Annotated in this window: 105 protein-coding genes and 1 riboswitch (2 of these 106 running past the window's edge); of the genes, 83 read left to right on the forward strand and 22 right to left on the reverse strand. The window is 39.8% G+C overall.

Annotated elements, in window-relative coordinates; translation table 11 throughout:
- The 3 genes from IC619_RS10555 to IC619_RS10565 all read left to right on the forward strand — a co-directional run.
- A protein-coding gene (locus IC619_RS10555; RefSeq protein WP_191139792.1) for an ABC transporter permease crosses the window boundary here: on the forward strand, positions 1–2,243 show its 3' portion. The gene continues 199 nt to the left of window position 1, outside the view; the window shows 2,243 of its 2,442 coding nt (coding positions 200–2,442); its start codon lies beyond the left edge, outside the window; it ends in the stop codon at positions 2,241–2,243.
- Positions 2,244–2,746: 503 nt separating this feature from the next.
- Positions 2,747–2,917 carry an SDR family oxidoreductase gene (locus IC619_RS17340; protein WP_191139791.1) on the forward strand — a complete coding sequence of 57 codons (171 nt, stop codon included), beginning with the start codon at positions 2,747–2,749 and terminating at the stop codon, positions 2,915–2,917.
- 518 nt (positions 2,918–3,435) lie between these two features.
- Positions 3,436–5,778 carry a DUF4910 domain-containing protein gene (locus IC619_RS10565; RefSeq protein ID WP_191139790.1) on the forward strand — a complete coding sequence of 781 codons (2,343 nt, stop codon included), beginning with the start codon at positions 3,436–3,438 and terminating at the stop codon, positions 5,776–5,778.
- Positions 5,779–5,848: 70 nt separating this feature from the next.
- Here IC619_RS10565 and IC619_RS10570 read toward each other — a convergent pair whose 3' ends face one another.
- The 4 genes from IC619_RS10570 to IC619_RS10585 form a co-directional block, all read right to left on the reverse strand.
- Positions 5,849–6,646: a DUF2705 family protein gene (locus IC619_RS10570; protein WP_191139789.1), complete on the reverse strand. Its 798-nt coding sequence runs from the start codon at positions 6,644–6,646 to the stop codon at positions 5,849–5,851.
- Between the two features lie 30 nt (positions 6,647–6,676).
- Positions 6,677–7,471, reverse strand: coding sequence for an ABC transporter permease subunit (locus tag IC619_RS10575; protein ID WP_191139788.1), 795 nt, complete (start codon positions 7,469–7,471; stop codon positions 6,677–6,679).
- A gap of 3 nt (positions 7,472–7,474) precedes the next feature.
- Positions 7,475–8,359: an ABC transporter ATP-binding protein gene (locus IC619_RS10580; RefSeq protein WP_191139787.1), complete on the reverse strand. Its 885-nt coding sequence runs from the start codon at positions 8,357–8,359 to the stop codon at positions 7,475–7,477.
- Positions 8,360–8,459: 100 nt separating this feature from the next.
- A complete protein-coding gene (locus tag IC619_RS10585; RefSeq protein ID WP_191139786.1) occupies positions 8,460–11,627 on the reverse strand; it encodes an MMPL family transporter in 3,168 nt (1,055 codons plus the stop codon).
- Between the two features lie 269 nt (positions 11,628–11,896).
- Between IC619_RS10585 and IC619_RS10590 the strand changes: the two genes are divergently transcribed.
- Both IC619_RS10590 and IC619_RS10595 read left to right on the forward strand, forming a co-directional pair.
- Complete coding sequence (locus IC619_RS10590) at positions 11,897–12,583, forward strand: response regulator (RefSeq protein WP_191139785.1); 687 nt, start codon at positions 11,897–11,899, stop codon at positions 12,581–12,583.
- Between the two features lie 2 nt (positions 12,584–12,585).
- Positions 12,586–13,902 carry a HAMP domain-containing sensor histidine kinase gene (locus IC619_RS10595; protein ID WP_191139784.1) on the forward strand — a complete coding sequence of 439 codons (1,317 nt, stop codon included), beginning with the start codon at positions 12,586–12,588 and terminating at the stop codon, positions 13,900–13,902.
- Between the two features lie 303 nt (positions 13,903–14,205).
- On the opposite strand, the gene IC619_RS10600 is transcribed toward IC619_RS10595, so the two are convergent.
- Positions 14,206–15,207, reverse strand: a complete 1,002-nt coding sequence (locus IC619_RS10600; RefSeq protein WP_191139813.1) for an NADP-dependent oxidoreductase — start codon at positions 15,205–15,207, stop codon at positions 14,206–14,208.
- Positions 15,208–15,865: 658 nt separating this feature from the next.
- Here IC619_RS10600 and spo0A point away from each other — a divergent pair.
- On the forward strand, positions 15,866–16,654 hold the full coding sequence (spo0A, locus tag IC619_RS10605; RefSeq protein ID WP_191139783.1) for a sporulation transcription factor Spo0A: 789 nt from the start codon (positions 15,866–15,868) through the stop codon (positions 16,652–16,654).
- Between the two features lie 444 nt (positions 16,655–17,098).
- Here spo0A and IC619_RS10610 read toward each other — a convergent pair whose 3' ends face one another.
- Complete coding sequence (locus IC619_RS10610; RefSeq protein ID WP_191139782.1) at positions 17,099–18,016, reverse strand: superoxide dismutase; 918 nt, start codon at positions 18,014–18,016, stop codon at positions 17,099–17,101.
- A gap of 281 nt (positions 18,017–18,297) precedes the next feature.
- Between IC619_RS10610 and IC619_RS10615 the strand changes: the two genes are divergently transcribed.
- Positions 18,298–19,749 carry an alanine/glycine:cation symporter family protein gene (locus IC619_RS10615; RefSeq protein ID WP_249669821.1) on the forward strand — a complete coding sequence of 484 codons (1,452 nt, stop codon included), beginning with the start codon at positions 18,298–18,300 and terminating at the stop codon, positions 19,747–19,749.
- 38 nt (positions 19,750–19,787) lie between these two features.
- On the opposite strand, the gene IC619_RS10620 is transcribed toward IC619_RS10615, so the two are convergent.
- Both IC619_RS10620 and IC619_RS10625 read right to left on the reverse strand, forming a co-directional pair.
- Complete coding sequence (locus IC619_RS10620) at positions 19,788–20,801, reverse strand: DUF3238 domain-containing protein (RefSeq protein ID WP_191139781.1); 1,014 nt, start codon at positions 20,799–20,801, stop codon at positions 19,788–19,790.
- A 130-nt stretch (positions 20,802–20,931) separates the two neighbouring features.
- On the reverse strand, positions 20,932–21,189 hold the full coding sequence (locus IC619_RS10625) for a DUF2627 family protein (protein WP_249669822.1): 258 nt from the start codon (positions 21,187–21,189) through the stop codon (positions 20,932–20,934).
- Between the two features lie 151 nt (positions 21,190–21,340).
- Between IC619_RS10625 and IC619_RS10630 the strand changes: the two genes are divergently transcribed.
- The 9 genes from IC619_RS10630 (at position 21,341) to lipB (ending at position 32,555) form a co-directional block, all read left to right on the forward strand.
- On the forward strand, positions 21,341–23,395 hold the full coding sequence (locus tag IC619_RS10630; RefSeq protein WP_191139780.1) for a sigma-54 interaction domain-containing protein: 2,055 nt from the start codon (positions 21,341–21,343) through the stop codon (positions 23,393–23,395).
- A gap of 413 nt (positions 23,396–23,808) precedes the next feature.
- The gene (gene yqiS, locus IC619_RS10635; protein ID WP_191139810.1) at positions 23,809–24,723 is read left to right on the forward strand and encodes a phosphate butyryltransferase; all 915 of its coding nucleotides are present in this window, start codon (positions 23,809–23,811) and stop codon (positions 24,721–24,723) included.
- Positions 24,724–24,739: 16 nt separating this feature from the next.
- Complete coding sequence (locus IC619_RS10640) at positions 24,740–25,837, forward strand: Glu/Leu/Phe/Val family dehydrogenase (protein WP_191139779.1); 1,098 nt, start codon at positions 24,740–24,742, stop codon at positions 25,835–25,837.
- A gap of 21 nt (positions 25,838–25,858) precedes the next feature.
- Positions 25,859–26,980 (forward strand): butyrate kinase, encoded by a 1,122-nt coding sequence (gene buk / locus IC619_RS10645; RefSeq protein ID WP_191139778.1) that lies wholly within the window; start codon positions 25,859–25,861, stop codon positions 26,978–26,980.
- An 82-nt stretch (positions 26,981–27,062) separates the two neighbouring features.
- Positions 27,063–28,487 carry a dihydrolipoyl dehydrogenase gene (gene lpdA / locus IC619_RS10650; RefSeq protein WP_191139777.1) on the forward strand — a complete coding sequence of 475 codons (1,425 nt, stop codon included), beginning with the start codon at positions 27,063–27,065 and terminating at the stop codon, positions 28,485–28,487.
- A gap of 18 nt (positions 28,488–28,505) precedes the next feature.
- Positions 28,506–29,498, forward strand: coding sequence for a thiamine pyrophosphate-dependent dehydrogenase E1 component subunit alpha (locus IC619_RS10655; RefSeq protein WP_191139776.1), 993 nt, complete (start codon positions 28,506–28,508; stop codon positions 29,496–29,498).
- 15 nt (positions 29,499–29,513) lie between these two features.
- A complete protein-coding gene (locus IC619_RS10660) occupies positions 29,514–30,497 on the forward strand; it encodes an alpha-ketoacid dehydrogenase subunit beta (protein ID WP_191139775.1) in 984 nt (327 codons plus the stop codon).
- A 25-nt stretch (positions 30,498–30,522) separates the two neighbouring features.
- Positions 30,523–31,773 carry a dihydrolipoamide acetyltransferase family protein gene (locus IC619_RS10665; protein WP_191139774.1) on the forward strand — a complete coding sequence of 417 codons (1,251 nt, stop codon included), beginning with the start codon at positions 30,523–30,525 and terminating at the stop codon, positions 31,771–31,773.
- 137 nt (positions 31,774–31,910) lie between these two features.
- On the forward strand, positions 31,911–32,555 hold the full coding sequence (lipB, locus tag IC619_RS10670) for a lipoyl(octanoyl) transferase LipB (protein ID WP_191139773.1): 645 nt from the start codon (positions 31,911–31,913) through the stop codon (positions 32,553–32,555).
- Between the two features lie 491 nt (positions 32,556–33,046).
- On the opposite strand, the gene IC619_RS10675 is transcribed toward lipB, so the two are convergent.
- Both IC619_RS10675 and prli42 read right to left on the reverse strand, forming a co-directional pair.
- Positions 33,047–33,226: a hypothetical protein gene (locus IC619_RS10675; RefSeq protein WP_191139772.1), complete on the reverse strand. Its 180-nt coding sequence runs from the start codon at positions 33,224–33,226 to the stop codon at positions 33,047–33,049.
- A 91-nt stretch (positions 33,227–33,317) separates the two neighbouring features.
- Positions 33,318–33,410, reverse strand: a complete 93-nt coding sequence (prli42, locus tag IC619_RS10680; RefSeq protein ID WP_191139771.1) for a stressosome-associated protein Prli42 — start codon at positions 33,408–33,410, stop codon at positions 33,318–33,320.
- Positions 33,411–33,563: 153 nt separating this feature from the next.
- On the opposite strand from prli42, the gene IC619_RS10685 reads away from it, so the two are divergent.
- Genes IC619_RS10685 through IC619_RS10710 form a run of 6 tightly spaced genes read left to right on the forward strand, consistent with a single transcriptional unit; the run spans position 33,564 to position 39,274 of the window.
- Entirely contained in the window at positions 33,564–35,216 is a 1,653-nt protein-coding gene (locus IC619_RS10685; RefSeq protein ID WP_191139770.1) for an acyl-CoA mutase large subunit family protein, read from the forward strand.
- Between the two features lie 15 nt (positions 35,217–35,231).
- Positions 35,232–35,663, forward strand: a complete 432-nt coding sequence (locus IC619_RS10690) for a cobalamin B12-binding domain-containing protein (protein ID WP_191139769.1) — start codon at positions 35,232–35,234, stop codon at positions 35,661–35,663.
- Positions 35,641–36,063, forward strand: coding sequence for a methylmalonyl-CoA epimerase (gene mce, locus IC619_RS10695; protein WP_191139768.1), 423 nt, complete (start codon positions 35,641–35,643; stop codon positions 36,061–36,063). Before IC619_RS10690 ends, mce begins: the two co-directional genes overlap by 23 nt.
- Positions 36,064–36,075: 12 nt before the next feature.
- The gene (locus IC619_RS10700; RefSeq protein ID WP_191139809.1) at positions 36,076–37,617 is read left to right on the forward strand and encodes an acyl-CoA carboxylase subunit beta; all 1,542 of its coding nucleotides are present in this window, start codon (positions 36,076–36,078) and stop codon (positions 37,615–37,617) included.
- Positions 37,618–37,633: 16 nt separating this feature from the next.
- Positions 37,634–38,122: a DinB family protein gene (locus IC619_RS10705; RefSeq protein WP_191139767.1), complete on the forward strand. Its 489-nt coding sequence runs from the start codon at positions 37,634–37,636 to the stop codon at positions 38,120–38,122.
- Between the two features lie 24 nt (positions 38,123–38,146).
- Positions 38,147–39,274: a M20/M25/M40 family metallo-hydrolase gene (locus IC619_RS10710; RefSeq protein ID WP_191139766.1), complete on the forward strand. Its 1,128-nt coding sequence runs from the start codon at positions 38,147–38,149 to the stop codon at positions 39,272–39,274.
- Between the two features lie 20 nt (positions 39,275–39,294).
- On the opposite strand, the gene mciZ is transcribed toward IC619_RS10710, so the two are convergent.
- Positions 39,295–39,459, reverse strand: a complete 165-nt coding sequence (gene mciZ / locus IC619_RS17345) for a Z-ring formation inhibitor MciZ (protein ID WP_191139808.1) — start codon at positions 39,457–39,459, stop codon at positions 39,295–39,297.
- A 108-nt stretch (positions 39,460–39,567) separates the two neighbouring features.
- Between mciZ and IC619_RS10720 the strand changes: the two genes are divergently transcribed.
- The 21 genes from IC619_RS10720 to rraA all read left to right on the forward strand — a co-directional run bounded on the left by IC619_RS10720 (position 39,568) and on the right by rraA (position 60,786).
- Positions 39,568–40,101, forward strand: coding sequence for an NUDIX hydrolase (locus IC619_RS10720; RefSeq protein WP_191139765.1), 534 nt, complete (start codon positions 39,568–39,570; stop codon positions 40,099–40,101).
- Positions 40,102–40,212: 111 nt separating this feature from the next.
- A complete protein-coding gene (gene spoIIM, locus IC619_RS10725; protein ID WP_191139764.1) occupies positions 40,213–40,857 on the forward strand; it encodes a stage II sporulation protein M in 645 nt (214 codons plus the stop codon).
- 63 nt (positions 40,858–40,920) lie between these two features.
- On the forward strand, positions 40,921–41,427 hold the full coding sequence (gene fur, locus IC619_RS10730) for a ferric iron uptake transcriptional regulator (protein WP_249669823.1): 507 nt from the start codon (positions 40,921–40,923) through the stop codon (positions 41,425–41,427).
- A 174-nt stretch (positions 41,428–41,601) separates the two neighbouring features.
- The gene (gene ald / locus IC619_RS10735) at positions 41,602–42,732 is read left to right on the forward strand and encodes an alanine dehydrogenase (RefSeq protein WP_191139807.1); all 1,131 of its coding nucleotides are present in this window, start codon (positions 41,602–41,604) and stop codon (positions 42,730–42,732) included.
- 97 nt (positions 42,733–42,829) lie between these two features.
- Positions 42,830–43,075, forward strand: a complete 246-nt coding sequence (locus IC619_RS10740) for a DUF4227 family protein (protein ID WP_191139762.1) — start codon at positions 42,830–42,832, stop codon at positions 43,073–43,075.
- A 37-nt stretch (positions 43,076–43,112) separates the two neighbouring features.
- Positions 43,113–44,291: a phosphopentomutase gene (gene deoB, locus IC619_RS10745; protein WP_191139761.1), complete on the forward strand. Its 1,179-nt coding sequence runs from the start codon at positions 43,113–43,115 to the stop codon at positions 44,289–44,291.
- A 28-nt stretch (positions 44,292–44,319) separates the two neighbouring features.
- Positions 44,320–45,141, forward strand: a complete 822-nt coding sequence (locus tag IC619_RS10750; RefSeq protein WP_191139760.1) for a purine-nucleoside phosphorylase — start codon at positions 44,320–44,322, stop codon at positions 45,139–45,141.
- Between the two features lie 133 nt (positions 45,142–45,274).
- Entirely contained in the window at positions 45,275–46,102 is an 828-nt protein-coding gene (locus IC619_RS10755) for a purine-nucleoside phosphorylase (RefSeq protein WP_191139759.1), read from the forward strand.
- On the forward strand, positions 46,099–47,424 hold the full coding sequence (locus tag IC619_RS10760) for a pyrimidine-nucleoside phosphorylase (protein WP_191139758.1): 1,326 nt from the start codon (positions 46,099–46,101) through the stop codon (positions 47,422–47,424). The genes IC619_RS10755 and IC619_RS10760 overlap by 4 nt, the downstream gene beginning before the upstream one ends.
- A gap of 314 nt (positions 47,425–47,738) precedes the next feature.
- Positions 47,739–50,045 carry an immune inhibitor A domain-containing protein gene (locus tag IC619_RS10765; RefSeq protein ID WP_191139757.1) on the forward strand — a complete coding sequence of 769 codons (2,307 nt, stop codon included), beginning with the start codon at positions 47,739–47,741 and terminating at the stop codon, positions 50,043–50,045.
- A gap of 207 nt (positions 50,046–50,252) precedes the next feature.
- Positions 50,253–52,559, forward strand: coding sequence for an immune inhibitor A domain-containing protein (locus IC619_RS10770; protein ID WP_213260884.1), 2,307 nt, complete (start codon positions 50,253–50,255; stop codon positions 52,557–52,559).
- A gap of 220 nt (positions 52,560–52,779) precedes the next feature.
- Positions 52,780–55,086, forward strand: coding sequence for an immune inhibitor A domain-containing protein (locus IC619_RS10775; RefSeq protein WP_213260886.1), 2,307 nt, complete (start codon positions 52,780–52,782; stop codon positions 55,084–55,086).
- Positions 55,087–55,284: 198 nt separating this feature from the next.
- A complete protein-coding gene (locus IC619_RS10780) occupies positions 55,285–56,469 on the forward strand; it encodes a D-alanyl-D-alanine carboxypeptidase family protein (protein WP_224749714.1) in 1,185 nt (394 codons plus the stop codon).
- Between the two features lie 75 nt (positions 56,470–56,544).
- Positions 56,545–56,898 carry an anti-sigma F factor antagonist gene (gene spoIIAA, locus IC619_RS10785; RefSeq protein ID WP_191139755.1) on the forward strand — a complete coding sequence of 118 codons (354 nt, stop codon included), beginning with the start codon at positions 56,545–56,547 and terminating at the stop codon, positions 56,896–56,898.
- Positions 56,895–57,350, forward strand: a complete 456-nt coding sequence (gene spoIIAB / locus IC619_RS10790) for an anti-sigma F factor (RefSeq protein WP_191139754.1) — start codon at positions 56,895–56,897, stop codon at positions 57,348–57,350. The genes spoIIAA and spoIIAB overlap by 4 nt, the downstream gene beginning before the upstream one ends.
- 10 nt (positions 57,351–57,360) lie before the next feature.
- Complete coding sequence (gene sigF, locus IC619_RS10795; protein WP_191139753.1) at positions 57,361–58,128, forward strand: RNA polymerase sporulation sigma factor SigF; 768 nt, start codon at positions 57,361–57,363, stop codon at positions 58,126–58,128.
- Positions 58,129–58,248: 120 nt separating this feature from the next.
- Positions 58,249–58,872, forward strand: a complete 624-nt coding sequence (locus tag IC619_RS10800; protein WP_191139752.1) for a stage V sporulation protein AA — start codon at positions 58,249–58,251, stop codon at positions 58,870–58,872.
- The gene (locus IC619_RS10805) at positions 58,856–59,275 is read left to right on the forward strand and encodes a stage V sporulation protein AB (RefSeq protein WP_191139751.1); all 420 of its coding nucleotides are present in this window, start codon (positions 58,856–58,858) and stop codon (positions 59,273–59,275) included. Before IC619_RS10800 ends, IC619_RS10805 begins: the two co-directional genes overlap by 17 nt.
- 16 nt (positions 59,276–59,291) lie before the next feature.
- The gene (gene spoVAE, locus IC619_RS10810) at positions 59,292–59,645 is read left to right on the forward strand and encodes a stage V sporulation protein AE (protein ID WP_191139750.1); all 354 of its coding nucleotides are present in this window, start codon (positions 59,292–59,294) and stop codon (positions 59,643–59,645) included.
- 5 nt (positions 59,646–59,650) lie between these two features.
- Positions 59,651–60,211 carry a stage V sporulation protein SpoVABEA gene (spoVAEA, locus tag IC619_RS10815; protein WP_191139749.1) on the forward strand — a complete coding sequence of 187 codons (561 nt, stop codon included), beginning with the start codon at positions 59,651–59,653 and terminating at the stop codon, positions 60,209–60,211.
- Between the two features lie 95 nt (positions 60,212–60,306).
- Positions 60,307–60,786, forward strand: coding sequence for a ribonuclease E activity regulator RraA (gene rraA / locus IC619_RS10820; RefSeq protein WP_191139748.1), 480 nt, complete (start codon positions 60,307–60,309; stop codon positions 60,784–60,786).
- A gap of 209 nt (positions 60,787–60,995) precedes the next feature.
- Here rraA and IC619_RS10825 read toward each other — a convergent pair whose 3' ends face one another.
- Complete coding sequence (locus IC619_RS10825; RefSeq protein ID WP_191139747.1) at positions 60,996–61,379, reverse strand: HPr family phosphocarrier protein; 384 nt, start codon at positions 61,377–61,379, stop codon at positions 60,996–60,998.
- A gap of 183 nt (positions 61,380–61,562) precedes the next feature.
- Between IC619_RS10825 and IC619_RS10830 the strand changes: the two genes are divergently transcribed.
- The 11 genes from IC619_RS10830 to IC619_RS10880 all read left to right on the forward strand — a co-directional run bounded on the left by IC619_RS10830 (position 61,563) and on the right by IC619_RS10880 (position 70,249).
- Complete coding sequence (locus IC619_RS10830; RefSeq protein ID WP_191139746.1) at positions 61,563–62,504, forward strand: COX15/CtaA family protein; 942 nt, start codon at positions 61,563–61,565, stop codon at positions 62,502–62,504.
- Positions 62,505–62,578: 74 nt separating this feature from the next.
- Positions 62,579–62,716: riboswitch (FMN riboswitch) on the forward strand.
- A 269-nt stretch (positions 62,717–62,985) separates the two neighbouring features.
- On the forward strand, positions 62,986–63,645 hold the full coding sequence (gene ribE, locus IC619_RS10835; protein WP_191139745.1) for a riboflavin synthase: 660 nt from the start codon (positions 62,986–62,988) through the stop codon (positions 63,643–63,645).
- Positions 63,638–64,831: a bifunctional 3,4-dihydroxy-2-butanone-4-phosphate synthase/GTP cyclohydrolase II gene (locus IC619_RS10840; protein ID WP_191139744.1), complete on the forward strand. Its 1,194-nt coding sequence runs from the start codon at positions 63,638–63,640 to the stop codon at positions 64,829–64,831. Before ribE ends, IC619_RS10840 begins: the two co-directional genes overlap by 8 nt.
- 30 nt (positions 64,832–64,861) lie before the next feature.
- Positions 64,862–65,338, forward strand: coding sequence for a 6,7-dimethyl-8-ribityllumazine synthase (gene ribH / locus IC619_RS10845; RefSeq protein ID WP_191139743.1), 477 nt, complete (start codon positions 64,862–64,864; stop codon positions 65,336–65,338).
- Positions 65,339–65,410: 72 nt separating this feature from the next.
- Positions 65,411–66,112 (forward strand): segregation and condensation protein A, encoded by a 702-nt coding sequence (locus tag IC619_RS10850; RefSeq protein ID WP_224749712.1) that lies wholly within the window; start codon positions 65,411–65,413, stop codon positions 66,110–66,112.
- The gene (gene scpB, locus IC619_RS10855; protein ID WP_224749711.1) at positions 66,109–66,711 is read left to right on the forward strand and encodes an SMC-Scp complex subunit ScpB; all 603 of its coding nucleotides are present in this window, start codon (positions 66,109–66,111) and stop codon (positions 66,709–66,711) included. Before IC619_RS10850 ends, scpB begins: the two co-directional genes overlap by 4 nt.
- A gap of 94 nt (positions 66,712–66,805) precedes the next feature.
- On the forward strand, positions 66,806–67,468 hold the full coding sequence (locus IC619_RS10860; protein ID WP_191139741.1) for a DUF2953 domain-containing protein: 663 nt from the start codon (positions 66,806–66,808) through the stop codon (positions 67,466–67,468).
- The gene (gene ytfJ, locus IC619_RS10865; protein WP_191139740.1) at positions 67,441–67,869 is read left to right on the forward strand and encodes a GerW family sporulation protein; all 429 of its coding nucleotides are present in this window, start codon (positions 67,441–67,443) and stop codon (positions 67,867–67,869) included. The genes IC619_RS10860 and ytfJ overlap by 28 nt, the downstream gene beginning before the upstream one ends.
- Before the next feature lie 85 nt (positions 67,870–67,954).
- Positions 67,955–69,097 (forward strand): D-alanyl-D-alanine carboxypeptidase family protein, encoded by a 1,143-nt coding sequence (locus IC619_RS10870; RefSeq protein ID WP_347239787.1) that lies wholly within the window; start codon positions 67,955–67,957, stop codon positions 69,095–69,097.
- 3 nt (positions 69,098–69,100) lie between these two features.
- The gene (locus tag IC619_RS10875) at positions 69,101–69,691 is read left to right on the forward strand and encodes a nucleoside recognition domain-containing protein (protein WP_191139739.1); all 591 of its coding nucleotides are present in this window, start codon (positions 69,101–69,103) and stop codon (positions 69,689–69,691) included.
- A 21-nt stretch (positions 69,692–69,712) separates the two neighbouring features.
- Positions 69,713–70,249 (forward strand): spore maturation protein, encoded by a 537-nt coding sequence (locus IC619_RS10880; protein ID WP_191139738.1) that lies wholly within the window; start codon positions 69,713–69,715, stop codon positions 70,247–70,249.
- 68 nt (positions 70,250–70,317) lie between these two features.
- Here the strand turns inward: IC619_RS10880 and IC619_RS10885 are convergent, their stop codons facing one another.
- Both IC619_RS10885 and IC619_RS10890 read right to left on the reverse strand, forming a co-directional pair.
- On the reverse strand, positions 70,318–71,451 hold the full coding sequence (locus tag IC619_RS10885; RefSeq protein ID WP_191139737.1) for a serine hydrolase domain-containing protein: 1,134 nt from the start codon (positions 71,449–71,451) through the stop codon (positions 70,318–70,320).
- A gap of 69 nt (positions 71,452–71,520) precedes the next feature.
- Positions 71,521–71,874 carry a hypothetical protein gene (locus IC619_RS10890; RefSeq protein ID WP_191139736.1) on the reverse strand — a complete coding sequence of 118 codons (354 nt, stop codon included), beginning with the start codon at positions 71,872–71,874 and terminating at the stop codon, positions 71,521–71,523.
- A gap of 553 nt (positions 71,875–72,427) precedes the next feature.
- Here IC619_RS10890 and miaB point away from each other — a divergent pair.
- The 9 genes from miaB (at position 72,428) to hfq (ending at position 82,996) form a co-directional block, all read left to right on the forward strand.
- Positions 72,428–73,906: a tRNA (N6-isopentenyl adenosine(37)-C2)-methylthiotransferase MiaB gene (gene miaB / locus IC619_RS10895; RefSeq protein WP_191139735.1), complete on the forward strand. Its 1,479-nt coding sequence runs from the start codon at positions 72,428–72,430 to the stop codon at positions 73,904–73,906.
- A 2-nt stretch (positions 73,907–73,908) separates the two neighbouring features.
- Positions 73,909–74,313 carry a YlbF family regulator gene (locus IC619_RS10900; RefSeq protein ID WP_191139734.1) on the forward strand — a complete coding sequence of 135 codons (405 nt, stop codon included), beginning with the start codon at positions 73,909–73,911 and terminating at the stop codon, positions 74,311–74,313.
- A gap of 102 nt (positions 74,314–74,415) precedes the next feature.
- Entirely contained in the window at positions 74,416–74,994 is a 579-nt protein-coding gene (cotE, locus tag IC619_RS10905; protein WP_191139733.1) for an outer spore coat protein CotE, read from the forward strand.
- 140 nt (positions 74,995–75,134) lie between these two features.
- The gene (locus IC619_RS10910; RefSeq protein ID WP_191139732.1) at positions 75,135–76,514 is read left to right on the forward strand and encodes a putative amidoligase domain-containing protein; all 1,380 of its coding nucleotides are present in this window, start codon (positions 75,135–75,137) and stop codon (positions 76,512–76,514) included.
- Between the two features lie 74 nt (positions 76,515–76,588).
- A complete protein-coding gene (gene mutS, locus IC619_RS10915) occupies positions 76,589–79,165 on the forward strand; it encodes a DNA mismatch repair protein MutS (RefSeq protein WP_191139731.1) in 2,577 nt (858 codons plus the stop codon).
- A gap of 17 nt (positions 79,166–79,182) precedes the next feature.
- Positions 79,183–80,994: a DNA mismatch repair endonuclease MutL gene (mutL, locus tag IC619_RS10920; RefSeq protein WP_191139730.1), complete on the forward strand. Its 1,812-nt coding sequence runs from the start codon at positions 79,183–79,185 to the stop codon at positions 80,992–80,994.
- A gap of 4 nt (positions 80,995–80,998) precedes the next feature.
- Positions 80,999–81,769 carry a class I SAM-dependent methyltransferase gene (locus IC619_RS10925; protein WP_191139729.1) on the forward strand — a complete coding sequence of 257 codons (771 nt, stop codon included), beginning with the start codon at positions 80,999–81,001 and terminating at the stop codon, positions 81,767–81,769.
- 14 nt (positions 81,770–81,783) lie between these two features.
- Positions 81,784–82,713 carry a tRNA (adenosine(37)-N6)-dimethylallyltransferase MiaA gene (gene miaA, locus IC619_RS10930; RefSeq protein ID WP_191139728.1) on the forward strand — a complete coding sequence of 310 codons (930 nt, stop codon included), beginning with the start codon at positions 81,784–81,786 and terminating at the stop codon, positions 82,711–82,713.
- 37 nt (positions 82,714–82,750) lie between these two features.
- Positions 82,751–82,996, forward strand: coding sequence for an RNA chaperone Hfq (hfq, locus tag IC619_RS10935; RefSeq protein ID WP_191139727.1), 246 nt, complete (start codon positions 82,751–82,753; stop codon positions 82,994–82,996).
- A 319-nt stretch (positions 82,997–83,315) separates the two neighbouring features.
- Here hfq and IC619_RS10940 read toward each other — a convergent pair whose 3' ends face one another.
- Complete coding sequence (locus IC619_RS10940) at positions 83,316–83,675, reverse strand: hypothetical protein (protein WP_191139726.1); 360 nt, start codon at positions 83,673–83,675, stop codon at positions 83,316–83,318.
- Between the two features lie 339 nt (positions 83,676–84,014).
- Between IC619_RS10940 and IC619_RS10945 the strand changes: the two genes are divergently transcribed.
- The gene (locus IC619_RS10945) at positions 84,015–84,749 is read left to right on the forward strand and encodes a CAP domain-containing protein (RefSeq protein WP_191139725.1); all 735 of its coding nucleotides are present in this window, start codon (positions 84,015–84,017) and stop codon (positions 84,747–84,749) included.
- A 111-nt stretch (positions 84,750–84,860) separates the two neighbouring features.
- Here the strand turns inward: IC619_RS10945 and IC619_RS10950 are convergent, their stop codons facing one another.
- Positions 84,861–85,283: a hypothetical protein gene (locus IC619_RS10950; RefSeq protein WP_191139724.1), complete on the reverse strand. Its 423-nt coding sequence runs from the start codon at positions 85,281–85,283 to the stop codon at positions 84,861–84,863.
- A 540-nt stretch (positions 85,284–85,823) separates the two neighbouring features.
- Between IC619_RS10950 and IC619_RS10955 the strand changes: the two genes are divergently transcribed.
- The 11 genes from IC619_RS10955 to IC619_RS11005 all read left to right on the forward strand — a co-directional run bounded on the left by IC619_RS10955 (position 85,824) and on the right by IC619_RS11005 (position 97,878).
- Positions 85,824–86,783, forward strand: a complete 960-nt coding sequence (locus tag IC619_RS10955; RefSeq protein WP_191139723.1) for an AAA family ATPase — start codon at positions 85,824–85,826, stop codon at positions 86,781–86,783.
- A gap of 32 nt (positions 86,784–86,815) precedes the next feature.
- A complete protein-coding gene (gene hflX, locus IC619_RS10960; protein WP_191139722.1) occupies positions 86,816–88,096 on the forward strand; it encodes a GTPase HflX in 1,281 nt (426 codons plus the stop codon).
- A 24-nt stretch (positions 88,097–88,120) separates the two neighbouring features.
- The gene (locus IC619_RS10965; protein WP_430624110.1) at positions 88,121–89,383 is read left to right on the forward strand and encodes a methionine gamma-lyase family protein; all 1,263 of its coding nucleotides are present in this window, start codon (positions 88,121–88,123) and stop codon (positions 89,381–89,383) included.
- 24 nt (positions 89,384–89,407) lie between these two features.
- Complete coding sequence (locus IC619_RS10970; protein ID WP_191139721.1) at positions 89,408–89,890, forward strand: DUF456 family protein; 483 nt, start codon at positions 89,408–89,410, stop codon at positions 89,888–89,890.
- 211 nt (positions 89,891–90,101) lie between these two features.
- Entirely contained in the window at positions 90,102–91,940 is a 1,839-nt protein-coding gene (locus IC619_RS10975; RefSeq protein ID WP_213260888.1) for a M14 family metallopeptidase, read from the forward strand.
- Positions 91,941–92,224: 284 nt separating this feature from the next.
- Entirely contained in the window at positions 92,225–93,121 is an 897-nt protein-coding gene (locus IC619_RS10980; protein ID WP_191139719.1) for an O-fucosyltransferase family protein, read from the forward strand.
- Between the two features lie 194 nt (positions 93,122–93,315).
- Positions 93,316–94,584: an alpha/beta hydrolase family protein gene (locus IC619_RS10985; RefSeq protein WP_191139718.1), complete on the forward strand. Its 1,269-nt coding sequence runs from the start codon at positions 93,316–93,318 to the stop codon at positions 94,582–94,584.
- A 44-nt stretch (positions 94,585–94,628) separates the two neighbouring features.
- Positions 94,629–95,321 (forward strand): response regulator transcription factor, encoded by a 693-nt coding sequence (locus IC619_RS10990; RefSeq protein WP_191139717.1) that lies wholly within the window; start codon positions 94,629–94,631, stop codon positions 95,319–95,321.
- The gene (locus IC619_RS10995; protein WP_191139716.1) at positions 95,290–96,246 is read left to right on the forward strand and encodes a sensor histidine kinase; all 957 of its coding nucleotides are present in this window, start codon (positions 95,290–95,292) and stop codon (positions 96,244–96,246) included. Before IC619_RS10990 ends, IC619_RS10995 begins: the two co-directional genes overlap by 32 nt.
- A 64-nt stretch (positions 96,247–96,310) precedes the next feature.
- Entirely contained in the window at positions 96,311–97,165 is an 855-nt protein-coding gene (locus tag IC619_RS11000; protein ID WP_347239788.1) for an ABC transporter ATP-binding protein, read from the forward strand.
- Positions 97,162–97,878 carry a hypothetical protein gene (locus IC619_RS11005; RefSeq protein ID WP_191139714.1) on the forward strand — a complete coding sequence of 239 codons (717 nt, stop codon included), beginning with the start codon at positions 97,162–97,164 and terminating at the stop codon, positions 97,876–97,878. The genes IC619_RS11000 and IC619_RS11005 overlap by 4 nt, the downstream gene beginning before the upstream one ends.
- A 50-nt stretch (positions 97,879–97,928) precedes the next feature.
- Here the strand turns inward: IC619_RS11005 and IC619_RS11010 are convergent, their stop codons facing one another.
- A complete protein-coding gene (locus IC619_RS11010; protein ID WP_191139713.1) occupies positions 97,929–98,702 on the reverse strand; it encodes a DUF1259 domain-containing protein in 774 nt (257 codons plus the stop codon).
- A gap of 243 nt (positions 98,703–98,945) precedes the next feature.
- Between IC619_RS11010 and IC619_RS11015 the strand changes: the two genes are divergently transcribed.
- From IC619_RS11015 to IC619_RS11025, 3 genes are all read left to right on the forward strand, one after another.
- Entirely contained in the window at positions 98,946–99,344 is a 399-nt protein-coding gene (locus IC619_RS11015; protein ID WP_191139712.1) for a MerR family transcriptional regulator, read from the forward strand.
- A 60-nt stretch (positions 99,345–99,404) separates the two neighbouring features.
- Positions 99,405–100,748, forward strand: a complete 1,344-nt coding sequence (gene glnA / locus IC619_RS11020) for a type I glutamate--ammonia ligase (RefSeq protein WP_191139711.1) — start codon at positions 99,405–99,407, stop codon at positions 100,746–100,748.
- Between the two features lie 237 nt (positions 100,749–100,985).
- On the forward strand, positions 100,986–102,785 hold the full coding sequence (locus IC619_RS11025) for a multicopper oxidase family protein (RefSeq protein WP_213260891.1): 1,800 nt from the start codon (positions 100,986–100,988) through the stop codon (positions 102,783–102,785).
- Positions 102,786–103,001: 216 nt separating this feature from the next.
- Here the strand turns inward: IC619_RS11025 and IC619_RS11030 are convergent, their stop codons facing one another.
- Positions 103,002–104,162 carry a CapA family protein gene (locus tag IC619_RS11030; protein WP_191139710.1) on the reverse strand — a complete coding sequence of 387 codons (1,161 nt, stop codon included), beginning with the start codon at positions 104,160–104,162 and terminating at the stop codon, positions 103,002–103,004.
- 97 nt (positions 104,163–104,259) lie between these two features.
- On the opposite strand from IC619_RS11030, the gene asnS reads away from it, so the two are divergent.
- The 4 genes from asnS to IC619_RS11050 all read left to right on the forward strand — a co-directional run bounded on the left by asnS (position 104,260) and on the right by IC619_RS11050 (position 109,720).
- Positions 104,260–105,552, forward strand: coding sequence for an asparagine--tRNA ligase (gene asnS / locus IC619_RS11035; RefSeq protein WP_347239789.1), 1,293 nt, complete (start codon positions 104,260–104,262; stop codon positions 105,550–105,552).
- A 40-nt stretch (positions 105,553–105,592) separates the two neighbouring features.
- Entirely contained in the window at positions 105,593–106,330 is a 738-nt protein-coding gene (locus IC619_RS17230) for a DnaD domain protein (protein WP_191139709.1), read from the forward strand.
- Between the two features lie 102 nt (positions 106,331–106,432).
- On the forward strand, positions 106,433–108,652 hold the full coding sequence (locus tag IC619_RS11045; RefSeq protein ID WP_191139708.1) for a YheC/YheD family protein: 2,220 nt from the start codon (positions 106,433–106,435) through the stop codon (positions 108,650–108,652).
- A gap of 174 nt (positions 108,653–108,826) precedes the next feature.
- Positions 108,827–109,720, forward strand: a complete 894-nt coding sequence (locus tag IC619_RS11050) for a sporulation protein (RefSeq protein WP_191139707.1) — start codon at positions 108,827–108,829, stop codon at positions 109,718–109,720.
- Positions 109,721–110,124: 404 nt separating this feature from the next.
- On the opposite strand, the gene IC619_RS11055 is transcribed toward IC619_RS11050, so the two are convergent.
- Together IC619_RS11055 and IC619_RS11060 are read right to left on the reverse strand one after the other, a co-directional pair.
- A complete protein-coding gene (locus tag IC619_RS11055) occupies positions 110,125–110,682 on the reverse strand; it encodes a hypothetical protein (RefSeq protein WP_191139706.1) in 558 nt (185 codons plus the stop codon).
- A 77-nt stretch (positions 110,683–110,759) separates the two neighbouring features.
- A complete protein-coding gene (locus IC619_RS11060) occupies positions 110,760–111,206 on the reverse strand; it encodes an alpha-helical endospore appendage domain-containing protein (protein ID WP_191139705.1) in 447 nt (148 codons plus the stop codon).
- A gap of 232 nt (positions 111,207–111,438) precedes the next feature.
- On the opposite strand from IC619_RS11060, the gene IC619_RS11065 reads away from it, so the two are divergent.
- Positions 111,439–111,741: a hypothetical protein gene (locus IC619_RS11065; protein ID WP_191139814.1), complete on the forward strand. Its 303-nt coding sequence runs from the start codon at positions 111,439–111,441 to the stop codon at positions 111,739–111,741.
- A 1,189-nt stretch (positions 111,742–112,930) separates the two neighbouring features.
- Here IC619_RS11065 and IC619_RS11070 read toward each other — a convergent pair.
- Both IC619_RS11070 and IC619_RS11075 read right to left on the reverse strand, forming a co-directional pair.
- Positions 112,931–114,703, reverse strand: a complete 1,773-nt coding sequence (locus tag IC619_RS11070) for a multicopper oxidase family protein (RefSeq protein ID WP_191139704.1) — start codon at positions 114,701–114,703, stop codon at positions 112,931–112,933.
- A 333-nt stretch (positions 114,704–115,036) separates the two neighbouring features.
- Positions 115,037–115,343: the 3' portion of a DM13 domain-containing protein gene (locus IC619_RS11075; protein ID WP_191139703.1), read on the reverse strand. It continues 203 nt past the right edge of the window; only the last 307 of its 510 coding nucleotides appear in the window; its start codon lies off the right edge, out of view; its stop codon occupies positions 115,037–115,039.

Below are 115,343 nucleotides of genomic sequence, written 5' to 3' on the forward strand. Positions count from 1 at the left end.
ATTCTTTTTCTGAGGATGAAGTGGAATCGATTAAGCAGCAGGATGCCGTGAAAGACAGCCTGAGTGTCTTGGACAAGCAGACACTGATTGATGTAGAGGGTGACAAAGGTCCACCTGAAACCCCGGTAAGGGTGACGGGAGTAAGTGATATCCATAGTAATCTGCTCAAGCTTCCCTTGATCAAGGGAGGCCTGGAAGGTGGAGGTTTGATCATCCCCGAAAATGCATCCAAGCTATGGGGGAAGGATATTGGGGATACAGTCACCTTTAAAGGGCTGGGGGAAATTAAAGTAACGGGGATTGTAGGCTTCACTTCTTGGTTAGCAAGCCCTAACAGTTGGGAAGAAGCAGAAGGGAGATCATTCAGGGTCATGATGGACCTTGACACCCTACAGGAATGGACTGGACTGATTGATCAGATTAGTTATATCAGGCTACAACATGAAGGAAGTAAAGATCATTTATTACAGTATCAAGATGAATTGAACGGGACATCTTTATACGTTCAGCCCGTGGTAATTGATGATTTGAGGAATAACGATGTGGATGGGTTGTACGCTGTATTTTATCTCGTGTCTATCCTTGCTCTCTTTATCAGTGGTTTCATCATCTTCAATATGATTTACTCGAGTGTCATCGAGCGTAAAAAGGAATTTTCAATTATGAAGAGTCTTGGATATACGAACTTTAATGTGTTTAAACTTGTATTCATGGAAGTATTTTTACTCTCCCTTATCGGAACCGTGATTGCTCTTCCACTCGGGGTATGGTTCGCCGATCTATTTGTTGATATGCTTCTAGGTATCTTCCAAGACACAATGGTTTATACATTGAATTGGCAGAGTGCCACGATCTTATCAGGAATGATCGGACTCCTCTTCCCACTTATAGTAGCAGGTATTCCGATGTATATCGCTTTTAAAACCCCTATAATATATGCCTTGAGGAATACGAATAAAGAGTCGAAAACCAGAGTGAAGGTCATCAGATATATACTCGGCTTGGCCTTCATCGGATTGAGTTTTCTCGATCGTTATTGGGCTTACGTATTTCTGCTTTTCGGAGTCATTCTCCTTTATCCGGTGGTAATAAGAATGCTTGCGAAGTTGTTAGGACCGTTGATTGAGCGTTTGTTGGGTTATCCTGGGCGCTTATCGGTCAGTAATATCAAAGTAAATACCAATCGAAATGCAAATACCTCGGCCATGTTGGCAATCAGTATTGGAGTGGTCATCTTTCTTGGATCGGCACTGGAATCCATTCCTTCGGGATTTGAGAAGGAAATTTGCCAAACCTTCGGTGGAGATATCCAAATTCAATTTGAAGAACCAATTAATGAATCCCAGTTAAACACTGTGAAAAACCATCAGGCTGTGAAAGATATGGCATGGTATAAGGAGACGATGGTTACTTGGAAAACAGTGGATGGCGAGGCCAAAGAATTTTATTTGATGAGCAACCCTTCCTCTCCGGATTTTCCATTGTTTAAGGGATACGCTCAGGATATTCCTGACGGTGCAGTTCTACTGGGAGAGAGAGCGTTTGATGAATGGGGTGGGAAAGTTGGCGACTCTGTCAAGATGAACACCCCTGCCGGTGAACGAGCGTATAAGGTAGCCGGAAAAGTTAATACGTCTCAGGATGGAGGTTATGTCGGATTCGTCTCTCAGGAAGAATTTTCACAAGTGTTTAATTGGCAGGGAATCCAGACACTCATGATGAATGTCGATGATTCAAGCAACCCAAAAGACCTGCGCAGGGATTTGCGTCAAGACTTCCCTACAGGCATATCGACACTTACGCTAGTGGAAGACCAGATTGAGTCATCACAAAGTTCTTTTGATGGTATGAATGAAGTGATGCAATTCCTTATGATTATCGTCATTGCACTTTCAAGCATAGGAATTAGCAATACTTTATTAATGAATACAATGGAGAGGATAGGAGAGATTGGAACCACGCGTGCCATCGGTTTTACAACCAGACAAGTGAGAGCGATGGTGATGGGGGAAGGGTTAGTCGTAGGAGTGGCCGGAATCATCGTCGGAGTCGTGTTGGGGATATTTGTTATCTATTTAAACTCCATCTCTAATTCCTCTGCTACTTACATGCCATTCATTATTCCTTGGGGAAATATCGGGCTTGCCATCATGGCGGGTCTTCTACTCTCGGTCATTGCATCCCTATTTCCATCTTTTATTGCAGTTCGTGTAAACTTGGTCAATGCACTAAAAGAAAACTAAACTTTTTTTCTTAGGAGCCTACCAGATTTTTGTGGTAGGTTTTTCTTTGTGCTTCATACTGCCTATGTGGCGGAGGGGCTAAGGGAAGTGTTGACAAATGGTTTGACCAAAGGGGTCCTAATAGACTCTTCAATTCTAGTCGGCTTTACAGTCGTTTCGTATTTCCTGATATTAAAAAACATAAAATGGAGAATTGAATAATATGAGAAACCATGAAGGCACTCGTCAAGTCGTTTTGGTCATTGGGGGGAATTCAGGCATAGGGAAAGGAGTGGCCAAGAAGTTTCTAGCAAACACATCACCGGTACCAACCTTCAAATGGGGATGGACGCACAGGGGGAATTAAGACAGATATCCGAACATGTGGAATTTCATCAAATTGAAGTATAGATGTTGCCTGTAACCTTCGCATCCATGATTGAACTGGAAGAAGAAGAACGTGAATTTAAAGGGAGCATGGCTATGTATGAAATATGAAATTAAGCAGAGAATGCGCCAGCGTTATGGAGGATCCATCATCAATATCTCATCTGACACCCAATGGATCTATTTATTCTGTCAGTAAGCATGCGCTGGAAGGGCTGGCTAAAACGGCTGCTCATGAATATGCCAGGTTTGGGATTAGAATCAATAATGTGACACCGGGATTGGTTCAGATCCCCATGTGGGGGTAAGTGAAGATAGCTCGGATGAGCTCTAATAAGTACATTCCTGTAGGTCGAATGGACAAACCCGTATTTTGGATGGCCTCGAAGCATGCAAGTTATATTATAGGGCATTCTCTTGTGGTGGATGGCGGTCTGGCTCTAGGAGGGAATGCCCATTCTCTACAAGTCTATTTTTATGGGAGGCAAATGGTCTTTTATGAATATTGCCCAAACCTCCTATGTTGCTTTATTTACTAATGTTTCTTGAGAAGAAAAAACTTATACTTTGCTCAAGTTACACAAAATATTTTACACTCTCTATTTAAAATAAAATCAATAAGATATATTGATATTATTTTCAATTAAATATATAATTAGATTATTGAATTTATTTTACTTGCGATACGCAGTGGGGTATATTCAAGCAATTAGACTGAAAAATACATCTATTTAAAATTAACTGACGATAATAGGGGATCAAACAAATCGACACATGCAAGTTACTGTCTAAAGTGAAGCTCAACTTAAATTGGAGGGATTATAACATGAAAAAAATGAATCGTTGGATTTCGTTTGTAGTGGTTATCATTTTCGTGTGTTCTTTGTCACTACCGCCCTCAGAAAATGTGCAAGCACAAACTGTTAAATTGGACATGCATCAAATTGTTGTGAAATTTAAGGATGGGATTAAACAAGAAACAAAAAATAAAAAACATCAAGCGAAACATGTAAAAATGCGTACCCGTAACACACAACTTGGGTTTGATGTTATCGATGTTCAGAAAGAGTCATTGGAACAGGTTTTAAAAACATACAAAGAAGATCACGCAGTCGATTATGTCGAACCCATTATCGAGTTAAATGCAATGTGGACACCAAATGATCCGATTTATCAAAAAGAACAATACGGACCTCAAATGATACAAGCAGAAAAAGCATGGGATATTACACGAGGAAAAGAGGATATTATTGTTGCGGTGATCGACACAGGTGTGCAAACGGACCATCCTGATTTAACAGGTCAAATCATTGAGGGATATGATTTTGTAGATAACGATCGTGATGCATATGACGAACAAGGACATGGAACTCACGTTGCAGGTACAGTGGGTGCACTCACCCATAATGGTATAGGGGTAGCAGGTATAGCACCGCATGTAAAGATCATGCCGATTCGGGTATTGGGAGCAAATGGAAGTGGTACGAGTGTATGGGTGGCAAATGGGATCACATATGCTGCCGATAACGGAGCGGATGTGATTAACTTAAGTTTGGGTGCGGATCAACCATCCAAAGTGATCGAGGATGCAGTAAATTATGCTTGGGATAAAGGAGCAGTTGTGTTAGGAGCAGCAGGGAATAGCGGTGAATCAACTCCTTCTTATCCGGCTAATCATGATAAAGTCATCGCTGTAGGGGCAACGAATGCAAAGGATCAAAAATGGTCAGCATCTAATTATGGAACATGGGTTGATGTTTCGGCTCCTGGAGCTGAAATCATATCCACTACGCTAGCGGGTGGTTATGGCTATGATTCGGGTACATCCATGGCTACACCACATGTAGCAGGTTTGGCTGCACTACTCAGCTCGGAAGGCTTATCTAATGCAGAAATTCGCTCTACAATAGAAAATTCAGCTGATCCAATTTCAGGTACGGGAACTTATTGGAAGCATGGACGAGTGAATGCGTATGAAGCTTTAAAAGAGACGAAAGCTTTCCAGAATGATCAGGTCTCTGTTGAGCGAATTTATGAGGATATTGCAGATTTAGCCTATAAAGATGATGCGCGTATGGCGGGAACTAAAGGAGAAATGGAAGCTGCAAACAAGATAAAAGAAAGATGGATTGACTTAGGTTATGAGGTAGAAATGCAACCACATCTTCTATTTTCGCATAACAGTGGATCAATTGATTTAAAGACACCCATTTCTAAATCTATAGAAGCACGTCCTTTTATTCGTACACCTACCCATTCAGGACAAACAGCATCACTTGTGTATGCCGGTCTCGGCAGTAGAGATGATTTTGACCATGTGGATGTAAAAGGGAAAATTGCATTGATCAAAAGAGGAAGCTTTACGTATGCAGAGAAAGTACAAAATGCAGCTGATAACGGTGCAATCGGTGTAATTATTTTTAACAATACGGGTGGATTGATTTACAGAGGCGGATTCAATCAAGTTCCTGATATTCCAACAATTGGAATTAGTGGAACAGATGGCACTTACTTAGTGGATCTTCTGAAAGAAGAGGCTGTATCTCTTCATATGAAAGTAGATGATACGGAAGTGGGTGTGTATACACACAATGTTATTGCCACAAAAAGTGCTGTTTCCCCAACAGACGAGACAGAAACATTCGTTGTCGGTGCGCACTATGATGGTGTAGACTCAGCAGCTGCAAATGATAATGCATCTGGTACTGCTACCATGTTAGAAGTTGCGCGAATCGTAAGCAACAAAGATTTAAATCAGAACATTAAGTTTATTGCGTTTGGGGCTGAAGAATTGGGTTTGCTTGGCTCCAATGCTTATATAGATTCACTTAATCAGACGGATATCAAAAATATGAGTGGTATGCTTAATATGGATATGGTCGGGGTAGGTGATACATTAAGGATTTATACGGCAAAAGCAAATGCTTCTTCGTGGGTCGCCGATCGAGCAGAAGATATTGCTAAGATGAAAGGGATTCGTTATCAAAGAGGCACATCAAGTCGGAGTGATCATGTTCCATTCGAAGAGCAAGGGATACCGGTTGCGTTTCTACATTACGAGGAAGATCCGTACTATCATACGGATCAAGATACATTGGATAAGATTCAAAAAGAAGATCTATTCAATACAGGTCAGATTGTGACACAAATCGTAAATCAACTCAATTAGTCCGTAATGGTGAAAGTCAGTCTAAATCCTTGGACTGACTTTCACTATTACCGCGAATTCTCATAGGCTTTTATATTTGTAAGTCTCTGTTTTTAAAGATCCCATAGCTAAAACTGGTAAATAAAACGACGATACATAGGGTTAACATTAAAAATAGAGGATCTAGTGATTGATCAACTAATATGGTTTTAGCCTCAAAATATTTGAAAGGAGTAAGGTATTGTAGATTTTCTAATGGCTTACTTAAGTTAATGGCAATTGATAACAAATAAGTGATTAATAATGCGGCTGTAGCAATAGCGCTTGTTTTTTTTACGCTTTTATTTATTGTAGCGATAAAAATACCTAATGAAGCAAATATGAGTTGTACGAAAAACATGCCAGTCATGAGTAACATCAACGAGGTAAGTGATGATGCTTCGCTGTAATAAGCAGAAAGGATGATCATCGATACGACAGAAGTGATTATATTTAGAAGTAGGATACTGGTTACAGTGGCACATAATTTTGCAGATAGGATTTGCGCACGGGACAGGGGTTTTGTAAGTAAAAATTCAGCAGTTTTGTCTGTTTCTTCTTTCGCGATCATGTTAGCTCCCATTAGAATGGCGTGGATAGAGGCTATTAAGATCAAATTAGAAAACACCACACCAAAATAACCGATGGGTGTAGATAAATCAAGGGTGCCGATCCCCATTATAGCTTGAATCGATTGAGGCATGGTGTTCATCAGTTCATTCAGAGATTGTCCTGTTGTGGCTAAACTACCATACTTACTCATCCCAGCGACAATCATGAAAACCATTCCGAGGCTCCAAAAAAAGAGTGATTTCCGTGAAGACTTTAGTTCTTTGAGATACAGATTCAAGGTACGCCCTCCTTTTAATGTGGATGATCATTAATAAATATCTTTTTTTCGATACAGGAAATAACTAAGTACACCCATGACCAAAATGAGACCCACTTCAATCCAAACAAAATCCCATTCATAGGTGCCATGCGCTAATATATAGGCTGTATCATAATAGTGGAATGGTGTAAAGTAACGTATCGTTTCTTCTCCAACCACAGCTCCTAACATACTAAAAACAAAAAAACCAAATACCATGCTGAGCGAAAGCGCAATGACTGATTTAATAGGAGAAAGTAGGGCGGACGCCATCATACCTATAAATAGAAAGAAAAACGCAATCCAAAGCGAACTACTTGTAATCAGTAAAAACGTACTTGTGTCAAATGATTGATCACTAAAGAGCGGTAATGTGAAACGTGCTACGACCATAAAGATTCCATTTGTTATAAGGATTAAGACAAGTGCAGCCATCAGTTTTGCTGTGATAATGGAAGTCCTAGTCACTGGTTTGGTTAGCAAAAAATCAGCTGTTTTGTCACGGCTTTCTTTCGATATAATTTGAAGTCCCAATTGGACGGCTTGTATGGAGGTACACAAGACGATATAAGTAAATACATAGCTGTAAAAGCCAAGCAATGAAGTGATGGTTTCAAGTGAAATACCCAAAGAGACGAGTACTTCTTGCGGATAGCTTTCCAATAGATTTTGAAAAGCTTTTGCATCGCTAGATATGGCAGGGTACATCGACATAAAAAATAGGATTAATCCAGACAGAGAGAGCGTCCAAATGATCGTTGCATTACGACTTACGCGTAATTCGTGTCGAAATAGGTTCATCATGGATTAACGCTCCTTTTCGTAATAATGCATAAATATTTCTTCCAAATCAGGCTCCTCAATCCATAAATTCATTAATTCCAGCTGGGTTAGTTGCTCCAGCAAGGTATTCATATTTCCGCTAAACCAGAATCGAGTCAGATGTTCGCCTCGTTCAACATGGTTGATACCCGATAATTCAAAGAAGCGCTCATTGATTTCGCCACTTGTTTCGATCTCCACTTTCTTATGGCTGTTTGCTTTAAGTTCGCTTATTTTTTCTACTTTTACCAGCTGGCCTTCCTTTATAATGGCTACGCGATCGCATAGCTTTTGTACTTCGCTTAAGATATGAGAAGAGAAGAGGATTGTCGTTCCTTTTTGGTTTTCCAACCGTAAAATCTCAAAGAAGGTTTGTTGCATCAGCGGATCTAAACCACCTGTAGGCTCATCCAAAATGATTAAACGTGGTTCATGCAGAAGTCCTTGTATAATCCCCACTTTCTTTTTATTCCCAAACGATAAGTCATCGATTTTGCGATCTAAATCTAGGTTTAATTGATCTGCTAACGCGACCATGCGACGATGACAATCTTTTTTATAGAAACGAGCCGAGTATTTTAATAAATCTTTCACTTTCATATTGTCATAATAAAAAACCTCTGATGGGAGATAGCCAATCTCTTTCTTAATTTCAGGGGCATATTTAACCGTATCTTTACCAAAAATCGTGGCACTGCCACTTGTCGGATAAATGAGAGATAGTAGGGTGCGAATGGTTGTTGATTTGCCAGCGCCATTTGGACCGATAAATCCAAAGATTTCCCCCTCTTCCACATGAAAGCTTAAATTTTCAATTCCTCTTGTCCGACCATATCGTTTGGTTAATTGCTTTAATTCAATCACATTCATGTCAGACTCCTCCTTTTGCCTTATTTTATCATGCAAACAAGTTGCTGGAGTCAAAAAATAAATCCTGCTAGGAATACCTAGCAGGATTTAGCATCCGTTTTTATTGTTCTTCAGAACGTTTCATTTCCTGACGTCTTAATCTTTCAATTCGTTTCTCATTACTCTTTGTTACCTTTTCCCATAAACCAATCATCGCAGGGATGAAGAGTGGGAGCATGATGAACAGCATGAGTATTAATGCCACAATGACGAGGGTAGCAACCTGCACCAGTGAAGTTACACCAGATGGATACATGGAGGCGAATGTTCCACATAAGATGATCACGGCTGATAAAATCACGCCACCGATCCGTTTCATCGCCTCTCGTATTGCATAGGTTGGCGTATACATCTCATATTCTTTGTAACGCATCATCAAGAAAATGGTGTAATCTGCACCAAGGGCGATAATGAGCGTAAAGGCAAAGAATGGCGCACTCCATGAAAGCCCAGCTAAGTCAAAACCACTCGTATAAATAATCTCTGTAATGGCGAGTGAACCGAAATAAGCAATCAAGAGCGAGAGAATGCTAAATACGGTCAACCAGAACGAGCGGAATAGGAATAACAATACGATACTAATACCCAGTAACATATAAGTGATGGCTTGGTTAAAGTCTGCTGAAGAGACTTGTTGTAAGTCATCATTTTGAGCAGAAACGCCGCCTATACCGATCACGGCATCTTTATAGGGGGTATTTTCAAACTCTTTTTGTACGGCTTGGTTGATCGTACTTGCAATATCCATCGCTTCCGCACTATAAGGATCGACATCTAGTGCCACCGAAATTTGGGCGATTTTGCGATCATCAGACATATAGGTGTCTAGGGATTTTTGGAAATCTTCATTTTGAATCGCTTCAGCAGGAATGAAGAAGGTACTCGCAGCACTTGTGTCTGTCACTTCACCTAAATATTGATTGACACTGCCGAGCCCTTCTGAAACTTGCCCTAATCCTTCTACACTGGTATCGAGACCTGTTTGCAGTTCCCCCAGTTTACCTTGCATCTCTTGTAAGCCATCATTTAGCTGTCGCTGCCCGTCGTTGATCTTTCCAAGTCCAACTTCCAGATTTTGATTGGCATCGATCAGTTGGGATTGGCCATTTGCCCCTTGATTTAGGCCATTTTCTATTTTAGCAAGGTTTTTTCGAACTTCGCGTATACCGTTTAGCATCCCCTGAAGTTGCTCAGGTAGAGCAGAAACATCGTTATAAGCTTTGGAAAGTGCTTCATTTCCCTTTTGAAGGCCTTGGTTTGCTTCCTCAAATTTAGTATTAAGCCCATTTAAACCAATAGGTTGTTGTGGTGAACCATTTAGTATAAGGTCTGTAATGCCGACAATCTTTTGCCCTGTTCCCTGATGTGGAGAAGATGTGTCACTAGCAATTGTACCAGCTAAGGTATTCGTTTGTTTAATTGGATCAACCATGCCAATATAAGCTGTCTGTAGCTGTGTATAACCCTCTAAAGCATCTTTATAACCTTTCTCTGCCTTTTTCAATCCTGCTACAAGGCCTTCAGTTTGAGGGATTGCTGTCTCTAAATTTGACTCCATTCTCGCAAGGCCATTATCAATCTTTCGGATTCCTTCACTACTTTGAATTAATCCACCTTCAACTTGTTTGAGTCCGGTTTCCATTTCATTGACACCGTTTTTTGCTTGTGAAGTGGCATCAATTAATTGTCCCACATCATCCATATCACCGCTACTTGCTTTTTCCAGACCACTTGATGCTTCATCGAGACCGGACGCAATCTCTTCCACACCTTCTTGGGACTGGGTTGTGCCTTCTTTGATCTGTTTATTTTGTTCGAGGGTATAGAAATCCTCAATTTTTTCACCTGTAGGTCGGGTTGGACCATACACGTTGGAGACACCCGGATAGCGACGTAGTTTCTCTGATAGGTTATCAATAAACGCTAATCCTTCGGTGGTATCTAACTTTTTATCGTGTTTAAACACGATCGAGGTAGGCATGGATTCTCCTGGTCCAAAGCTATCGGCAATGATATTAAAGCCTGTGATAGAACGATAATCAGGATCAATCTCTTTTAAGTTGTTGAAAGATAATTTGTCCTGATATAAAAACAGCGTAGGGCTTAAAATCAAGGCGATGATAAGTAAGGTAATAAGTGGTCGTTTGGTTGAAAATGAACCAAAAATGCCCCATAACTTACTCTCTTTATGTTGACTAATTTTCTTCGAGGGCCAGAATAATTTCGTCCCTAGTACCATCATAAAAAACGGAGTAATGGTAAATAGACACACGATCAAGAATATAGCACCTACTGCAATCGATACGGCCGATTGGTAAACGCTAAATTGCGAGAGGATCAACATACTAAACCCAACTACAACGACGAGTCCACTGTAGAAGACCGTTTTGCCGGCCGTTTGATAAGTACGGATGATCGCGTTTGGAACACTAGCTTTATTACCCAATTCTTCTTTAAAGCGTAATAAGAGCAAGATATTATAATCAGTACCTATTCCAAACAGGAGTAGAATGAGGAAGGTTTGGGTTGAGTTACTAAATGGGAACCCAAAATACTCCGCTAAAATGGCCACAATACCCAATGAAACAATGTATGATATTCCAACTGTAAATAGTGAAATGAGTGGTGTAAGAGGTGAACGGAAAATAACAATCAACACAATTAAAATAAAGGCAACTGTAATCCATTCTGTCTTTTTAACACCTTCAAGCGCGGTGTTAGCGAAATCATTATTAATAAAATCTTGACCCGTTAGATAAGTTTCAATATCCGCAATCTGAGCTTCTTTTTGTAGCATCTCATGCATCTCAGATACGGTGTAATCATTTAGTTCAATGGATGCGATGGTCATCACTGTTTTTTTATCTTCTGAAACCAAACGCTCCTTTGTTTCATCACTTTCAAATGGATTCACAATAGATTGTACTTTTACTGTGCTACTTTTCTCAAGTTCTTTGATTTTTTCTTCGATCTTTTTCTGCTCAGCATCAGTAAAAGCTTGATCGTTGTGGTAAACAATAATAGATGAGATCGTTTTTCCATCACTATTATTTTCATCCATCTCAGCAATTAAATCATTTGCAATCTGTGATTTATATTCACCTGGAATCTTAGGCTGAGAATTTTCGCGAACAAGCTGATCGACACTCGGCATCGTAAAGAAAATCGTGATACCAAAGATCAACCATGCAATCATGACCAGCCAACGTGCTTTTAAAATCTTTTTCAACAGTGCTCCCCCTTGTACGAACTTCTCATTAACATTATACTTTCCACATGTTGGACATACATACGCTTGATATGGTATGTGCACATTTTATGATAGCGAGTGGTTCTAAATGAAGCATAAAAAGAAAATAATATATCCTATACAATTATAAAGATATATAAAATATAGGCTATGTACATACAAAATGTGTTATGAAAGATATAAAGGTATTTTGATCCATACGGAGACATGAGCGAAGAGGATGCTGAATATAAAAGGAGGACAGAGATGTGGAAAAAATTTTAATTGCAGATGATGATCGTGAAATTGTTCAATTAGTTGCGGAAAGTTTAGAAGAAGAGGGCTTCGAAATTCGACGTGCTTACAGTGGTCGTGCTGTAGTTGATGCATTAAAAGAAAAAGATCTCGATCTGGTGTTGCTTGATATTATGATGCCTGAAATCGATGGTTTAGAGGTGTGTCGTCAAGTTCGTAATGAGCTAATGATTCCGATCGTTTTTTTGAGTGCCAGAGATCGAGAGCTAGATCGTATCATTGGCCTAGAGGTGGGTGGTGACGATTATATTACGAAGCCTTTCCATATTCAAGAGCTAGTCGCTCGCGTAAAAGCGCATTTACGTCGAGAAAAGCGTCGAAACCACCAAGCAAATGCCAATGGGCCATTGCAATTTCAACACTTATCGATCGATAAAGATACGTATGAGGTATGGTTAGAACAGGAGAAAGTGGACTTATCGACCAAAGAATTTCAGATTCTCGTTTATCTAGCAGAAAACCGCAATCAGGTATTAAGTCGTGAACAAATTTATGATGCTGTGTGGGGGCGCGGAGAATTTGGTGACTTAAATACGGTTACAGTTCACATTAAGAATTTGAGGCGTAAAATCGATCCGTTTAATGATTTAATCAAAACCGTGTGGGGAACAGGATATAAGTTTGTAGGTGACCATAAGTGAATATGAGCCTACGTTGGAAAATTATCATTTTGCAAGTGATTAACATCAGTTTCTTTGTCGCCAGTTTGATTGTATATATCCATTTTTTTGTAGCAGATCAAATGCATCGCGATGTAGAGACCCTACGCAATCGAACACAAACGTATCAGGCTCAGATCATTTCAAAATTAGAATCATTATATCCAAATCAAACGAGTATGTTTGACTTTCTGGAACAAGAAGCGAACCGTACACAATCGAAAATTCGGTTGCAAGACGAATCCGGAAATATCGTATTTGAAGTGGATAAAACACTCGATGTCCCTGTACAAGTGTGGGCGAATGAAGGCAAGGATTTTGTCAAGTTATCTGATCAAAAATATTACTTGATTTATTTTCAAACGCCTATTAATAGAGGCGAGGTATTGGATTTATTTGATAATCTATTTAATTTTGCAATTGTGGTGATGATTTTTACTGTGGTGATGATGGCCTTGTTTATTCAAAAAGTGATCATTAAGCCTATAACAGATTTAAGTAAAGCTTTGGAAAAGGTTAACCATCAAAATGAATTGGTTGAGTTAGATTATGTGACGAATGATGAAGTAGGCGATTTATATCGCACGTACATCGATATGTCAAAGAGATTGCAAGAGTCACATAAACAGCAGAGTGAAATGATTGCTTCCATATCTCACGACTTTAAAACGCCCCTCACTTCGATTATGGGTTTTTTAGAAAGGCTTGATAAAAGCCACTTATCGGAACAAAAAAGAAAAGAGTATATTCAAATTATTTATCGAAAGGCAGAGGATATTGAGCGGCTGACGAGGGAATTTTCCTTATATTATCAGGATGAACTGGCAATAGAATCTAAAACAGAGGCCGAAGTACATACTTTTTTTACATCGATTTGTCATGAATATCGCGCTGAATTGGACTCGTTTCAAGGGAACCTGGTCTATCGGAATCAGGTATCCCCTCAGGCCATGATTCGTATGGATGAGAAGCGAATCCGACGCGTTTTTGCTAATGTGATCAGCAATGCTGTCTTTCATGTTGTCCCTCCTTTCACCATTTATCTTTCTTGTTCAGAGGAACAAGATGCCATTTTGTTTCGGGTAGAGGATGATGGGCCTGGCTTACCCACTCCGGAATTAGCATCCATATTCCAACCCCTTTATCGGGTTGAAAAATCACGATCTCGTCAAATTGGTGGAAGTGGTTTAGGGTTATCCATTTGTAAGCGCATTATCGAAAATCATGGGGGTCACATTGAAGCTTACCATAGCAAACATGGTGGATTGGGGATCCAGTTTACCCTTCCCAGATGTGATTAGCCGTGCCACCCGCAATTCTTTCGCCATAGCTTAATGGTGAGGACGTGAGGGAGGAGTGAGCTTATGCCAATATTAAAGAAGAAAGCGAATCGCAAGAAAAAAGCGATAAAACGTAGGCGTCTAAAGCCCAAAAAAGCAAGAGGTGGCTGCGGTTGCGGGGGTTGTCCAGGATGTCGTAAATAAAGCAAGCAAGTGCACGAAATGATCGGCACTTGCTTGCTTTCAAAGAGATGGCCTTATGAGGTGGGTTCAGCCCTCCTCACCTCTCGCCCTAAAGACGCCGCCAAGGCTGAAGTGTGTTTATTAATCAGCGACTCGAACTAATTGCTTGCCGATATTTTCGCCGCTGAAAAGCCCTAAGAAAGCTGTTGGCATATTTTCAAATCCTTCTACAATCGTCTCTTTATACTTGATCTTTCCTTCAGCTACCCATTGTGCCATCTGTGGAAGGGCTTCGTGGAAGCGAGACATATAATTGGAGACAATAAAACCTTGCATTAAAGCGCTATTGATCAGAAGTAGCGGTTGCATACGCGGTCCGATATCTACTTTTTCCAAATTGTATAAGGAAATCTGACCACAAAGTGGAATACGAGCACCTTGATTGATTAAAAGTAAGACGGCATCAGAAATTGAACCACCTACGTTATCAAAATAAACATCTACACCATTTGGACAAGCATTTCGTAGGTCTGCTTTGATATCTGAAGTGGTTTTATAGTTAATGACTTCGTCAAAATGCAATTCTTCTTTTAAATAGTTTATTTTCTCTTCTGAACCAGCGATACCGATGACGCGAGCTCCTTTGATTTTAGCGATTTGTCCCACAATCATACCGACAGCACCAGCGGCACCTGATACAACTACCGTTTCACCTGCTTGCGGATTTGCAATATCTAAGAGACCGAAATAAGCGGTTAATCCAGGCATGCCTAATACACCGAGTGCGGTGGAAATGGGTGCGATATCAGAATTAATTTTTTGTAAATCTTTTCCGTATACAACACCATGGGTTTGCCATCCGTACATGCCCATCACGATTTCGCCGGTTTGAAATTGTGATGATTTGGATTCGATTACTTCACCTACAACACCGCCTGCTATCGGTTCATTCAGTGAATAAGGTGGAACATATGACTTGTAATCATTCATTCTTCCGCGCATATAAGGGTCAACGGATATGTAAAGACTTCGTACTAATACTTCCCCTTCTTTTAAATCAGGAATGGGGACTTCGACTAGTTTGAAATTTTCAGAAGTGGGGGTTCCAGTGGGCCGAGAAGCGAGTAAAAACTGTTTATTCATACGTGTACGCAAATGCATAACCTCCTAAATTATTCATATATGAAATAATAGTGTAAAAAATGATGGGATTACGTATATGAACTATATCATACATGAATTGGAAAATTCAATAAAGGGTTGAGTAAGGCCAAATATCGCACGCATATTGATCGCTACAGAGTAGGATTAGCATCTGAAGAAAGATCGGGAGCAACCATAATCGGTTGAATAACTTTCTTTACATTATAAACATTGTAATTTCTAATGAATTTGCGTTTATTTTTCTTTTTTTATTTCTTTTCCCCAAAATAGATAACCTTCCATGCATGCAATATGATAATATGAATACGTAAGGGTTCTTTGAGATATGAACATAAATACCGCGCTCTTCCTCATTCGGAATCCTATTTCCTTGATCACAGAAAAAAGGCCAGCATACATATATTTGAACCTCGCTTTTCTTTCATTTTTAGGGAAGGTTTTGCCCCGCACTACAATCTTTTGGATTTTATTCACTTTCAGGAAGTGTTGTAGAGCGTTCCAATTCAATTACGGGGATAGCTTATATTTATTTAGACAATTTTGATATATCATGTGAAAAAGCAGGACAACCAGATTGCTTGTCGAAAAAGAATAGCAAGAGCTGTAAATTAGGAAACGTGTATAGGAGGAACCCCCCTTGAGTCAGATCCGAATATTAATCGCGGATGATAACCGTGAATTTGCTGATATGCTGAAAGAACACTTTTCAAGTTATGAAGATCTAAGCGTGATTGGTGTTGCCCATCATGGTGGCGATGTAATTGAAAAATTAAAAACAGAAGTACCTGATGTATTAATTTTAGATATTATTATGCCTCATTTAGATGGACTGGGTGTCTTGGAAAAAATGCAGAGCTTGGATATAAAACCCATACCTAAAACGATTATGTTAACGGCGTTCGGACAAGAAAATATTACCCAACGCGCAGTCGAACTAGGTGCATCTTACTATATTTTAAAGCCGTTTGATATGGATGTGCTCACTACACGTATTCGACAAATGTTCATCGGACATAAAGCAACTGCTACACCAGAAGTGAAAACACAGATTGTTAGCCCGAAAACAAGTAATCATCTAGATGCGAATATCACGAATATTATCCATGAAATCGGTGTACCAGCACACATCAAAGGGTACCTATACCTACGTGAAGCGATTGGCTTGGTTTATAATGAGTTAGATTTACTCGGAGCCATTACCAAAACTTTGTATCCGCGTATTGCGCAAAAATATAACACGACACCAAGCAGAGTAGAGCGAGCGATTCGCCATGCAATCGAGGTAGCTTGGAGTCGCGGGAATATGGACTCCATTCGAAAATTATTTGGCTACACCATCAATGTATCTAAAGCAAAACCAACCAATAGTGAGTTTATTGCCATGGTTGCCGATAAACTGCGGATTGAACACCAAGTAGGCGTATAAGGTGGATATCGCCTCTTACCAGGTGACCATCCGGATAGATGGCCACCTGGTTACGTTTGACTAAGGGGTTTATATTCTATTTATTCGTAAAATAAAGATTAATATAGTATAATCGAAATAGTAGTCGCATGCATCTTTCACTCTAGACGAATGAGGTGGTTAAAGATGGGGCTTGAAATGCATATGAGTACCATTATGATACTGCTATTTGTTCAGCTTCTAGTGCTACCAATTTGGGGAGTGAAAATCTACTATTCGTTAAAAGGTATGTTCGAATTTTTTGCTAATTTCTTTTGAATGGAGCTTAAACGGTTCAAATTGACAAAAGCGCGATCTGGTCATGGAGATCGCGCTTTATTTGTGACGATAGCCAGCATGGAGCTGTCATTAAGTATATAACGATATAACCTTGTATCCGCCAAAAATAAACGTGGCAACCTTCCGTTAATAAGGTTGCCACGTCACTTGTTGTGCTGTTTTAAAACGGTGTAATACTGCTGCCCAGTTGACGATATGCCACCAATTATTGATATACTCATTTCGCTTTTGTCTATATCGTAAATAATAGGCATGCTCCCATACATCGAGCGCAAGCAGGGGGATGGTATCTTGCTGTGATAAATTTTGATGTTTCTCTGCCTGTAAGATCTCTAAACGATGGCTACGTGGACTCCACACTAAGATCGCCCAACCGCCACCTTCTACGGCAGAAGCAGCCATAGAGAACTGATGCTTAAACTGCTCAAAATTGCCAAAGCTATTTTCAATTTGTTTTATGAGTATAGCAGGAGGTTCGCCTCCTCCATTGGGAGACATGATCTCCCAAAATAAGGTGTGGAGGTAATGACCAGCTCCGTTAAAGGCGAGCTCACGCTCCCAGTGTTTGATCAAATCGAAATCACCTGAAAGACGTGCTTCCTGTAGTTTCACTTCAGCTTTGTTTAAGCCATTTACATAGTTTTGATGTAAGATATTGTGGTGAATGCGCATGGTTTCTTCATCAATGTAAGGTTCAAGTGCATCATATGGATAAGGGAGAGGTGGAAGTTGATGCTTACCTATCGGTATATGAGGCTCCTCTGCATACGAATGGTGGGAAATTTTTTTTCCAACTGGGGTTGTGTATGTGGATTGACTCCATTGAAATAGCAATTGTAGAGAGCGATATAGGTTTTGTAATGCTTGTGCATCGGTTGGGGGAGGAAGCTTCCCTTTTTGAATTTGGCCTTCTAACTCATTAACTTGTTTGAGTAGTCGACGACAAGCGACATGCAGTGCGGGCAACTGAATATGTGTTAAACATTGTGATAACCAATGTTTCCATCTGTGCGTAGTCTCTAAATAAACTGGATATAGATTCATCTCAATTCCCTTCTTTGTGAGGTGTGTCGTTTACATTTAACTTATGTTTGATCTTTGAAATGGGTTCGACCTCCACTTCTATATGTGGGGCAGTAGCGTATTGATCTCATTTTCTGATACTTCAGCCTGGATTTAAATGAGTTTATTTGAAAGTAAAGTATGTATTAATATGGTTTAAGAATAAAAAAACAACTTAATTGGAAAATAAATACACTAGATTTTCTAATTGTAATCTGCCATAATAGACTAATAAATAAACGAAACAGAAAGGGTGTTGTGAATTGCCAGACTTTTTAATTAGTGTCGGAGATTTTTTGATTGGGTCGATTGATTTTTTGAATAATATCTTCTGGACTTATATCTTGATTGGATTGTTAATTGGATTAGGTATATATTTCACAATAAGAACAAAATTCGTACAAATCATTAAAATCAAAGAAATGTTTTTGGTGCTATTTGATAAAGCGACCATTTCTGCTGATGGTCGTAAACAAATTTCTTCCATGCAAGCCTTCTTGATTGGTGCTGCTACTCGTATCGGAACAGGTAATATTGCTGGTGTGGCAACAGCGATTGCTGCTGGTGGACCAGGGGCTGTATTTTGGATGTGGGTTGTGGCGTTACTAGGGGGCGCAACAGCTTTTGTAGAAAGTACATTGGCACAAATCTATAAAGTAAAAGATAAAGTAGGCTTTAAGGGTGGACCAGGTTATTATATGACCAAACAGCTAGGCTCAAAATTGCTAGCCACAATATTTGCTGCTTCAATTATCATTAGTTTTGGTCTTATTTTTAACTCCGTGCAAAGTAATACCATTGCAGAGGCATTTGGTGGTTCATTTGATACCAATAAATATCTAGTTGGGGCTGTGCTTGCTATCTTAACGGGTATTATCATTTTTGGAGGAATTACCCGGATTGCACGTTTTTCGGAAATTATCGTTCCGATTATGTCTGTGTTCTATATTATCTTGGCAACTTATGTACTTATAGTGAACTTTTCGGCGATTCCTGATGTGTTTTTACTCATCATTAAAAGCGCGTTTGGTTTGCAAGAAGTGGTTGGTGGCGGAATGGGTGCTGCTGTCATGATGGGGGTAAAGCGTGGGCTATTCTCCAACGAAGCGGGTATGGGAAGTGCGCCTAACGCTGCTGCTACTGCAACAGTATCCCATCCAGTTAAACAAGGCTTCATTCAATCACTTGGTGTGTTTTTTGATACACTTATCGTATGTAGTGCAACTGCATTTATCATTTTATTGTCAGGACAAGCTCCGTCTGAAGAGTTAACTGGAGTTGTTCTAACGCAAGCGGCTTTAGGAGATCATTTTGGTAGTTGGGCAGGTTATTTCTTATCCATTGCGATCTTTACCTTTGCTTTTAGCTCTATCATTGGTAGTTACTACTATGGAGAAGCAAATATCGAATTTATTAATAAAAACAAGGTTACTTTAACCATTTACCGCATCGCAGCAATGGGGATGGTATTCTTTGGATCGGTAGTCAGCTTGGCAACCGTATGGAGCTTAGCCGATTTAGCGATGGCCATTATGGCGACTGTCAACTTAATTGCGATTGCACTGATTGGTAAGTTTGCTTTTGCGGCGCTAAAAGATTATTTGGCACAACGTAAAGAAGGAAAAGATCCTGTTTTCTATGCAGATAGTATTGACGGATTAAAGGGTGTAGAAGCTTGGGAAAATCGCCCTGATGTAAAAACAAAAAAAGCATAATGAATAGATAAGCAAACCTCTCTTCTAGAAAGAGGGGTTTACTTTTTTGGGTTTGAAAAATGACCTGATCGATTAAAGCTTACTTGGTACCCGATTAAGCCAGCTATTAAATCATGTGTATTTTGCGGTGCTTGGTACTGATAAATGGTTTGCCAAGGATGATGGTTTGCGGATAAATAGAGTTCATGTGCAGGAGCACCATCATGTTGGCCAACGATTTGCCAGTCCCCGTTTTTCCATATCGTGGCATCATATTGCCAATTTAGTGAAGGGGCTAGCTTCGTGTGTGGGTTCCTCGCAGAATGTGTGTAGCTCCATTTGATAGCTTGACCCCCTACAGCTGATTTTGAAGCGAATTTGATTCCTTTTTTAGAGGCGTAACCACGATATCGTAGCTTCCCATTGCGGTGGTAAGCGACTGTCTCACCTATATACACACGGTCACGGATCTGTTTGGTGGGAAAATCAGCTGTTACATCAACACGCGTCCGATAAGATGCGGCAACGGACGAAAAAGTGCGATGATCCCCTTTATAATAGGAACGGAAGAGAAATACCTTCTCAGGCGGAATAAAAGTAGTATAACGCAAGGTGTATGTCGTATTTGAATGAGATGTTGAAATGGGATCTTGTGAAATCGTTTTGGACAGTCGATATTCATGATAGCGGAGTTGCTTCGATATTTGTGGTGTTAGCCTCACTTGATGGAGTTGAAGTTGATGAAAGATTTTTTTCTGTTCTGCGGGAGTCCGTTTACGTAAGCCCCTTATTTCATAGGTATAAGGGTTGTTTGACTTTTTGTGTCGATCAATATAATGATGAGAGGTCGTCTCTCCGATTTTTTTACCATCCCGATATATTTCTACTCGTCCATCTGCATCTGGAATATAGTCAAAATATAGTGTAACTTGTGTTGGATCAACCACTATTTCTAATTGGCTTTGCCTAAAGTGTTGCTCTATTTCTTCTGGATTTAGGATATCTATATCCGCTGGGGGGAGGTAGGGAACGTTAAAGATTAAGACGAGTATGGCGGTTACGAGCATGATCATAGATGTACACCTCTGTCGAGATTAGGATATCGTATCACTTAGTTTATCCCGATTCGACTTACAGATGTATCGTATCTAACAGGAGAATCGATTAAAGAAACCACTAGGAGAATGAGACTCGTAGTGGTTTTTATTTTTCCTCTTTTTTTCGCAGTAGTTTGGGTTGTATTTTATTTCTTTTTTTGTCATGACGAAAAATAAAGCCACCGATGATTGCGATTCCCAATAGAAATAAAATGAGGCCAATGCTAAAGCGGAAGACTAAAAAAGTACCTAAACTTGCAGAATCAAATAAAACATCACGCATCAAGGTCCAACCATATATGGCGATAACGCCAGGAATACACATGATAAAGATGGCTAGGATGCGTTGGTATATCATCTTCATCAGCTGAAAACCGCCTTTCTTTCCTATAATAGTACAGGAATAGCGCCTAGGATGCTAGTCATTGCTGATTTCAATTATGAAGGATATTTGAAATTACTGCTAGCTACTCAGATTATGTTAAGATAAGAGCCAGATAAAGGAGTGAATTTCAATGCAAAAGTTTCTGATTATAGGTGGCGGAAAAGGGGGAAGGGCCATTTTAGCGACGCTATCCAGTGTGGAGTTCGTAAGTGTAATCGGCATTGTAGATGTTCGTGATGATGCCCCTGCCGTGATTGAAGCGAAGGCATTGGGAATTCAGACGGGGCATGATATGGAGCCTTTTCTTAAATATAGACCAGATGTCATTTTAGAAGTTACAGGTGACCCGGCTATATATCCCGCACTTTTACAGCGAAATTTAGTCGGTACGATGATTATTTCTGGTGATGTGGCTAAGCTGATGGTACGTTTAATTCACGAAAAAGAAAGATGGTTTCGTGCTTGGTTTGGTAGGCAACAAGAGCTTGAAGCCATCCTAAATTCTACACATGATGGGATGATTGCTGTTAATAAACAAGGCAATATTACCTTGTTTAATCGAGCCGCTGAAAAAATTGTTGGATTAAAAGGGGATGAAGTAGTAGGCAAACCAGTAGTGAACACCATTTCTAATACACGCCTTCATTATATATTAGAAAAGGGTTTACCAGAGTTAAATCGGATGCAAACCCTTTCTTCAGGAACTGAAATTATGAGCAATCGTGTACCTGTCAGAAATGAAAAAGGAGAAGTGGTTGGTGCTGTTGCTGTATTTCGTGATGTGAGTGAATTGAAAGATTTAAATAAGCAGGTTACGGATCTAGAAAGTGTAAAAATGATGCTACAAGCCATTATTAATTCTTCTGATGATGCGATATCAGTAGTGGATGAAAATGGGTTAGGAATGCTTATTAATCCCGCTTATACCAGGCTTACGGGTTTAGAACCGATTGATGTAATTGGTAAACCGGCAGAAACGGACATATCTGAAGGAGAAAGTATGCATATGCGTGTATTACAATCTCAAAAACCGGTTAGAGGAGTTCGACTCAAAGTAGGTCCATATCGAAAAGAAGTTGTTGTCAATGTTGCGCCTATTATGAATGGGGATCAGTTAAAAGGAAGTGTGGGTATTTTACATGATGTGACGGAATTGACACAGTTGAATCGTGATCTAGAGCGAGCGCGTCGGATCATCCGTACATTAGAGGCGAAGTATACATTTGATGATATTATGGGAAGTAGTGAAGCGATGTATGTGGCACAGGAACAAGCGAGACAAGCTGCCAAAACAAGAGCAACGGTTCTATTAAGGGGAGAATCTGGAACGGGTAAAGAATTGTTTGCACATAGCATACACCATGCGAGTGATCGTAAGTATAATCAATTTGTTCGTGTGAATTGTGCAGCACTATCGGAAACGCTGTTAGAGAGTGAATTGTTTGGGTATGAGGAAGGTGCGTTTACTGGTGCCAAAAAAGGAGGGAAGACTGGATTATTTGAAGAAGCGAGCGGCGGCACGCTATTTTTGGATGAAATTGGCGAGTTGGCGCCTAGTACACAAGCGAAGTTGTTACGTGTTCTACAGGAAAAAGAAGTGATTCGGGTTGGGGGAACCAAAGCGATTCCAGTTGATGTCAGGGTAATTGCTGCGACGCATGTTCAATTAGAACATGCGATTCAAACGAAACGCTTTCGTGAAGATTTATACTATCGCTTAAATGTTCTCCCGATTCAAATTCCGCCATTACGTATGCATAAAGAGGATTTGTCTGAACTTGCGTTACACCTGATAAAAAAAATTAATCAGGAGTATGGTAGATACGTAGAAGTGATCGATGAAAAAGCACTTGAACAGTTGCGGCAGTATGATTGGCCGGGTAATGTACGAGAATTAGAAAATGTATTGGGACGTGCTATGATCAATATGGGCTTTCATGATAAAGTGATTATGTCCACACATCTGCCCGTTTTACATGCTGTATCTTCAAAGCAAGATGAACAAGATATTGTTGCTGAGGGGAGTGAAGTGATATCTTTAAAAGAAGCACTACATAAGTATGAGAAAAGTTATGTGCAAAAGATCTTTGAGCAGTGTGGTCATAATAAGACAGAAACGGCTAAACGACTAGGAGTCTCTATCCGTAGTCTATATTACAAATTAGAGAAGTATGAACTACTGTAGTCTAGCGACTTGCAATTTATTGCAGGTTTTAGCAAAATAATGCTTGCAATAAATTGCAAGAGCAAAAACTTGCGCGCTTGTTTTCCGATAAACACAGGTGGTTGATGTTGGCATGCAATTTGCTTATATTGTATGGTGACTGACGACTTCGTGTAAAATATTTCTAAACAGTAGTGCTGATTAGCCAAAATGAGGAAGTGTATTTTGAGCAGAAATGCCTACCCACCGGAACGTAGCTAGGTCAAACTCTGAAGGAAGAAGCAGACAACTTGTCTGACCGAAAGGGAGTTCTGGTGGAGCGGGTTGGCCAAAGTGCAAGCAGAGCCAAATACACACGCTTCGGAAGATCTTATTCTTAGTAAATAGGTGACGCGCTATCAGAAGTTGAGTCAGTAAATGAGGTGTAATCATTGATAAAAACATTTGATGAAGTATTAGAGAAAGCTGGTTCAAAATCCCCGATTACAGTTGCAGTAGCTGCAGCGGCAGATCGTGAAGTATTGGAGGCGGTTTCACTTGCTTTACAAAAGGGAATTGCCAAGTTCTTGTTAATTGGTGATGAGCGTGAAATTGGTCAACTAGGAGAAGAACTTAACCTTCCACAAACGGGTGTTTCAGTTATTCATGCTGAAAACATTCCAGATGCCTGCTCTCGTGCAGTTGCAGCGGTCAATAAGCGAGAAGCGGATGTCGTCATGAAAGGTATGGTTCAAACCGCTGATTTTTTACGCGCGATCTTAAATAAAGAGAACGGGTTGCGTATTGGAAAACAAGTGTTAAGCCACGTTGCCGTTTTTGAAGTTCCTGGATATGATCGACTGATTCATGTGACAGATGCTGCCTTAAATGTGGCACCTTCATTGCCTGAAAAAGCCCAGATCTGTCAAAACGTCATTCGTTTCTGCCATTCACTTGAAAATGTGGAGCCCCGCATTGGTGTGTTGGGTGCGGTTGAAGTCGTAAATCCGAATATGCCACCAACACTAGATGCGGCTGCACTTACCCAAATGAATCGACGTGGGCAGATTAAAGGAGCTATTGTTGACGGACCATTTGCGCTCGATAATGCGATTTCAGTAGAAGCGGCTAAACATAAAGGGATTGAGAGCCCAGTAGCAGGTCAGTCAGATGTTTTGTTTGTCCCTGATATTGAAGCTGGAAATATCTTATATAAATCACTCGTTTATTTTGCTAACAGTAAAATAGGCGCTTTAGTTCTTGGGGCCAAAAGCCCAATTGTGCTTACTTCACGTTCTGATTCCAGTGAAGCAAAACTATATTCAATTGCGCTAGCTGTTTTACAAGCTGATAACCAAAAGCGTCCTTAATTAAGGGGGAGTTATAATGATTATTTTTGACTACATGGAAAAGTATGATTACGAACAATTGGTCATGTGCCAAGATAAAAACTCAGGTTTAAAAGCGATTATTGCCATTCATGATACTACTCTAGGTCCAGCTTTAGGTGGTACACGGATGTGGACGTATAAATCAGAAGAAGAGGCGATTGAAGATGCGCTTCGATTAGCAAAAGGAATGACTTATAAAAATGCCGCATCTGGATTAAATCTAGGTGGTGGAAAAACGGTAATCATCGGCGATCCACAAAAAGATAAAAACGAAGAGATGTTCCGTGCTTTTGGTCGTTTTATTCAAGGGCTAAATGGACGTTATATTACAGCAGAAGATGTGGGGACTACGGTTGAAGATATGGATCTTATCCACCAAGAAACTAAATATGTAACAGGTGTTTCACCTGAGTTTGGTTCCAGTGGGAATCCGTCACCTGTAACTGCATTTGGTGTATACCGCGGTATGAAAGCAGCAGCTATGATGGCTTTCGGTGAGGATTCACTTAAAGGCAAAACGATTGCGGTACAAGGTGTGGGGAATGTTGCTTATAGCTTATGTAAACATCTTCATGAAGAGGGTGCTAAGCTCATTGTGACGGATATTAATGAAGAGAATATGAAACGAGCAGTAGATGAATTTGGTGCAGAAACCGTGCATCCGGATAAAATTTATGATGTGGCATGTGATATTTTTGCCCCGTGTGCCTTAGGAGCAGTTATCAATGATGACACGATTAATCGACTCAGTTGTAAAGTCGTGGCAGGAGCTGCGAACAACCAATTAAAAGAATCTCGTCATGGCGATTTATTAGCAGAAAAAGGAATCTATTATGCACCTGATTATGTGATTAACGCGGGTGGTGTAATTAATGTAGCGGATGAGTTAATCGGATATAATCGTGATCGCGCGCTCAAGAAAGTGGAAGGGATTTACGATAATATTATGAAAGTATTTGCGATAGCTGAACGTGATGGCATTGCGAGTTACCAAGCAGCGAACCGTTTAGCTGAAGAGCGAATTGAAACGATGCGTCGCTCACGTAGTATGTTTTTACAAAGTGAGCGCAACTTATTAAATATCCGCTCGTAATCGAAAGTTTGTGAAAAAGAAATGGAGTGTTTAAACGTGCATGAACCGATTCGGGTTCTGACGATAAACCCAGGGTCGACATCTACAAAAATCGGTGTCTTTGATGATGAAAAAATGATTCTGGAAGAAACATTACGTCATGATCCACATGAACTAGCTCAATTTGTTGATCTATATGAACAATACCCATTCCGAAAACAGGTCATACTAGATACACTCGATCGTGAAGGAATAAACTTAACACGTCTTAACGTGGTCGTTGCAAGAGGTGGTTTGTTGAAGCCGATTCCCGGTGGGACTTATCAGGTCAATCCGGAAATGGTTGCTGATTTAAAAGAAGGGAAATATGGCTTACATGCTTCTAATCTCGGTGCCATTATTGCACAAGAAATTGCTGATCAATTACACATTCATGCTTATATTGTCGATCCAGTGGTTGTTGATGAATTACAGCCACTAGCACGTGTTTCCGGTGTGCCTGATATTGAACGAAGAAGCATATTCCATGCTTTGAATCAGAAAGCAGTCGCACGCCGTGTGGCGCACCAAAATGAGAAAAAATATGAAGAGATGAATCTCATTGTTGCGCATATGGGTGGCGGGATTACAGTGGGAGCACACCATCTAGGCCGAGTGATAGATGTAAATAATGGACTACACGGTGAAGGCCCATTCTCACCTGAACGAGCAGGAACCATTCCAGTGGGTGATTTGGTTGCACTCAGTTTTTCTGGAAAATATTTTGCAAGTGAAATCATGCGCATGATCGTAGGTCGTGGTGGTTTGATGGGCTACCTGGGAACTTCAGATGCGCGTGTGGTTGAACAAGAGATCGAAAACGGGAACGAAAAAGCGAAATTAGTATATGAAGCCATGGCTTATCAAGTAGCTAAAGAAATCGGTTCTTGCGCCACCGTTTTGTATGGTCAAGTAGATGCTATTATTTTAACCGGTGGATTAGCATACGGATCATTGTTTACCCAAATGATTAAAGAGCGTATCCAATGGATTGGCCCTGTTCATATTGTAGCAGGTGAGAATGAACTACAAGCTTTAGCTGAAGGTGGATTACGGGTATCACGTGGTGAAGAAGAAGCATTAACCTATCCACCTGTTCACTCTACCCATTACCAACATGCATAGCTGACATACGTGTTCGGCTTTCACAGCATGTATATGAGAGCCGAATGCGTTTTATCATAACGGATCAGAGGAGAGGATTAGGTTGACAGAGAACTATGATTTAGTAGTCCTTGGAGCAGGACCAGGGGGTTACGTAGCGGCTGTACGTGCGTCGCAACTAGGATTAAAAGTTGCAGTAGTGGAGAAAGAAAAACTAGGAGGTGTATGTCTACATAAAGGTTGTATCCCTAGTAAAACCTTACTGCGCAGTGCTGAACTGTATCAAAATATGAAAAGTAGTACTGAATTTGGTATTGAAACAAACGATGTTGAACTTAAGATGCCACTCGTGCAAAAGCGAAAAAATAAAATTGTAAGTCAACTGGAAAAAGGCGTACAGGGGCTTCTGAAAAAAAATAAGGTAGATGTCTATCATGGTACGGGTAGAATTTTAGGGCCTTCTATATTTTCTCCACAACCCGGTACGATTGCGGTAGAAAAAGCAGATGGTAGTGAACCGGATATGTTGATTCCAAAATTTGTTCTGATTGCAACGGGATCACGTCCACGCACCTTACCTGGCCTTACTATTGATGGAACGCATATCCTTCATTCAGATCATGCACTACAGATGGAAGAGCTCCCAAATGAAATGGTGATCGTAGGTGGGGGTGTGATTGGAATCGAGTGGGCCTCGATGTTGAGTGACTTTGGTGTTTCCGTAACCGTTATCGAGTATGCAGAACGAATTCTTCCGTTCGAAGATGCTGATGTTAGTAAAGAGATGACACGTATCTTAAAGAAACGAAAAGTAAAAGTGCTGACATCGAGTAAAGTATTAGCCGATCGTATAAAGACATCAGAGAAAGGTGTAACACTCTCTGTAGAAAAAAATGGAGAGACGGTCGAGCTATCTACCGATCGGGTACTCGTTTCGGTAGGGCGCGATGCGAATATTGACGATATTGGTTTAAATAATACATCCATTAAGGTGGAAAACGGTGTCATCCAAACAAATGGTTATATGCAGACGGAAGAAGAGCACATTTATGCTATTGGTGATGTAGTGGGTGGTTATCAACTGGCTCATGTTGCTTCCCATGAGGGTATTTTAGCTGTTGAGCATATGGCAGAAAAGGAAGTACAACCGATTGAAGCGAAACATATTCCCCGTTGCACTTATAGTCGTCCAGAAATAGGGAGTATTGGCTTAACAGAAGAAGAAGCTAAGAAAGAAGGATACACGATCAAAGTTGGAAAGACAGCTTTCCGTGCTGCTGGTAAATCGTTGGTTTTTGGTGAGCCTGATGGGTTTATTAAAATCATATCTGATGAAAAAACTGATGATATTTTAGGGGTACATATCATTGGGGCCCACGCTACGGATCTCATATCGGAAGCGGGTCTTGCAACGGTATTAGATGCAACGGCTTGGGAAGTTGCGAATGTGATTCATCCACATCCAACGCTTTCCGAAGTATATGGTGAGGCAGCTACAGCAGTAGATGGAAAAGCCATTCATGGCTAACAAGAGGAGGAATAGTAGATGAGTGAAAAAAGACATGGACAACTCGGTCTGTCTGATGAACAAGCGTTATCGATGTATCGCTACATGTTGTTGGCACGTAAAATCGATGAACGGATGTGGCTGTTAAATCGTGCGGGGAAAATTCCGTTTGTCATTTCATGTCAAGGCCAAGAAGCGATCCAGGTGGGAAGCACATTTGCACTTGATCGAGAAAAAGATTGGCTTTGTCCCTATTATCGTGATTTAGGAATGGTTTTAGTATTTGGACAAAATGCAAAAGATCAGATGCTATCCGCATTTGCGAAGGCAGAAGAACCGAATAGCGGTGGCAGACAAATGCCAGGTCACTATGGGGATCATCGCTATCGCATTTTAACGGGTTCATCTCCTGTAACGACCCAAGTTTTACATGCTGTAGGCATCGCTTATGCTGGCAAACTGGAACAGAAAGATCACGTCGTTTTAACCTCATGTGGAGAAGGTTCAAGTAATCAAGGAGATTTTCATGAAGCATGTAACTTTGCTGGTGTGCACAACTTACCTGTTATATTTTTAGTTGAAAATAACCAATATGCCATTTCGGTACCCATTTCTAAGCAAGTTGCAGGTGGAGATATTTATAAACGTGCTGATGGCTACGGTTTCCCTGGTATTAAAGTAGATGGCAACGACCCATTAGCCGTATATGAGGCGATGAAAACGGCTGTAGAACGAGCACGTAATGGAGAAGGACCTACATTGATTGAAGCGGTTTCCTATCGATTAGTACCCCATTCTAGTGATGACGACGATCGTAGTTATCGTACGCGTGATGAGGTAGATGAAGCGAAAAAGAAAGATTCACTTGTAAGTTACCGGGAGTATTTAATCGCGCAAGGTTTATTGACGGATGACGTGGAGGAACGCATGAATAAAGAAGTAGCACAAGAAGTGGATGAGGCTACTGAGTATGCGGAACAAGCACCTTATCCTGAAACGAGCGAAACGTATACACATGTATATGCAGAATAAAGAGGAGGGGAAAATATGCCTGTCATTTCATATATCGATGCGGTAACGCTCGCTTTAAAAGAAGAAATGAAGCGTGATGAACGCGTATTTGTACTAGGAGAAGATGTTGGAGTTCGTGGAGGTGTGTTCCGTACGACAGCGGGACTACACGAAGAATTTGGAGAAGATCGCGTCTTAGATACTCCTTTAACGGAATCGGCTATTGCGGGTGTTGCGATCGGGGCAGCTGCTTACGGCATGAGACCTGTAGCTGAAATGCAATTTGCAGATTTTATCATGCCTGCTTTTAATCAAATTGTTAGTGAAGCGGCGAAAATCCGTTATCGTTCGAATGGAACATTTTCGGCACCGCTCGTGATTCGTGCTCCATATGGTGGGGGTGTTCATGGCGCCCTCTATCACTCTCAAAGTGTAGAAAAATTATTCACTGGTGTACCGGGCCTTAAAATTGTTATGCCATCAACCCCATATGATGTCAAAGGGTTACTAAAAGCGGCCATTCGTGATGAGGATCCTGTTTTGTTTTTTGAGCATAAACGTTGCTATCGCTTAATTAAAGGAGAAGTTCCAGTAGAAGATTACACACTTCCGATCGGAAAGGCAGATGTAAAGCGTGAAGGGACTGATGTTACCGTCATCTCATACGGATTAACTTTACATTTTGCCTTGCAAGCTGCTGAAGAGTTAGATAAAGAAGGAATCAGCGTGCATGTACTAGATCTTAGAACGCTGGTTCCGCTCGACAAAGAAGCGATTTTAGAAGCAACAGCTAAAACAGGCAAAGTCCTTGTCATTCATGAAGATAATCAAACAGGTGGATTTGGTGGGGAAGTTGCTTCGGTGATTGCTGAGGAAGCATTCTTTGAACTGGATGCACCGATCAAACGTTTATGTGGGCCAGATGTACCGGCTATGCCTTACAGTCCACCACTTGAAAAAGAGTTTATGCTTAACAAAGAGAAAGTAACAACAGCTATTCGAGAATTAGCAGCATTTTAATGAAGTTTTAGAGGAGGTAAATGACATGGCAACTGATATTAAGATGCCACAGCTGGGTGAGAGCGTTACAGAGGGGACGATTGCTAAATGGCTTAAGCAACCGGGAGACCCCATTGCAAAATATGAACCCATCTGTGAAGTAGCAACAGACAAAGTAAATGCAGAAGTTCCTTCAACGATTGATGGGACGATGACCGAGATTATTGCGGGTGAAGGGGAAACGATTGAGGTAGGTCAATTGATTTGCCGAATTGCACAAGCAGGAGAAGAAACCGCGCCTGTAAAAGAAGCTACATCTGAAGAAGCACCATCAGCTGTGCAAGAAGATGAGAAAAAAGATGAACCAACTATGAAAAATCGCTATTCGCCAGCTGTACTACGCTTATCACAGGAAAATGACATTGACTTGACTCAGGTGGATGGTACAGGTGCAGGTGGTCGAATTACGCGTAAAGATATCTTAGCTGTGATTGAAAAAGGTGGAACACCTACAAAAACTGAGGCTTCAACTCCTGCACCACCTTCACTAAAAGCAGAAGAAACGATTCCAAAGCCGGTCGCTCGTACGATTGAATCTGAAAACGGTGATGAGCACATAGCAGTTGCTGGCGTACGTCGTACCATTGCTGAACGGATGGTACAAAGTAAGCATGAAGCGCCACATGCGTGGATGATGGTCGAGGCAGATGTGACGGGTTTAGTAGAACTTCGAAATCAGCATAAATCTTCCTTTAAGCAAAAAGAAGGTGTCAATTTAACTTTCTTGCCGTTCTTTATCAAAGCTGTTGTCGATTCGATCAAAGAATTTCCACATTTGAACTCAGTGTGGGCGGGGGATCAAATTATTCTCAAAAAGCGGATTAACATTTCTATTGCCGTAGCTACTGAAGATGCACTTTTTGTTCCAGTGATTCATGATGCAGATGAAAAGAGTATTCTAGGTCTAGCAAAATCCGTACATCAGCTGGCTGAAAAAACCAGACAAGGCAAGTTAGAAATAAAAGATATGCAGGGTGGAACATTTACAGTGAATAACACGGGCTCATTTGGCTCTGTTGCTTCTGCCCCTATTATTAATCAACCCCAAGCTGCGATTCTCTCTTTTGAATCGATCGTGAAGAAACCGGTCGTGAAAGATAATATGATTGCTGTAAGAGATATGATGAATCTATGTATGTCACTTGATCATCGCATTTTAGACGGATTGATGGCAGGGCGCTTCTTACAGCGGGTAAAAGAAAGATTAGAAGCTTATCAAAGGGATTCATCTTTTTAAAGAGAGGAACCCGTTTTAGTCAAAGCTGAAACATCGGGGAATCAGGTGGCGACTCTACTCCACCTGAACCCATCTCAAAAGATAAAAAAAGCGTGTGAACTTGGATTCACATGCTTTTTAGATTGGAGTGAGTCGACATGTTTGATGTGCAGAAACTGGGGCTTACAGATTATCGCAAAGCATGGGAATTGCAAAAAGAACTGATTCACAAGGTTGATCAAGGTGATATACCTGATCAATTCGTGTTGCTTGAACACCCTCACACACTTACTTGTGGGCGAGGAAGTCATCAGGAAAATCTGCTATTATCAGTGGATGAATATCAAGCAAATGGGATTGAAGTCATTGATATTGACCGCGGTGGAGATGTTACCTATCATGGGCCCGGTCAACTCGTCGGATATCCGATTTTTAAGCTATATGACGCCAAAAAAGGGGCCCATGGCTATCTAAGAGATTTAGAAGAAGTCATTATAGAAACGATTGCAAAATGGGGAATAAAAGGAGCGCGTCGTACCCCTTACACAGGTGTATGGGTTGGCGATCGAAAAATCGCAGCCATAGGCGTAAAGTTTAATCATGGTCGATATCATCAAGGATATATTACCAGTCATGGTTGTGCTTTAAATGTGAATACAGATTTATCCTATTTTAATATGATCGTACCTTGTGGAATTAAAGAATACGGTGTCACATCCATGCAGGAGATTTTAGGTGAAGCCGTAGAGATGGAAGATGTAATCAATGAACTGACTCGGCAAGCATTCACAAAATTTGCGTAGTGAGTCACCAGATCGATGAGATCGTGCATATATATTAAGTAATATTCAAATGAAAAAAGGCATCTCCTATGGCAAGATAGGAAATGCCCCGAATGAAAATATGCTTAGCAAAAACAAGTACCAGCTGCAAAACCTAGAATGAAGATCGCGATAATCACCAGAAACATTAATAAGCACTGACGCCAACTGTTACCAGAACCGCCACAACCCACCATATTCTGTTCCCCCTTAAATTGGATTTAAGAACCGTAAGCGGTACCACCTGCAAATTTTAGGATAAAGATGGCAAGGATGACTATGAAGTATAGTAAACATGATGACCAGCTGTTATTTCCACAGCTGCTCAATCCAAGTCCTCCTTTGCTCTTGAATCACTACTCTATATAACTTATGAATCTTTGCGCATTCTGGTAGAGCGAATATCATATGAACAAGCATACAAAAAACCGTAAGGAAGTAAATCTTCCCTACGGTTTTTTTGTAAAATAAGATTAAGCAGAAATCCCGATAATGGCATCGTAAAGTGCTAAAACGGCAACAATACCTACACTTAGTGTTAAAGCACCACCAAGAATAAATCCTGCTGTATTCCCAGTCCGCTTATTGTAAAGCGTTCCCATTACGCTTAAAATGGATATCGTAACTAATACAAAAACCATTAAGTATTCCATTTTTCTTCCACCTGCTTTCTCTCAAGCATCTAACTTTGTCTTCTTTAGTATAAATCAAAAAACAAATACGATCCGTTACAATCCGTGAAGATTATAGTAAAAATTGAGCACCGGCAGCTAGTGTAGAAATGACTAGCGTAAAAATAACAAGATATACGATCGCTTTCACCCAACGTGGACTCAAATCTAACTCACCTCAAGTTTGTATTTTAACGAATTCTACTCCCGATGTCTATGTTCTTTTAAACGATTTTTTGAATAATGCAGTCATAAGTGAGGAATTTTTGTTATATTAACAATGAAAGCGTTTGATTTAAAGGAAGAGGTGCAAAACATCATGTCGAATCCATCTTGGCAAAAACGGAAACAACATTGGCTGCAAAAAACAGAAGAGTTTGTACAAAAAACACCCGAACGTAAAGAACGATTTCAGACATTATCTGGTATTGAAGTGGACCGGCTGTATACCCCTACAGAAGTAACAGAAGAAATATCTACTAAAATTGGCTTGCCCGGAGAGTATCCGTACACACGCGGTATACGTCCTACGATGTATCGAAATCGGTTTTGGACCATGCGTCAATATGCTGGGTTTGGTTCTGCTACAGAGACGAATAAACGATTTCGCTATTTACTCGAACAAGGTCAGACTGGATTATCTGTAGCTTTTGATTTACCTACTCAGATTGGATACGATTCTGACGATGCCATGTCAGCTGGCGAAGTGGGTAAAGTGGGGGTAGCCATTGATACATTAGAAGATATGGAAAATTTATTACGAGGGATTCCTCTCGATCAAGTGAGTACCTCGATGACGATAAATGCACCTGCATCGATTTTGCTTGCGATGTATATTGCGGTAGCAGAGAAACAAGGAGTAGAAAAAGAGGCGATTCGTGGCACCATTCAAAATGATATTTTGAAAGAATATATTGCCCGCGGCACATATATCTTTCCGCCGACGCCTTCGATGCGTTTAATCACCGACATTTTTGCATATTGTCAGCAACATGTTCCCAATTTTAATACGATTAGCATTAGTGGCTATCATATTCGTGAGGCGGGCTCAACTGCGGTCCAGGAAGTTGCATTTACTTTAGCAAATGGTATCGCATATGTTCAAGCAGCTATGGATAAAGGTTTGGATGTTGATCAGTTTGCCCCCCGGCTATCTTTCTTTTTTAATGCTCATAATCACTTCTTTGAAGAAATCGCAAAATTTAGAGCAGCTCGTCGTATCTGGGCAAAGGTGATGAAAGAGAGATTTCGGGCTAAAAAGGAACGATCTCATCAACTTCGTTTTCATACGCAAACGGGCGGATCAACTTTAACTGCACAACAACCGGATAACAACATTGTAAGGGTCACATTACAAGCGATGGCGGCTGTTTTAGGTGGTACACAAAGTTTGCATACGAATGCGCGTGATGAAGCATTAGCACTACCTACTGAAGAGTCGGCGCGTATCGCTTTACGTACGCAACAAATCATTGCGCATGAAAGTGGGGTGACAGATACGGTTGACCCATTAGGAGGATCCTACTATGTGGAAAGTTTGACCGATCAAATCGAGGCAGAAGCATTAGCTTACATTCAAAAAATAGATGAATTAGGTGGTGCTGTAGGAGCAGTAGAGCAGGGCTATATGCAACGAGAAATTCAGCGAACAGCATTGGAAACACAGCGTAAAATTGAAAGTGAAGAAGAGATTGTGGTGGGTCTTAATAAATTTCGTTTAGCGCATGAGAAAGAGCCTGATTTAATGAAAATCGATAGCGCATTAGCAGAACGTCAAATCAAACAACTTCATGCAATCAGACAGAGGCGTAATCAGCAAGATGTGAATCAGAAATTAAGTGCTTTGAAACAAGCAGCACAAGGTTCCGAAAACCTCATGCCTTTTATTTTGGAAGCTGTAAAAAGCTATGCAACTGTAGGAGAGATTAGTCATAGTTTGCGGGATATATTTGGTGAATACCGTATTATTTAATAGAGGAGCGTTTACATGTTACCTATTCGTGTACTAGTTGCAAAGCCTGGTCTTGACGGACATGATCGTGGAGCATTAATTATTGCGCAAGCATTACGTGATGAAGGAATGGAAGTAATCTATACAGGGCTTAGACAATCGCCTGCTCAAATCGTAGCCACTGCTATTCAAGAAGATGTTGAAGTGATTGGTCTGTCTTGCTTATCGGGTGCTCACAATGATTTATTTCCAGAAGTGATGCGTTTATTAAAAGCGCAAGGTGTAAATGATATGATCGTAGTAGGTGGAGGTGTGATCCCTCAATCGGATATTCCTTTTCTAAAAGAGCATGGAATCGCTGCTATATTTACTCCCGGTACAACAACGAAAGAAACAGCCGATTTTATTCGTGTAGCAGTGAAAAAACTTAGAGAGGAGCCCATAAATGAGTCAGATTCAAAAAATTAGTCATATTGGAATTGCAGTAAAAAATCTTAATGATGCCATTAATTGGTATACAAATGTGCTGGGTCTGCCGTTAGAAGGGATAGAAGAAGTTGAAAGTGAGCGGGTTCGGGCCGCTTTTCTCAAAATAGGAGAAAGCCGTATTGAGTTATTGGAACCGATGACCGAAGAGAGTGTCATTGCTCATTTTATAAATAAGCAAGGTGAAGGGATACACCATATTGCATTTGAAGTAATGGATTTAAAAATGAGATTAAGCGACTTGGAACAGAAAGGGGTTAGGTTGATCCATACTGAACCTAAACAAGGAGCCCATCACATGGATATTGCCTTCTTGCATCCAAAATCAACTGGCGGCGTCTTACTCGAATTGTGTCAACCACAAGCAGATGGGAAGGAGTAGATCAATGTGAATATGTATGCAAAGCTGAATCAATATTATGATAAAAAAAGTAAAATTGAAGATGGAGGTGGTTCTGACAAAATCAAAGCGCAGCACCATAAAGGAAAATTAACAGCGCGCGAACGTATTGATCTCTTGCTCGATTCGGGCTCATTTGTAGAACTTAATGCGTTTGTAGAGCATCGCGCTACCCATTTTGGAATGGATGAAGTAGAGGCCCCTGGTGAAGGTGTTATCACCGGCTATGGAAAGGTTCATGGTCGTCTTGTTTATGTGTTTGCTCAAGATTTTACCGTTTTTGGTGGTGCACTAGGTGAAATGCATGCACTAAAAATTGCACGCATAATGGATTTGGCTGCGAAGAATGGAGCACCTATGATTGGGCTAAACGATTCAGGAGGAGCACGTATCCAAGAAGGTGTCGCTTCACTAGATGGTTATGGTCATGTTTTTTACCGTAATAGTATTTATTCAGGTGTTATTCCCCAAATTTCGGTCATCATGGGGCCATGTGCAGGTGGAGCAGTATATTCTCCGGCGATCACTGATTTTGTCTTCATGGTAGAAAAAACAAGTCAAATGTTTATTACAGGTCCGAAAGTGATCGAAACGGTAACCAAAGAAAAAATATCTGCTGAGGACTTAGGTGGTGCTCACGTTCATGCTTCAAAAAGTGGGAATGCCCATTTTATTGCAGAGAGTGAACCGCTCATATTGGAAGAAGTGCGACGCCTTCTTCAGTTTCTACCCCAAAATCATACGGAAAAACCACCTGTTGTATTTTCTGCTCAGTCAAGTGATTGGATGGAAGAGTTGGCAGAAGTTGTCCCTGAAGAAGCAACGAAAGTATATGATGTACGTCAACTTCTCCATCTCATTGTTGATGAGGGGGATTTTATGGAGGTACATCCTCACTTTGCACGAAACATTGTGGTTGGATTTGGACGTGTTGAAGGGCACGCTGTCGGGTTTGTTGCCAATCAACCTAAAATGATGGCAGGTAGCCTAGATATCGATTCCTCAGATAAGTTAAGTCGCTTTATTCGTTTTTGTGACTGCTTTAATATTCCGATCGTCACCTTTGTAGATGTAACGGGCTTTTTTCCAGGTGTAAATCAAGAACATGGTGGTATTATTCGTCATGGCGCCAAAATTTTATATGCCTATTCAGAAGCAACCGTGCCCAAAATCACAGTTATTACAAGAAAAGCATTTGGAGGGGCTTATGTCGCACTAAATAGTAAATCGATTGGAGCCGATTTAGTGTATGCATGGCCTAGTGCAGAAGTGGCAGTAATGGGTGCAGAAGGTGCTGCGAATATTATTTTTAACCGTGAAATTCAAAATAGTGAAGATCCAGAAGAAATGCGAAAGAAAAAAATTGAAAACTATAAAGATAAATTTTCTAATCCGTATGTAGCGGCATCTTACGGTATGGTTGATGATATCATTGACCCACGTGAGACGAGACAAAAGTTAGCGGCCGGATTGGAAATGCTTCGCAATAAACAAGAAGTTCGTCCAGCTAAAAAGCATGGCAACATCCCTTTATAAAATGGAGGTTACAGAGATGACTCAGCATGTACAAGCGGCACTCATTCGATCTCTAACAGGAGAGGGTGCGCATGTGGATAGCAGAGATGCTTTATTAGCCCTCTCACCTGAGCTTGCAGGCAGACCTATCGAGGGGAATGCGTTCACGATTTTTCAAATCACAGATCATATGATATACTGGCAAGAATATTGGGCGAAGTGGATGGAAGGCGAGGCCCCTCCCTTACCAAAAAGGGCTATTGATAGCTTTTCAACCCAAGTTGCACCTTCTGATCAAACAGAGTGGGACAACCTAGTTGACACCTTTCATCAGGGGGTAAAACGAGCAATCGCCTATGCAAATTCAAAGTCCTTATTTGAGCCGATTCCACAAAAACCTAAATATACATATTATGAGTTTTTACAATGGACTGCCACGCATAATAGCTACCATTTGGGGCAAATCGTTGTACTACGACGAATGTTAGACGCCTGGCCTTCGCCTAGCGGTGGAGAAACCTGGTAGGTGAATACTTATGGGGGAATGAAAATGGTAAATGAAAAACGTATTTTAGAAGAGTTTATCGAACTCGTTAAAACGGATAGTGAAACGAAAGAAGAGCGTATCATTGCAGACTTGTTAACGCATAAATTGCGTGCGCTTGGGTTTGATGTAATCGAAGATGACTCGGCTGAAATTACAGGGCATGGTGCGGGTAATCTAATTGCGACTTTACCTGGCACATTGCTGGAAGCGCCTACAATATATTTCACTTGTCACATGGACACCGTTACACCTGGTAAGGGGATTAAACCATCCATTCAAGATGGGTACATCGTGTCTGATGGTACGACGATATTAGGTAGTGATGATAAAGCTGGTTTAGCTGCACTTTTTGAAGCAATTAAGATTATTAAAGAAGAAAATATTGCGCACGGCACGCTTCAACTGGTGATTACAGCGGGTGAGGAGTCTGGTTTAATGGGAGCACGTCAATTAAAACGAGAATTGATTGAAGCTTCTTTTGGCTTTGCCCTTGACTCAAATGGACCAGTTGGAGAAATTATTACATCAGCTCCGTCCCAAGTGAAATTACTTGCTACCATACATGGCAAAGCTGCTCATGCGGGGGTAAACCCCGAAGATGGGATTAGTGCTATCCAGGTTGCGAGCCGTGCCATCTCTAAAATGCCGTTAGGGCGTATCGATGAAGAGACAACGGCTAACATCGGTCGTTTTGAAGGTGGAACTGCTACCAATGTCGTGACAGAACGTGTGGAGATTTTAGCAGAAGCACGTAGTCGTAATCCGGAGAAGTTAAATAAGCAAGTAGATGCGATGAAAAAGGCTTTCCAAGATGCAGCTCAAGCATATGGTGCACGCATTGATGTGGAAACGAACGTTTTATATCCAGGATATCATTTTAACGAAGAAGACCAGGTCGTACAAATTGCGATAGAAGCGGTTAAGAAAACAGGAAGAACACCACAGATTGGTTCAAGTGGTGGTGGTAGTGATGCAAATGTGATTGCGGGTCTCGGGATTCCAACTGTTAACATGGGCATCGGGTATGAATTTATTCACACAACGAAAGAACGTATGCCACTGGCTGAATTATATAAAGCGGCTGAATTAACCGTATCTTTGATTCGTGAATCTGCTCATATCAAAGGATAATGAAGAGAAAGGCTCTGCCATTATTTATCGTAGAGCCTTATTCGATTCTGTGATCGAAGTGTTTCCTTTTGTGTAAACGCTCTTACATCGCAATTTCGGTTTGCAATTGCTTTTAGAAATGCGCGAATCTGCCAAGCTTTTCCGTGTAGATAAAAGGAATTGGATTCGAAGTGCTTTTTGATCAGATCATCTCCTGTTCTCTTGCTATCATGTTCCTATTCATCCATCACTTTACTTATGTTTACACATATTGCATATTGATATACCTAAAATACGGCGAGGAGACGATACATATGAACAAATTTGAAGAAAAAACCATTACCACTGAATCCATCTATTCTGGAAAAGTGGTACACCTCCAAATAGATGAAGTGTTGCTACCCAACGGAAAAAAGTCGAAGCGTGAAATTGTAAAGCATCCAGGTGCCGTAGGAGTTGTAGCGATTACAGAGGAACAAAAAATTTTACTCGTACGTCAATTTCGTAAGGCCTTGGAAAAAACCATTTTAGAGATACCTGCGGGTAAGTTAGAGCCAGGAGAAGATCCCGCAACTTGTGCGATCCGTGAACTAGAAGAAGAGACCGGCTATTGTGCAATGCATGTTAGACCGATCGCATCATTCTACACTTCTCCTGGTTTTGCCGATGAATTGCTATACGTATATCAAGCAGAACAACTTACGCTTGGACAGCAACACACAGACGATGATGAGTTTGTGGAAGTGGTCTCTCTTACTCTGGATGAGTGTTTTGCTTCTATCCAAAAGGGTGAAATATGTGATGCTAAAACAGTTTTAGCGATTTATCATTGGCAGTTACTAAAGTAGCATCGTAACACGACGATTCATATCGTGTTACTCATTTTTTTGTTAAGAATACTTCTAATCTCTCATCTCTATTCATAGATTAGATGGTGAGATGAGAGAGGAGACTGGAACATGCTTAAGAAAAAAAGTTGGAGCAGTGATATTCAAAGCCATATCGAACAGCAAAAATCATTATATATATTTATCACTGTTTTATTTATGGTTGGTGTTGCGTTTGGCGCGATTATCGTAAACACACTTGATCCCACTCAGAAAGAAGGGTTACTTAAATATTTAGGACATTTTTTTCAGGGTATAAATTCTGATTTCATAGCAGATCCCTTAGTAGCCTTTCAACATTCAATTGGCGATCATTTAAAAACCATTGGGTTGCTCTGGATTTTAGGTATTTCAGTAATCGGTATCCCTATATTACTCTTATTTGTATTCTTAAAAGGTCTGATGATTGGATTTACGGTAGGGTTTCTCGTAAGCGAATTATCTTGGAAAGGGTTATGGTTTGCTTTTGTGGCTGTAGTCCCACAAAATTTGCTTGTGATTCCAGTGTTGATTATTGTAGTGGTATCGGGAATACAGTTTTCAACTACATTAGTCAGAAATCGATTACTTAACCATCGTGGGGTCATCTATCCGCAGTTTGTGACCTTTTCTATTCTCGTTTCATGTATGGCTGTTATTTTGTTGATGGCTTCCCTGTTTGAGGCTTATATATCACCAGAATTAATGAAACATGCAATTCCAACCATTAAATTATAATGATTATTAGATTAAAAATAATCTTGCTATGTTTGACTTCTTTTACACATCTCCCATATAATGATGAAAGAAAGACAGGGGGGTATTTGTGTGGAAAAACGGGTGAACCAAATCAAACAGCAGCTTTCTGCCCAGAATTATAAATTAACCCCTCAACGGGAAGCGACCGTCCGTGTGTTATTAGAGAATGAAGAAGATCATCTCAGTGCGGAAGATGTTTACTTATTGGTGAAAGAAAAGGCTCCGGAAATTGGTTTAGCGACCGTTTATCGCACATTAGAATTGTTAAGCGATTTACAGATTATCCATAAATTGAACTTTGGAGATGGTGTAACGCGATATGAGTTCCGAGCGGAAGGTGCAGAACATCATCATCATCACCTTTACTGTTTAAATTGTGGATCGGTAGATGAAATTATGGAAGATTTATTAGGACCTATTGAAAAACAAGTCGAATCGGAGTATAATTTTCAGATCGTCGATCATCGCCTCACCTTTCATGGTATATGTAAACGTTGCAGAGGTAAAGTGGAAGATCCCAAAAAGTTATATAGCATCAAACTATCATAACGGTTTCATTCCCTTTTATTCAATTTTAGATGATCGAATAAAAAGAACTCCCCTGCCTTAACGCATGCGGGTTCTTTTGCTTTTTTCTTCAATAACTGATAGGTTCATGCACTTTGGTTCAAAATAGAGAAAACGAGCATGAAAATATCCTATTTTGAAGAAGGTGAACCTAACATGATTATTGGTGTTCCCAAAGAAGTGAAAAATAATGAGAACCGAATTGCGATTTCTCCTGCAGGAGTCGATGCCTTTATTCAACAAGGACATGCGGTTTTTATTGAGAGTCAAGCAGGGGAAGGTAGCGGATTTACAGATTCAGATTTCATTGCGCATGGTGCACAAATCTGTGAAAATGCGATCGAAGTATGGAATCAGGCTGATTTGATATTAAAAGTGAAAGAACCACAACCAGAAGAGTTTAGCTATTTTCGGCCAGGGTTAATTTTATTTACATACCTGCATCTTGCGCCCGAACCAGAACTAACAAAAGCGTTGATGGATCGAGAAGTAACTGCAATCGCTTATGAAACGATTCAAACCGAGGACGGTGCTTTGCCACTTCTTATCCCCATGAGTGAAGTAGCTGGGAGGATGGCCGTGCAAATTGGTGCCCAGTTCTTAGAAAAGTCAAAAGGTGGAAGAGGTGTACTGCTCGGAGGTGTTCCAGGTGTTTTCCCTGCTGATGTCGTGATCATTGGAGGAGGCGTGGTTGGAGCGAATGCAGCTAAAATTGCATTAGGAATGGGCGCTAATGTAACAATTCTTGATATTAATCCGAGAAGACTCCAACAGTTAGACGATCTTTATCAGGGGCGTTTACGCACCTTAATTTCAAACCACTATAACATTGCAAATGCTACACAAAAAGCAGATCTATTAATTGGTGCAGTCTTAATTCCCGGACGTCGCGCCCCTAACTTAGTTACTGAAGACATGGTTAAAAATATGCAACCAGGAGCAGTGGTGGTAGATGTTGCGATTGATCAAGGTGGTTCAATCGCAACAATCGATCGAGTGACAACGCATGCAGATCCGATTTATGTCAAGCATGAGGTTGTACACTATGCTGTTGCCAATATGCCGGGAGCTGTCCCCCGTACTTCTACCTATGCATTAACAAATGTAACCGTTCCGTATGCTTTGCAGATTGCATCTAAAGGCTTAATGAAAGCCTTACAAGCAAATCAAGCGCTGGCTAAAGGGGTTAATGTTGTGAATGGACATGTAACTTATGAGGCAGTAGCTGAAAGCTTAAAGCTTCCATATGTTCCTTTAAATGTTGCTGTACAAGCGAATATCTTATAATGGATAGAGAGGTATGTTGCGAGCTTTCATAAGCATAATTGATCGCTGACTCCCATATGGTATATCAACTCAACATATGGAAAAGGACGGTCTTAAGATGATCATTTCTGCTCGTCATGTGAAGGCTTGGCTTCAGTTTATAACGTTGTTTATTGTTTTTACGTTACTGCTCTATCAAATCATGTCAGTGATCGCACCATTTTTTAAGCCAGATTTTTTATATGAAGAACCCATCGGTGGCGCACGTAAAGTATTTGCTCAACATGCCGAGTCAATCACTCCTAAACAACCGTATGATGCAATCAAGGAAAGATTACAATGGTTTTACTGGTTGGGGGAATAAAACCGGCGCTCGATGGTAGAAATGAGGGGATTTGTTCATGCGATTTTCACGTATTGCCTTTATTGTTTTAGATAGTGTAGGAATTGGAGAATTACCTGATGCCGCACAATATAACGATGAAGGTGCACATACTTTAGGTAACATTGCCACTCATCGTAAGGGATTGCAGTTACCTCAACTTGCTAAAATGGGCTTAGGGAATATTGAATCGGTGGCAGGTGTGGAACCGACCGACTCTCCAACTGCTTACTTTACAAAAATGAGTGAAAAATCAAAGGGAAAGGATACGACTACAGGCCATTGGGAGTTTATGGGCATTTATACAGACACCCCTTTTAAAACATATCCTGATGGTTTCCCTGAAGCATTAATCACATTATTGGAGCAAAAAACAGGTAGAAAAGTAATTGGTAATATTCCAGCATCTGGTACTGAAATTATTGCGCAATTAGGGGAAGAACACATGAAAACTGGCGCATTGATTGTATACACATCTGCTGATAGTGTGTTGCAAATTGCGGCGCATGAAGAAGTTGTTCCCTTAGAAGAGCTTTATCGATGCTGTGAGATTGCACGTGAATTAACACTGGACGAGCAATACTCTGTCATTCGTGTTATTGCTAGGCCATTTATAGGTGAGCCAGGCCATTTCGTGCGTACAGCAAATCGCCACGATTACTCCGTGCAACCCCCTGAACCAACAGTGTTAAATGCGTTAAAAGATGCAGGTCGAGATATGATTGCAATTGGAAAAATTGCTGATATCTATGCGGATGAAGGTGTAACAAAATCGATCCGTACGCAATCAAATATGGATGGGGTCGATCAATTGATTCATGTCTTACAAACGGATTTTGATGGTTTAGCTTTTGTTAATTTAGTAGATTTTGATGCTAAATTTGGACATCGTCGTGATCCCGATGGTTATGCTGAAGCATTGGAAGAATTTGATCAGCGAATGCCTGAAATTCTAGATGTATTAAGAGAAGATGATTTACTTATTATCTCTGCTGATCATGGCAATGACCCTACACATCATGGGACTGATCACACACGTGAATATACACCCCTTCTAGTCTATGGCAAAAATTTGTCCAAGCCTGGAACTTCACTTGGTATACGTGAATCTTTTGCCGACATCGGAGCTACGATAGCCGAAAATTTTGCTGTACAAGCACCTGCGATTGGAAAAAGTTTTCTAAATCAGTTGAAATAGTCGATATGAGAGAGGAAAATGAATAAACATGAGCTTTACAAAACAAGAAATTCAAGAGGCTGCCCATTCGATTAACCAACAAATTGATGTGAAACCCACAATCGGACTTATTCTCGGTTCTGGGTTAGGTGTGTTGAGTGAGGAGATTGAGCATGCGCAGACAATTGCATACCAAGATATTCCTCACTTTCCAGCTTCTACTGTAGAAGGTCATGCTGGTGAATTAATTATCGGACATTTGGAAGGGCGTCCGGTCGTGGTAATGGCAGGGCGGTTTCATCTATATGAAGGACATGATGCAGCAAAGGTCACTTTTCCCATTCGGGTGATGAAAGCACTGGGGGTCGAAACACTGCTGGTAACCAATGCAGCAGGAGGAATCAATGAAGATTTTCAAGCTGGAGACTTAATGTTAATACGTGACCACATTAATTTCATGTTCCGCCATCCCCTAATCGGACCAAATGATGAAGATTTAGGCGTGCGCTTTCCGGATATGTCAGACGCATACGATCCTGAGTTGGGAAAAATAGCTAAAAAAATAGCTTCAAACCAAGGGTTTCATTTACAAGAAGGCACCTATTCGGCTGTTCTCGGGCCGTCATATGAAACACCGGCTGAGATTCGTATGCTACGGAAGCTGGGTGGAGATGCAGTAGGGATGTCTACTGCTCCCGAGGTGATTGCGGCTCGTCATGCTGGTATTCGCTGTTTGGGTATCTCTTGTATAAGCAATATGGCAGCGGGGATATTACCACAACCGCTCAGTCATGAGGAAGTAATGGATACAGCAAACCAAGTAAAGTCAAAGTTTATTGGTTTAGTAAAGGGAATTGTAAAAGCGGTTTAATCATAGATCCCTAAGAAAAATCCATTTTAAAATAATAAAAACATTTATGGTGCTAGTTAATCTTGAGTGTGTACAACATTCTGGTTTACGGCTAACATCACGCGTTAAAAATGAATTAGAGGAGACCAACGAGATGAATCGATTAGTACAAATTGAAGAGGCCAAACATAAAATTAAAAGCTTATGCGCTGTGGAACCTGAAGTTGGATTAATTCTAGGCTCTGGATTAGGTGAGCTTGGCGATGAAATTGAAGAGGCAACTGTAATTCCTTATCATGAAATACCTCATTTTCCAGAGTCAACAGTTGCAGGACATGCAGGACAACTAGTCATTGGAAAATTGGCGGGTAAAAACGTCATTGCGATGCAAGGACGTTTCCATTTTTATGAAGGATACAGTCAACAAGATGTTGTATTCCCTGTTTATGTTATGCGCGCATTAGGCATTCAAGTATTAGTCGTAACGAATGCGGCTGGTGGAATGAATGCTAACTTTAAACCAGGAGACCTAATGGTGATAACGGATCATCTTAATATGACCGGTTCTAACCCGCTGATCGGAAGCAATTTTGAAGAGCTTGGACCGCGTTTTCCAGACATGTCAGCTGCTTACACGCCAGCGTTAAGGGAAATTGCTTTCCAAGTGGCGAAGGAGCAAGGCGTTACCATTCAGCAAGGCGTTTATGCTGGAATTAGTGGTCCCACATATATGACGCCAGCTGAACTCATTATGTTACGTACATTAGGTGGAGATGCTGTAGGGATGTCAACTGTACCTGAGGTTATCGCAGCTAGTCATGGTGGCTTGAAAGTGCTCGGTATATCCTGTATTACCGATATGGCAATCGGAGAGGAACTAGAACCACTAAGCCATGAACAAGTAGTAGCGGTAGCAAATCGGACGAAACCGATCTTTAAGAATTTAGTAAAAGGGATTGTAAAAGAGGTAACGACTTCATGAACACAGTAGAGATCATTCGCAAGAAACGAGATGGTCATGTATTAACGACAGCAGAAATTGATTACATGATATCTGGCTATAGCACAGGAGAAATTCCTGACTATCAAATGTCTGCATGGGCTATGGCTGTTTTTAATCAAGGAATGACAGCAAAAGAGACCGCTGATCTAACAATGGCTATGATTGCTTCTGGCGAACAAGTAGATTTATCACAAATTCAGGGTATAAAAGTAGATAAACATAGCACAGGGGGGGTAGGGGATACAACTACACTCGTACTTGCCCCCTTAGTCGCTACCGCTGGCATACCCGTAGCGAAGCTATCAGGGCGCGGATTAGGGCATACGGGAGGAACGATAGACAAATTAGAATCCATTACAGGGTTTTCGACCGAAATGGAAATCGCGCGTTTCTCTGAACTGGTGAATGAGAACCAAATTGCGGTAATGGGACAAACCGCTAACTTAACCCCTGCGGATAAGAAGCTATATGCCTTAAGGGACGTGACAGCAACGGTAGACTCTATTCCCCTTATTGCAAGCTCGATTATGAGCAAAAAAATTGCAGCGGGTACTGATGCCATTTGTTTAGATGTAAAAACAGGTGATGGGGCCTTTATGAAAGAAGAAGCTGATGCGATTCGATTAGCGGAAGCCATGGTGGAAATAGGAAAACATGTGGGTAGAACGACCATCGCTGTCGTCAGTGATATGAGTCAACCACTAGGAAAAGCCATTGGAAATGCGATTGAAATAGAAGAGGCAATTGACACGCTAGCAGGTAAGGGACCAGAAGATTTAACTGAGCTCAGTCTAGTTTTAGGCGCCCATATGCTTACTTTGTCGCAGAAGTATACCGATGTAGCGAAGGCACGTGAAGCGCTCGAAATCGCTATCCAAAATGGAAGCGCATTAGAAAAGTTAAAGCAATTTGTTGCGGGGCAGAATGGAGATCAGGATCAAATTGAGCATCCTGAGCAGCTACCACAACCGCAGCAAAAAATAGAGGTCAAGATAGAGAAATCTGGATATGTAACAGGGATATTCGCTGAAGAAGTGGGTGTATGTGCCATGTTACTTGGAGCAGGACGTCGTACAAAAGAAGATGAAATTGATCATGCGGTTGGCATTCGTCTTCATAAAAAAGTAGGTGATGAAGTAAAGGCTGGAGATGTTATCGCCACAATGTATGTAAACGATACGCAATATGTCTCTGAAGTCCAAGAAAGATTACTGCAAGCCTATACGATCGCTGATGTACACGTAACACCTGCCAAATTGATTAGATGCATCGTAACAACAGATGGTGTGATGCAATATTAAAAATACCTTCTCAGGAGCTCCCAAACAGCCCTGAGAAGGTATTTTTATATAATCGCGTTAAGATTCATCTATAGGGATGAAACCGAGCGCATCATAGGTGTAAAAACGTTCGTACATGGTTATTTCTAGGTCGCCAAACGGAATAGGATTAGGATACAGTAGAATAATAATTCATATGACTTACCGCAATAAACAATCTCATATAAAATAAAGGGAATATACAAAAAAATAAAACATTAAAATCTATGAATATTATTGCGAAAATATTTAAATAGTTTATAATTATAGTAATTAGTAAAAAAGGAGGAATTATATTGAAACGATTTAAGCGAGTGGCGGTTTTGTTGTCGACTTCTTTGGTAATAGGCATATTGATGAATGTAGCTAGTGTGAGCTCGGCTGAAAATCGATCTCATCTTGAATTAAGTAAGGAAAGTAAGAAATCTAATTATATTGACCGAGCGATTGTAAATGAAGAAAAATTAGCTCGAGCCCTAATGAAAAAAGGAATTTTAAAGGAGAGTGCCACGCCAGCAGAAATACAAAAAGCAGTGACGCAGTATTTACAAAAAGGCGCCAACCCAAACAGTAAAACAGACGGAATCGACATAACGAACAAGTTTGGTAAAAATATTTATAAAAACAAGAAAAAAATACAACGAGATGCCGCTGCTGCCATGACTGGTGAAGAAAATAAATTTAAGAAAAAGAAGAAAACTGAACAGTACACAGATCATGCAGTCGTTGCACTCATTGAGTACTCGGACTTTAAGCACAATCGCATTGAGCGCGAATCCGCAAATGATTTTTGGTTAAGTGATTTTAACGAAAATCACTATGAAAAACTACTATTTTCTAAAAAATTATTTAATTACGAAAATAAGAACTTGATTACTTTTAAGCAATATTACTTAGAGCAATCAAATGACTTTTGGAATGTAGATGGGGTCGTTACACCGTGGATTCAAGCAAAACACACGGCTGCGTATTATGGTGCCCCCCATATAACCGATACGTTTACAATGAATGATATTCTTCCACAAGAACTGGTGAAGGAGACTTTAGAGACCGTTGGACAGCAAATCGCTGGCAACGAAGCAAAGTTTGACCAACGCGATCCCTATGACCTTGATGGTGATGGAAATGTGATGGAGTCGGATGGTTTGTTGGACAACCTATTTGTCGTACATGCAGGTAAAGGAGAAGAAGCAGGAGGTGGTGTACAAGGTGCAAATGCCATCTGGTCACATCGTTCTGTTATTGGTAACCAACCCGTTGAGATTCCAGGAACTAGTTTAATGGCTTATGATTATATTATTCAACCAGAAGATGGTGCGGTTGGCGTATTTGCACATGAATATGGGCATAATTTAGGTTTACCTGATGAGTATGATACCTCAAGAATTGGATCAGGTGCACCTGTTGAATATTGGTCCCTAATGGCTGCTGGGAGTTGGTCAGGTAAAACACCAGGTACAGAACCAACTGGACTTAGTCCATGGGCAAAACTATTCTTTAATGAAATATTTGGTGGGGGTTGGCCTAAGCCTAAAACCATTGATTATGATGCATTGGATAAAAATAAGGGGCACCAATATACATTAAAAGAAGCTGTTGCAAAAACGGATGAGGGTAAACTAATTAAAATTGATTTACCAGATAAATTAGTTGATCCTGTTACACAACCACTGGGGAAAAAGTCCTATTTTTCTACCAAAGGTGATGGTTTAAATACCAAAATGACATCTACTGAAATTGATTTGACAGGTAAATCAACAGCAAAATTATCCTTTGCGTCATTTAGAGATATTGAAGCGGGGTATGACTATTTATATGTAAATGTATATGAGGACGGAGCAACTGAGCCCACCTTACTTATTGCGTATGATGATATCACAAATGGTTGGGAGCAAGAAGAGCTCGACTTAACGGCTTTTACCGGTAAGAAAATTAAAATTGAATTTAATTATATAACAGATTTAGTTTGGTCAAACGAAGGGTTCTATGTGGATAATATCGCAGTAGAAGCTGATGGTGAAGTTGTATTTACTGATGATGCAGAAAGCGAAGCGAAATTCATGTTAGCAGGATTTGAGTTATTTGACGGCTCTCAACTTTCTTTTCCACACTATTATATGATTGAGTATCGTACACATAACGGTGTCGATAAGGGTTTAAAGCATCTCCGCTTGAATAATAGTTTGTTAGAATATGATTCAGGTGTATTGGTTTGGTATTATGATGGTAGTTATGGTACGGATAATATGGTCGGATTCCATCCTGGGGAGGGATTCTTGGGAGTAGTTGATGCACACCAACGAGGTCATTACTGGAATGATGGTATAATAGCGAGCACGTTCCTTCAAATTAATGATGCTGCATTTGGTCTCAAGCAAACTTCCGAAATGGATGTTGAGTATGGTGGTTATTGGATACAATATCAACCTTTAAACCCAGTAAAAGTATTTAATGATGAACACGATTACACCAGTCCCTACCTATCAGAAGCGGGAAAGATATTACCTAATTATGGCTTAAATATTGAAGTGACAAAAGCGAAAGAAAGTGATCGCTTCAGTAAATTGAATTATGCAAGAATTGAAATTACCAAGACAAAATAAAGTAAAAATCTTCCCTCTTATTTAGGAGGGAAGATTTTTTAATAGTATAATTATAATTGTTATATAATATCGATTTTGTAAAATAAATAGCAATAATGTATTAACTGGAATAATTGGAAATGAAAACCAAAAGAAATATGTTGCAAAATTATCTAATTTGTTTATAATTAAGTTTGTATTTTTAAAAATAGAAGAGGGGGAATTGGTTTGAATCTACGCAAGCCAGTAGTCGCTTTGTTATCGACTTCTTTGGTAGTTGGAGCGATGGTGAGTATGCCGAGCATTAGTTTAGCAAAAAATTCATCAGAGGCCCAATTACTCAAAAAGGTTGAAAGAAACGATCATATTGATTGGGCGATTGTAAATGAAGAAAAATTAGCGAGATCTCTAGTGGAGAAAGGGACTTTAAAAGAAGATGCCACTCCAGCTGAGATTGAAAAAGCAGTGACTAAATTTGTACAAAAAGGTGAAAATCCGAACAGTAAAACAGAGGGAATTGATACATCTAGTAAGTTCGGTAAAAAAGCGTACAAAAACAAGAAAAAACTACAGAAAGATGTCGCCAATATCATTTCTGGCTTGAAAAACAAATTCAAGAACAAGAAGAAAACTGAGCAGTACACAGATAATGCAGTCGTTGCACTTATTGAGTATTCGGACTTTAAACACAATAGCATCGAACGCGAATCTGCAAATGATTTCTGGTTGAGTGATTTTAACCAAGAGCATTATGAAAAATTATTGTTCTCTAAAAAACCATTCAAATTTGAAGGTAAAAACTTAATTACGTTTAAACAATATTACTTAGAACAATCGAATGGTTTCTGGGATGTAGATGGGGTTGTTACACCTTGGATTCAGGCTAAGAACACAGCTGAATATTATGGTGCACACTACAAAACAGACACATTTGAAATGAACGATGTTCGTCCACGTGAGCTCGTAAAAGAGACTTTAGAAACCGTCGGTAAACAAATCGCTGGAAACGAAGCGAAATTTGACCAACGCGATCCATATGATATCGATGGCGATGGCAACGTGATGGAAGCCGATGGTCTATTGGACAACCTCTTCATCGTACATGCAGGTATGGGTGAGGAAGCAGGCGGTGGCGCACAAGGTGAAAATGCGATCTGGTCGCATCGTTCTGTAATCGATAACCAACCCGTTGAAATTCCTGGGACAAGCTTAATGGCTTATGATTATATCATTCAACCAGAAGATGGTGCGGTTGGTGTATTTGCACATGAATATGGGCATAATCTCGGACTACCAGATGAGTACGATATTGCATACTCCGGTGAAGGATCACCTGTTGGTTACTGGTCTCTCATGTCAGGCGGTAGTTGGTCTGGAAAAACTTTAGGAACTGAACCGACTGGATTCAGTCCATGGGCAAAACTGTTCTTCAATGAAACATTTGGTGGGGAATGGCCTAATCCAAAAACGATTGATTATAATGCATTAGTTGAAAATAAAGGATATCGATATACGCTTAAAGAAGCAGTTGCCAAAACGGATGAAGGTAAATTAATCAAAATTGATTTACCGGATAAACTGGTTGACCCAATCACGCAACCGCTTGGAACAAAATCTTATTTTTCTACTAAAGGTGACGAACTAAACACCAAAATGACATCTACTGAAATTGATCTAACAGGTAAGTCTGCAGCTAAGCTTTCCTTTGAATCATTCAGAGATATCGAACCAGGTTATGATTATTTATATGTGAATGTATATGCGGATGGAGCAACAGAGCCAACTCAACTCATTGCATATGATGATACAACTAATGGTTGGGTGAAAGAAGAACTTGACTTAACGGCATTCGCAGGTAAGAAGATTAAGATCGAGTTTAACTATGTTACAGATATGGCTTGGGTGCAAGAAGGTTTCTATGTGGATAACATTGCAGTAGAAGCTGACGGTGAAGCTGTATTTACGGATAATGCAGAAGGTGAAGCGAAATTTACGCTAGCTGGATTTGAATACTTCGATGGAGCTAAGGTACCTTTCCCTCACTACTATATGGTTGAATACCGCACACATAATGGTGTAGATAAAGGATTAAAGCATATCCGTCGTAGCAACAGCCTACTTGAATATGATCCAGGTGTTGTCGTTTGGTACTATGACGGTAGTTATGGAACGGACAACATGACTGGAAACCATCCTGGGGAAGGTTTCTTGGGAGTGGTAGATGCTCATCAACGAGGACATTACTGGAGTAGTGGTCAAATTGCTGATACCCGTTATCAAATCAGTGATGCAGCATTTGGTCTGAAGAAAACGTCAAAAATTGATGTTCAATATCCAGACTTTGGTATGCGTTATGAGCCTTTAAACCCAATTAAAGTCTTTAATGATAGCAATGATTATTCTAGTCCGTATCTACCAGAAGCGGGTAAGTTATTACCTAATTATGGGTTAAATATTGAAGTGAAGAAAGTAAAAGAAAGTAATCGCTTCAGTAAATTAAATTATGCTAGAATTGAAATCACTAAGACGAAATAATAAAAAGCAAACTTTCATCTCCTAGGAGATGAAAGTTTGCTTTTACAGATTTAATTCTGAATATACTGATCTGAAAAATGATGGGTGTCTAATATAAAAATATGCAATTGCTAATTATTTTCATACAAATGGAATTATAATCCATAAAAATGATGTTGCAAAATAATCTAATTTGTTTATAATTAAGTTTGTATTTCAATAAATTGAGGGAGGAATCGGTTTGAATCTAAACAAGCCAGTAATCGCTTTACTTTCAACCTCTTTAGTAGTCGGAGCGATGTTGAGTGTACCAACTGCAAGTTTCGCAAAGAACTCATCACAGCCCCCGTTGCATAAAGAAGTGGAAAAAAAAGATCATATTGATTGGGCGATTGTAAACGAAGAAAAATTAGCTAAATCTCTAGTGGACAAGGGTGTTTTGAAAGAAAACGCTACTCCAGCTGAGATTGAAAAAGCAGTAACTGAGTTTGTACGAAAAGGTGAAAATCCAAATAGTGCTACGGAAGGGATTGATACTTCCAGTAAATTTGGTAAAAAGATTTACAAAAACAAGAAAAAGTTACAAGAAGACGTCGCCAATACCATATCTGGCTTGAAGGGTAAATTTAAGAACAAGAAGAAAACTGAAAAATACACAGATCATGCAGTCGTTGCACTTATTGAATATTCAGACTTTAAGCACAATAGCATCGAACGCGAATCTGCAAATGATTTCTGGTTGAGTGATTTTAATCCACAACATTATGAAAATCTTTTGTTTTCTAAAAAACCATTTAAGTATGAAGGTAAAAATTTGATTACCTTTAAGAAATACTACTTAGAGCAATCCAGCGGTTTTTGGGATGTAGATGGAGAAGTTACACCGTGGATTCAGGCTAAGCACACAGCTGAATACTATGGTGCACACTACAAAACAGACACATTTGAATTGAACGACGTTCGTCCTCGTGAGCTTGTAAAAGAGACTTTAGAAACCGTCGGTAAACAAATCGCTGGAAACGAAGCGAAATTTGACCAACGCGATCCATATGATATCGATGGCGATGGCAACGTGATGGAAGCCGATGGTCTATTGGACAACCTCTTCATCGTACATGCAGGTATGGGTGAGGAAGCAGGCGGTGGCGCACAAGGTGAAAATGCGATCTGGTCGCATCGTTCTGTAATCGATAACCAACCCGTTGAAATTCCTGGGACAAGCTTAATGGCTTATGATTATATCATTCAACCAGAAGATGGTGCGGTTGGTGTATTTGCACATGAATATGGGCATAATCTCGGACTACCAGATGAGTACGATATTGCATACTCCGGTGAAGGATCACCTGTTGGTTACTGGTCTCTCATGTCAGGCGGTAGTTGGTCTGGAAAAACTTTAGGAACTGAACCGACTGGATTCAGTCCATGGGCAAAACTGTTCTTCAATGAAACATTTGGTGGGGAATGGCCTAATCCAAAAACGATTGATTATAATGCATTAGTTGAAAATAAAGGATATCGATATACGCTTAAAGAAGCAGTTGCCAAAACGGATGAAGGTAAATTAATCAAAATTGATTTACCAGATAAACTGGTTGACCCAATCACGCAACCGCTTGGAACGAAATCTTATTTCTCCACTAAAGGTGACGAATTAAACACCAAAATGACATCTACTGAAATTGATCTAACAGGTAAGTCTGCAGCTAAGCTTTCCTTTGAATCATTCAGAGATATCGAACCAGGTTATGATTATTTATATGTGAATGTATATGCGGATGGAGCAACAGAGCCAACCCAACTCATTGCATATGATGATACGACCGATGGTTGGGTGAAAGAAGAACTTGACTTAACGGCATTTGCAGGTAAGAAGATTAAGATCGAGTTTAACTATGTTACAGATATAGCTTGGGTGCAAGAAGGTTTCTATGTGGATAACATTGCAGTAGAAGCTGACGGTGAAGCTGTATTTACGGATAATGCAGAAGGTAAAGCGAAATTTACGCTAGCTGGATTTGAATACTTCGATGGAGCTAAAATAGCTTTTCCTCACTACTATATGGTTGAATACCGTTCACATAATGGTGTAGATAAAGGATTGAAGCATATCCGTCGTAGCAACAGCCTACTTGAATATGATCCAGGTGTTGTCGTCTGGTACTATGACGGTAGTTATGGAACGGACAACATGACTGGAAACCATCCTGGGGAAGGTTTCTTGGGAGTAGTAGATGCTCATCAACGAGGACATTACTGGAACAATGGCAACATTGCTGATACCCGTTATCAAATCAGTGATGCAGCATTTGGTCTGAAGAAAACGTCAAAAATTGATGTTCAATATCCAGACTTTGGAATGCGTTATGAGCCTTTAAACCCGATTAGGGTCTTTAATGATAGCAATGATTATACAAGCCCATACCTTCCTGAAGCGGGTAAAAAATTACCTAATTATGGCTTGCAAATCAAAGTTAAGAAAATTAAAGATGGGAAATTCCTCCGCAAAGATGGTTACGCTAAAATTGAAGTGATCAAAACAAAATAATTGATGGTAAAAAACTTTTGTCTTGTACAAGACAAAAGTTTTTTATTTTTATATGCCTAAAAATATGCCTAAAAACATCTACCTCTAACAATTTCCCCTTAGCCTGATCCTTTTATACCTATATACATTTTCACCTATAGGGATATTTACCTCCACATTCGTTAAAACTAGAACTACCTTGAAATGGAGGGAGATATCATGTTGAAGTCGTTTTGGGCTAAGGTGTTAGTTTGTCATTTATTTTGTATGTTTTTTGTACCTACCTTATCTGTAAAAGCCGAACAAAATTTAGCGCCAGAGGCCCAGTCTGCTATACTGATGGATGCAAATTCTGGTACGATTATTTTTGAGAAAAATGGAAATAAACGTTTGGCTCCTGCGAGCATTACCAAAGTGATGACTATGTTACTCATTATGGAGGCCATTGAAAAGAAGAAGATCGCATTAAACGATGAAGTAAATGTAAGCGAATATGCTGCATCTATGGGAGGATCGCAAATATTTCTAGAGCCTGGAGAAAAAATGAGGGTTGACGAGCTGTTAAAAGCGATATCAATTGCTTCAGCAAATGATGCCTCTGTAGCAATGGCCGAATATATTGGTGGCACTGAGGAGCAATTTGTCGAAATGATGAATAAGAAAGCAAAACAAATGGGGCTTAAAAATACACACTTTCAGAATCCGAATGGCTTGCCTGCTGAAAATCATTATTCATCTGCGCGCGATATTGCCCTTTTATCTAAGGAACTCTTAAACTATGAACAAATTACAAAATACACCGGTCTATATCAAGATTATCTTAGGCAAGATACAAAAAAACCATTTTGGCTTGTAAACACAAACCGTTTAGTTCGCTTTTATGATGGGCTTGATGGATTAAAAACGGGATATACCTCTATTGCTAAGTTTTGTTTGACGGCTACTGCCAAAAAAAATGATTTCCGTTTAATTGCTGTGGTGATGGGGGAACCGAATGGTAAAAAAAGAAATCAAGAAGTGACAAGGATGCTTGACTATGGATTTAGCCAGTATACAAGTCATATTGTTTTTCGAAAAGGAGATCTCATCGCCCAAAAAGAGATTGAAAAAGGGGACCCTGAACAAGTGCAAATTCGTGCAAAACATCCTTTTAGTTTGTTGCTAAAAAAAGGGGATGATCCTAAGCAATATCAGCAAAAAATCAGATGGAGCAATTTGCAGGCTCCGATTCCCGAAGGAGAAGTGCTTGGGCATTTAACCTACGAAAAAGATGGGAAATCGGTTGCGCATATGGAATTAGTTACGACAGAAAAAATAGAAGAAGCAAGTTTTTGGACTACGATTAAACATACATTAAATGAAGTGTTGTTTATCTCGGATGAAAAAGAAAAAGTAGTCGATTAAGGTTTTAACTTTGGGAAGGAAAGAATAGGAAGTTCGTAGAAATAAGAGAGAAACAGCTAAAGGGGGAAACGAGCTTTGAGCCTGACTGTAAGCGTGAGAAATAGTCGAAATGTACTTATTATAGGGTTAGTAGGTGAATTGGATCATCACACAGCTACGCGTGTTCGGGAAACCATAGATCGGGAGCTAGTAGGTGGTGGGGCTGAGCATCTCGTAATCAATTTAGCGCAGTTAGACTTTATGGATAGTTCTGGATTAGGCGTGCTACTGGGAAGGTTTAAAAAAGTAGCGCAAAATGGCGGTAAAATGAGTTTATGTAGAATAAAACCATCTGTATACCGATTGATGGAAATGTCTGGCCTGTTTAAGGTAATGCCAATATACGAAGATGAACACAGTGCGATTCAAGCTTGTGAGGTGGCTTCATGATGGGAATTTATCGAAACCAGATGGAGATAAAGTTTTCAAGTCGCTCTGAGAATGAAGCTTTTGCACGAGTTGCAGTTGGCGCTTTTATATCTCAACTTGATCCCACATTAGAAGAATTGACTGATATTAAGACCGTTGTGTCAGAAGCGGTAACCAACGCTGTGATTCACGGTTATGAAGAAGATATTACCGGAATGGTTTATATTCGTGCTGAAATCGAAGGGACTACAATTAAGTTGACGATACAAGATCAAGGTATCGGAATCACTGATATCAAGGAAGCGCGACAACCTCTATTCACATCAAAGCCCGAGTTAGAGCGCTCGGGAATGGGTTTTACCATTATGGAAAACTTCATGGACGAAGTGGCCATTCAATCAAACCCTGGTCAAGGAACAACGATTTATTTAGTGAAAAATCTAAAAAACCATCAGCAAACGATGGCAAATTGAGGGATTTGAAATGGAGGCAGATGTACGAAATAATAAGCATCGACACTTGTCCGATAATGAAGTGAAAAAACTGATACGAGCTAGTCAAGATGGAGATCATGAAGCGCGTGATCGATTAGTAAATCACAATATTCGCTTAGTGTGGTCCGTTGTACAACGATTTTTAAATCGCGGTTACGAGCCGGAGGATTTGTTTCAAATCGGATGTATTGGCTTGTTAAAGGCTGTTGATAAATTTGATTTGAGTTATGATGTGAAGTTTTCAACTTATGCGGTTCCCATGATTATCGGAGAAATCCAACGTTTCTTACGAGATGATGGCATGGTCAAGGTAAGCCGATCTTTAAAAGAATTAGCTAATAAAGTAAGAAAAACAAAAGATGAATTATCGAAAAAGTTGAATCGAGCACCCACCATTCATGAAATTGCAAATGAAATGAAGGTAGATTCAGAAGAGATTGTATTTGCACAAGAAGCAAATCGAGCGCCGACTTCGATTCATGAGACTGTTTTTGAAAATGACGGGGATCCCATTACACTCATGGATCAAATTGCTGATGATACAGAGAAATCTTGGTTTGATCGAATTGCATTGAAAGATTCAATTGGGCGATTAAGTGAAAGAGAGCAATTAATTGTTTATCTTCGCTATTATAAGGATTACACACAATCTGAAGTGGCAGAACGGCTTAGCATTTCTCAAGTGCAAGTATCGCGATTGGAAAAGAAAATTATTGCCAGAATGCGTGAAGATTTTGGTAAATCAATAGAACCCTAAACAAAAGATTCTTTTTCCATTTATAGGAAAAAGAATCTTTTGTTTTATTTCGGTAGTGTAAAATAATTGGGGGTGGTGCATACTAAGCATGATTTCAGTTTTGGTAGAGAGGTGATCTGTTTGGAACCACCTATATATATAAGATTAAAGAAAAAGAAAATAACCTCACCAGGCTGTATACTCTCTATTCAAGATGTGTGTCAATACACGATGCAAAATCGCTTTCCTGATATAGGTGGCATTCCGGTATATGAAGTGAAAATAGAGCATGGGAGTTTTGCTGTCTTAGAGGCAATTGACATTATTCGCTTAATTCAAGAGCAATATCCGCATTTAGATATTCGAAATACAGGGCCACTTCACACCATTATAGAAGTAAAAGGCAAAGCGCATAAGCCTCATTTGTCGCTGGTTATACTGGTTTGGTTACTCCTTTTTATTGGATCTGGTTTAGCCATCATGAATTTTCACGCGGATGTAAGTATGCAAGCGGTTCATGAACGGATTTACTTTTTGCTAACGGGTGAGAAAAGTAAGAGTCCATTATTTTTACAAATTCCCTATTCAATAGGGATTGGTGTTGGCATGATCCTTTTTTTTAACCACATGTTTAAAAGGAGATTTAATGAAGAGCCAAGCCCGATGGAGCTGGAAATGTATATGTATCAAGAAACTATAGACCAGTACGTGATCAATGATGAAAAACAGAAAGTGGATAAAATAAAACATGATCAATCTATATGATGGATTTTTAATCATCATTGGCTTGGCAAGTGGCTTTGTAGTTGGAAGCGGGTTTGTTGCTTTTATTACGGTGTTAGATATTGTGCCGAGATTAGCACAAATTACCCGAACCTATCATTCAATACGCTCCTATGAGTACGGGATTAGTTTAGGGGTACTGGTTTTTACGTGGTTGGATTTTTTTAATGTAGTGCTTGGATTTCCTATTTTAATGACTAGTTTTATAGGCGCATCTATGGGTATTTTTGTGGGTATGTTGGCTGCGGCATTAACTGAAGTCGTAAATGTGATTCCCATCACGGTAAAACGATTACATATGCAGAGATATTTAACGTACTTACTGATGGCTATGGCTTTAGGAAAAGTTGTGGGTTCTTTGTTTGAATGGCTTATCTATCTTTGAATGGGAGTGGTCATAAATGGGTTCATTCTGGGCAGCATTTTTAGTGGGTGGGTTGATCTGTGTAATTGGCCAACTTTTATTAGATCTTACCCCGTTTACACCTGCTCACGTACTAAGTACGTTGGTTGTGGCTGGTGCGGTTTTAGATGGAATTGGGTGGTATGAGCCTTTGATCGAGTTTGCTGGAGCTGGTGCAACAGTACCGATCACCAGTTTTGGAAATGCATTGGTTCATGGTGCACTTATCGAAGCGAATAAACATGGTATTATCGGTGTATTTACAGGTATATTCCAAATCACAAGTGCAGGTATATCAGCGGCGATCATTTTTGGTTTTCTTACTGCTGTCATTTTTAAACCAAAAGGTTGAGAAGAATGAAAAAAAGACGTGTCATTTTGGTTACGGATGGGGATCAAGCAGCTAAAGAAGCACTAGAAATCGTAGCCAAACAAGTAGATGCAAGGTGTATTTCTTTATCAGCAGGAAATCCGAGCCCCTTATCGGGACCTGAATTAGTAGAGTTGATAAAAAGTGCTGTTCATGATCCAGTATTGGTCATGTTTGATGATTGTGGCTACAGTCGTCAAGGGATTGGCGAGCAGGTTTTAAAAGATGTGGCCACTCATGCCGAAATTGATGTTTTAGGAGCGATTGCCGTTGCTTCCAATTGTATGCGTAGTAAGGGAACGCCTATACAGATGGCAATCAATAATCAAGGACATATTGTAAGTCATGCTGTGGATAAAAATGGCTATATCATGTCTGATGTTCCTCTGCGTATATTTGGAGATACAGTAGAAGTTCTTAATGAGATACAAATTCCAATTGTAATCGGTATGGGCGATATTGGGAAAATGAGAGAACATGATGATGCATCACTTGGTTGTCCAATTACGAGAAAGGCGATTGATCTCATCTTAAACCTACATAATTGATATTGTCTGACCGTAAGAAATTTAAGTTATATCTTTGTAAAGAAAATATATTATAATAATTATGTAGATTTAAAAAGAGAGGGGAACAAGCAAGAATGAGTTTGAAAACAACTGACTTATGTGATGCACATGGTTCAACTCTACAAGTTGCAGAGGATATCTTCTGTTCTTTTGGGGGAAGGAGAAGTTTTCACGGTCCGATTTTCACGGTTTCAGTATTTGAAGATAATGTATTGGTACGAGAGGCAATTGAATCGATACCGGTAGGTTCAGTACTTGTAGTAGATGGTGGTGGTTCAAAGCGTTGTGCATTACTAGGTGATCGATTAGCTGCTATTGCCATAGACAGAGGACTTGCCGGTATTATTATAAATGGGTGCGTGCGTGACACTGCCGATTTAGTCAAGATGGAAATTGGTGTATTAGCTGTAGGTAAATCACCTCGCAAAAGTGTGAAAAGAGGTAAGGGGAAACGGGATATACCCGTACAATTTGCCGGCATGAATTGGATACCGAATCAATATGCCTATGTCGATGAAGATGGCATTGTTATCTCAAAGACCTCTCTTGCATGAGTAAACGCTTCAACTTCGTTGTGAAGGGTACAGTATAGGATTTCCGAATGATACAGGATAAAAGAAGACGTGAGTGACCTGTGAGGTCATTCACGTCTTCTTTTATCTGTGGTAGAGGAAGCTTGTTTTGAGTGGATGCATGATGAGCAAAATACGCGACGGTAATATGGAAAAATCATAAAATCGATACGCCTGTTCTATTATATTGATCACGATTTTAAAAAGCTTTTAGCAGTGAGGCGGACATGAGGGGTCCATGTCTCCTCAGCGTGTTGCCAAGCATGCATGGTTTTCTTTAATCCTTCCTGTTCAAAGTGATCTAATTCTGATTGCGGGGTCGATGAAAATAAGTTTTCTTTTAAAAAATTGATTTCCTCTTGATTGGTGTGGGGCAAAAAACGTAATACAAGCGTATCTCCAGCTTTTAAGGGTAGAAAAAAGGCAACAATACCTAAGAAGCTTTTCCCGTTACAAATCTTGTCGTTTTGCACAAAGTAAATTTCATATGGAAATGAAGTTGCTGATTTAGCAATATTAAGAATTTGATTTCTCGTATACCCTTGGGGGAGGGTGAGTGGATATTCGATAAACATGTATATCCTCCTTTGTGAGATAAGATGACACTATTTTTTGTTATTTTCATTATATCACAAATAATAGGAATTTGTGTTAAATAAATTAACATTGAGGTTATGGAGAGTTTGTGCCAGTTTAGATGGGGTTCGTAATCTGAACGGGAACGTGTGATATGATGGGTATGAGTAGGAGGAATGATGATGACCGCAAATCAATCACCAAGATGGCTTCGTTATCTTGCAATCATAACAGTAATAGGTACGTATACCATGTTAATTATGGGAGCGATTGTTTCAAAGACGGAATCGGGTCGAGGTTGTGGTAGTTCATGGCCGTTTTGTCATGGTCAACTGATTCCGGAAACACTCCCACTTGAAACGGTGATAGAGTATAGTCACCGGATTGTATCTGGGGGAGTAGGCTTTTTAATTTTGTTATTAACGATTTTCTCTTGGATGTTATATAAACAAAATCAAAAAGTAAAGTTATTGGCCGGTATGAGCTTATTTTTTGTGGTTTTGCAAGGTGGTTTAGGTGCGCTTACAGTGGTGTTTCGTGGAGGATTAGAACAAAAAGCTGCACTTGCACTTCACTTTGGATTTTCACTCATATCATTTGCGAGTGTGGTTCTGCTTACAATTTATCTTTTTCAGTTAGCAAAAAATAAAGCTTTTGATCGCGATCTCGTTCATATTCCAAGCGGTCTGAAAGTGGCGACATGGGGACTCACCTTTTATACCTATTTAGTGGTTTATACCGGTGCTTTAGTGCGTCATGCTGAGGCTACGATGGGATGTGGATATTCTTTCCCTGCTTGTGGCGTTACTTATTTTCCGAATTTGTCTTCCATTGCAGGGATCCAAATGTTACATCGTTATGCGGCGATTTCATTGTGGTTGGTTACACTTTGGTTTTTACTCGTCGTCATTCGGAAGTATAAGCATCGCTCAGATCTTGTAAAAGGTAGTATTTGGGCATTTGTCCTCATTACACTACAAGCGATAAGTGGTATCATTACGATTCAGTTAGATGGACAAGTGATGGCTGCCCTTGTGCATACGACGATCATTTCGATATACTTTTGTATACTTAGCTATTTATGTATGCAAGTTGGGTTGCCGTGGCGTCGTTCAAGTAAATAATGCGCTCGACATTTTCAGATAGGTAAGCTATACTTCTTGATAGATGAAGTTTTATAATTGTATAATGTGATATGCATATCCTTCGGGGCTGGGTGAAACTCCCGACCGGCGGTGATGGTCATAATGACCTTAGTCCGTGACCCGCATATGATGCGGTGGATTCGGTGTAAATCCGAAGCCGACAGTGAAAGTCTGGATGGGAGAAGGATGAACAGGTGAAGTGTATCCTGTATTCAAGTCTGTAAAAAATCGACTTGTGATATAGGTTTATTTGATAGTGAATAAATTTATTAAAACCTGCTCTTCCAAAAATCTTTACAAACCCCGACTTAAATGAGATCGGGGTTTTTGTGCTGTGCGGTGGGAGAAACTACCTCATGTCCCACTTTTGTGATATGGAAGTGAATTTGTTTCACTCCTCTCAAAAATCAACATGATAGAGCTGTTTAATCAGGATACTCGAAAAGCTGGAGGTAATCCCATGTTTACCGGTTTGATTGAAGAAGTTGGCTCCGTTAAAGAAATTGTAGCCCAAGGAAATACAATGAAGCTTACGATTGCTTGTGAAGCCGTTCTAGAAGATACAAAGTTAGGTGATAGTATTGCCGTTAACGGTGTCTGCCTAACTGTAACCCAAAAGGGAGAAAATTATTTTGTAGCGGATGCCATGCCTGAAACCATGGAGCGAAGCAACCTCCGTGATTTCAAACACCGAACCCCTGTTAATTTGGAACGGGCTTTAGCAGCAGGACAGCGGATGGGAGGACACTATGTTCAAGGTCATGTAGATGGTGTAGCGGTTCTTATGAATGTAGAGCCAATCGAAAATGCCGTCGTCTATCGTTTTCGTGCACCCGCAGGGCTAACGGATTATATGGTGGAAAAAGGTTCGATCGCGATCAATGGGGTTAGCTTAACATTGGTAGAGGTGGAAGCTGAACTTTTTAGTGTATCGGTCATCCCCCACACACTGGCAGAAACTAATTTAAAAGATACGCACCCAGGAGATTATGTCAATATAGAATGTGATATGACAGGAAAGTATATTGTTAAATGGCTAGAAAAACATATGGCAAAAGAATCTCATATACCTAACTTAGCAAAAGCAACAGCCCAAATTAGGAGGGAGACCGATGTTTGATCCAATTGAAGATGCACTTGAAGACTTAAAAGCTGGTAAAGTCATTATTGTGGTGGATGATGAAGATCGCGAAAATGAAGGAGACTTTGTCTCGTTAGCTGAAAAAACAACGCCTGAGGTCATCAATTTTATGATTACGCATGGTCGCGGTTTGGTTTGTATGCCAATTACGGAAGAGAGAGCGATGCACCTCGACTTGCCACCTATGGTCCAACAAAATACAGACCGGCATGGAACTGCTTTTACGATATCGGTAGATGCTTTTTCTACTTCGACGGGAATTTCGGCTTATGAACGTGCGGATACAATCCAACAAATGATTGATCCTTTAAAAGGGGCGACTGATTTCCGACGTCCCGGCCATATTTTCCCACTCATTGGGAGAGAGGGTGGTGTTTTACGGCGAGCAGGCCACACCGAGGCAGCAATCGACCTAGCTCGATTATGTAATACTTACCCTGCTGGCGTGATTTGTGAAGTAATCAACGAAGATGGTACGATGGCAAGAGTACCTGACTTAAAAGAAATTGCACAGCGTTTTGACTTAAAAATGATTACGATTCAAGATTTGATTCATTATCGTCGTGAAAAAGAAAATTTGATCGAACGTGTTGTTTCCGTCAATATGCCAACCGAATTTGGTGATTTTAAGATGGTGGGATACTCCAATAAGATAGACGACAAAGAACATATCGCATTTGTAAAAGGGGATATTAATCCGGATGAACCCGTAATGGTGCGTGTACACTCAGAGTGTCTGACGGGGGATGTGTTTGGCTCAAAACGTTGCGATTGCGGTCCACAACTTCATGCCGCCTTAGAAAAAATTGAAAAAGAAGGAAAAGGTGTTCTACTATATATGCGTCAAGAAGGTCGTGGTATCGGTTTATTAAATAAGCTGAAAGCTTACAAGTTACAAGAAGAAGGTTACGATACGGTCGAAGCCAACATCAAACTAGGCTTTCTAGATGACTTGCGTGAATATGGGATTGGTGCTCAAATCCTCCGTGACTTAGGTGTTGGGCAAATGCGGCTTTTAACAAATAATCCACGCAAGATCACGGGCTTAAAAGGTTATGGATTAGAAGTAAGGGAGATCTTACCGATTGAATTACCTGTCAATCCGGATAATCGAAAATATATGGAAACGAAGCGTAGTAAGATGGGGCATTTATTACACCTATAATGATCTAAACATGACTTGGAGGAATCGGAAATGGCAAATGTATACGAAGGTAGTTTAGTGGGGCAAGGACATAAAATCGCGATTATTGTGGCACGTTTTAATGACTTTATTACATCCAAACTTTTAGATGGTGCCTTAGGCGGACTACGCCGACATGGAGTAGGTGAAGAAGATATTAACGTGATTTGGGTTCCAGGAGCGTTTGAAATCTCACATATGGCAGACCGCTTAGCAGCCACTAAAAAATATGATGCAATTATTACCTTAGGGTGTGTGATTCGTGGTGCAACCACTCATTATGATTATGTTTGTAATGAAGTGGCCAAAGGCGTCAGTCATACTTCGCTCAAGTACCAACTTCCCGTCATCTTTGGTGTGATCACAACTGAAAATATAGAACAAGCGATTGAGCGAGCAGGTACAAAAGCGGGGAATAAAGGTTATGAAGCAGCGGTAAGTGCCATTGAAATGGTAAACCTCAATCGTACATTATTTAATGACCGCTAAGCACAGAAAGTTGTGACACAATACATGGATGTGAAGTTTAAGCTAGATATGTTTGAGGGGCCTCTTGATTTATTGTTGCACTTAATAGAGAAAGCAGAAGTAGATATATATGAGGTTCCAATTTCACAAATTACAGACCAGTATATTAAGATCCTAGAAGAAGCGAAACAAATGGAATTAGAAATTGCGAGTGAGTTTTTGGTTATGGCAGCTACGCTGATCGCACTAAAAAGCAAAATGCTCTTACCTAAACCAGATTTAGTAGAGGATGAACTCTCTTTTTGGAATGAGGAGGAAATGGATCCGAGAACTGAGCTTGTTGAACGCTTATTAGAATATAAACGCTATAAACGTCTAGGAGATGTGTTAGAGAGACGAGAAGAGGAGCGAAATCAAGTATACACACGAGATCCAATTGATTTATCCCCGTATACGAAAGAAATAAGCCCAGTGGAAGGTTTAACCGTAGATGATTTACTTCAATCTTTTATAGAGATGATGCAACATCGTACCCCACCAGAACCCGTAACGGAGATGGTAAGAGAAGAGATTTCAGTAAGTGCGCGAATGGTAGAAATTATGAGTGAGCTAGAGCAAGTAGGCCACTTACGTTTTTCCCAGTTACTCATTTGGACTGAGGTGACCAAAGAACGCGTCATTACGACTTTTCTAGCTTTATTGGAGCTCATGAAAACGAAACAAGTGATCTGCCAACAAGATGTACTATTTGGTGATCTTGTCATTAGACCCTTTTTAGCGGAGATGAACTTATGAACCACAATATGAAAGCAGTTATTGAGGGACTACTGTTTGCAGCTGGTGATGACGGTTTAAGCAGTAAAGAATTAGCAGACATTACGGATCAGACAGTAAATGAAATCGATCTGTTGATTCATGAATTACGTGTGGATTGGAAAGAACAAGATAGGGGATTACAGATCGTAAAAGTAGCGCAAGTTTATCAAATGACTACACGATCTGACCACACGACCTATTTTGAAAAGATGGCACAATCACCAAATCGTTCGCAACTATCACGGGCCTCACTGGAAACATTAGCTATTGTCGCTTACCGTCAGCCGATTACACGTGTCCAGATTGAAGAGATTCGAGGGGTGAAAAGTGATCGTACCTTACAAATGTTGCAACGAAAAGGGCTGATCAAGGAGAAAGGAAGAGAACCTGGTCCAGGTCGTCCAATATTGTATGGAACAAGTACGGCTTTTTTGACCTACTTTGGATTAACGACACTAGAGGAATTACCTCCGCTCGACTCCATTTTTCAATGGCAAGAGTGGGAGCAAGAGCGGCAACAATTATACAAGCGTTTAGGAATAGATATCGAGCCATTAGTGGAAGAAGAAACGCCTTAACAACCTGATCTAGGTTGTTTTTTTTTATGCTGAAACAATCTGAATAAAATTTAGATGGTTTGTCCACAATGCAAAGTAGGCAGGTGATGAATGGTTGATCATTTTTGCAAGCATTTTAGCAGGTATAAGCATGCTTCTACTTATTATTTTTTTCATAACGGTACAGATTGAAATTCTCTTTAAACGTGAACAAGAAGATGATCACGGTGAAGTGCGTGTTTCCGTTTTAAAGGGCCTGATTCATTACAACATACAAATTCCTAAACTAAAATGGGAAGGTGTTGATGATGGAATTGAGATTGAGCAAAAAGATGCATCCATTTCGTCACAGAGCAAAGACAGTCAAATTACAGCAAAATCGATCAAAGAAGCACAAAATCATTTTCAGCAACTTTTAGCACGTATCCATCACTTTTTTGAGATTGTTGGATGGTTTGTTACGAAAATAAGATGTGAGAAGTTGAAATGGGTAACGCAAATCGGAACAGGCGATGCAGCCGAGACGGGTATGCTTGTAGGAGGATTGTGGGGTATTCAAGCTTCTGTTTTGGGCTGGATCAGTCATCAAGTTCATTGTAATTGCCCGGTTGAAGTGGAAGTCATCCCTTCTTTTCAACAACCCTTACTTCATACACATTTTCATAGTATGATTCGTTTTCGGTTGGGATATGCTATACTTGCCGCTGTTCGTCTCGTTATTCATATGAGAAAAGGAAAGGATCGAAGAAAATGGCTGATCACCCCATTCAAAGCTTAATGCAAACTGCAATGGAAAATATCAAAGAAATGGTAGATGTCAACACCATTATTGGTGAACCTGTTGAAACATCAGATGGACAAGTGATTATACCCGTGTCCAAAGTGGGATTTGGTTTCGCAGCAGGTGGTAGTGAGTTTAGAACATCACAAATCAATGAGAAAGCAAGTTCTGGAAAAGAAGATAAGAAAGAATCATCGGATACAAAATATCCATTTGGAGGAGGTTCGGGTGGAGGTGTATCCATTACACCAGTAGCATTTATTGTGGTAGGAAAAGAGGGAGTTCGTTTACTGAATGTAGAAGGCTCTACGCATTTATTGGATCGTGTAATCGATATGGCGCCTTCATTGATGAAACAACTAAAAGGTAAAAAAAAGAATGATGATTGCGATGTCTAGAATGACATCGCTTTTTCATATTTTAGCCTTGTCCGCATATATTGGTAGAAATTAAGTTTCTGATACGCGAATGGGGTGAAAAGAGGTGTATACATGCAAACGATATGTACGCGGACTATGGATTGGCTTATTTTTTCTGATGAGCTTTCAGCACGGGAGTGTTTGGGCTGAGACTGACTTAGCACCAAGTGCGCAAGCCGCCATACTGATGGATGCTTCTTCTGGACGTGTATTATATGAAAAACAAGCAAGTGAAGAAAAATTGATTGCCAGTTTGACCAAGATTATGACTGCTGTTGTTGCGATTGAGCATGGTGATTTAAATGAGTTGGTAACGATTAGTGAAAATGCGCAAGGTGTTGAAGGCTCTTCTATCTATTTGAAAAAGGGTGAGAAGATTTCACTTGAAACTTTATTATATGGGTTGATGTTACGATCTGGTAATGATGCAGCAGTTGCGATTGCAGAGCATATTGGGGGCTCAGTCGAGGGGTTTGTTTATATGATGAATGAGAAAGTAAATCATCTCGGTCTAACACATACCCAATTTCAAAATCCACATGGATTAGATGAAGAAGGACACTATTCTTCTGCTGAAGACTTGGGAAAATTAACGGCTTATGCACTAAAAAATAATACATTTCAAAAAATTGTAGAAACTGAGGTGAAAACAGTTTCGTGGCCCAACGAAGAATGGAAGCGTAAATTTTATAATAAAAATAAGATGTTGCGTTTTTATGAATGGGCAAATGGTGTAAAAACAGGGTACACCAAAAAGGCGCATCGTACACTCGTATCATCAGCCACCAAAGATGGTATGCAATTAGTAGCGGTAACCTTAGATGATGGAAATGATTGGAAAGAATCCATGGTTATGTTTGAGTATGGATTTAAACATTATGAACAAACGACCATTTTAAAAGAGGGACAAAAAATGTCCAAAAAATCGTTTCAAACAGATGAGGGTGAGCGGGTACAGATCACAGCAGGTCATTTGTTTCAATTTCCATTAACGGAAGAGGAGAAGCGATCCATTGTGGTTGAACCTGTCATTAGTTTCCCGCTACGGATGGTAAAAAATGATGAAACACAAGTGGGAACAGCCCGAATTTATTTAAAAGGTGAAATAATTGGTTCTGTCCCGTTAGTCACAACTAGAGAATCTAAGGATGCAAGATTGATGAGGCAATTCAAACAAGTCTTTTCGATGATGATGGGGAGGGGATAACGCATGATCAATTATATCTGGTTATTTATGATAATAAGTGGTGTAATTGCAGCTGTGCTTCAAGGAAGAGTTGATCTTGTCACGGTAGCTGCCTTAAATGGCGCGAAAGATGCAGTAGCTGTTTGTATCGGTTTAATCAGTATTTTGGTTTTTTGGTTGGGAATGATGCGGATTGCGCAAGATGCTGGGCTACTAGTTAAGTTATCCAAGTTACTAAGACCAATTGCTTCATTTTTATTTCCAAGCGTGCCACCCAATCACCCAGCGATGGGTTATATTTTATCCAATATGAGTGCGAATTTATTTGGACTTGGGAATGCCGCAACCCCGATGGGAATAAAAGCAATGGAAGAATTACAAAAACTAAATCATCAATCAGATAAAGCATCACCGGCAATGTGTACGCTACTTGCTTTAAATACATCAGGATTAACCTTAGTTCCGGCAACGATGATTGGTATTCGAATGGAGCATGGATCGCTAGATCCAACCTCTATTATCGGCCCAACTTTTTTAGCAACCGTGTGTGCCACAACAGTCGCTATTTTACTTGACCGCTTTTATCGTAAGAAAGAAATGAAAACTCATTTTTAAGTTATAGAGGGGACCTTTAAGATGGTTGAATGGATTAACGGATTGTCCAAATTTATGCTTCCTGCTATTCTCGTCTTTATTCCCTTATATGCCGCTTTTCGTAAAGTGCCAATATATGAGAGTTTCATCGAGGGTGCAAAGGAAGGTTTTCCAACTGCGATTTCAATTATTCCTCATCTCGTTGGTATGTTGGTAGCAGTTGCCATATTTCGAGATACAGGAGCTATGCAATTCTATTTACAATTTTTCACACCTGTTGTGCAATTTTTCCATATTCCGACAGAAGTTTTACCAATTGGTATACTTCGGCCTATATCCGGTACGGGATCGCTTGCATTTGTCGAAAGTACTTTACAAACACACGGTCCAGACTCCTTTTTAGGCAAACTAGCATCAACCATTCAAGGGAGCACGGATACGACGCTTTATGTAGTTACGGTATATTTTGGAGCCGTTGGAATAAAGAAGTCATTATATGCTTTAAAAGTTGGTTTATGGGCAGACTTAGTAGGCTTTATCGCATCAATTGTTATCTGTACCTTTTTATTTGTGGGTTAAGGTGATCATAGGAAAGAAGCTAAACCTCAGAACGGAGCGCCTAGCTTCTCGTATTTTATGAACGAATACTACTCTTCTTCTATGAGTATATCTGAAATTTCTTGGTTGATATCAGCAACTGGCGCATAGCGGTAATTGGACAGTAAAATGATTGTAAAATCATGCTGAAAATGGAGGGTCATAAAGGATTGAAAACCACCGATGGTTCCTTGATGACGCGCCCAGCTTTTGTCGTTCGCAATCATCCAGCCGTAGCCATATCCACGATCTTTTAATGTTTGTAGGGGGATTGCGTCAGGTGTGAAGATTTTATTTTTGGTGTTTTCTTGTACAAGTTGATTGAGTCGTATTCCTTCTCCCCATTTATAGAGGTCACCAACTGTTGAATAAAGACCACCAGCTCCACCTAGGTCTAGGCCACTTACGTAATAGGCTTGTGGAGATCCACTTTGGTTTTTCTGATATCCAGTAGCTGCTTGGTCCACATCTTTCATTGTATTACTATAGCCAGTATGAGTCATGCCAAGTGGAGAAAATATATTTTCTTTTAGAAATGTGAGATAGGGCTGTTTGGAAACGGATTCAATGATTTTTTGCAGTAGTAAATAATTGGAGTTACTATACGCATACTTTGTCCCAGGAGTAGAAGATAATGGCTGATTCCAGTAAGGCTCAAAGGTTGTGTTACTCGCAATTCCAGAAGTATGAGTTAAAAGTTGATGGATCGTGATTTGATCTGCATGTGCATAATCAGGTAAGTATTTACTTACTTTATCACTTTCTTGAAGCTGACCTTTTTCCTGTAATTGCATAATTACCATGGCTGTAAAGGGTTTCGTAAGTGAAGCAATTGCAAATTTAGTCTGGTTATTATTCATCGTACCGCTACTCAGATTAGCTTTTCCATAAGATTGATTGTGAATCACTTGTCCAGCATGAGAGACGAGTACATTACCACTAAATGTACCGTTATCTACGTATTTACGGATGATCGCATCGATGTTCTCGTGGCTTGCCTCACTTAACGGATTCACACTAGGATCGGTTTGATCAGTGGTTTCACTATTTGAGCGATATCTTACCTTTTGAATTGTGTCAGGATTCGGCTTTGCCTCTTGTTGTTTCGGTTGACAAGCGACAGTAGTTATCACGATTAAGGATATTGCTAAAAAAGTGATGTAAGTGCTCTTTGTATGGAACAAAATTTTCCCCCCTATAATAATGGACTGTTTAATCGATATCTTTTCCAGAACGATAGGAGGATATGTGAATTAAGAGTTTAGTTGTTGGAGGAGTTGTGTTGCGGCAAGTTCCTCTGGGTAAGACAAGATGGTTCGGGGCCAATAGTCAAGGGTGTGTAAGAATTTATCGTGTAGTATTTTAATAAAGTGGGGTTTAACCTGTGGAATCTGGATGTGATGAAAGAGGTCATCTAATAACCAACAAATATGATAACTTTCTTCTTGTGACCACTTCGGGTTTTCAATATATAGCTTTTGTAATATGCATACAAACAGTTCATTTGTCGCATATGGCGTCCATTTATTGTAATGGTGTGGCTTAGGCTTGTTCATATGATTTAATACAGTATGTATTAACCATTTTTTTTCTTCTGGCGTTAACATGATTGATCCCTCCAGATCTAAAATTCGAACAGGATATCGATTTGTGTGCCGAGGAGAGTGCAAACCCCATTTTTCAATAATTAAACATCCGATAAGGCGTTTGGTCGATCAATGCTTGATCGCAGAGTAGGAAAGTATAGTGGAATTTTATAGGTTAGATATAGGAATGTAATTATGCATAATAGTAGATTAATATTAAATTATAAGCTGACCTTTCGCTGTGTATGAAGCTAAAAAAGATTTCTATTTTATTTATAGACATTAAACCATTTATGTAGGGGGATTTCAACATATTTCGACGTAAAAATACAAAAAAATATTTTGAAAAATAAATACAAATAGTTTTAATGGCAAATAGATTGGATTTTCATTTATTTAAAATAGCATAAGCTACGAACGTGTTACATAAAAATGATGCGTCGTTCACCTTCAAAAGGTTTGTTGTTTGATGGGAAAGTGGTAATCATGTATAATGGTTTAGTTATTAGATTACGTAAAAATTGATTTCATTCATTGATATAGATGTTAGAGATGAAAGGTGTGTTAGAAATTAATGGGTACTAAGGAGAAAGATTATAGTCAATACTTTGTAGCTCCTGACTTAAAGCAGGCGAAGAAACGTGGAAAAGAAAATATTGAAGTTGTAAAGTTTGAAGAAATTCCGGAAAGAATGCAACAAGTAGGAATAGGGAAAAACTACTTCATTGATACCTTCGGTTGTCAAATGAATGTTCATGATAGTGAAGTGATTGCTGGATTATTGGAGCAGATGGGTTACGAAAGAACTGAGCAAGCGCAAGTGGCGAGTATTATCCTCCTAAATACTTGTGCGATTCGAGAAAATGCCGAAGATAAAGTATTTGGTCAGCTAGGACGCTACAAACATCTCAAAATGGAAAACCCCGACTTAATACTGGGGGTATGTGGATGTATGTCTCAAGAAGAGTCAGTTGTAAACCGGATTTTGAAAAGTTACCAACATGTAGATTTGATTTTTGGAACTCATAATATTCACCGTCTCCCACATTTATTACAAAATGCACTATTTAGTAAAGAAATGGTGGTGGAAGTCTGGTCTAAAGAAGGCGATGTTGTCGAAGATATGCCGAAGGTCAGAACTGAAAAGCTACGTGCTTGGGTTAATATTATGTATGGCTGTGATAAGTTTTGTACGTATTGCATCGTTCCTTATACAAGAGGAAAAGAGCGTAGCCGACGTCCAGAAGATGTTTTAGAAGAAATCAGGGAGTTAGCACGTCTCGGATATCAAGAAGTTACGCTTCTAGGACAAAATGTGAATGCATATGGTAAAGATTTTAAAGATCGTGTGTACCAATTTGGTCATCTCATGGATGATGTGCGTAAAATCGGGATTCCTCGTGTGCGTTTTACAACGAGTCATCCTCGTGACTTTGATGACCATCTCATTGAGGTGCTAGGAGAAAGAGGAAACTTGGTTGAGCATATCCATTTGCCTGTACAATCGGGTAGTAGTGAGATCTTAAAAATGATGTCCCGTAAATATGATCGTGAGACCTATCTAAACTTGGCCAATAAAATTCGCCGTGTCTTACCTGAAGTTGTTTTTACGACGGATATTATCGTAGGCTTTCCTGGAGAGACAGATGAGCAGTTTGAAGAAACTTTATCATTAGTGAGAGAAATGGAATATGATTCGGCGTTTACGTTTATCTATTCACCACGCGAGGGAACTCCGGCTGCTAAAATGAAAGACGATGTTCCTATGGAAGTAAAAAAAGAACGCTTACAACGATTAAATGAGCTTCAAAATGAAATTAGTTTACGTAAGAACGAAGTTTTACGTGGTCAAATCGTAGAAGTGCTTGTTGAAGGTGTTAGTAAGAAAAATGCAAATGTCTTGTCTGGACGTACCCGAACCAATAAATTGGTTAATTTTGTTGGTCCTCAGCATTTGATTGGTGAACTTACCTTTGTTCGTATAGAAGAATCTCGGACATGGTCACTTAATGGAGTTTGGCAAGATACAACAGCGCAAAAGGTGAGTGGGTAATTGTGGATCATCCAGTTCTGAAACAAGCGCGAAAATGTGCGGAACAAATAGCAAAATGTGAAGAAATTATTCGTTTTCGCGCTGCAGAAGAGCAAGTTAATCAGAGCGATAGTGTTCAACAATTAATTGTACAAATTAAAAAGAAGCAGAAGGAACTGGTTCATGCGAAACACTATCATAAGCATGAACATTTGAAACAAATTGAGCAAAATTTAGTAGACATGAATGAACGGTTAGATGGATTGCCCATTGTGATGGAATATCAACAGTCTCAAGTCGCAGCAAATGATTTGATACAAATGATTCAACAAATTATAGGAGACACAGTCTCACAAAAAATAGAAGTTGAAGTCGGAAACCCGGTTGAATCGGGATGCGGAAGCGGTGGCTCTTGTGGTTGCTCCTGATTTTTTCAAAACCCTACAGATTTTCTGTAGGGTTTTTGGCACTCTAGACGAATGCCCTGCATACACTTGTAAATGAACGAAGTTTTATGAGGAGGGAGCATCTTGTCACAAAGTGAGAAAGCTATTGAATATCGACATATTATTACGAAAGCAGTGTGTGGAAAAGGACGCAAATTTTCCCAAGTATCCCACGCTTTAAAGCCATCCACTCCAATTCACACCATACTTGGAGCGTGGGTCATTAATCACAAATACGAGTGTCATAAAGTCGGGGAAGCCGTTGAAGTCCAAGGAACCTATGACATTAATATCTGGGTGTCAGCTAAAGGGAATACAAAGACAGACGTCATTAAAGAAACCGTGAGTTATACTGAACAGGTACCACTCAACTACTACGATCAACATACACGTGATACCTCTGTAGCAGTAAGTACAGCCGTCACGCAAGTACCTAACTGCGTTGAAGCATCAATTGCTTCTAATTCTGAGGGAATCAATATTCGTGTTGAAAAAGAATTTCAAGTGGAATTGGTTGGAGAAACCAAAATCTGTGTGCCCGTTTACCCGATGGAGCTAGCAAATACAGATGAAAAAGATTATGTCAGCGAATATGTTGGTGATGAAGCAGATGATTTTGAGCACTTGGATGGAGATATTATATTAGATGATCTAACGGACTAAAACGTTTCTGATTTCTGAAAAAGAGGGCGCTCGCCCTCTTTTTTATTGAAACTAACGTTTTTCAATTTAGATACATACCATATGACATCATACAGGAATGATATACAACAGGCGTGTGTATGAGAGAAAGGGGAAAGGTTATGGGAGCCGTTACCCTTCCTAGTCAAGCGGTTGACAATGAAAAGCGATTACAAGAACTTATTATTACGAAGAGTCAACGGTTAACCTCATCAATTCGACTGGACGCAAAAGATTTGTATGTATCAGATTATGTACTTACACTAAACCCTGAGAAAATGGTAAATCAAGCGCAAAAGCTGGAAACGCAAACCAAAATCCTCAATTTACATGGAATTGCAGTTGCGGGAAGCAAAAGTATTTTACGCGAATATGTGGTAGGCGTGTTTCAGACGAAAGCCATATTTATTTATCAATCTCAAGAGAGTGCCCAGCTGGTATCGAATAGCAATAAAAAATATAAGCGATCTTTCAAGAAAATTTCCTCTCAAGATAATAGTAAAGAAGTAAGAAGAGTTCGTAATCTTTCGATTCGTGCTATATATGCGCTTGGATTAGATTATGGCATTGTTAAATGTGGGATTGGTATCGGTCGTCGAACTTTAGTTATACAAGTTTATCCTACACCAAAAGTAAATTTGATTATGGCGCAGGAATTTGGAAAAGCGATCGCACAGTATGCCAATCAGACCCAAATCGACCATCAATTAAATGAAGTCGTCCTTGGTGCCGATCCTGAATTTGTAATGCAATCGCCCAAAGGTCACTTGTTAATCGCCTCGAAATATTTTCCACTAAAAGGGAAAGTCGGGTGTGATGCGATTTGGATGGGGCAAAATCATGCGAATAAGCCAATTGTTGAAGTAAGGCCAGATCCTACTTCAGATCCGCACACATTGGTCGTCAACATTTATAAAGGGCTGCTATTTGCTGCACGGAAAATGAAAAATGTACCCTCAAAATGGTTGACAGGAGCCATGCCCTATAAAGGCTTTCCGCTAGGAGGACATATTCATTTTAGTGGAATTCAACCTGACTTTAAACTTTTACGGGCATTAGATAATTACTTAACCCTACCCCTTGTTAACATTGAAGATGATCGTGGCAAAGCGAGAAGACCGAAATATGGTTTTTTGGGTGATTTTCGTTATCAACCACATGGTGGCTTTGAATATCGAACCCCTCCCAGTTGGTTGATTTCACCTATGTTGTGTAAAGGCGTATTTATGGCTGCGCAAGTCATTGTTGCCAACTATAAGCAACTTCAATATCAGCCCCTTGAACATTTAGAGATGCAACAGGCTTATTATAGGGGTGATAAAGACGAAATTAAAGAGATCATCCAGTATTTATGGGAAGATTTAAAAGAACTAGATGATTATCGCGTTTACAAAAAAACACTAGATCTATTTTATTCCTATCTGATCTCAGGAATGAGTTGGGATGAACGCACTGACTTTCGAAAACAATGGCGGATTCCACCATTTCAAGATAAAGATTAAAGGAAGCAATATCGAAAGTGTGTTAAACATGTTAAAATAGATGAGGAAAAAAACTAGGTCCGGAGGAAGAGAATGTGGCAAAATATACTCCGATGATGCAGCAATACTTAACTATAAAAGACAATTATCAGGATGCGTTTTTATTTTTTCGATTAGGGGATTTTTATGAGTTGTTTTTCGATGATGCCTTAAAAGCGGCAGAAGAATTGGAAATCACTTTAACAAGTAGAGACGGTGGAAATAAGCGAATCCCCATGTGTGGGGTTCCTTATCATTCTGCCAGTACTTATATTGAGAAATTGATTGACAGAGGGTACAAAGTAGCGATTTGTGAACAAGTTGAAAACCCAAGTGGTAAAGGCGTTGTGAAGCGTGAAGTTGTTCGTGTCATCACGCCTGGGACGATCATGGAAGAAAGCATGTTAAACGATCAGGAAAACAATTTCTTAGTATTAATAGCAGAAGATGAGGCAAGTGTGGGCTTAATTGCGGTAGATTTATCGACTGGTGAGTGTCATATCACAGAACAAATAGGGTCGCTAGCCACGATCTGGGATGAAGTAAGTACGTATCAACCTAAAGAAGTGGTACTGGATCATCAGCTAACTACAGCTGAAATATCCATGCATCAATCTTATGTGTTTACGCCCTTTTCTCTAAGTGAGACAAAAGTAGATGAGGAATTAATACGCAAGCAATTTTTAGAGTATGACGAAGTATGTACAAGTCCTAGCTTAAAAAAGGTGACAAAACTGCTATATGCATACTTGCATGAAACACAAAAGAAATCATTAGGCCATTTAAAGCGTTTGCATAGATACCAGACGAAGCAATATATGACTTTGGATGATGCTGCTAGGCGAAATTTGGAGTTGAACCGTACCTTAGGAGAGGGTAAGAAAAAAGGTTCCTTATTATGGTTGCTGGACCAAACTGCAACAGCTATGGGAAGTCGGTTACTCAAGAAATGGTTGGACAAGCCGTTACTTCAAAAAGAAGCAATACTTGCTAGGCAAAATACGGTTGCAGCGCTGTTAGAAGATTTCATTCTATTAGATGAAGTGCATGATGATTTACGGCGTGTTTATGATTTGGAACGCTTGGTCGCTCGTATCTCCTATGGATCGGCAAATGCCCGTGATTTGAATGCGGTAAAACGTTCACTTGGAGCCATCCCAGTTCTAAAAGAGCGTTTAGAGGGAAGCTCATTTGCGTTTTTACAAGAGATTGGGAAAAATATGGATCCTTGTACCGATCTATTTCATTTTATTGAGGGGGCGATTGTAGATGATCCGCCCATCTCGATTAAAGAGGGAAATATGATTTGTGTTGGCTATGATCCACAGCTAGATGAGTTACGCTCCATTCAAACAAATGGGAAATCGTGGTTGGCTGAACTCGAACAAAAAGAACGTGAAGCGACAGGGATTAAATCACTTAAAATCGGTTATAATCGAGTGTTTGGTTATTACATCGAAGTAACAAAATCTAACCTCCGTCTGTTACCAGAAGGCAGATATCAAAGAAAGCAGACGCTAAGTAATGCCGAGCGCTTTATCACACCTGAATTAAAGGAACGTGAACAGCTGATCTTAAATGCCGCTGAAAAGTCGATTGAATTAGAGCATACTTTATTTGTGCAAGTGCGAGATCAAATTGCATCTGAGATAAGACGTTTACAAGAATTGGGTGAAGAAGTCGCGCGATTAGATGTTCTACACGCATTTGCTAGGGTCGCTAAAAAATTTCAATATTGTCGGCCGCAGATTCATGAACAAAATGAACTGTCGATTCATGCTGGACGGCATCCAGTCGTAGAAGCAGTATCCGATATAGAAGCTTTTGTAGCAAATGATACAGAACTATCGAATGATCAACAACAAATCTATCTAATTACAGGACCCAATATGGCAGGGAAAAGCACGTATATGCGTCAGGTTGCATTGATTACCATTCTCGCACAGGTGGGGAGCTTTGTGCCTGCTACTGAAGCCAAAATATCTATTGTAGATCGCATTTTTACACGGATTGGGGCCGCAGATGATTTAGTGGGGGGCCGCAGTACATTTATGGTAGAAATGGCTGAAACTTGTCATGCACTTAAAGCGGCTACTTCACAGAGCTTGATCCTGTTAGATGAAGTGGGGCGTGGTACATCTACTTATGATGGCATGGCACTGGCACAAGCCATTGTCGAGTTTATCCATGAGGAAATAGGTGCTAAAACGTTGTTTTCCACACATTATCATGAGTTAACGGAATTGGAGTGTTCACTTTCACGATTAGTTAATGTGCATGCCCAGTGTGTTGAAGAAGATGGAAAAGTCGTTTTTTTGCATCGTATTGTTCCGGGTGGAGCAGATAAAAGCTATGGGATTCATGTAGCTGAGTTGGCTGGGTTACCAGTAGCTGTCGTTGAGCGGGCTCGCAAGCTGTTACATGATTTGGAAGGGAGACTTTCCAACGGATCAAATCAGCACACGGGACAGACGGCTCAACTTTCATTATTTGAAACCCCAGTTGAGAAAGGGAAAAATGATGGAAAGCAACATAAAGATTTAGTGAAAAAAGTGCAAAAGTTTGATTTGATGAATCAAACGCCATTTGAAGCCATGCAATTTATTATGGAACTTCAGAAAACTTTAAAGTAAGAAGAGAGGTGAAAATGGTGGGGAAGATTCAAGTGCTATCTGATCATTTAGCGAATCAGATTGCTGCTGGTGAAGTGGTGGAAAGACCCGCCTCTATTGTGAAAGAGTTGATGGAAAATGCAATTGATGCCGATGCTGATCGTATTCAGATTTATCTAGAAGAAGGTGGAATCTCCCTCATCCGTGTGATTGATAACGGTCTCGGAATGGATCAGGAAGATGCTAAACTGGCATTTGGGCGGCATGCAACCAGTAAAATTAAACATGAACGGGACCTCTCTACTATAAGAACGTTAGGTTTTCGCGGTGAAGCACTTCCAAGTATTGCCTCAGTTTCTAAAGTACGCCTAACGACTGCATCTGATCCTGAGCAGGCTGCGTGTACAGTCTCTATAGCAGGTGCTGGTGCAATGAAGACAGAACTTACATCGCGCCCATTGGGAACGGAAGTAGAAGTGAAAGATTTATTTTTTAATACACCGGCCCGTTTAAAGTATTTAAAAACGATCAATACTGAAGTGGGTCATGTTGCTGATGTGGTTGGGCGATTAGCCTTAGCACATCCAAAAATTAGCTTTAGCTTATCTCATAATGGGAAGGAACTATTTCGTTCAGCAGGAGATGGGAAAAGCTTACATGTACTTCATGCCCTATACGGGAAGCAAGTGACCCGCCATATGGTCGATTTTGCCGATGAAGATCTCGACTTTAAGATTTGGGGTTATATGAGTAAACCAGAAGTGACACGTGCAAGTCGTAATTATATCTCCTTAATTGTAAATGGTCGGTATGTACGCTCGATACCGATTACACAAGCGATACTAAGAGCCTATGCGACTTTACTCCCAGTGGGGCGCTTTCCGCTCGGAGTGGTTTATGTGAATATGGACGCCAAACTACTCGATGTCAATGTTCACCCAGCTAAGCTTGAGGTCCGTCTTTCGAAAGAAAAAGAGCTTTGCTTACAAATTGAAAAGTTATTAAAGGCGACTTTTTCTAAGCAAACCTTCATTCCCAAGTTACAATTGGAAAAAAAAGAAAGACCGGAGATTAAACCTGTGCAATCTTCATTTGACTGGAACAAAGAGCGTGAGCAAGTGCGAGAGAGACCACGCCCCGTTTATCAATCCTCTTTCACGCAGTTGTCGAAGCCAGTAGCGGAACCTATGCCACCTATATCGGAAGAAATAAAAGAAGAAAAATTAGAAATGGGGGAGATGGAGGAGGAGTCCAAATCTCCAGTAAATCGACTGCCGCAACTATTACCAATTGGCCAGATACATGGCACCTATGTAGTGGCGCAAGCAGAAGATGGATTTTATTTGTTTGATCAACATGCAGCGCATGAACGGATATACTATGAAAAATTTGTTCGTAAAATGAAAGAGAAAAATCACGGGCAGCAAGCGCTACTTGTCCCACTTACGGTGGAATGTACGGCTACAGAAGCTTTGTGCTTGCAAACTTACGTAACGGATTTACAAGAGTGGGGTTTAGATATAGAGCCATTTGGCGGAACCACCTTCCTCATACGTTCCTATCCAAACTGGTTTCCTGAACAAGATGTAGAAGGCTTAATTTTTGAAATCGTAACTTGGCTACAAAAACAAGGGAAGATTGACACGGCGCTATTGCGTGACGAAAGTGCTAAAATGATGTCTTGTAAAGCTGCGATTAAGGCAAATCGCCATTTGCGTAAGGATGAGATGGAGAAGCTGATCGAGCAATTACACCATTGCGAAAATCCTTTTACCTGCCCACATGGTAGACCGATCTTTATCCATTTCAGCACATATGAACTTGAGAAAATGTTTAAGCGGGTGATGTAAGATTTTGTTTGTAACGACTTCTTTTCAACCAAGAAATTTAGAACGAACGAAGGCTGAACAATTGGCGTCTTCATTAGAAGTACCCTATGTAGAACGCCAAAAATATAACTTACCAGAATTGTTTCAACAAACTTCAGACGTGTATGCGCTGGTTGTGACCAAAAAAGAGTTGCGCTGTGTGAGTCGAACAGGAGAAGTTTTTTTCTTCCATCCTAATATGTCGGCTCTCCGCATTAAACATTTACAATCCAATCAACCTGATGTGATGGTTACTGCAACACAAATGCAAGCGGGAGATACGGTGTTAGATTGTACCATGGGAATGGGAGCAGACGCGATTGTTGCTTCGTATGCAGTTGGGGCGAAAGGCAAAGTGATTGCACTGGAAAGTGAAACCGCTATTGCTGTCATTGTGCAAGCAGGTTTACAGTCTTATCAGACTGATCGAAAAGCATTACAAGAGGCGATGGGAAGAATTACAGTGGTCAATCAAAATTATGAGGATTATTTATCCGTGTGTGAGAGCGACTCAGTAGATATCGTCTTATTTGATCCGATGTTTCGTCATACGATTCAAGCTTCTAAAGCGATGCAATCATTAAAACCACTTACGAATAATGCAGCACTTTCAGCCAAAGCAGTAAAGGAAGCCGTTCGTGTGGCGAGAAAAGGTGTATTTCTCAAAGAGAGACCTCAGAGTGGAGAATTTGAACGACTAGGATTTACCATACGTCATCGTTCATCACGTTTTGCTTGGGGGATAATCAAACCGTAGACAGGAGGGCTGTTATGAAGCCGAAAGTACTTGTTATTACAGGGCCTACAGCTGTGGGTAAAACAGCGACTAGCATGTCGTTAGCTCATTCTTTGCACGGGGAGATTATCTCGGGTGATTCTATGCAGGTTTATCAAGGAATGGATATTGGGACAGCAAAAGCAACGACAGTGGAGCGTACACAAATTCCTCATCATATGATTGACTTAGTAACGCCAGATCAATCTTTTTCAGTTCAGGATTATCAGCAACAAGCTAGGGCATGCATTGCCGATATTACAAACCGAGGTGCGATTCCGCTCATTGTTGGAGGCACCGGTCTCTATATTGAATCTGTTATTTATGAGTATGAGATGCCAGATGTTACTGAACATCCTGAAATTCGCAGGCGTTACGTCGCTATGGCCGAACAAAAAGGAGTCGCATATCTTCACCAACAACTCTTTCAAGTGGATCCAGAGTCGGCTAAAAAACTACATCCCAATGATGTAAGGCGTGTAATTCGTGCGTTAGAAGTGCATGAAGTAACGGGTACGCCCTTTTCGCAATTAAAACGAAAGGGGAGCTCGCCTTTTGACGTATTGTGGCTGGGTCTTACCATGCCGAGGGAACTTTTGTATGAACGGATCAACCAACGTGTTGATCACATGTTAAAAAGGGGTTTAATCGAAGAGGTGGAAACGTTAAAAGCGAAGGGTTATCACCTTGGATTGACTTCTATGCAAGCCATCGGTTATAAAGAGATGATGTGGTATTTAAATGGTGAAATCTCCTATGAGGAAGCCGTTCGTGTGTTGAAACAAGGGACCAGAAAGTATGCGAAACGGCAACTGTCGTGGTTTCGAAGGAATGATGATATAAACTGGTTTGACATGACTCAACCTGATGTTTGGCAAGAGATTAAGAAATTAGTGGCAGGAAAGTTTAATCAATCTGAAGAATAGGTTTAACTAGGCTAAAAATACATAGGAGGTACGGATTTTGAAACAATCCATCAATATTCAGGATGCATTTCTCAACCAGATCCGCAAAGAATCGGTACCCGTTACGATTTTTTTGGTAAATGGATTTCAAATTCGTGGAGTCATACGTGGATTTGATAACTTTACGATTATCATTGAAAGTGAAGGAAAACAACAGATGGTATACAAGCATGCAATTTCTACTTTCACACCGGTGCGGTATGTCTCTCTGATGGCAAATGAAGAAGAAAAAGTAGCTGAATGATGATTAAAAAAATACCACCTTTGAGGTGGTATCAGGCTGTTGAGAAAGTCTCAATAGCCTGTAAAATGAGCACTGCTCATGTGGGGGGTGAGACACTCCTTAGCTTGGGAGTTGTACGAAACAGAAATGAATTATGTGCGCTGACTACCCAAGAAAACCAAGCTTTCAAGCGTGGTGAGTCTCAATGGAGGAAATAAATGATTGCCTGGTTCGAAACAACCTAAAAGGAGAACTACCTTGTTACTTGTTGGTAGTTCTCCTTTTAGGTTGTTAAATTCCTACGACTAAGCTGTCAACCTATACACATCGATTAAACTTGCTAACAGGAGATATCAAATACGACTTTCATTTTTATTTTGGCTACACCCTCGAGATCTTGTTGATTTAATAGCGCAAGTGTTCTTGCACGAGAAATGTAAACTGTTGCACACCCTCCAGGTTCAATATCAACACTTTGTAGGTTATTCACTACCAGTGTAAGAAGTGAAGATGAAACATTGCTTACTGTCACAAATACTACTGATGAACCACTAATCGCATTAAAGAATTCTCTTAGTGTTCCTGAAATTGGAGGTAGTATATATGAACAACAAACTTCCTCTGAATGAAGGATTTTTTCTAAGCAACTGGCATCAACAATTTCAATTTCCGTATCATTTTTGGCGACATATTTTGTCATTTATTATCACCTCAGCTTTCTATTATAATTGAGAAGAAAACCACTCATATATTATATGAAGCTATCAAAAAAAGGTGATAGATTTAATGAAACCCGATATTATCCGCTCGGGTTGAATGTTATGCTGATAAATTTGACTTTGTTGATTTACCGCAGTAGCCCTAGCATTTCTCTATACGGTAATTCAACACATTTTTTCGACTTATATCTATATTTATATTTGATTTTTACTTTTGATTAATGTTATCTTTTAAGATGTTATGTATATTGTTAAGTTCAAGCATGTTGCCATTCTTTTGGCTTACCCAAATACCTAATATAAACTTAAGGTGGAATAATATGGAAAATAAAAACTTAGTTTTATATTCACTCTTTGCTTTAATCGTACTCTCAGCGTGTTCAAATCTTTCTTCCTCAACAGTTACACAAAATGAAATATTAGAAGCAGAAGTAGGAGAAGAACAACCAATAGATCAATCTCCAGAGATCGTTACAATTGCTTCAGAAGAAATTCCTGAAAAAGAGTCAAAGGACTTAGAAAAGACGGAGAAAGAAGCTCCTAAACAGGAACCGGTAGCTTTGGAGAAAGCATCATCTAAACAGGAGGAGGAGTTAGATCTTAGTAAAAAGGAACATTCTGAATCAAAGTCTGAAATAAGCAAAAGTCAGCAATATGCAGAAAGTGTACTGCAAATTATAAATATTGAAAGAGATAAAGTTGACTTGCCTCCTCTCAAATTAAGTGAATTACTAACAAAAACCGCTAGAGCGAAAGCAGAGGATATGAGAGATCAAAATTATTATGGTCATGGATCTCCTGTATATGGATCATTACGTGACATGCTGAATACATTTGGAGTCCCTGGAGTTGCAGCTGAAACCAATAAAATTCGTCAAGCAACACCTGAAGCAGTCACAAAAGGGTGGATCAATAAACCAAATGGTAAGGGAATCTATAATAAAAAATGGGAGTATATTGGTATTGGATATGCAGAAGGTGGATCTAAGGGGCACTATTGGACTTTTATGTTTATTAGTCATGACACATGGGATGGCGTAACGCCAAAAAAGTAACTACAAAACTTTATTCAAGTTGCAAATAGAACAAAAGTAATCCTCTTTGATCAAAGAGGATTACTTTTGTTCTATAGGTTGAGAGTCCCAAATGATAAGAAAAACAAAGGATCAATGGAAATGATCTATGAAAATACGCTGTTTTCTCCCATTCTTCTCTTTTAATATAACCAAGGTTTCTTTTTTCTTAAACGAATGTGGAACTTTAAAAGTACGTATCATCACTACAGGTGTTTTTTGTGTTTTAATCGTTATCTTTTGCAATATCGGATGTGTACTTTTTTTATAGGAAAGATTAATTTGTCCTGTAGGTGTTCTTACTATTTTAGTACTTGCATTCATAACAGTAGTCACAGCGTCTGTAGTTGTACATGTAAGACATTGTGTTATGCTGAAAGGGCAAAAAATGGGACCTGGACAATGACACAATGAAATATCCAAACACTCTACGCAACATTCACTACATTGTTGTCCCAGTGGTAACTCTGAAACGGGGATCGTTTCTAACGCCAGGAGCTTGGGCGGATGAGGCATATAGACCCTCCTTATCCTAATGTCTTCATCCCTATATTTTAATTGAATGGATTTTAACTTATGATGATATGTTTAGTCTATTCATATTTATATAGATGGTGCCTGAGGGATAGAATTTTCAACTAACACCACATGTTGTATTCTTTTTTACTCCTAGATAAGCGCATCAAAAACACATAAGATTATATTTCTTCGCTCATCTGTTCAAATGATAGAAAAAAGCGCTTTACCACCTAAATGAATAAGTAAAGAAGTCAAACAATAACTTCTTGAAATACAATCTGTTAGCATAGATATAGGCACTCCAACAACTAAGTAAGCAATGAAATGGATTGTAAATAAAGGGGGATTCATCAGAAGAATACAAAGGAGACTTATTTTCTAGAACAGAATACAACATCTATTAAATTTACAATATCACATCAATGAGGATATGGTCTTACCAATCTGATACCACCTTTGAGGTGGTATTTTGTTTTTCACCAAAAATTGGGCGAATGCGTATAGTGGAGAGTGAATCGAAGTGGAGGAGTGAAAAGAATGAGCAGAAGAGTCATGGCGGGAACAAGTAAGCATCAAATCCATGTGGTTTTTGAGCAAAATAAAGAGGCGACATGTTCGATGCGGGATTCCGTTTGGACAGATACAGGAATCGAACAAGAAGCTCTTCATGCTTGTTTCACAAGCTTAAATCAACTAGTGGGTATTGACCAAGTAAAAAAATTCATCAAAGAAATTTATGCCTGGCTTGAAATCGGAAAAAGAAGACGAGAAGCTGGCTTATTAACGGAACAACAAGTGCTGCATATGATTTTTACAGGCAACCCTGGGACGGGTAAAACAACCGTTGCTCGTATTTTAAGCACCTTATTAAAAGAGATGGGCGTATTATCAAAAGGACATCTAGTGGAAGTGGAGCGAGCTGATTTAGTTGGTGAATATATTGGTCATACCGCTCAAAAAACACGGGAGCATGTACAAAAAGCATTGGGTGGGATACTATTTATTGATGAGGCTTACTCCTTAGCAAGAGGTGGCGACAAAGATTTTGGTCGTGAAGCCATTGATACAATGGTGAAAGCGATGGAAGACTTTAAAAATGAATTTGTCTTAATATTAGCAGGCTACTCCAATGAGATGGAATGTTTCTTGAATACAAACCCAGGTCTACCCTCACGTTTTCCGATTCAACTTCGCTTTCCAAATTTTGATTTAGAGCAATTGATGCAAATTACGATGCAAATGGTAGGCGAACGAGAATATTGTCTTTCTTCTTCTGCTAATAATAAGATACGTATACATTTACGGAAACAAATGGATGGGAATTTCGGAAATGCACGCTATATTCGTAACATGATTGAACAGGCGATTCGTCAACACGCTGTGCGCATTCTAAGACACCCGGGTCCGAGCCGAAGCGAGTTGATGACTTTACGCGGAGAAGATTTTCAATTTGAATCGTTAAAAGAGAAAAATAAGGTTCCTACATGGTATAATTAAAATGAAAAGTAGTAGTATGATGAAAGGAATGGATGAAGATCGAACTGAATGGAGAACACCAACGTGAACGCGCCATTCTAGTAGGATGCGGACAGAAGCAAAAAGAATGGGAAATTCGAGCGACCGTATCAGAACTAGAGCAATTAACGGAGACTGCAGGTGCAGAACCGATTCACACCGTCTTCCAATTTCGAGATCGCTATGATGCGAAATGGTTAGTGGGAAAAGGAAAAGCAACTGAGATTGCGGATCTTGCTGAAACAGATGATATTGACTTGGTTATATTTGATCAAGAGTTAAGCCCTGCGCAGATTTTTCATCTGGAAGCGGTATTTCCTTGTAAAGTAATTGATCGAACGCAGCTCATATTAGATATATTTGCACGACGTGCTCAGACCAAAGAAGGTCGCCTTCAAGTGGAATTGGCTCAGCTTCAATATATGCTTCCACGCTTAACAGGGAAAGGGAAAGAAATGTCCCGCTTAGGCGGGGGAATAGGGACGAGGGGGCCTGGTGAAAAAAAATTAGAGACGGATCGTCGTCATATTCGCAACCAGATCTCTGACTTAAAAAAGCATTTAGAAGATGTAAAGAAACATCGACGTCTTCATCAAGAAAGGCGTTCAAAACAATCTTTATATCAGATTGCATTAGTAGGCTACACCAATGCTGGAAAATCGACATTATTGAACAAGCTGACAGGGGCTGACGTATTAGCAGAAAATCAGCTCTTTGCAACGCTTGATCCGACTACCAGATCTCTTGAATTACCAAGCGGCAAAGAAGTGTTGATTACGGATACCGTAGGTTTTATTCGAAACTTACCACATCACTTAATAGCCGCTTTTCGGTCTACACTGGAACAAGTGAGAGAAGCTAATTTGCTTCTTCATGTAGTAGATATGAGTCATCCAGAGATGACAGCGCAAATAAATGCTGTAGAACAAGTACTGACCGATTTGGATGCTGGTCACCTTCCAACATTAATGATATATAATAAAAAAGATTTATCTCATCTTCATGAGGTGGAAAAGAACATACAGGATCGGATTCAAATAACGGCAAAAAATGATAGGGATATTGTGTACCTAAAAGAAAAAATAGAAAGCCATATGCAGCGTGACGATGTGAGGGCACAAATCGAACTTCCTGTTGCACGTGGAGAATGGATTGCAGAGTTATATCGCGCTGGCGAAGTCTTACATGTTACTTCAGAAGAAGAGTATATGCGGATGCAAGTCCGAATGTCTAAATTGGCATTTGAACAATTATCGCGTGATTTAAAATCAGTTGTATTTGAGAATCAAGTATAAGAAATTGGGTAGGAATGGTGTTGGGTGGAGAAACAATTAAAAAATGATACAGAAATTAAAGTAATGATCGAGCGCGTCGAACAAAAAATTGATCCGATGATTCGGCGTATTGAAAAAGAGGTAGATCATCATCAGTGGCGTGTCCTGACTAGTTTTCGCAAACATCGGGTCAGTGAGCAACATTTGCAAGCCTCAACTGGCTATGGTTATGATGATATGGGAAGAGAGACGCTTGAACAAATTTTTGCTGAGCTGATGGGTGCTGAAATGGCCATCGTGCGTCCGCATATCACATCAGGTACACATGCCATTACATCTTGTCTATTTGGTATTCTCCGGCCTGGAGATGCATTCATTTACTTAACAGGAGAACCCTACGATACGTTGGAGCAGGTGATCGGTAAAGGTAAAGATGGAAGTGGTTCATTGGCCGATTTTGATATTACTTACCAAGCTATTTCGCTGACCGATCACCAGGAGGTGGATTTCTTAGCGCTGGAAAAGGCAATTTCGCAGCGAACTCGTTTGATCGCGATTCAAAGATCTCGCGGCTATGCGGATCGTCCCTCATTCTCGATCGAACGAATTCAAGCTATGATTAAGAAAATCAGGCAAATTCGTTCTGATCTGATTATCTTTGTGGATAACTGTTATGGAGAATTTGTAGAACAAATAGAACCGACCCATGTCGGAGCTGACCTAATTGCGGGATCATTAATCAAAAACCCGGGTGGTGGGTTAGCCAAATCGGGTGGATACATAGCAGGTAAGATGAAATATGTAAAACAAGCAGCTTCACGCTTAGTGGCACCTGGAATCGGTGTAGAAGGTGGCGCTACCCATGGTTATTTACGTGATTACTTTCAAGGCTTATTTCTTGCACCCCATGTCGTGGGGGAAGCACGAAAAGGTGCGGTTTTTACTGCTGCAATGTTAGATTTACTCGGCTTTAAAACTTCACCGAGTTGGGATGAACAGCGTACAGATATTATTCAACAAGTCCACTTGGGAGAGCCAGAACTACTGATTGCTTTTTGTCAAGGTATCCAAGCAGCTTCTCCTGTAGATGCGCACATTTCACCTGTTCCGGCTGCAATGCCGGGTTACTTAGACCCGGTAATTATGGCGGCGGGAACATTTGTTCAAGGTGCAAGTATTGAGTTATCAGCAGATGGGCCATTGCGGCCACCCTATACAGTGTTTTTACAAGGTGGGCTCACCTTCTCACATATTAAAGCGGCTATTGCGTTGTCATTAGATCAAATGATGGCGACTGGAAAAATATAAGACAAACAAGAGAGGAAGATACTGGTGGAAATAATTTGGTGGATCATAATTGGCATATTATTTTTACTCGCATATGCGGGATTAGTTGCACCTGGCTTACCAGATGCGCCATTTATATTAGGTGGTTTTTTGATTTATCATTTCTTTATTAATGATACTGAATTTGGTTGGGTATTTTGGATTTCCATGACATTGATTACGATTATGCTTATCGTCATTGACTATATTTCAGGTGGAGTAGTGGCTAAGAAATATGGTGGTTCCACATGGTCGATGATAGCAGCTGCTGTAGGTGTCATTGTATTTCCCTTCATTATGGGACCCATAGGCATATTGATTGGACCATTTGTACTTGTCCTTCTGTTAGAATTGATCTTGCGAAAATCGAAGGAAGATGCCCTAAAGATCGCCTTTGGAACGGTGGTTGGATTTATAGGTGGTACATTCGTCAAATTCTTTATCTTAACTGCTATGATCATCTGGTTTGGTTTAGCGCTTATATTCTAGTAAAAAATCCTCTTTATTCGGTCGTGTCGTTTAACCGAAATAAGGGGGATTTTTTACATTTTATCAATAAAGTTCACACATTTTCATCAAACTATTGAATTTTCTATATATTAGATATATTATAAAAATGACTAGGGAGCTTGTAATCTGATCTCTTGTCAGTGACGAATTATCGTGTGCTTAATTTCCAAACTTGAGGGGGATGTGTATTGTGAAAAAAATTCGGTTACTGGCAGTTACAGCGTTGCTACTCATATTAATCTGTAGTCCGCTATTGATGAATGTACAAGCTGCCGCGACTAAAGAGGCTCCTGACGAGCGTAAGATGTATACCGTTGACCATGTGACGACCAAAGAACAACGTACATCCATTGTTCGGACAGGCGCTACTATTGAAGAAGTAGGAAAAGATTATGTTGTCATAATCGCCAATCCAGACGAAGTGAATCAAATTAAAAAATTGAAATTTCCAGTTAGTGAACAATTTAAGCCTTTTGATTTTCCAGAGGGAGATTCCAATTATCACAATTATGATGAAATGGTAGCGAAGATTGAACAAGCAGCCGCTGATCATTCCAATATTGTCAAAAAATTTAGTATTGGAAAAACTTATGAAAATCGTGAATTGTGGGCAGTGAAAATTAGTGATAATCCCAATGTGGATGAAGAGGAACCCGAAGTGCTTTATGTAGGTTCTCACCATGCACGTGAACATTTAACTGTAGAGATGACACTTTATCTTTTAGATTTGTTTACTGATGAATATGGATCAGACTCACAGGTTACCAATCTAGTTAATTCACGCGAAATCTACATCGTGTTTAATTTGAATCCAGATGGTAGCGAATACGATATCCGTAATGATAGTTACAGCTACTGGCGAAAAAATCGTCAAACCAATAGTGGGTCTTCCTACGTTGGAACAGATTTAAACCGAAACTATGGTTACAAATGGGGTTGTTGTGGTGGATCGAGTGGTAGTCCATCTAGTGACACCTATCGCGGAAATAGTCCATTTTCTGCACCTGAGACGGCTGCTCTTCGTGATTTTATCTTGAGTCGTGTCATCGGTGGGAAACAGCAAATCACAGCCTCTGTTTCATTCCACACATATAGTGAGTTAATTCTATATCCATATGGGTATACGTATGAAAATGTACCAAGTGATATGTCACAAGATGATCATGATGTGTTTGTCTCCCTAGCAAACACCATGGCAGGAACAAACGGATATGATCCACAACAATCGAGCGATCTTTATGTTACAGATGGGGATATGACCGACTGGGCATACGGAGATCAGAATATCTTCGCATTCACATTCGAGATGTACCCGACATCATCTAACCCTGGATTTTATCCTCCAGATGAAGTGATTCAAAGAGAGACGAGTCGTAACCGTGATGCCATTCTTTATTTAACAGAGAAAGCGGATTGTGTCTACTCTGTGATTGGAAAACAAGGGCAGTACTGTGGTGATGACGGTGGCGAAGATCCAGAAATTGTTTTTGAAGATGATTTTGAGCGTAACCAAAATTGGACAACCAATCCATCAGGCTCTGACGATGCGACTGCAGGTACATGGGAACGTGCAAACCCATCTGACACCAACTATAGTGGGCCTAAGCAATTGGGTACAACGAAAAGTGGTAGCTACGACTTAGTTACCGATGGCCGCTCCGGTTGGTCTGCGGGCTACTATGATATTGATGGCGGAGCCACCACAATTCGCTCCAAGCAAATTACACTTCCATCTCTACAAAATGGTGAATCATTAAACCTTTCAACATCTTATTACTTCAGTCACTATTCCAATTCCAGTAGTGATGACTATTTCCGAATTAAGCTGATTGATGAAAACGGAAATCAACAACAATTATTCCAAAGATTAGGATCAAGTAGCGATGTAGATGCGGCATGGACCGATCAATCAATCGATATCAGTGCTTACGCAGGGCAAAAGATCTATATTCAATTTGAAGCGGCGGATAAGGGTTCTGGAAGCTTAGTGGAAGCTGGCGTAGATGATGTGAAGATCACGAAGAAATAAGCGAATAGAGCCGTCCCTGTGGGGATGGCTTTTTTTACTTCGTAAGAATTGGCATTATTTGGACTGATCTCATGAGTAATCGATTTACTTAGATGATAAAGGCTATCTGATGAGCGTCGTGTATAGCTAGCCATTGGAGTAGAGACCAAAACACGCGCAGGCGTGTTTTTTTGGCATGAGGTGAATATGCATAACGTAGTGTAGAGAAGGGATATACATATTCATCGGAATACTCCTTAAATTACTTCGTGATCAATTTATATGAATAACTAAAGGAGAGGGTTATGATCGAAAAAGGAAAACTTATTCTCAGTCCACAGGCTGGTTTTGGAAATCGCATGCGGATGCTATGCTCAGGGATTGTACTTGCCGAGGTGCTGGGACGGGAACCACTATATTACTGGCCGGGTGGGGAAGCTTCGCGATCCAATACACTGGATCATATTCGCGCGATGAGAGAAGAGGGATTTCATGCCTTCTTTCTTTTGAATCAAGGATTTATGCCCATTGATCTTAATCCGAGTGTGAAGATTGATCTCAGTTTATCGGAATGGCTACCTGGCGAGTTTTGGTATCCTTACCAAAGTTCAGCACATCAAGCATGGGAAGGGTTGCCGCAACAACGTCTAGGTGCGGAAGCAGATGAGCTAAGACGGTTCGATGATCTACAAACCATATTGATTGAAAGTAGTCGAGCGTTGACCTTGCACGACTATACCAGATCAGAATGGCACGCGATGATGACGCAAACTTATCAAGCTTATTTTCAACCGCAAACGATCTATCAAGAGATTCTGGCAGAAGTTCCGTATTTTGACATGGGTGTCGCGATTCGGCGTAGAGAGTTTATGCACTACTTTCCAGAGACGGCACAATCAGAAGAGGAGTTAAGTCGATGGCTAGATCAAATCATAGAAGCGCAAGCTGTTACATCACTGGTGTTATTTAGTGATGATCATGCTTTACGTGATCGTTTCCGTCATCGTTTACAGAAAAGGGGTATCAATTGTCCAGATTTGAGATGGGGAGAATTAAAGAGATGGCAAGTTTCATTTTTGGAGTTTTTGACACTGGCTACCCGCGTTTCAGATGTGATTTATGGTACGGTGAAGTCGAGTTTTGCTGAACAAGCCGCCATCTACGGAGGGGTTCCCTATGCACCCATATGTAAAAACAAGTAAGGAGTTAAGAGAGATGAGATTACATGTAAAAGCACTTAATAAACAAGTAAGATTTGCGTAACAAAATAGAAAGTCCTTGTTAAACTCTGAATGTAAAAATGTGAGAGGATGAGAAGGAGATGTATAAGTTAGAGATTCTGGTATTCATGTTGAATGTGGGAGTGCTGGTGTGGGTCATGACAGGTGGATCTTGTATGAGAAGGAAGATCGTTGTTGTTGTGGCCATTTCTGTTGTTAACTTGATTCAAGTGATTGTAGATACCAGATGGCAGATGATGTTTGTTTATTTAATTCCGATCTTCTCGATTCTATATATGTTTGCTCTAAAGTATAATCGACACAGCCGAAAAAAATGGAAAAAGGTACTCGGTGTGAGTCTCATCATCATATACGTTTTTTTTTCTTTCGCACTACCTTGCTTTCTACCGATGTTTACATTTCCGCAACCAACCGGAAATCATGCGGTTGGGACCAAGATCCTTCATCTGCAAGGTAATCGTCATGAACTTATGATTCAAGTATGGTATCCGACAGAAGCTATCATCGATCAGGAAAGAAGCCCATATATGGTCGATGGTCCTGAGGTAACCGCGAGTTTATCGCACATGCTTGGTTTCCCCAGCTTCACACTTCGGCATTTAGAGGTTATCGCTACACATGCTTACATGGATGCTCCTTTATCTCCTCGCCAATCCTCTTATCCTGTTCTCCTGTTTTCTCATGGCTTAGGTGGTGTTCGAAATCAAAATACATTTCAGTTAGAAGAATTGGCCAGCCATGGGTATATCGTCATTGGTTTCGATCATCCAACGTACGCAGCAGCAACTGTGTTTCCGGATGGGGAAGTAATGAAGAATCAATATCCGAACTTGCCGCGTGCTGGTTATGAGGAACTGGATACACATATGCGTATCTGGGCATCTAATAGTAAGTTTGTACTCGATCACCTGGAAGCCTTAAACCAAAGTGCTCCATTTCACAATACGATGGATTTAGGCCGAATCGGGATGTTGGGACATTCGTATGGTGGGGCTACTGCGGTGTATATGCTTTTACACGATGACAGAATTAAAGTAGCTATGAATATGGATGGTGGCATTTTTGGTTTAGATAATATGCCACAAAAACTTCATAAACCACTCTTGCTGATGGCTGCTGATACATCATTGGATCAAGAAATATTCTATGAAACTTTGGCATCATTCACAGATGAAGAAGTATTTGAGCAGACCGGGCAGACAAAAGCGTGGCACAAGGAAAATATGGAAGAAGTCTTTGCGAGAAGAGAACGTATGTTAAAAGCGGGTGCGAATTCTATCATACTTCCAAATACCAATCATATTAGCTTCTCTGATCTCCCGCTGTATGCGCCTGTGCTCTTGGCGCCGAATGATGATCCAGCAGAGGTGCATACTGCTGTAAACCAAGTGACGCTACGTTTTTTTGATGATCACCTAAAATGAGGATATAATTGCCTTAGAGGAGACTGAACAGGAAGGAGAAGCGTATGCGGCAACGCATTTTACTCATAGAAGATGACCTAGATATTAGCAATATGATAGAGAGATTTTTAACAAAGGAAGGTTATACGCTTGTTTGTGCTTATGATGGAGAAACTGCCATTGAAATCCTGAAAAAGGATTCTTTTACGCTATTGGTCTTGGACTTGATGCTTCCAAAGATGGATGGCATAACCTGTTTAAAAGCGATTCGCATGCAGAGTTTGGTTCCGATTATTATTCTTTCAGCGAAAGGATCTGACATAGATAAAGCGCTAGGACTTGGCTTTGGAGCAGATGATTATTTGGCGAAACCGTTCTCGATGACTGAACTCTTAGCGCGGGTGAAAGCACTTATTCGCCGCGCTTCTTATCAAAAGGAAATGAGCGTTAATTCGATACAAATAGGAGCTCTCTCTATTTTACCGGATACGTATTCTGTGCTTAAAAAGGATCAGACAATCCAATTGACGCTCAAAGAATTTAAAATCTTATATTTATTAGCAATGAATGGAAATAAAATTTTTACAAAAGAAGAGATTTACCAGCGCGTATGGAAGGAAGATTATTATGAAGATGCAAACGTCATCAATGTACACATCAGTAGGTTACGAGAAAAGATTGAGGACAACCCATCTCGTCCGAAATATGTGAAAACGATCTGGGGAATTGGTTACAGATGGGGAAGTGAATCGGATTGAACATATACTTATTGCTCTTATTGCCATGTTAATCGGGTATATCTTTTATGCCAAAGTACGCCATGCAAGAGAGTTACGCACAATCGCGAAGAAGCTACAAAGTATTATAGAACATCCTACTCCGATCTTATCCCATACGACAAATGATCCTGCTCTGAAAGAGCTCCTCATTGCGTTGAATCGTGTGCTCCATCGTTCAAGTGAAGCATCCATTTCGTTTAAACAAAAAGAAATGGCCATGAAGAAAATGCTAACGAATATATCGCATGATTTACGGACACCGCTCACAGTTGTATTGGGGCTTGTAGAGTCTATCTTATATCAACCGTCTATGGATGAAACTGAAAAGATGAAGGGAATTCAATTGGTTCATTATAAAGCAGAAGAGATTGTGCATCTCATCAACCGTTTGTTTGAATGGGTACGTTTGGAATCGGATGATGAAGATATTCAGCTAGAGAAACTAAACGTGTCAGAGATTTGCAAGAGAAATGTGCTTTCCTTCTATCAGCAGATAGAAGCCGAAGGATTAGCCGTGGAACTAGAGTTACTCGATCAACCTCTATATGGATTAGGGAATGAAGAAGCTCTTAACCGCGCTTTGGGTAACTTGATCGCAAATGCCATTCGATATGGTTACGAAGGAAACGTTATCGGAATGTCACTGCGTGCGGATACGCAATTTGTCTATATCGATATCTGGGACCGAGGCAGGGGGATTCCTGAATCTTATCAAGATCTCGTTTTTGAAAGATCTATTAGAATGGAAGGGAATCAGAAACAAGGAAGTGGGTTAGGGCTTCATATCGTCAAGCGACTGCTTGGAAAGATGCAGGGGGATGTACAAATCGTTAGCTTACCTTTTGAGCGAACAACGATTACTGTAAAGCTAAAACGAATGTGGGAGAGAGAGGGGATGAATTGATGTCTTATATTGTACAGACACATAATCTTAGTAAAGTGATAAAAAAAAAGCCATCCTGTCTGCTGTGAATCTTCATGTGAAACGTGGAGAAATACATAGCCTCATTGGTCAAAATAAAGCAGGAATCACATCGCTACTAAAATTACTGACCGGGCTTTGGAAGCCTACGAGCGGGGAGATTGAGCTGTTTGGTGAAAGGATTGATAAAAATGCTTACTTATATTTAGAGAAGATGGGAAGTGTGATTGAAAGTCCGATATTTTATGAACATCGAACTGGATTTGAAAACTTAATGATACATGGTGCGTACCTGGGAATCTATGATCACCTCCAGATCATAGACGCCTTAGCGTTATTTGATTTACAAGGAATGGAGCACAATCCAGTTCGATCCTATTCATTTGGATTAAAACAAAAATTAGGGATCATCAGAGCGATCGTTATGAAACCTGAATTATTAATTCTAGATGAACCGATGAAAGGTTTGGATCCGATTGAGAAAAAAGAGCTTCGCCAAGTGATCCGTAATATCAATCATCAATATGGGACGACGGTCATCATATCGAGTCATCATTTGGAGGACCTGGAACAGATAACCGATACAGTGGGTGTGATTCATGATGGAAAATTGATAAAGGAAGAAGCGATGGAGCAAATTAAAGCGAAGAGTTTAGCATATATCGATTTAACTACCGATGATGATCATAAAACAGCTTATTTGCTTGAAAAAAAGCTCCACATACAACATTTCCAAGTCCTTCATAGTGGGCAAATTCGCATTTTTAAATCTCCACTTCCCGTACACGAAATTGTGAATCAGTTAGTTACCCATCATATCCAAATTCACGAAATAACGCAGAATCAACATCCTTTAGAGCGGTACATATTAAATTGCAATAAAGGAAGTGAGAAGCATTGATTCAATGGATGAAAATGGATATGGTCAAGACGGATTGGAAGATGTACCTGCTTGGATTTGGCTTGTTAAATATGATAATTGTGAGTTGCATATGGCTATTATTGCACGCCATTAATCCTGCAGATATGAAGCTCATGTACCCCATTTTTCCAAGCTATCGTTTTGTATATGAATGGATCATAACAGCTTCAAAATTCGGTACCACGATTTTTGAAGCTGTGCTACTTGTGGGAATCATTCTGAACGAGTATAAAAACAAAACCATATTGATCTTATTTCAGTATCCGTACCCGCGTTGGAAGTTGCTTCTTTCAAAAATCCTTTTAATCGGTTTATTAGCTTTTACGTTCTTCTCATGTACAACTGTGGTCTCTTTTATAGGCTTTATGACTATGAATACTTTTGACGCAATGATTTATGAACCCATCACTTCGTTATTATCCGTTCATCTCATTTTAGAAATAATGATACAAGGACTAGGCACTGTTGCGATCGGTTTTATTCCATTGTTTTTTGGAATGATTCATAAATCGGTAAAAACGACATGGATCACTTCTACCCTATTGGCATTTTTAATCCATTTGCCGATTAATGCCCCCAATGAAAGGATGATCTATGGTACAAAGCCAATCCTCTATATTCCCCTTGCGATAGCTGGAATAATGGTGACTGTTCACTTTATTTATCAAGCCAATAACAGAGATGTAAGTTAGATGATGAGCAAATGGTTATAGTAGGAATCAAGTAACTGGAATGCAGTTTTTTAAGCGATTCCTTGTATGATGATCGCGCTCTTGCGTGCAAAAACAAAAGGATTCTCTATAGATTGGAAATTAACATAATAAGACTTAGGGTGTGTAAAGGGGAGACTTACTGCAACTGAGCCTAAAGTTAGGTTTAGTCGTTTGATTCTGCTTACTACACGATTTACTTCATTTTGATATAACCAGAGTCTACTTAAACATAATGTTTGTTTTGAATTGGGTATAGGTGTAAACGAAAACTCGAGATTATTTAGACTCGCACTTGAGCGCCCCAGTGTTTTACTCAATCTTTTTTGTCTGATAATCAGGGGAGTACAGATATGATTGATTATATTAGGGAATGCTAAGGGGGATATCGTATGTGCAATAGCCCTACATGTTGAATTGCTTCGGTCTGATGTGACCGGTCTCGTTACGATATTTAATTTTTTGAATGCTCGAGCTACATCCAAAGCAAAAGTGATGGGATTTTCGATCGCTACAATACTGAGGGTGGTAACTTGAGGATTACTAGCTAGAAAAAACTGCGGAGTTGAAGCAATTAGAATGTTCTTGTTAGAGGTTAATGCCCTTATGAATGGTGTTAACTCAGTTTCTAGTAGATTGATCAAACCAAGACATAGGGTACGACCTTTTTGATCAAAATCTTGGAAGTCGAAACTAACACCTTTTGCAGTGAATGCGTTTGTTGCAACGCCTTGGATGGTAAGAGGAAAAGTGCGTTCTGCATTCACTGTACATCCTCTGGTATCGATCGTGCTGGTCCCTTTCAAAATAACACCAAGTGTACGACATAGTGAGATTATTTGACTGATAAGCGAATTCCTCCAATCCGATTTGTTAATTCTATCATACGCATGGAGTGATTGGAGGTGTGTTAGAAAATGCGGATATGCATATTTAAAAACAGCCTTATCATGTTATTTTTCTTTACATGCCTTGACAAAGTTTCCTTACATAGATACAATGTGAAGTATACAGATTAGATTGATTCCCCTGTGAAGGGAGGTTTCATCATGAGAGATGAGATCAGACGAAGTATGCCTTTATTTCCTATTGGCATTGTGACTAAACTGACAGAGTTAACACCACGTCAAATTCGCTATTATGAGCAGCAAGAATTGATTAAGCCAGCTCGAACAGACGGAAATCAGCGATTGTTTTCATTTAATGATGTGGATACACTGCTCCAAATTAAGTCATGGATGGAAAAAGGCATTAATATTGCCGGTGTCAAAGAAATGCTACAACAATCACAGCAGGAACTAAAAGTGGTGCAGCAGGAAGAACGGACGAAGCAGGAGATGTCGGAGAAGGAATTGCGGCGTATGTTGAAGCGGCAACTCATTCATCCTGAACGCCCGGGAAGAACGCATTTGACCCATGGTGAGCTTTCCCGTTTTTTTCGTCACTAGTACGCACTTTTTAGTTACTTATAAAAAATGAATGTTCTAATTTGAAGGGAGAAAGATTTTATGGCAACTAAGTACACCAAAGAAGAAATTCTCCATATGGCAGAAGAACAAAACGTAGAATATATTCGTTTGCAGTTTACAGACTTATTGGGCACGATTAAAAATGTAGAGATTCCTTTAAGTCAGTTACCAAAAGCATTAGATAATAAATGTATGTTTGATGGATCTTCCATTGAAGGGTTTGTCCGTATTGAAGAATCAGATATGTATCTCTACCCTGACTTAAATACATGGCTTATTTATCCGTGGCAATCTGAAGGCGGCGAAGGAAAAGTTGCGAGCATTAATTGTGATGTTTATAACCCAGATGGCACTCCTTTTGCTGGAGATCCACGTGGTATCCTACGTCGCGTATTAAAAGAAGCTGAAGAGCTTGGATTTACTAATTTTAATGTTGGACCTGAGCCGGAATTTTTCTTATTCAAAACCGATGAACGTGGGGAGCCTTCACTCGACCTAAACGACAAAGGTGGTTATTTTGACCTAGCTCCACTTGACTTGGGTGAAAATTGTCGTCGGGACATTGTATTGACACTAGATAAAATGGGCTTTGAGGTTGAAGCTTCACACCATGAGGTAGCACCAGGGCAACATGAAATTGACTTTAAGTATGGTGATGCTTTATATACAGCAGATAATATCCAAACCTTTAAAGTGGTCGTTAAAAATATTGCACGTCGCCACGGATTACATGCTACCTTTATGCCGAAACCCTTATTTGGTGTGAATGGTTCGGGCATGCATTGTCACCAATCCCTTTTCCGAGGTTCTGAAAATGCGTTTTATGATGAAACGGATGAACTAGGTTTGAGTGAAATTGCTCGGCACTATTTGGCGGGATTATTAAAACATGCTCGTGCGTTTACAGCGATCACGAACCCGCTTGTTAACTCATACAAACGCTTGGTTCCTGGATTTGAAGCGCCTTGCTATGTTGCTTGGTCACCTAAAAATCGTAGCCCATTGGTTCGTGTACCTGCTTCTCGCGGTTTAAGTACGCGTGTAGAAGTACGTTCTCCAGACCCATCTGCAAATCCATACTTAGCACTAGCTGTCATGTTAGCAGCTGGACTGGATGGCATTAAAAACAAGCTATCGCTCGCTAAAGAGACAGATCGCAACATTTATGTCATGGATGAAGTTGAAAGAGAAGAAGCTGGCATTGAAAGTCTTCCTTCAAACTTATCTGAAGCGATTCGAGAATTACAAAAAGACGAAGTGATCGTAAACGCACTGGGTGAACATGCCTTAGCTCACTTTGTTGAAGCAAAGGAAATAGAGTGGGATATGTTCCGCACACAAGTGCATGCATGGGAACGTGACCAGTATATGTCTTTATATTAAACAAAACAGCAAAAAAGCATACCCAACAGGGTATGCTTTTTTGCTGTTTTGACTTTCTTAATTGTTAGCATTAAAATTTCATAATTTATGAAATTTTAATGCTAACAAAGAGAGTGGGTCGTTCACAGTTATGGATTACTCCCGAACAATCTCAATAATATGTGCTCACACAATCTCCATTTTAAATCATATAATGCACTCGTAAAACAAAATAAATCTTTATCATTAAGGGGAGAGATGTTAACATTGACAAGTCGCTTAAACCCAAAAAAAATTCCCCAATTTGTGAATCAATTATTTATTCCTCCTGTATACAAACCAACCATTCATAAGCATAAAGATAAGATCGTCCACAAATATACAGTGAAGATGTGTGAATTTAAGCAGCAAGTCTTACCTCCAGGATTTCCTAAAACCACTGTCCATGGATTTGAAGGGTTAATCAAAGATCCGATTTCAAAGAGGTCTCGTATCTTTCGTAGCTCACCTGGGCCAACATTTGAAGCAACACGCCATATATCGATTCAGGTACAATGGATCAATAATTTGAAGAATAAGCATCTATTTCCAGTCGATCCCACCCTGCACTGGGCAAATCCTAACGGTTTTCCGCCCCCCACCCCCCCATTTAAAGCGTTCCCACCAGGGTATGCTCAAGCACAATTTCCAATTCCAAGTGTGGTTCACATGCATGGTGGTGAAACAAGATCCGATTTTGATGGTCATCCTGAGGCCTGGTTTACCCATCGAGAGAAACAAAAAGGAGCAGCATTTTTCACATCTCGCTATACCTATCTAAATTCACAGCAACCTACTACACTTTGGTATCATGATCATACGCTTGGCATTACACGCCTAAATACGGCTTCTGGATTAGCAGGATTTTATTTAATACGCGATCCTAAAAACAAAATAGAACCTCTACTACCACAAGGTAAATTTGAAATTCCTATGGTCATCCAAGATCGCACTTTTAATAAAGATGCTTCATTATTTTTCACCAATATAGGAATCAATTCGAATGTGCATCCATACTGGGATCCAGATTTCATTGGGGACACCATTTTGGTTAATGGAGGAGTATGGCCTAATTTGAATGTTGAACGACGGCTATACCGCATTAGAATACTGAATGGATCAAACTCTCGTTTTTACAATTTGAAACTACAGAATAAAAAAAATAAGAAAGAATATGCTTTTCATCAGATCGGGTCAGATGGAGGATTTCTTCGTTCAGCTGTGAAATTAAAAGAGCTTTTGTTAGCCCCTGCTGAACGAGCAGATATTTTAGTTGATTTCTCAAAATTTGATGCAGGAACAAAGCTCATATTTACGAACGATGCCATTGCCCCTTTTCCTGGCGGTCAACCTCCTAATCCCAATACGACAGGGAAAGTGATGCAGTTCACCGTTCGAGGTTCAAAGGCGTTTAAGTTTCCAAAGCTTCCATCAAAACTAAACACCATCCCCAAACTTATCCCTGATGTACCCCCTAAAATGTTTGTTCTAAATGTCGTACAAGGAGATAATGGCGCATTACAATTATTGTTAAATGGACAAAGGTTTGAGGATGAGGTAACAGAATTTCCGATAGTAGGATCTACTGTAGATTGGATCTTTGCAAATCCAACCAAAGCAACACATCCGATCCATATCCACCTCATACAGTTTCACTTAATTAGTCGCCAAAAATTTAAAAGTGACGCCTATTTAAAAGCATGGATCAAAATTAATGGTAGTCCCCCATTAGACAAGCCGCCTACCCCTTTATCTGTAGACTCTTTTTTACAAGGAAAATTGCGAAAACCAGATTTAAATGAACAAGGTTGGAAGGATACAATTCGTGTTAATCCTGGTGAAGTAACACGCTTTCGGCTTCGTTTTGCACCGCAGGATATCCCCGTTAGCAAGACAAAGCCGGGTAAGAATTTTTTTCAATTCAATCCTTCATTTGGACCTGGTTATGTATGGCATTGCCACATTTTAGATCATGAAGATAATGATATGATGCGACCTTTTCAAGTGAGGAAGAAATAATCTTGTAAAACATATATTAATCACGGGTTTCGAAACTGAAAAAAGCATGATCTATGGTGATAAGAGCGTTTTTTTGCATCTTTCTGTATCATAGATCCTATAAAATGATTTTCCAATTCTAAGTTTACTCAAGGATGCAACAAGTTGACTCCTTTCTGTTTATGTAAAAAAGAAACCCGGTGTTTAAAGCTGGGTTTCTTAACAATCTGAGCAAGCTTATGGGGTGGATGAGAACACAGGTATCGCTTGGTTCATTTGTGAAACGGTATGTTGTCGTGCGCTCGTCCATTTTGCTTGATTAATGCCAGGGTATTGTAATGAAGGATGAACATCTTTCGAATCAAGTGGCAAAATCACGTAATTCTTTTTCCCATTTTGATAAAATTGATGGACATAGGTAGGTAGATAAGAGACTGCCTCAATTTTGGTTTCATCATGCTCTTTTAACAGGTCAATCATCACAATAATGCCTTCATCCGTATAAGTCTTCGTTTGATTGGAGATGAAATTTCCCATTGAATACACAATTAATTTCTTTTTCCCATTTACTTCGACTTCTTTGATGGGTTGGACGACATGGGGGTGACTCCCCAATATAACATCAGCACCGAGATCTAAAATCTTCATAGCCGTATCTTCTTGATACTTGTTTGGTTGCCGTAGGTACTCATCACCGAAGTGGAGAGAAACGAATATTGCATCGACTCCTTCTGTACGTACAGTTTGGATATCTTGCTCAATCTGATTAAAATCAATTTTGTTTACTAGATAAGGCTTATCTGTTGGAATAGGCAAACCATTTGTCGATTGTGTATAAGCTAGAAATGCCATTTTAACACCATTTTTTTCAACGAAGGTCGGTTTTCGCTCTGCAGATGTAGGCGCAGTTCCAACTGGTAAAAGTTGTTTCTGTGTCAGTGTTTGATAGGTTCGAATGAGACCGTTTGTGCCTTGGTCTAAGGCGTGGTTATTTGCAGTAGAGACCAGATCGACACCCGCATGATGAAGTGAATCTGCTAGTGCATCAGGGGCATTAAACAGCGGATATCCATGATAGCCTTTTTGGCTTCCTGCAAGTACAGTTTCAAAATTACCTATGGTTACATCTGCAGAACTTAGGATAGGTTTTACTTCTTGAAAAAAAGAATCGAATTGATATTGTCCCTCAGCTTGTTTTCCTGCTCGTATCTGTGGTGTATGCATCATGACATCACCGAACGCAGTAATGCGAACTTTTTTAGGTGGAGGAGGGGGTGGTGGAGTCGGATTTGTTTGCTCAACCGGCTCTGTGGCAAACTGGGAAGCGGATTGAAAGCTACAACCTCCAATTGCCAATAGTACACCAAGTATAAAAGGAATAAATATTCGTACTTTCATATTCGCATGTCCTTTCCGTTCGCTTCATTGACTGATGAATTTATAGAGTTGTATAATGAAGCTTAACTGATTGAATATAGAAGTGGAGGATACATACGTGCTGACGACGATACGTGATATAGCAAAACATGTTGGACAAGAAGTAAAAATAGGTGGTTGGTTATATAATAAGCGATCGAGCGGGAAAATTCAATTTTTACAATTACGAGACGGAACTGGCTTTATCCAAGGTGTATTGGTAAAAAAGCAAGTTGCACCAGAGATATGGGAAGATGCCAAGCGTTTGACACAAGAGAGTTCAGTGTACGTTTGGGGTACGGTGCGTTCTGATGAGCGCTCGGCGACAGGCTATGAGTTAGATGTAACAAAGCTTGAAGTGATTCAAATCGCTGATGATTATCCGATTTCGAATAAAGAACATGGTATTGAGTTTTTGATGGATCATCGACATCTCTGGATTCGTTCGCGCAAACAACATGCTGTACTAACAATCCGAGCTGAAGTAATCCGAGCCATTCAAAACTACTTAGACACCAATGGGTTTAGTTTGATCGATCCTCCTGTATTAACACCATCTTCCTGCGAAGGAACAACAGATTTATTTCACACGAAGTATTTTGACGAGGATGCTTATTTGTCGCAAAGTGGGCAATTATATATGGAAGCAGCAGCGATGGCGATGAACAAAGTATACTCATTTGGCCCTACCTTCAGAGCCGAAAAATCGAAGACACGCCGTCATCTCATTGAATTTTGGATGATCGAACCGGAGATGGCTTTTGTTGAGCACGAGGAAAATTTAGAAATTCAAGAGCAAATGCTGACCGCAGTAGTAAAGCAAGTAATTACGAACTGCAAGCAAGAATTAGCAATATTAGGGCGTGATTTGACTAAGCTAGAAAATATTGAAGGGCCATTTCCACGAATTACTTATGACGAAGCGGTAGCTTTCTTGCAAAAAGAAGGGTTTCCTGAATTTAAATGGGGAGATGACTTCGGCTCACCGCATGAAACTTTAATCGCAAATAGTTATGAAAAACCCGTTTTTATCACGCATTTTCCAACTGAATTAAAATCTTTTTATATGAAACCAGATCCAAACAGGCCAGAAGTTTGTTTAAGTGCTGACTTAATTGCACCAGAAGGATATGGAGAAATCATCGGATCGAGCCAGCGAATCGATGATCCGATCTTATTAGAAGAACGGTATGAAGCGCATGATTTACCACGCGAAGCTTATCAATGGTATTTAGAGCTAAGAAAATACGGAACAGTACCACATTCCGGGTTCGGGATTGGGTTAGAACGTGCGGTAGCTTGGATTTGTGGCTTAGAGCATGTGCGTGAAACCATTCCATTCCCGCGTATGCTAAACCGTATGTACCCCTAAAATGGTATCGTATCATACATGATACGAGGGAGAACGAGAGGTGAGTGATCCCATGAGTGGAAAAGCATCAATACAAAATGCAATGGTTCACCTGCTGGAACAAGGTTCACTTTCACTGCCAGTGTTACTACTTACAGAGTATAAAAATATAGGTCTTACAGAAGAAAAAGTATGCTTAATCATACAGATCCTTCATTTTCAAGAAAAAGAGAGCAAGCCTTTTCCTACTGTAAGTGAATTGGAAAAGCGGATGAGCTTATCTGCTACTCAAATCGTAAATGGTCTACAGCAATTAGTGCAAGGTGGATATTTATCGATAGAAGAAGAGATTAATGAGTCGGGTGTGAGATGTGAACGATATTCAGTCAGACCATTGATGCAACAACTTGTTTCTTCTTTTGTGATACAAAATGAAGAACAAGCTACTTCCTCTCAGCAAGAAGAATATAAACGTATCTTTATCATGTTTGAACGTGAATTAGGTCGAACTTTATCCCCGATGGAATATGAACGACTCAGCAGCTGGGTTGATGATGATGGGCATTCCCTTGAGTTAATTGAAAGTGCATTGAGGGAAGCTGTATTTTCGGGTAAAGTAAATTTTCGATATATCGATCGCATTTTGTTAGAGTGGCAAAAAAATCAAGTGCGCACGCCGGAAGAAGCTGTAGAATATTCCCGTAAATTTCGTCAAAAAGGTATGCTTTATCGAGATGATGAGGCTTCTCAAAAGAAAAATAGCAATTTTTTATTTTACAACTGGGTCAATCAAGAATAGACAGGGATAACATTCCTGTCTGTTTTTATGTAAAATAGACGATTATCCGATTACAAATGTCTATGATGTGCATACAATTAGGTATGAAAGGAGGGAATTCCTTTGTCTCAAACCGTAGGTATACTGATTAGTCGTCGTATATTCCGAGCTTGTTTACAAGGAGATTCTCCCTACGATCCACTAGACTTATATGATCAATATGCAAGAGAAAATGGATTAGATGCGGTTTTTTTTACGATGGATCATCTCATGTTGGAAAAGCGTAAAGTTTATGCTTATCGCCGCACGGATAGTGGAGTCTATGATCAAACATGTATCCCATTACCTGCTGTGATTCATAATCGGATAAAGCCAGTTGCCACACTAGAAAAGTTTAAGATCTTACAAGCTATACCAGAGGTGCAACTTTTTAATCAGAATAATCGACTCGACAAATGGACGGTCTACCATCAACTGAGTTCTCATCCAGAAATAGTAGCGCATTTGCCAGAAACAAAGATTTTAAATCTGAAAAATTTCGAATCAATGATGGCCAATCATAACTCGATTTATTTGAAACCGCGTGATATGAGTTTAGGGATAGGTGTTCGAAGCTTGCATCATAATCAAGATGTCATACGTGTATATGATTCAAAAGGCGGCCGTATACGTATATCGAAATCAAAGTGGCGTGATTGGATCAGACATTTGATGAAGCATGAAAATTTGTTGGTCCAGCAAACCATATGGCTATCAAGCCTGTCTGATCGACCCTTTGACCTACGTGTTTCCGTTCAAAAAAATGGGGAAGGTAAATGGTCCACATCTGGAATGGTAGCGAAAATAGGACGTTCAAAGGCGGTTGCGACGAATTTAGCAGTAGGTGGAAAATTGGATGTGGCAAGAGCAACGCTAAAAGCAGCAGGTTTTGAGAATACGGAGAAAATCGAGCAGGAGATTGAAAAAGTTGTACTAAAAGCGGCATCCTATTTATCTGAGAAATATCCAGGCTTAGCAGACTTAGGGTTTGATATAGCCATTGATCAAAACGGTCGTATCTGGATTATTGAAGTAAATGGTAGAGATTTGCGCATTACCTTTTATTTAGCGAAAGAGATGGAAAGTTGGCGAAAGACATTTGCAACGCCAATGGCTTATGCGGCTTATTTACTAAAAACAAATCAAGTAAAAAATGATACGATTGCGATTTTAACCCCGGGTTCTTTACCGCTAGATGGAAAAAAAGGGAGTTCAGTTGAAACGGTTGCCAGAGCAGTAGCTGACAAATTAAGTCAGTATCGATCTGTCTGTCTATACGGAAAGAATATTCAGAATATAAATGGTGTGTATGCGTTTCAACCGATACATCATGGCAAAGAAGGCTATCAAAAGGCGGTTGTTCGTCATCTACAATCTTTACAGCCTTCCCTGCTACAAATTGAAAATCGCCCTTTGTGGATTAACGAAGTGAAAGACGCCCTATTGACTACCAAAAAAATATTGTTCCTCCATTCTGATAATTATATCAAACCGCCATACGCACCTAAAAATCAAGTAAAAGAAGCCTTACTACGATATGATCACATTATTACAAATAGTCAATTTATGAAAGACCTACTGGCAAACGAGTTTCCTGAGATTGCTTCTAAGGTTACATTTGTTTGGCTAGGGGTGGATATTCAGAAATTTTGTCCGCCTTCTGAACCAAATACATGCGCAAAAAGAATATTAAATCGTAAAAAACTAGGCATAAATGGCCAGACCGTTATTTTATTTACAGGACGCATGATTCCTAAAAAAGGTGTACATTACTTAATTGAAGCTTTTTCGCGGATAGCTAAACATCATCCAAATGCGATCCTATTAATTGCAGGGAGTAGTTACTATGGTAGAAATGTGCATACAAAATATGTGCAAAAAGTAAAAAGTTTAGCACGGAAGTTAGGAAATCAGATTTGTTTCTTACCCTATCAACCCCATGATTATATGCCCGAAATTTATCAAATGGCAGATATGTTTGTAAATCCTTCACCTGGAAATGAACCATTTGGATTAGTAAATGTAGAAGCGATGGCTTGTGGATTACCAATTCTAACCACACAATCAGGTGGAATTCAAGAGGTCATTCAAAATGGTATTAATGGTGAGTTGTTGACGACCGATAATATTGTAAAAGAGTTAACATACAAACTAGATGATTGGCTCAATCACGCCATTTCACTCTCTAAAAAAGGAGAAGAATCGAGGCGCATTGCAGTCGAAAACTTCTCTTGGCAACGTGTAGCCAAAGATTTAAACCAAGTGTATGCTGAACTCGCGTCCAAGCCGGCACCTATTTCCTGAGGGCGTTCGGCTCTTTTTTGTGACTAAATGACGAACTGAAGTTTGTAGAGACCATTTGTACCACAGGTTTCTATATCATCTACAAATCACATTAATAATTCACATACAACAAGTAACTAGACTTGTTAAATCTGGTAAAATAGAATAAAAAGGTTTTCATGAGGAGGAAATAAGATGGTCTTTCGTAAAGTATTAGCTAAACTTGGAAAAGGTGCTGCGCAGGTAGATCTCGTATTAAGTAAACCTGAAATCTCGTTAGGTGAGCAATTAGAAGGAGAGCTAGTCATTCAAGGTGGAACCATCACACAAGAAATTAACAAAATAGATGTAGACTTTATGATCCAAATTCAAAATGACGAGCATCAGCATACGGAGCTCGTTCATCGCATTCCCCTACATACGGCTTTTACAATCCAAGCTGGAGAGCATAAAACCTGCCCTTTTTCGTTCGATATTCCTGAAAACTTACTTTTATCAGGCGCCTACATTTCATATTATTTTAAAACGCGTTTAGATATTGCAGATGGGGTTGATTCATTGGACCATGATGCGATTCAAATCCTTGCTCCAGCACGACTTAAACATGTATTTATAGCGTTAGAAAAACTTGGATTTCGTGAAAAAGTGGACTCTCGCTCGATTGAAGACGGCATGCAAGAATTTGAGTTTGGGCCTCTTGCACCGCGTCCTGATGGAGTGAAAGAAGTTGAGTTTTACGCCGTCTTAGAAGATGATGGGATCATGTTGTTCATGGAAGTAGAAAAAGTAGATGGGTTCATCGAACAAGAATTTAAGCAAAATGTATGGATCGACAATGAAATGCTAATGGATATTGATCAATTGGTTGTCTTTATGGAAAATTTGCTTCAATCAAATGGTCATTTCGTAAATCCTTCAGTCTTTCAAAAAAAGGACTTCTATCACCGCTACTTTAGTGGCAGTAAAGGAGCGGTAGGTGCTTTTATCGCAGGTGTACTTGCTGCGGAAATTTTCGAAGATGTGATCGAAGATGCATTTGAAGAGCTAATGGAAGAAGAAGAGGATGAAGAAGTAGACGAAGAATTGTAAGTCGTGATGAGACTAGATAAATGTGAACAACACGTACGATGACGTGCTGTTCCCATTTTTTCATTTTAGGAAATAAACATAACTGTAAACAAGTTTGTAATTCAAACACAAAAAGAAAGGCCTTCATCTTGAACGAATCCATCCAGTGTCTTCGAAGGAATTTTCGAAAACAAAATCAATATAGTAAGAAGAGCGAAGTAGTAGAGAGTAAGATCGATCAAATCAACCAATAAGTCGTGATGCGTTAATGGAATTTGTGGTGGATCATACAAGAGATGGTTTATTTCGGCAAGCAATTGCCGGGGGAAAAAGCTTGGTTACCGCACCGAATGGTTCGCAAATTAGCATTAAATCGGATTTAACTCCAAAAAAACCAGCATGGAATGGTTTCCATGCTGGTTTTTTTATAATATGACAATCTTAATTTTATTTTTGGAAACGGTCGCTTTTTTCGCTGTGGATTGTGCAGTTGATTTTGTAGCTATACAAGCTGATGGTGATATCCAAGGCTTTGCACATGCTTGTGGCTTAACCGGTTTAGGTTCATCTTTTTTTGCAGGTTGACTGAGTTGGACCTGATCAGCTAACCAAGGTTTTGTTTGTTCGTGTGGGAGTGGTAAGGGTTTATGTGACAATAAGATGGATTGGCGATTGGTTGTGTAAGTATCTAGTTCTGATAGTAAAATTTCAATAATTGGAAGTTCGTTTTCAGATTGTATATGTGAACGAATGCTATTTTGTAACATTTGGTTCACCTTTGACAATTGAGGCGGCTTTGTTTTATGCAGCTGAGTAAATTCTTGCTGGGCTATCATTTGTTGTATAAGCAAGCTCATTTTATGTAAGAGGACAGCTTGTAATTGTAAGATGAGCTGTAAAAAGGTAATTAAATAATAAGGAGGTAAAAAAAGTCCCATATTTTTCACTTCTGTAAGAAAAAGGGTATTCGTCATTTTATACATCGTGACAGCTTCTTCAAGATCAAATATACTCATCAACACATGTTTGCATTCAATAGAGGAAGGTTCACCCGTTATCATTATTCATCGGGAGAGTCATTGATTACTTGTTCGCCATAGTCTAGATCATCATCTAAAATATCATCGTCGATGGATGAATGCGCTATATTTTTCTTCTTATGCTTACGAGATGGTGCCTTCATTTGTTCTTTTTTTACAGATTGTGGATAGTTAGAAGCTTTCGTGTTTGTCAAAGTAACTTCTTTTTCATTGTCATCGAGGTAAAGTAGATTTTCTAAACGTTTCAATAGAAGCCATTCTTTCATGACCATAGCATCTAGAAAATGATTGGTATCACGGCTGGCATAAAGAAGATCTTGCACAGAGCCGCTTTGTTTGCTATGTTCCACAATGGCTTCGATTTTAGTAGCTTCAACTTTAACGAGACTAGATTGGGCACTTTCTTCATGCGCGATTGCGGCCATCATTTCGTTTATGACCTGTTTTTTGGGATACCACTCTGACATACTAATTCATCTCCTATCTTTTTTGATGGAATAAACCAATATATACAGGGTTGTGAGCACAAATAATGGTTTGTGTTTTATTTGTATTCAGTAGAGACTTTTAATATGCTGAGTTTTTCAAGTGGTACTCTGTTGTAGAGATAGCGATATAAAATAGGCGATTTTACTAGTCCCAAACTAGGTAAGCCACCATAAGATAGTGGTGTAATCTGAATCACAAGGAGGGGATCACGTGGAAGACCATTATTACCATGTAAGCCAAGGTGTAGGACCTGGGATGTATCCAGGAATGGGACCTGGGATGGGACCCGGGATGGGACCATTTGGTGGACAAATGCCAGGAATGTATCCAGATATGCAGCCCCGTATGCCGTACGGCGGTGAGATGGCAGATCTATACCGTGCACACTATCACTGTGGAAAAGCTTATTATTACATGAATCGGGCCTTGCAAGCACAAAAACTGCCTGTACCGGATAGAAGAAAAGAAAGTTCGAGCCGTTATCGTTGTCGTGAAGATGAAGCCATAGACTAAAGCTGTGGAGGTAGGAAGTTCATTCCTATCTCCTTTCTAAGGAAAAGCATGTCACGTTTGGTTTCTTTGCGATCGTATTAAGGCCTAGGAATTTGCAATGACACCTTCTCTCAACAACTTCATTCTATTTAAAAGAATGGAGGTGGCTGAGTGTATTGTGTAGGACTTTTGCTGATTGAAAGCCTACGGTTTTAGTCGTGGAATGAAAGACGGCGTTGCTCGACACCTCCTATTTTTTAGGAGGTGTCGAGCAAGTTTGAATGTTGCAATGCCATTATGGAACTCAAACGACTGAATCACTTATCCATTATCATTAAAACATCTCTTGGTCAATGACACGCCTCTTTGGATGGATGGGGGGACTTGAAGCCCGCTTTTATTTTCTTAGTGGATAAAAATGGACTTGTTTACAAAAAAAATCCTATGATGTAGAATTTTTTTTGTAAAATTGTTAATGGCTGTATAAATAACCAAAATAAACACAATGCCAATAGCTGCCTACATCTGAACAACTACTTAAATTGATATAACCACTATAAAAATTCGGGTAAACATATCTACTTTGATAGATGAACATGGGTACCATAGATATATCAGGATGAATATCTTTTGAGTAGGCCTTGTGTACAACTTCGTAAATGGAGTCTGCTGCCTGTTGAGAATGGGTTGTAGTAGCCTCAGCTTGAACCATTGGAACAGACAGACTAGACATCAAAGTGAATATTAAAATAATTATTGTAAATTTTCTCAATATTACCCCTCCATTTAAGTGCCTAGCAATAGCGATTATTGCTACCCCTTCTATTATATTCCTTTTGCTATCATATTCATAGACAGTTCGCAGTATTTAATTAGTCGTCGAATATTTATTCCACGTTCGTTTGAAACCTTAATGTGACGAAGAATAGACCTATTCCACACAGATGTCTTAATTTCAGAAAACACACCAAATGGAGGGAGAGGGGGCATCGACCCGTTTTGCTGCTATTCAGTAATTTATAGGTAATTACAAAACATTAACGAGCCTTTATGGGGAATTGACAGGGCAACGGAAAATGGGAATTAGTAAGACATAACATATAGTATATCTTTAACGAAATGAAGCGTTTTTTTTAAGAAATTCCTCTGAAATTGAAAAGTTACCTGGTTTTTAAATCACATATGTTCGTTCATCATTAGGCTCGATACTTTAATCTTTTTTTCTTATAATCATCGGACGCATCATATCCTTATCTTCATGATTTAGTATGTGGCAGTGCCACACATAACCGGGACCTGCTGTAGGATCGAACGGAAAGTGATTCATTCCCGGAGCGGTTTGATTGGGATCTATATCTTGTGGTGCAAAACGCAATCTAAATCGGGCTACTTCACCTGAATTTACTCTTACAGTATCTTTCCATCCTTGTTCATTTAAGTCTGGTGGAAAGGGATCATCGATTAAAAATGGATCTACAGGTACACGTATGAGCGGTTTATCTCCTATTGGTGGTTCTCCGTTTCTTAAAATCCACTCTGCTAAATATCCGTCCGCATCAAATTTTTGTCTACTAATAATTAAAAATTGAATCAAATGAATGTGAATGGGATGGTTTCCATCCGTGCTGGCTACTAACCAATCTACTGTTGACCCTACTATTGGCAATTCAGATACAGCAGAATCAAATGTTTGACCATTTAATAGGAATAGTAGTGGATTATTCGTGCCATCTGTTGTTCGTATGATATTTAGTAACTGTGGCTCATCAGGGACATCAGGAGTCAAATTAGGAATGTCATTTAACTGAAAAGGGAGAGGGGGAGATGCTATGGGCTGTGTATCGGTAACCGTAAACTGCATTACTTGTCCAGTGGTATCAGGGTCAGCACTTTTATCCTCATTTAAAAGTAAAATCTTTGTACCAGGATTGAGTGCAGTAAAATCAACCAAAATATCTACACGCTCTGCAGGTGCAACGATTACTTCTTTTAACGTCACAGGGGATCGTAAAAAGCCACCATCTGACCCAATTTGTTGAAAGGATTGATTATTAGACAGCTTAAGTGTATAAAAACTCGAATTCGCTCCATTTACAATTCTAAAACGATATAGTCTTCTATCTACATTAAGATTTGGCCATACCTTGCCATTGACAACATTGGTATTACCATTATAGTTTTGTCGCCAGTATGGGTTTATAGTTGGATTGACTCCAGTGCTATCAAAAAATAGTGATCCATCTTCATTAAAGGAACGATCTTGAATCAGTAACGGTACTTCATATTTTCCTTTTGGTAATATTTTTTCAATTTCATTATTTGGATCTCTTAATAAATAGAAACCTGCAAGTCCTGCAAAGACGTTCAAGTGAGTGATACCTAATACGTGGTCATGATACCAGAGTGTAGTCGGCTGTTGCTGATTCAGATAGGTGTAGAGTGATGTTGAAAATGCAGGTCCCTTTTTTGTTTCATTATGCGTAAACCAAGCTTCAGGATGTCCATCCGAATCCGAGCTCGTTTCACCACCATGAAGGTGAGTAACGGTCGGAATAGGAAATTGTGCTTGCGGATAACCTGGGGGGAAAGGAATAAACGGAGGCGAAGGTGGAGGGAATTGATTGGGGTTTGCCCAATGTAAAGTAGGGTCAACGGGAAGAAAGTGTGGATTTGTTAGATTATTCACCCATTGTACATGAATCGGTATATTGCGTAGGGCTTCAAATGTCGGACCAGGTGTACTTCTAACGATCCTTTGTCCGCCATACTTGAAATGAACGAGACCTTCATAGCTGAAGACCTTTGTCTCAGGAAAGCCGAAAGGTAAGATTTGTTGTATATGTTCCGTTATATTTACCGTATATTTATGAGATTTTACCTTACCCGTACGCTCATCAAATTCAATAGATGGTTTAAAAATAAATGGAATGGGAAGAAAATTCACATATTTAGGAATAGAATTGGGGTCTAGCGGTTTCACCATCCATACATACTCCTTTCAATTGTAAGATACGAATGGAAGACTCCGTGATATGCAAATCGTAATAGCGTAATGAATTCAACGCTTATATTCTAGCATGATTACATATCAAATAATATAGACAAGCATATAATAAATCTATTATATGCTATTAACTAGATGGGAGTTCTACTGCTATAGACTAGTCCCTTTATTCACATAACAGAATGCATCCAAATATTACGATATGAGGTAAAGAAGAAGTGATCGTGTAATACAAAGGCGGAGGAGACCACACGGATTATGGTGTGAGGTCTCCTCCGCCTTTGTATAAATATCCATACTCTTAAAGTTAATCTACTTTAAAGAAGCAGAAGCAAAATTGACAGAGAATCTTTCGCACCATATAGAGACAGAACGAAATTTATCAAGATCTACATGATCCGGTATTTCATAGTTTTGATCACCTTGATTTCCTTTCATTTTCCCAAGCGAAATATAGTTATCTTTTGAAATATCCGTACTCTTTTTGATTTCGGGGAGTGCGACAAGATAGATTTTGACATCCGGTCCATTATCGGTTTCGAATTGTGTGAACCGTAATATACGTTTACCATTAGGCATTTGATAAATGGTGGCCATTCCTTGTCCATCATGAGAACTA

This window comes from Polycladospora coralii, from assembly GCF_014773435.2.
Classification (GTDB): domain Bacteria; phylum Bacillota; class Bacilli; order Thermoactinomycetales; family Thermoactinomycetaceae; genus Polycladospora; species Polycladospora coralii.

Coding starts and splice junctions, on each gene's coding strand:
- IC619_RS10980 (WP_191139719.1), top strand. CDS start 92,225: ATGATCGAAAAAGGAAAACTTATTCTCAGTCCACAGGCTGGTTTTGGA.
- IC619_RS10830 (WP_191139746.1), top strand. CDS start 61,563: ATGACCGCAAATCAATCACCAAGATGGCTTCGTTATCTTGCAATCATA.
- IC619_RS10630 (WP_191139780.1), top strand. CDS start 21,341: ATGCAAAAGTTTCTGATTATAGGTGGCGGAAAAGGGGGAAGGGCCATT.
- IC619_RS10760 (WP_191139758.1), top strand. CDS start 46,099: ATGAACACAGTAGAGATCATTCGCAAGAAACGAGATGGTCATGTATTA.
- glnA (WP_191139711.1), top strand. CDS start 99,405: ATGGCAACTAAGTACACCAAAGAAGAAATTCTCCATATGGCAGAAGAA.
- IC619_RS11055 (WP_191139706.1), bottom strand. CDS start 110,682: ATGTATAAAATGACGAATACCCTTTTTCTTACAGAAGTGAAAAATATG.
- IC619_RS11060 (WP_191139705.1), bottom strand. CDS start 111,206: ATGTCAGAGTGGTATCCCAAAAAACAGGTCATAAACGAAATGATGGCC.
- IC619_RS10660 (WP_191139775.1), top strand. CDS start 29,514: ATGCCTGTCATTTCATATATCGATGCGGTAACGCTCGCTTTAAAAGAA.
- IC619_RS10575 (WP_191139788.1), bottom strand. CDS start 7,471: ATGATGAACCTATTTCGACACGAATTACGCGTAAGTCGTAATGCAACG.
- IC619_RS10685 (WP_191139770.1), top strand. CDS start 33,564: ATGTCGAATCCATCTTGGCAAAAACGGAAACAACATTGGCTGCAAAAA.
- miaB (WP_191139735.1), top strand. CDS start 72,428: ATGGGTACTAAGGAGAAAGATTATAGTCAATACTTTGTAGCTCCTGAC.
- IC619_RS10710 (WP_191139766.1), top strand. CDS start 38,147: ATGGTAAATGAAAAACGTATTTTAGAAGAGTTTATCGAACTCGTTAAA.
- IC619_RS11030 (WP_191139710.1), bottom strand. CDS start 104,162: ATGAAAGTACGAATATTTATTCCTTTTATACTTGGTGTACTATTGGCA.
- IC619_RS10875 (WP_191139739.1), top strand. CDS start 69,101: ATGATCAATTATATCTGGTTATTTATGATAATAAGTGGTGTAATTGCA.
- IC619_RS10780 (WP_224749714.1), top strand. CDS start 55,285: ATGTTGAAGTCGTTTTGGGCTAAGGTGTTAGTTTGTCATTTATTTTGT.
- ribH (WP_191139743.1), top strand. CDS start 64,862: ATGGCAAATGTATACGAAGGTAGTTTAGTGGGGCAAGGACATAAAATC.
- IC619_RS10805 (WP_191139751.1), top strand. CDS start 58,856: ATGATCAATCTATATGATGGATTTTTAATCATCATTGGCTTGGCAAGT.
- IC619_RS10955 (WP_191139723.1), top strand. CDS start 85,824: ATGAGCAGAAGAGTCATGGCGGGAACAAGTAAGCATCAAATCCATGTG.
- IC619_RS17340 (WP_191139791.1), top strand. CDS start 2,747: ATGGAGGATCCATCATCAATATCTCATCTGACACCCAATGGATCTATT.
- IC619_RS10705 (WP_191139767.1), top strand. CDS start 37,634: ATGACTCAGCATGTACAAGCGGCACTCATTCGATCTCTAACAGGAGAG.
- miaA (WP_191139728.1), top strand. CDS start 81,784: ATGAAGCCGAAAGTACTTGTTATTACAGGGCCTACAGCTGTGGGTAAA.
- IC619_RS11050 (WP_191139707.1), top strand. CDS start 108,827: ATGGTCTTTCGTAAAGTATTAGCTAAACTTGGAAAAGGTGCTGCGCAG.
- scpB (WP_224749711.1), top strand. CDS start 66,109: ATGAACCACAATATGAAAGCAGTTATTGAGGGACTACTGTTTGCAGCT.
- IC619_RS10640 (WP_191139779.1), top strand. CDS start 24,740: ATGATTATTTTTGACTACATGGAAAAGTATGATTACGAACAATTGGTC.
- lipB (WP_191139773.1), top strand. CDS start 31,911: ATGTTTGATGTGCAGAAACTGGGGCTTACAGATTATCGCAAAGCATGG.
- spoIIAB (WP_191139754.1), top strand. CDS start 56,895: ATGATGGGAATTTATCGAAACCAGATGGAGATAAAGTTTTCAAGTCGC.
- IC619_RS10625 (WP_249669822.1), bottom strand. CDS start 21,189: ATGAAGATGATATACCAACGCATCCTAGCCATCTTTATCATGTGTATT.
- IC619_RS10985 (WP_191139718.1), top strand. CDS start 93,316: ATGAGAAGGAAGATCGTTGTTGTTGTGGCCATTTCTGTTGTTAACTTG.
- IC619_RS10840 (WP_191139744.1), top strand. CDS start 63,638: ATGTTTGATCCAATTGAAGATGCACTTGAAGACTTAAAAGCTGGTAAA.
- buk (WP_191139778.1), top strand. CDS start 25,859: ATGGAGTGTTTAAACGTGCATGAACCGATTCGGGTTCTGACGATAAAC.
- spoVAEA (WP_191139749.1), top strand. CDS start 59,651: ATGAAAAAAAGACGTGTCATTTTGGTTACGGATGGGGATCAAGCAGCT.
- IC619_RS11025 (WP_213260891.1), top strand. CDS start 100,986: ATGTTAACATTGACAAGTCGCTTAAACCCAAAAAAAATTCCCCAATTT.
- ald (WP_191139807.1), top strand. CDS start 41,602: ATGATTATTGGTGTTCCCAAAGAAGTGAAAAATAATGAGAACCGAATT.
- spoVAE (WP_191139750.1), top strand. CDS start 59,292: ATGGGTTCATTCTGGGCAGCATTTTTAGTGGGTGGGTTGATCTGTGTA.
- IC619_RS10990 (WP_191139717.1), top strand. CDS start 94,629: ATGCGGCAACGCATTTTACTCATAGAAGATGACCTAGATATTAGCAAT.
- IC619_RS10910 (WP_191139732.1), top strand. CDS start 75,135: ATGGGAGCCGTTACCCTTCCTAGTCAAGCGGTTGACAATGAAAAGCGA.
- IC619_RS10565 (WP_191139790.1), top strand. CDS start 3,436: ATGAAAAAAATGAATCGTTGGATTTCGTTTGTAGTGGTTATCATTTTC.
- IC619_RS10890 (WP_191139736.1), bottom strand. CDS start 71,874: ATGTTAACGCCAGAAGAAAAAAAATGGTTAATACATACTGTATTAAAT.
- IC619_RS10740 (WP_191139762.1), top strand. CDS start 42,830: ATGATCATTTCTGCTCGTCATGTGAAGGCTTGGCTTCAGTTTATAACG.
- mce (WP_191139768.1), top strand. CDS start 35,641: ATGAGTCAGATTCAAAAAATTAGTCATATTGGAATTGCAGTAAAAAAT.
- IC619_RS10940 (WP_191139726.1), bottom strand. CDS start 83,675: ATGACAAAATATGTCGCCAAAAATGATACGGAAATTGAAATTGTTGAT.
- IC619_RS10655 (WP_191139776.1), top strand. CDS start 28,506: ATGAGTGAAAAAAGACATGGACAACTCGGTCTGTCTGATGAACAAGCG.
- IC619_RS10610 (WP_191139782.1), bottom strand. CDS start 18,016: ATGAATCTATATCCAGTTTATTTAGAGACTACGCACAGATGGAAACAT.
- IC619_RS10750 (WP_191139760.1), top strand. CDS start 44,320: ATGAGCTTTACAAAACAAGAAATTCAAGAGGCTGCCCATTCGATTAAC.
- IC619_RS10675 (WP_191139772.1), bottom strand. CDS start 33,226: ATGGAATACTTAATGGTTTTTGTATTAGTTACGATATCCATTTTAAGC.
- IC619_RS11015 (WP_191139712.1), top strand. CDS start 98,946: ATGAGAGATGAGATCAGACGAAGTATGCCTTTATTTCCTATTGGCATT.
- IC619_RS10690 (WP_191139769.1), top strand. CDS start 35,232: ATGTTACCTATTCGTGTACTAGTTGCAAAGCCTGGTCTTGACGGACAT.
- ribE (WP_191139745.1), top strand. CDS start 62,986: ATGTTTACCGGTTTGATTGAAGAAGTTGGCTCCGTTAAAGAAATTGTA.
- IC619_RS10665 (WP_191139774.1), top strand. CDS start 30,523: ATGGCAACTGATATTAAGATGCCACAGCTGGGTGAGAGCGTTACAGAG.
- sigF (WP_191139753.1), top strand. CDS start 57,361: ATGGAGGCAGATGTACGAAATAATAAGCATCGACACTTGTCCGATAAT.
- IC619_RS10950 (WP_191139724.1), bottom strand. CDS start 85,283: ATGCCTCATCCGCCCAAGCTCCTGGCGTTAGAAACGATCCCCGTTTCA.
- IC619_RS10720 (WP_191139765.1), top strand. CDS start 39,568: ATGAACAAATTTGAAGAAAAAACCATTACCACTGAATCCATCTATTCT.
- fur (WP_249669823.1), top strand. CDS start 40,921: ATGAAAGAAAGACAGGGGGGTATTTGTGTGGAAAAACGGGTGAACCAA.
- ytfJ (WP_191139740.1), top strand. CDS start 67,441: ATGGCTGATCACCCCATTCAAAGCTTAATGCAAACTGCAATGGAAAAT.
- hflX (WP_191139722.1), top strand. CDS start 86,816: ATGAAGATCGAACTGAATGGAGAACACCAACGTGAACGCGCCATTCTA.
- spoIIM (WP_191139764.1), top strand. CDS start 40,213: ATGCTTAAGAAAAAAAGTTGGAGCAGTGATATTCAAAGCCATATCGAA.
- IC619_RS10825 (WP_191139747.1), bottom strand. CDS start 61,379: ATGTTTATCGAATATCCACTCACCCTCCCCCAAGGGTATACGAGAAAT.
- rraA (WP_191139748.1), top strand. CDS start 60,307: ATGAGTTTGAAAACAACTGACTTATGTGATGCACATGGTTCAACTCTA.
- IC619_RS11070 (WP_191139704.1), bottom strand. CDS start 114,703: ATGGTGAAACCGCTAGACCCCAATTCTATTCCTAAATATGTGAATTTT.
- IC619_RS10755 (WP_191139759.1), top strand. CDS start 45,275: ATGAATCGATTAGTACAAATTGAAGAGGCCAAACATAAAATTAAAAGC.
- IC619_RS10600 (WP_191139813.1), bottom strand. CDS start 15,207: ATGAATAAACAGTTTTTACTCGCTTCTCGGCCCACTGGAACCCCCACT.
- IC619_RS10880 (WP_191139738.1), top strand. CDS start 69,713: ATGGTTGAATGGATTAACGGATTGTCCAAATTTATGCTTCCTGCTATT.
- IC619_RS10945 (WP_191139725.1), top strand. CDS start 84,015: ATGGAAAATAAAAACTTAGTTTTATATTCACTCTTTGCTTTAATCGTA.
- IC619_RS10595 (WP_191139784.1), top strand. CDS start 12,586: ATGAGCCTACGTTGGAAAATTATCATTTTGCAAGTGATTAACATCAGT.
- IC619_RS10620 (WP_191139781.1), bottom strand. CDS start 20,801: ATGATCATGCTCGTAACCGCCATACTCGTCTTAATCTTTAACGTTCCC.
- deoB (WP_191139761.1), top strand. CDS start 43,113: ATGCGATTTTCACGTATTGCCTTTATTGTTTTAGATAGTGTAGGAATT.
- IC619_RS10580 (WP_191139787.1), bottom strand. CDS start 8,359: ATGAATGTGATTGAATTAAAGCAATTAACCAAACGATATGGTCGGACA.
- IC619_RS10700 (WP_191139809.1), top strand. CDS start 36,076: ATGTATGCAAAGCTGAATCAATATTATGATAAAAAAAGTAAAATTGAA.